General features: G+C 48.1%; 76 protein-coding genes. 53 read left to right on the forward strand and 23 right to left on the reverse strand.

Annotated features, from left to right (window positions below):
• Positions 1 to 762: 762 nt before the first annotated feature.
• From CRP01_RS08365 to CRP01_RS08375, 3 genes are all read left to right on the forward strand, one after another.
• A complete protein-coding gene (locus tag CRP01_RS08365; RefSeq protein ID WP_170110280.1) occupies positions 763 to 1,521 on the forward strand; it encodes a CHASE3 domain-containing protein in 759 nt (252 codons plus the stop codon).
• Positions 1,518 to 2,678, forward strand: coding sequence for a DUF3095 family protein (locus CRP01_RS08370; protein WP_099149579.1), 1,161 nt, complete (start codon positions 1,518 to 1,520; stop codon positions 2,676 to 2,678). Before CRP01_RS08365 ends, CRP01_RS08370 begins: the two co-directional genes overlap by 4 nt.
• A 270-nt stretch (positions 2,679 to 2,948) precedes the next feature.
• The gene (locus CRP01_RS08375; protein WP_143473316.1) at positions 2,949 to 3,416 is read left to right on the forward strand and encodes a response regulator; all 468 of its coding nucleotides are present in this window, start codon (positions 2,949 to 2,951) and stop codon (positions 3,414 to 3,416) included.
• A gap of 220 nt (positions 3,417 to 3,636) precedes the next feature.
• Here CRP01_RS08375 and CRP01_RS08380 read toward each other — a convergent pair whose 3' ends face one another.
• Entirely contained in the window at positions 3,637 to 3,918 is a 282-nt protein-coding gene (locus CRP01_RS08380; RefSeq protein ID WP_099149581.1) for a hypothetical protein, read from the reverse strand.
• Between the two features lie 500 nt (positions 3,919 to 4,418).
• Here CRP01_RS08380 and CRP01_RS08385 point away from each other — a divergent pair, with 500 nt between their 5' ends.
• Positions 4,419 to 5,177 (forward strand): DUF6090 family protein, encoded by a 759-nt coding sequence (locus tag CRP01_RS08385; RefSeq protein WP_099149582.1) that lies wholly within the window; start codon positions 4,419 to 4,421, stop codon positions 5,175 to 5,177.
• A 94-nt stretch (positions 5,178 to 5,271) separates the two neighbouring features.
• Positions 5,272 to 5,607 (forward strand): hypothetical protein, encoded by a 336-nt coding sequence (locus tag CRP01_RS08390; protein ID WP_143473317.1) that lies wholly within the window; start codon positions 5,272 to 5,274, stop codon positions 5,605 to 5,607.
• Between the two features lie 236 nt (positions 5,608 to 5,843).
• On the opposite strand, the gene CRP01_RS08395 is transcribed toward CRP01_RS08390, so the two are convergent.
• Both CRP01_RS08395 and CRP01_RS08400 read right to left on the reverse strand, forming a co-directional pair.
• A complete protein-coding gene (locus tag CRP01_RS08395) occupies positions 5,844 to 6,551 on the reverse strand; it encodes a YgdI/YgdR family lipoprotein (protein ID WP_099149584.1) in 708 nt (235 codons plus the stop codon).
• Positions 6,552 to 6,686: 135 nt separating this feature from the next.
• Complete coding sequence (locus CRP01_RS08400) at positions 6,687 to 8,261, reverse strand: hypothetical protein (RefSeq protein WP_099149585.1); 1,575 nt, start codon at positions 8,259 to 8,261, stop codon at positions 6,687 to 6,689.
• Positions 8,262 to 8,956: 695 nt separating this feature from the next.
• On the opposite strand from CRP01_RS08400, the gene CRP01_RS08405 reads away from it, so the two are divergent.
• Entirely contained in the window at positions 8,957 to 9,418 is a 462-nt protein-coding gene (locus tag CRP01_RS08405; RefSeq protein WP_099149586.1) for a hypothetical protein, read from the forward strand.
• Between the two features lie 6 nt (positions 9,419 to 9,424).
• Here CRP01_RS08405 and CRP01_RS08410 read toward each other — a convergent pair whose 3' ends face one another.
• A complete protein-coding gene (locus CRP01_RS08410) occupies positions 9,425 to 10,243 on the reverse strand; it encodes an META domain-containing protein (RefSeq protein WP_099149587.1) in 819 nt (272 codons plus the stop codon).
• Positions 10,244 to 10,525: 282 nt separating this feature from the next.
• Positions 10,526 to 11,062, reverse strand: coding sequence for an RNA polymerase sigma factor (locus CRP01_RS08415; protein WP_099149588.1), 537 nt, complete (start codon positions 11,060 to 11,062; stop codon positions 10,526 to 10,528).
• Between the two features lie 766 nt (positions 11,063 to 11,828).
• Between CRP01_RS08415 and CRP01_RS08420 the strand changes: the two genes are divergently transcribed.
• The 9 genes from CRP01_RS08420 (at position 11,829) to CRP01_RS41840 (ending at position 22,419) form a co-directional block, all read left to right on the forward strand.
• Entirely contained in the window at positions 11,829 to 12,473 is a 645-nt protein-coding gene (locus CRP01_RS08420; protein WP_099149589.1) for a response regulator, read from the forward strand.
• 416 nt (positions 12,474 to 12,889) lie between these two features.
• Positions 12,890 to 13,588 (forward strand): hypothetical protein, encoded by a 699-nt coding sequence (locus CRP01_RS08425; protein ID WP_099149590.1) that lies wholly within the window; start codon positions 12,890 to 12,892, stop codon positions 13,586 to 13,588.
• A 176-nt stretch (positions 13,589 to 13,764) separates the two neighbouring features.
• Positions 13,765 to 14,817: a serine hydrolase domain-containing protein gene (locus CRP01_RS08430; RefSeq protein ID WP_099149591.1), complete on the forward strand. Its 1,053-nt coding sequence runs from the start codon at positions 13,765 to 13,767 to the stop codon at positions 14,815 to 14,817.
• A 311-nt stretch (positions 14,818 to 15,128) separates the two neighbouring features.
• Positions 15,129 to 16,391 carry a DUF4198 domain-containing protein gene (locus CRP01_RS08440; protein WP_099149593.1) on the forward strand — a complete coding sequence of 421 codons (1,263 nt, stop codon included), beginning with the start codon at positions 15,129 to 15,131 and terminating at the stop codon, positions 16,389 to 16,391.
• Positions 16,388 to 17,068: a HupE/UreJ family protein gene (locus tag CRP01_RS08445; protein WP_099149594.1), complete on the forward strand. Its 681-nt coding sequence runs from the start codon at positions 16,388 to 16,390 to the stop codon at positions 17,066 to 17,068. The genes CRP01_RS08440 and CRP01_RS08445 overlap by 4 nt, the downstream gene beginning before the upstream one ends.
• Positions 17,069 to 17,521: 453 nt before the next feature.
• A complete protein-coding gene (locus tag CRP01_RS08450; RefSeq protein WP_099149595.1) occupies positions 17,522 to 19,933 on the forward strand; it encodes an ABC transporter permease in 2,412 nt (803 codons plus the stop codon).
• An 82-nt stretch (positions 19,934 to 20,015) separates the two neighbouring features.
• Positions 20,016 to 21,566, forward strand: coding sequence for a serine hydrolase domain-containing protein (locus CRP01_RS08455; protein WP_170110281.1), 1,551 nt, complete (start codon positions 20,016 to 20,018; stop codon positions 21,564 to 21,566).
• A 134-nt stretch (positions 21,567 to 21,700) separates the two neighbouring features.
• A complete protein-coding gene (locus CRP01_RS08460) occupies positions 21,701 to 22,162 on the forward strand; it encodes an anthrone oxygenase family protein (RefSeq protein ID WP_099149597.1) in 462 nt (153 codons plus the stop codon).
• 32 nt (positions 22,163 to 22,194) lie between these two features.
• A complete protein-coding gene (locus CRP01_RS41840; protein WP_143473318.1) occupies positions 22,195 to 22,419 on the forward strand; it encodes a hypothetical protein in 225 nt (74 codons plus the stop codon).
• 443 nt (positions 22,420 to 22,862) lie between these two features.
• On the opposite strand, the gene CRP01_RS08465 is transcribed toward CRP01_RS41840, so the two are convergent.
• Complete coding sequence (locus CRP01_RS08465; protein ID WP_170110282.1) at positions 22,863 to 27,173, reverse strand: PA14 domain-containing protein; 4,311 nt, start codon at positions 27,171 to 27,173, stop codon at positions 22,863 to 22,865.
• Between the two features lie 462 nt (positions 27,174 to 27,635).
• Here CRP01_RS08465 and CRP01_RS08470 point away from each other — a divergent pair, with 462 nt between their 5' ends.
• The 19 genes from CRP01_RS08470 to mltG all read left to right on the forward strand — a co-directional run bounded on the left by CRP01_RS08470 (position 27,636) and on the right by mltG (position 44,291).
• The gene (locus CRP01_RS08470; protein WP_143473319.1) at positions 27,636 to 28,286 is read left to right on the forward strand and encodes a hypothetical protein; all 651 of its coding nucleotides are present in this window, start codon (positions 27,636 to 27,638) and stop codon (positions 28,284 to 28,286) included.
• Between the two features lie 147 nt (positions 28,287 to 28,433).
• Positions 28,434 to 28,829, forward strand: coding sequence for a hypothetical protein (locus tag CRP01_RS08475; RefSeq protein ID WP_099149600.1), 396 nt, complete (start codon positions 28,434 to 28,436; stop codon positions 28,827 to 28,829).
• Positions 28,830 to 29,165: 336 nt separating this feature from the next.
• Entirely contained in the window at positions 29,166 to 29,981 is an 816-nt protein-coding gene (locus tag CRP01_RS08480) for an alpha/beta fold hydrolase (RefSeq protein ID WP_099149650.1), read from the forward strand.
• Between the two features lie 183 nt (positions 29,982 to 30,164).
• Positions 30,165 to 30,569, forward strand: coding sequence for an energy transducer TonB (locus CRP01_RS43415; protein WP_099149601.1), 405 nt, complete (start codon positions 30,165 to 30,167; stop codon positions 30,567 to 30,569).
• Between the two features lie 357 nt (positions 30,570 to 30,926).
• On the forward strand, positions 30,927 to 31,412 hold the full coding sequence (locus tag CRP01_RS08490; protein WP_099149602.1) for a hypothetical protein: 486 nt from the start codon (positions 30,927 to 30,929) through the stop codon (positions 31,410 to 31,412).
• A gap of 1 nt (position 31,413) precedes the next feature.
• Entirely contained in the window at positions 31,414 to 32,073 is a 660-nt protein-coding gene (locus tag CRP01_RS08495; RefSeq protein ID WP_099149603.1) for a hypothetical protein, read from the forward strand.
• A 121-nt stretch (positions 32,074 to 32,194) separates the two neighbouring features.
• Positions 32,195 to 33,706, forward strand: a complete 1,512-nt coding sequence (locus CRP01_RS08500) for a serine hydrolase domain-containing protein (protein ID WP_099149604.1) — start codon at positions 32,195 to 32,197, stop codon at positions 33,704 to 33,706.
• 275 nt (positions 33,707 to 33,981) lie between these two features.
• The gene (locus CRP01_RS08505; protein ID WP_099149605.1) at positions 33,982 to 34,587 is read left to right on the forward strand and encodes a hypothetical protein; all 606 of its coding nucleotides are present in this window, start codon (positions 33,982 to 33,984) and stop codon (positions 34,585 to 34,587) included.
• A 12-nt stretch (positions 34,588 to 34,599) separates the two neighbouring features.
• Positions 34,600 to 35,238, forward strand: a complete 639-nt coding sequence (locus tag CRP01_RS08510; protein ID WP_222845676.1) for a DinB family protein — start codon at positions 34,600 to 34,602, stop codon at positions 35,236 to 35,238.
• A 123-nt stretch (positions 35,239 to 35,361) separates the two neighbouring features.
• A complete protein-coding gene (locus CRP01_RS08515) occupies positions 35,362 to 35,772 on the forward strand; it encodes a hypothetical protein (RefSeq protein ID WP_099149607.1) in 411 nt (136 codons plus the stop codon).
• Between the two features lie 20 nt (positions 35,773 to 35,792).
• A complete protein-coding gene (locus CRP01_RS08520; RefSeq protein WP_222845677.1) occupies positions 35,793 to 36,287 on the forward strand; it encodes a WapI family immunity protein in 495 nt (164 codons plus the stop codon).
• Between the two features lie 165 nt (positions 36,288 to 36,452).
• Positions 36,453 to 36,905: a nuclear transport factor 2 family protein gene (locus CRP01_RS08525; protein ID WP_099149608.1), complete on the forward strand. Its 453-nt coding sequence runs from the start codon at positions 36,453 to 36,455 to the stop codon at positions 36,903 to 36,905.
• 23 nt (positions 36,906 to 36,928) lie between these two features.
• Entirely contained in the window at positions 36,929 to 37,489 is a 561-nt protein-coding gene (locus tag CRP01_RS08530) for a hypothetical protein (RefSeq protein ID WP_099149609.1), read from the forward strand.
• A 74-nt stretch (positions 37,490 to 37,563) separates the two neighbouring features.
• Entirely contained in the window at positions 37,564 to 38,013 is a 450-nt protein-coding gene (locus CRP01_RS08535) for a hypothetical protein (RefSeq protein WP_143473320.1), read from the forward strand.
• A 203-nt stretch (positions 38,014 to 38,216) separates the two neighbouring features.
• On the forward strand, positions 38,217 to 38,744 hold the full coding sequence (locus CRP01_RS08540; protein ID WP_099149611.1) for a DUF6933 domain-containing protein: 528 nt from the start codon (positions 38,217 to 38,219) through the stop codon (positions 38,742 to 38,744).
• A gap of 189 nt (positions 38,745 to 38,933) precedes the next feature.
• Positions 38,934 to 39,545 carry an MCP four helix bundle domain-containing protein gene (locus tag CRP01_RS08545; RefSeq protein ID WP_099149612.1) on the forward strand — a complete coding sequence of 204 codons (612 nt, stop codon included), beginning with the start codon at positions 38,934 to 38,936 and terminating at the stop codon, positions 39,543 to 39,545.
• Between the two features lie 470 nt (positions 39,546 to 40,015).
• Positions 40,016 to 40,609 carry a hypothetical protein gene (locus tag CRP01_RS08550; RefSeq protein ID WP_099149613.1) on the forward strand — a complete coding sequence of 198 codons (594 nt, stop codon included), beginning with the start codon at positions 40,016 to 40,018 and terminating at the stop codon, positions 40,607 to 40,609.
• 653 nt (positions 40,610 to 41,262) lie between these two features.
• Positions 41,263 to 43,032, forward strand: a complete 1,770-nt coding sequence (locus tag CRP01_RS08555) for a PQQ-dependent sugar dehydrogenase (protein ID WP_170110284.1) — start codon at positions 41,263 to 41,265, stop codon at positions 43,030 to 43,032.
• Positions 43,033 to 43,244: 212 nt separating this feature from the next.
• Complete coding sequence (gene mltG / locus CRP01_RS08560) at positions 43,245 to 44,291, forward strand: endolytic transglycosylase MltG (RefSeq protein ID WP_099149615.1); 1,047 nt, start codon at positions 43,245 to 43,247, stop codon at positions 44,289 to 44,291.
• Between the two features lie 416 nt (positions 44,292 to 44,707).
• On the opposite strand, the gene CRP01_RS08565 is transcribed toward mltG, so the two are convergent.
• Together CRP01_RS08565 and CRP01_RS08570 are read right to left on the reverse strand one after the other, a co-directional pair.
• Positions 44,708 to 45,037 (reverse strand): hypothetical protein, encoded by a 330-nt coding sequence (locus CRP01_RS08565; protein WP_099149616.1) that lies wholly within the window; start codon positions 45,035 to 45,037, stop codon positions 44,708 to 44,710.
• A gap of 173 nt (positions 45,038 to 45,210) precedes the next feature.
• Positions 45,211 to 46,647 (reverse strand): NADP-dependent isocitrate dehydrogenase, encoded by a 1,437-nt coding sequence (locus tag CRP01_RS08570; protein WP_099149617.1) that lies wholly within the window; start codon positions 46,645 to 46,647, stop codon positions 45,211 to 45,213.
• Positions 46,648 to 46,731: 84 nt separating this feature from the next.
• Here CRP01_RS08570 and CRP01_RS08575 point away from each other — a divergent pair, with 84 nt between their 5' ends.
• On the forward strand, positions 46,732 to 47,655 hold the full coding sequence (locus tag CRP01_RS08575; RefSeq protein ID WP_099149618.1) for a LysR family transcriptional regulator: 924 nt from the start codon (positions 46,732 to 46,734) through the stop codon (positions 47,653 to 47,655).
• A 47-nt stretch (positions 47,656 to 47,702) separates the two neighbouring features.
• Here the strand turns inward: CRP01_RS08575 and CRP01_RS08580 are convergent, their stop codons facing one another.
• Positions 47,703 to 48,716 (reverse strand): alcohol dehydrogenase catalytic domain-containing protein, encoded by a 1,014-nt coding sequence (locus CRP01_RS08580; protein WP_099149619.1) that lies wholly within the window; start codon positions 48,714 to 48,716, stop codon positions 47,703 to 47,705.
• Positions 48,717 to 49,311: 595 nt separating this feature from the next.
• Between CRP01_RS08580 and CRP01_RS08585 the strand changes: the two genes are divergently transcribed.
• Both CRP01_RS08585 and CRP01_RS08590 read left to right on the forward strand, forming a co-directional pair.
• Positions 49,312 to 49,848, forward strand: coding sequence for a hypothetical protein (locus tag CRP01_RS08585; protein WP_099149620.1), 537 nt, complete (start codon positions 49,312 to 49,314; stop codon positions 49,846 to 49,848).
• Between the two features lie 144 nt (positions 49,849 to 49,992).
• Entirely contained in the window at positions 49,993 to 51,033 is a 1,041-nt protein-coding gene (locus CRP01_RS08590) for an alpha/beta hydrolase (RefSeq protein WP_099149621.1), read from the forward strand.
• Between the two features lie 18 nt (positions 51,034 to 51,051).
• On the opposite strand, the gene CRP01_RS08595 is transcribed toward CRP01_RS08590, so the two are convergent.
• Complete coding sequence (locus CRP01_RS08595) at positions 51,052 to 51,948, reverse strand: DUF6624 domain-containing protein (protein ID WP_099149622.1); 897 nt, start codon at positions 51,946 to 51,948, stop codon at positions 51,052 to 51,054.
• A 35-nt stretch (positions 51,949 to 51,983) separates the two neighbouring features.
• Positions 51,984 to 54,383 (reverse strand): WG repeat-containing protein, encoded by a 2,400-nt coding sequence (locus tag CRP01_RS08600; RefSeq protein ID WP_170110285.1) that lies wholly within the window; start codon positions 54,381 to 54,383, stop codon positions 51,984 to 51,986.
• Between the two features lie 358 nt (positions 54,384 to 54,741).
• On the opposite strand from CRP01_RS08600, the gene CRP01_RS08610 reads away from it, so the two are divergent.
• The 7 genes from CRP01_RS08610 to CRP01_RS08640 all read left to right on the forward strand — a co-directional run bounded on the left by CRP01_RS08610 (position 54,742) and on the right by CRP01_RS08640 (position 58,914).
• A complete protein-coding gene (locus CRP01_RS08610; protein ID WP_099149625.1) occupies positions 54,742 to 55,074 on the forward strand; it encodes an ArsR/SmtB family transcription factor in 333 nt (110 codons plus the stop codon).
• A 29-nt stretch (positions 55,075 to 55,103) separates the two neighbouring features.
• Entirely contained in the window at positions 55,104 to 55,568 is a 465-nt protein-coding gene (locus CRP01_RS08615; protein ID WP_099149626.1) for an SRPBCC domain-containing protein, read from the forward strand.
• A complete protein-coding gene (locus tag CRP01_RS08620; protein ID WP_099149627.1) occupies positions 55,569 to 55,964 on the forward strand; it encodes a DoxX family protein in 396 nt (131 codons plus the stop codon).
• Positions 55,965 to 55,967: 3 nt separating this feature from the next.
• On the forward strand, positions 55,968 to 56,549 hold the full coding sequence (locus tag CRP01_RS08625) for a YdeI/OmpD-associated family protein (RefSeq protein WP_099149628.1): 582 nt from the start codon (positions 55,968 to 55,970) through the stop codon (positions 56,547 to 56,549).
• 305 nt (positions 56,550 to 56,854) lie between these two features.
• On the forward strand, positions 56,855 to 57,475 hold the full coding sequence (locus CRP01_RS08630; RefSeq protein WP_099149629.1) for a YdeI/OmpD-associated family protein: 621 nt from the start codon (positions 56,855 to 56,857) through the stop codon (positions 57,473 to 57,475).
• Positions 57,476 to 57,524: 49 nt separating this feature from the next.
• Entirely contained in the window at positions 57,525 to 58,085 is a 561-nt protein-coding gene (locus CRP01_RS08635; RefSeq protein WP_099149630.1) for a helix-turn-helix domain-containing protein, read from the forward strand.
• 106 nt (positions 58,086 to 58,191) lie between these two features.
• Positions 58,192 to 58,914, forward strand: coding sequence for a heavy-metal-associated domain-containing protein (locus CRP01_RS08640; protein WP_099149631.1), 723 nt, complete (start codon positions 58,192 to 58,194; stop codon positions 58,912 to 58,914).
• A 106-nt stretch (positions 58,915 to 59,020) separates the two neighbouring features.
• On the opposite strand, the gene CRP01_RS08645 is transcribed toward CRP01_RS08640, so the two are convergent.
• Complete coding sequence (locus tag CRP01_RS08645) at positions 59,021 to 61,228, reverse strand: xanthine dehydrogenase family protein molybdopterin-binding subunit (RefSeq protein ID WP_099149632.1); 2,208 nt, start codon at positions 61,226 to 61,228, stop codon at positions 59,021 to 59,023.
• A gap of 326 nt (positions 61,229 to 61,554) precedes the next feature.
• Positions 61,555 to 62,748 (reverse strand): cytochrome-c peroxidase, encoded by a 1,194-nt coding sequence (locus tag CRP01_RS08650; protein WP_099149633.1) that lies wholly within the window; start codon positions 62,746 to 62,748, stop codon positions 61,555 to 61,557.
• A 314-nt stretch (positions 62,749 to 63,062) separates the two neighbouring features.
• On the opposite strand from CRP01_RS08650, the gene CRP01_RS08655 reads away from it, so the two are divergent.
• The 7 genes from CRP01_RS08655 to CRP01_RS08685 all read left to right on the forward strand — a co-directional run bounded on the left by CRP01_RS08655 (position 63,063) and on the right by CRP01_RS08685 (position 73,408).
• Positions 63,063 to 65,012 (forward strand): glycoside hydrolase family 28 protein, encoded by a 1,950-nt coding sequence (locus tag CRP01_RS08655; RefSeq protein ID WP_222845678.1) that lies wholly within the window; start codon positions 63,063 to 63,065, stop codon positions 65,010 to 65,012.
• Between the two features lie 132 nt (positions 65,013 to 65,144).
• Positions 65,145 to 65,801 carry a response regulator gene (locus CRP01_RS08660; protein ID WP_099149634.1) on the forward strand — a complete coding sequence of 219 codons (657 nt, stop codon included), beginning with the start codon at positions 65,145 to 65,147 and terminating at the stop codon, positions 65,799 to 65,801.
• A 50-nt stretch (positions 65,802 to 65,851) separates the two neighbouring features.
• The gene (locus tag CRP01_RS08665) at positions 65,852 to 67,648 is read left to right on the forward strand and encodes a sensor histidine kinase (RefSeq protein WP_170110286.1); all 1,797 of its coding nucleotides are present in this window, start codon (positions 65,852 to 65,854) and stop codon (positions 67,646 to 67,648) included.
• Between the two features lie 180 nt (positions 67,649 to 67,828).
• Entirely contained in the window at positions 67,829 to 68,602 is a 774-nt protein-coding gene (locus tag CRP01_RS08670; protein ID WP_099149653.1) for an LGFP repeat-containing protein, read from the forward strand.
• Positions 68,603 to 68,894: 292 nt separating this feature from the next.
• Complete coding sequence (locus CRP01_RS08675; RefSeq protein WP_143473321.1) at positions 68,895 to 70,346, forward strand: hypothetical protein; 1,452 nt, start codon at positions 68,895 to 68,897, stop codon at positions 70,344 to 70,346.
• Positions 70,347 to 70,441: 95 nt separating this feature from the next.
• Complete coding sequence (locus tag CRP01_RS08680; RefSeq protein WP_099149637.1) at positions 70,442 to 71,842, forward strand: tail fiber domain-containing protein; 1,401 nt, start codon at positions 70,442 to 70,444, stop codon at positions 71,840 to 71,842.
• Between the two features lie 480 nt (positions 71,843 to 72,322).
• Positions 72,323 to 73,408: a hypothetical protein gene (locus CRP01_RS08685; protein ID WP_099149638.1), complete on the forward strand. Its 1,086-nt coding sequence runs from the start codon at positions 72,323 to 72,325 to the stop codon at positions 73,406 to 73,408.
• A 47-nt stretch (positions 73,409 to 73,455) separates the two neighbouring features.
• Here the strand turns inward: CRP01_RS08685 and CRP01_RS08690 are convergent, their stop codons facing one another.
• The 7 genes from CRP01_RS08690 to CRP01_RS08725 form a co-directional block, all read right to left on the reverse strand.
• Positions 73,456 to 73,701, reverse strand: coding sequence for a GIY-YIG nuclease family protein (locus CRP01_RS08690; protein WP_099149639.1), 246 nt, complete (start codon positions 73,699 to 73,701; stop codon positions 73,456 to 73,458).
• A gap of 1,419 nt (positions 73,702 to 75,120) precedes the next feature.
• Complete coding sequence (gene cls / locus CRP01_RS08700; RefSeq protein WP_099149641.1) at positions 75,121 to 76,584, reverse strand: cardiolipin synthase; 1,464 nt, start codon at positions 76,582 to 76,584, stop codon at positions 75,121 to 75,123.
• Positions 76,585 to 77,211: 627 nt separating this feature from the next.
• Positions 77,212 to 77,610: a hypothetical protein gene (locus tag CRP01_RS08705; RefSeq protein WP_099149642.1), complete on the reverse strand. Its 399-nt coding sequence runs from the start codon at positions 77,608 to 77,610 to the stop codon at positions 77,212 to 77,214.
• A 771-nt stretch (positions 77,611 to 78,381) separates the two neighbouring features.
• On the reverse strand, positions 78,382 to 78,963 hold the full coding sequence (locus tag CRP01_RS08710; protein WP_099149643.1) for an HdeD family acid-resistance protein: 582 nt from the start codon (positions 78,961 to 78,963) through the stop codon (positions 78,382 to 78,384).
• 1,016 nt (positions 78,964 to 79,979) lie between these two features.
• Positions 79,980 to 81,137: an AI-2E family transporter gene (locus tag CRP01_RS08715; RefSeq protein WP_143473322.1), complete on the reverse strand. Its 1,158-nt coding sequence runs from the start codon at positions 81,135 to 81,137 to the stop codon at positions 79,980 to 79,982.
• Positions 81,138 to 82,209: 1,072 nt separating this feature from the next.
• Positions 82,210 to 85,086: an ATP-binding protein gene (locus tag CRP01_RS08720; protein ID WP_143473323.1), complete on the reverse strand. Its 2,877-nt coding sequence runs from the start codon at positions 85,084 to 85,086 to the stop codon at positions 82,210 to 82,212.
• A 567-nt stretch (positions 85,087 to 85,653) separates the two neighbouring features.
• A complete protein-coding gene (locus CRP01_RS08725) occupies positions 85,654 to 86,445 on the reverse strand; it encodes a sensor histidine kinase (protein WP_170110287.1) in 792 nt (263 codons plus the stop codon).
• Positions 86,446 to 87,820: 1,375 nt separating this feature from the next.
• On the opposite strand from CRP01_RS08725, the gene CRP01_RS08730 reads away from it, so the two are divergent.
• Positions 87,821 to 88,615, forward strand: a complete 795-nt coding sequence (locus CRP01_RS08730; protein WP_170110288.1) for a LytR/AlgR family response regulator transcription factor — start codon at positions 87,821 to 87,823, stop codon at positions 88,613 to 88,615.
• A gap of 148 nt (positions 88,616 to 88,763) precedes the next feature.
• On the opposite strand, the gene CRP01_RS08735 is transcribed toward CRP01_RS08730, so the two are convergent.
• Entirely contained in the window at positions 88,764 to 89,108 is a 345-nt protein-coding gene (locus CRP01_RS08735; protein ID WP_143473325.1) for a response regulator, read from the reverse strand.
• A 485-nt stretch (positions 89,109 to 89,593) separates the two neighbouring features.
• Complete coding sequence (locus CRP01_RS42215) at positions 89,594 to 89,737, reverse strand: hypothetical protein (protein WP_170110289.1); 144 nt, start codon at positions 89,735 to 89,737, stop codon at positions 89,594 to 89,596.
• A gap of 664 nt (positions 89,738 to 90,401) precedes the next feature.
• Here CRP01_RS42215 and CRP01_RS08740 point away from each other — a divergent pair.
• Entirely contained in the window at positions 90,402 to 92,366 is a 1,965-nt protein-coding gene (locus tag CRP01_RS08740) for a tetratricopeptide repeat-containing sensor histidine kinase (RefSeq protein ID WP_099149649.1), read from the forward strand.
• A gap of 1,095 nt (positions 92,367 to 93,461) precedes the next feature.
• On the opposite strand, the gene CRP01_RS08745 is transcribed toward CRP01_RS08740, so the two are convergent.
• Positions 93,462 to 95,033, reverse strand: a 1,572-nt coding sequence (locus CRP01_RS08745; RefSeq protein ID WP_143473326.1) for a T9SS type A sorting domain-containing protein, incomplete at its 5' end; no start/stop codon positions are given.

The raw sequence follows: 95,033 nt of genomic DNA on the forward strand, positions 1-95,033 counted from the left end.
GCCGGCCACCCGCCAATCGACATGATTTAGGTAAAATACCTGGTATTTGCGTTCTGGATAGCAGATTTCTTTTATCATTTCACCCAGTCAACTCATTCTTATTTAATGCGATTGCCCTATTGGGAAAACGCTTTCGTGAAAAGAATTACTAATTTTTCACTACCTTGTGTTCTATTAAATACTATCATTACATACTTCTTCCGCAACCCGTATAGGTCGATAACCAACTATGTAAGTTTAATATACCCTATCGGTCTATCTACTTGAATTCCCTACTATCTTTTCCGCGTAACCACTTTCTATTTTGCAGCGACATTGGTTAGTTCCTGACGTTTCGACACCGTCGGAATAAAGGCAATTTGAGTGTAGTGTATACAGACCGAAGTGGTTTAGGAAAAACCCTACATCATGGTATGTCGAGTATAACTTCTCCGCATTGATCACCTCCTTTTATTTTGGCATAGCGTATTGATCGCCCGACGGGATAAGCTTTAGGTAGCCCTTTCCGGGGAACCTGCTTTCCTACCGTGAAAATGGAGAGCGGAACCGATTAAATACCCTATCTACCTACCGGCAGCGAACAAATGAAACCGCCGGGTACTTATTGAGAAAGCGATAGGTAATGCTACAAAAATAAAGGGGGTAGATGAAAGGTATCAGAATTCCCAACTATCAAAAACAGGTGAGGATAATATCAGATATCCTCAGAACAAAATGATCGCAAAAGAAAAAATCAGTATTAAAAGGTTTTGGCAGCCGAGCATGATGCTCATCATCTCCTTACTTACCTTATTATTCGTTTTTCGCAAACAATCCAATATGGTGGATGAGGTCCATCACACCTGGGAAGTGAAGTCCCTGTTGTACGAGATCCAGAATAGTATCAAGAACGCGGAGACCGGGCAGCGGGGTTATCTGCTGACCAAAGAAACCGCTTATCTGGAGCCTTTCCATCAGGGCAAATTGGATTACGAATCATTCCGGAACGACGTGCAGGAGGTGATCAAAAATTCCCCCGATCAGTTGGCAAAGCTGTCCAAATTAGACAGTCTGGCGACCCTGAAGATGGAGGAATTAGAGGCCAGTATACAGTTGGCGGAGCAGGGGAAGGATTCCCTGGTCTTGGAATTACTCAAATCGGATGCCGGAAAATTGTACATGGATGATATCCGGACTTTACTCAGAGATATGCTGGATGAGGAGACGCGTCTGCTGGAAATACGCGAAGAGAATTTTCGACTCTGGCGATACGGCAGCTATACCCTGCTCTTCCTGTGTGCACTCCTTTCGGTCTATCTGGTAGTCCGCCTGTACAATTATGTCATGCCCTTTTTTGAAGAATTGGTTAATGCCCGGAAGGCCCTGCATAATTCAAATGCCAACATGTCGGAAACCATTGCCGTTCTAAAGGCCGAATTCAATGAAAAAGAAAATGAGCTACGGCAGAAAGAACAGCAACTGAAGAATTTGAGCGAAGAAATTGAGACCCTGAACCGGGATCTCAAAAAACGGAAGAAATGATGGTTACGGAAAAAGCTTCTATCTATTATTATTCCAACCTGCCGGTACATCAGCTTGCTCCCGAAGACCTGCTGTCCGAGGTCAGTAACTTTTCTGTAGTGCCCGAGGATTGGGTGTTGATTGTAATGGATATCGAAAAATCCACACAGGCCGTACGCTACAAGATGCACCGGGATATCAATCGCATCGCGACCGAAAGTATCATGGCCACCCTGAACGAAATGAAGTTGCTGAATCCCGATATAGCTATTCCATTTTTTTACGGTGGCGACGGAGCCTCCTTACTGATCCCCGGAGCCTATCTTCAGCAGATCCGGCTGATGCTGGATGATTTTCGCTACCACATCTATACCAATTATTTTCTCAATCTTCGGGTTGGTTTTCTCGCTATAAAGGATATTTACGAACGCGGCCACGCCATTAAGCTGGCCCGGCTTTCCCACCACCGGCATTTTTCCATTCCCGTGGCGCTGGGAGATGGATTAAAAGCCGGAGAAAGGTTGATCAAGGACCGCCTCGTTAACGAACGGAAAGAGCCCAGTCAAAGAATGTACGTGGATACCGAAGGCGTTTCCTGTTCCTGGCAAAGCATCAAATTCCAAAAGACGAGTAACCGGACACTGTGTTTTATCGTGTCGCTGCGGGATCTCTCCCAGCAGGCCTCCACCCTGGCCGGCATCAATCAAAAGATAGCCAGTATATTCGGGAACTACCCGGAGCGAACCATCTTTCCGATCAAATACCTGGAGCGAAAAAACAAGATCTCGGCTATTTATCTGCAACAGATGAAGTTTCCCAATCCATTGAACTGGGAGTATCTGGTAGTTAAGGTACTCGGGAAATACTATTTCAGATGGTTCCAGCGGGGACGGGATTTTGCCGAAAAGCTCTCGACGAGTATTTTGCCCACGCTTTACGATGGAGATTACGCCGACATCCTGATCGGGACCAAGGAACAGATCGCCACGTTTATCGGACATTTACAAATGCTGGAGAATAAAGGGATCCTGTTTTTCGGAAGTTTTATTTCCCACCAGGCGATCATCAAATGTTCTATGAACATTGACGAGAACAAGACCATTTACTTACTGGACGGCGGTGAAGGCGGTTTCACTTCTGCGGCAAAAGTGATAAAGCCCAAAATGCGCAAAGACTGAACTCCGGCGAAAGCATCCTCCGGAATGCTGCGAAGGCAGGCAACCAACAGGTTTGGAGAACTATACGTCAGTACATCCATCTCCAATGATCAACAACAATCAACTTACCTTTAAAATTTCACCAACCTGCACCCTGCCAGGCAGGTGTTTTTTAAACCTAGCATAAAAATAACAGCCCCTTTCCCAGCCGTAACGAACTCCAAAGACCTCATAGTAGTTTATTTTATAAGACAAAAACTAAAAGTTAATCTTTTTTCAAGCGTTTTCGCTGTGAAACCAGTTAACTACCCGAAAGCCATGCGTGAAGTAAATAATCCCCAAAAACTCAACTGTGTGCTACTGGTGGATGATGACCCGACCACCATTTTTCTGCACCGTTGGGTAATTGATCGGATGCAGTTGGCGCATCAGGTCAAAAGTGCGAACGACGGGCAGGAAGCGCTGAAACTGCTCGCTCAAAACGAGGAGCAGACCAACGATCAGGTTCCGGACCTTATCCTTTTGGATATCAATATGCCGGTAATGAACGGTTGGGAATTTTTGGATGCCTACGAGAAACAAAATATCGCAGGTTCCCTGCCGCTGGTGATAATGGTTTCCACGGCACTGCCCACCGAGGGGCAGCAAAAAGCTGCGAAGAAACGCGACATCCCGCTCGAGTTTTTGGAGAAACCCCTAAAAAAAGAGAATCTGCTAAAGGTTGTCCAACAACACTTTGCTATGAATACTCCGGGATAAGGTAGCATGATAACTTCTGCCGAGGCGAAAATTCCTCAAATTAATATGTATTCAGGATGATGGATTGACTTCAGCGGATTAATCCTCATTTCGCCTCCCTTCTTGTTCTAAAGTGAAGTAGTCGAGGCTTGAGCCGAATGCTCCTTACCAAAAGCTATAGTGAACCTGTTGTTTTGGTTAATTCTTTCCGGCTCGTACGGCAAAAATGTTGCACTGCCCCTCAGACCATTTCCCAGGAATCATCTTCATTGATGGCCAAAGTGTGCGTTTCCAATTCACCATTGACCATTATATCACAGGTAAACCAGGGACGTTCGAAATCATCAATGGTATATACTTCAACTACTGGATCCTGGGCAATGATCCGTTCTATGGTATCCGCCGTCCAACCGGGCTCCTCTACACCCTGAGCAATTTCCTGCTCTCTCTGCACCTTATCCTCCTCCGGAACTTTAAGGAGGCGAATTTTATCTCCGATCTTCAATTTTTTCCGGTCCGGCATAATAGTATTTTTCAGATGTTATACGAATTGACCTATTGCCATTACAGTTGCTGGTTCAGTAGAAAAACGTTGGATGATGGCCTCGACAAAGCCTGCAGCCAAATCCACTCCTTCCGACTTTCGCTATTTGCGCAAAATACCGCGCTTACGCCCAACCGCAAGAGTAACTGTTTGGGTAACCCAAACAGGCCGGTTTTAGTTTCCCCATTCCCTCCGCTATCTGCAGTTCATTTTCATTGGCAACAACCATCAGCGGTCCCGATATGGGTTTGGGATAGGCTACGGATCGCGGGGCTTAGGTCCTGAAGAACGGTAAAGCTTCAAACCAGCCCAATCTTTCCTCTCGATAATTCACCTGCTTACTTATCTATTTGAAAGTCAAATAACCAGTAAAATCAGCGGATATCCTTATCTTCAAAACATCTACACGCTGCTATCTGATAGTTTGGCTACCACGAAGTTGCCAGCCCATCCGAACACCTTTAACCAATTAAGCAACTATGATAAGATTTTTTCGGAAGATCAGACTAGAGAGTTTATCTCTTGGCAAAACAAAAAAATATCTCCAATACGCTCTGGGAGAAATAATCCTGGTAGTTATCGGGATCCTGATCGCGATACAAATAAACGAGTGGAACCAGAATCGTATTGAGAAAAAACAATATGCCATCATCCTGCAGAATCTCGAGGATGAATTTAATCAGACGAAAACGTTACTTACCACTCTAACTTCGCATTATACATCAGGTATCCAGGCCAGTAGTAAACTGATGCACCAATTCGGTTCAGATCAGAAGATCTACTCCGTTCCACAGATTGACACCTTGCTGGCCCTCTCTATGCAGCAACCTCCTTTTTATCCGCCTCAACCCGTACTGGCCGAGCTGATGAATTCGGGAAAGCTAAAATCTTTATCCAACAAGGAACTAAAGCAACACTTATTTGATTGGGAGGCTAACGTCCGTTGGCTTCATTTTGACTACGATCTTTTTATAAGTTTTAGTAACGATCAATTTCAGCCCTATATCAACAAAAAATGGTCCTGGAAAAATATTGACCTGGCGGAGGGAAATGAATTCCATGATGCCAGAAGCACCTTACTGGATACCGATATCTACGGCATTTTTCAGGAATTGGAATTTGAAAACCTGATCGACTCCAATTTATTCCACTCCAATAGGTTGTACAAAAGGCTGGTAAATATTGGAATTTTGATCGATAATATCCTGAAGCAAATTGAAGTGAGTTTGCAGGATTAGATAAAAAGCTCGTCGTTGCAAATGACGACCAGCGACCCCGATGTAGGTTTGGGATATGATTATGATAAGGAGAGCGGGAAAAAATCAAAGATCAATGAAATTAAAAAATTGGATCCAATTATTTTTACTAGTGGGTCTTATTTCGTTGGGTGTATTTTCTTCCATGAGGAGTAGAGCATTATTAAACAAATGTTCTAAAAGCACTAGTGCAGTGATCATCGATAAATATCGAATCAAAAGCAGAGGGTATTTTATAAAATATGCTTATAAAGTTAATGGATCTGATTATGAATCCAGTGAGTCAATTAAACAGAAAATTGAGGTAGAGTCTTTTCACATTGGAGATACTCTCGATATAAGCGTTAGTTGCTTAGATCCAAACGTGAGCAAGTTTAAACCTCTAAAATCAGGAGAGAAAAATAAAAATTGATCTATTGTCTATATGGATTGCTAATACAAAATTGGGGATGGTGAATCTCCATGCACCACCCCACAATTTTCACTAATTAATCTAAGTTGCGATGTAACTTAGGTAGCGGGTATAGAGTAGCGGGTAGAGGGATTACCTATCGTTAAAATGGAGCAAAATCGCTCATTTTAACGGTTGCAGTCTCTCTACGCTTTACCATCTACTCTCTACAATTCAAGTATCGCAACTTGAATAAATTACTTACAGATCTCTGCATACTCATAGATATGCTTTTCGAAATCTGCCCAGCGCGGATTGTCGCCGTATTTTTCGATCATTTCCGGACAGCCTTTGTAGATGAGGTTGAACTCATCTTCGTAGTGCTTTTTCTTCAGGCGAAAAGCGGTGTCCGTGCCTAACTTAAGGTAATAGGACTTTTTGTCACCGCCGACCAGATCGACCCCACCGATACCGAGCGAAGTAGTTTCCTTCGCTATCGGATCGTGGTAGACCCGTACTCTACCGGCTACGGTAGGGTTAGCCAGTTGCATGATCAGTTCATGGGTTTTCTTACCGATCCGTACCGGTGTTTTTTCCAGGTAGACGTAACCTTTCCCGATGATGTCCTTATCCAGGTCATTGCTACCGTCCCATTGCTTGGCATCAGTTAGAAACTCCATACCGGCGCTGAATTTGGCAAATCCGGAAGGCATTACGTAGAGGTGTTTGATCTGATCCGGTTTCATTTTTACTTTATTGCCGTTGAGATCCTCAAATTTGATCTTTTTGAGAAGCCCTTTTTTCCAATCGTAGTCTTTAATGTTCCCCTGGAGTTCGGTGCCATCTTCCAGTGTAAGATAGGCCGTTTGTTTCTTCGAAAAACGAATAAATGAAGGCGAAAATCGTTGTGCCTGCAAAAAGAGCGCAGCACCCAATAAGAGCGCGAATGTCATCAGAGTTTTCATGTAATTTGAAAATTTTATAGAAGGTTAATTAATTGATGATTTGATGGCCGGATGGTTTATTGCTTGATCGTTTACCAATCCCGTAGATTAACCGTAAGGCATATAGCCCTTGCCATGACAAAGTCTTACAGTTGATCAGGGTCTGAAAAATTTGCGGGTCTGCATCTGTCCGTTCAGTTCAAACTGCAGGAGCAGGAAACCATGGAGATGGCTGATATCGTAGCGCTGATGCGTCGGCGTCTGCAAAGATTCCAGTAAGCGACCATCCTGGGTGAACACGTGTACCCGAACCTGCCCGAACTCCTCCGCCAGAACCTCGAAAGTAGTGGGCGTTAGCTGCACTTCAAAAGCCGGTTCGATCCGGTTATCACGAACAGCGGTGGTCACCTCGATATCCAGATCTATATAATAGAGTTCCCGCCCGATGGAGGTATCCAGATTGCTGAGAAAATAAAGTCGGTCGTTTTGTACCCCCAGTAGCAGGATCGCATCTATGAAGACAGAGGATTGGTTAAAATTGTAAAAATTCTTATAGCTACCGTCTTCCAGATCGACGTAATACAATTCCGGTCGGAACCCGTTGGAAGTGCCGGAAGCAATAAATGCATACTGGCCCGCCGTCAGAATATTAGAGATATAAGAGCTGATCTCAAATAAGTTTTGGGTGCCGGCGGCTGTACCATCCGAGTAAACCAGAAAATCATCTCCGAAGAAACCTTCTGAAACCGCGAAAACCATTTTGTCCTGATAAGCAGCGTACTGGATACCCGTACCCTGGGTGGCCGAGAGATTACTGGAAGCGTACAGCAGTTCCTCTTCACCCGAGACACCATTGATGCCGTAATATCCCAGATTACCGAACCAGCCCAGAGCCTGACCGGTGGTAAAAGGATGGAGCCTATTGGCTGATGCACCACTGATGTCCAGTTTGGAGAGAATGCCATCCGATTTTTGGTAGACATAAGTACCATTAACCTCCCCGTTAAAGCTATCATCGACGCCAAAGACCAATCCGGCCTCAACTTCGCTGAGACCAAATACATCGGCAAAATTGGAAGTCTCTGTCGTCTGGGCGAGCAGTACGGCAGTTCCCTCGGCCACGGTGTAAAGTCGAACCGTATCGTCAGCCGCCTGGGTAAGAAAAGCGATCTCCTCCCCGTAGGTGGTATAATTGTTAGACGCCTGCACATAAGCAGAAGTAAACGCTACGCCGTCGAAGACACTTTCGTTTTCCTGACCATCCGTCCGGAACAGTTCCCCGTCGTATGTATAGTACAGATAACCGGAAGCTGAAACGATCAATCCCTGCGGAGTACTGGTCGGGTGCGTCCCGGGATCAAAAAACAGCGTAGTGCCATCCGGGGTACCGTCCGTCACCCAAAGGGCTCCGCCGTTGGTGGCATCAAAAGCCGAAAAGAAAACTTTCCCCTGGAATTCGGTGAAGTATTTCGGTTGGGATGATGCCATGCCTGGATTTACATCCTTCAGTACAGCTAATTCACCGTTTGTTACAACAGCTACTTCTTCTCCGATGTCGTCACCGACGATGGGAAAGATAAGATGATCCTGAAAGGTAATTCCCTGAAAGTTGAAAAAATTATAGCTGTCATTTTCGCCCGAATTGAAATCCTGCACCAGCACGGGGCTTTGGGCGAAAGCGCTTAGTGCAAGCCAAAAGAGTGTGAACGCGAGTAAAGTCTTTAATTGCATTTACTAAATGATTTTATTGATAATTATTGAGTTTGCGGCATACCGGGAACTAGTCTCCCGTCGATGTAGAGAATGGTGTCCCAAGCCAATTGAATGACCTGGTTAGCAAAAATGCTTCCATTGACAGCGCACTCGCGAGCGCGCTGAAGTCAGTGCCTGGTTACCTCTAATTGTCGTTAGCGTTTTTTGGAAAGATTAAATAAGTGTGGGATGGGGATCTTCAATGATGGTGCCCCTGGAACAGGAGCCGATAGTCCGGAAAGAAGGAATCAAATGTTTTTGCATGATCAGAGATTGAGCGTTTAGGTTTAAGAGATGCTATGTTAGCATTTCTTAGATTATTTTTGATCAGAGATGATTTAACCTAATATTTTCAAATGTAAAAATAATTGTTAGGTCTCATATTATAAAGCGAAATGGAGCCTAATTCCGGTGGCGTAATTTTTACCGCCGGAAGCGTTAATACTGCTAACACCCTATTCAACCGGTAAAGTTCCTCCAGACCAAAGATTTAGTAACTTTGGTAAGTTTTAATCACCGTTATTTTGTCGGTTGATAATGGGCGTCTTTGCAAACAATGACCAGCGGTTCCGATGAGGATTCGGGATTGGCCAGGGATAGCAGAAGCGAAATTTTCAACCCGGTAAATTGTCCGGTTGCTCATACCTGTTCGGATAAGTAAAATATACTAAGCTATGGAACTCTCCAACCATCACGCCAATACCTTACTGCTGGACATTCATCAGGATATTGAAGAATATGCCGATGCATTCGCCACGAAAGTGCTCGATGAAAAAAATCTTGATTTTCTAACTTATCCGCCCAATTGCGGCTTTACGGATCGGGAAAGAGCGGAACTTCAAAAACTTGCAGGGAACGACGATCTGAAAAATGCTTTCAGAAAGTTACTTGCCGACCATGCAGCCGGGATCGTATTCAATATCCTGAATTTATTCGACGGGACGGGATTCCCCAAAAATGATGAAGACGAATGGACCGGAATAAAGCTGGTGGACGAGGAACCGGTCGAGTCGGCAACACCGGTAGATGATTGGCTGCATGACAAATTCTATGAAACCTATTGGGACTGGAAAGCCATTCGCGGCCATAAAGGGTGGCAATTAGACACAGAAACGTCATCCGACCAGGTCGATTAATTCTCCTCACTCCACCTTCCTGAACTCCAGCGTCTCCCCTCCCCTACTTTCCAGGAGCAGTACATCATTCTTTATGCTATACTTTTTGTTATCCTTTAGGATGCGATGAAATTTTTCGGACCATCCCGGATAACAACCGCGGGCGTCCGAGAACAATTCACCGCTGGTATAGTAGGTATCTTTCAGCTCGATATCGAGACCAAAGGCATTGCAACCGTTCCAGCCGCCCAGTTGCTTTTTTTCGAGATCGAAGCGAATCGTCGGTTGCGGTTCATTGGGGCTTTGGTAGACTTTTTTGATATCGAACAGGGTATCGTTAACTCTGGTGAGTTCCCAGTAATTCATTTCCAGCGGATGTAATTTTTTCCTCAGAAAAAGCATGGAGTTGTCACCATTTCCGTAGATCTGCAGGGTGTCTCCGTTGAGGGTATAGGCTTTGATCTGCATCAGTCTATCGAAGAAATCATTTTCCCAGACATTGCCCCCGCACCCCATTTGGGTGGCGACTACGGGCTCGGGAACGACGATCTTATCCGCCTCGAAATAGGCCGTTCCCCCGAACCCATTGCAACCGGAATGCCCGCCGATCTTATTTGAGGCGGGTGACAGTTGCAATTGAGGCTGCGGGGAAGTAAAACCGTACACTTCGGTCATATCGAAAAGGGTATCATTTACCTGATCCAAGATCCAGACTCCGGCAATAGTGGATGCTGTATCTAGATGCTCTACATCATTTTCCGCCGGAGGTACGGTATCTGCGGGGCGTTCGGGTCCGCATCCGGAAAGGATTAGCAATACTAATGCGATGAAGATTAATTTGTGCATAGTCTCATTTTAAGAAAGATCAGGGATGGATATTTCTACTTTTTTCCAGATGAACAGCTGGAGAAAAATGATGTATTGCATTTTGCCCCTGGGCATTGAGTAAAAGCCGCAACCACTGCAAATTCCCGGAAAGCAGTTGCCGGTTAGCAGAGCTGAGTACAGCTTCTGCTAACCGGCAACCTAAAGATGATTGAGATATAGTTGGGCTAGTTAATGGCGGTCGGGTTGTAGGTTGGGGTTCTTCTTTTAATAGGTTTTGTTTATAGGTTAGTGGACTGCATCTTATCGGATAACGTCTACTACTGTTTCCGGCAGACGATTTTTAGCCAGGATGATATCTTTGAGCTGCTGACGGGCAGTGTGCAGTCGGCTTTTGATGGTTCCGATCGGGATATTCAGTTCTTCGGCGATATCTTTGTATTCGTATCCCTGGAAGTGCATCATAAAGGGAATGCGGTAGATATCATTCAGTTGGTCCAGTGATTGGTAAAGTTCCTGGATCCGCATATTCATTTCTCCCTGATTGACGAGTGGGTTCTGTCCTTCCAGCGCGTAGGCCAGATTTTCGATCGGCTCGCTTACCGTCCGCTTTCTTTTGGCTGAACGGCACTTATTAATGAAAGTATTGCGAATGATGGTGGACATCCAGGCCCGGAAATTGGTGCCGGTCTCAAAACCGTTGCTGTAACGGAAACCGCGGGTAACCGCATCCTGGAAAAGATCCTGGGCGTCCTGGTAGTCTTTAGTTAGTTTCAGGGCAAATCCGAAAAGTTTGTCTTGGGTGTTCTTCAGCTCGCTGTTAAATTCTATACTCGTCATGGCAGTTTTATATTTAAGTAGTTTACTTTTTTATTCACATTCTACCTCTTACTAAACAAACGGCGTGCCAATTTTATAATATATTGAATATCAATGCTTTGTAAACAAATCACATTTTTCAGTATTTTATTTTTTGATTTTATTTAATCACTAGTATTTAATTTAATCCATTCTTAAACTTTTATGTTGCCTGATTCGGGCTAGAGTCATTGCGCTCAGAAAAAATAAGCATACTGTTTTGGAAAGGTGAAATTTTCGGTTAATCATCGATTTATTCACCTGATCTGGCATGCCTGAAGGTGCAACTGCCATTTCTCGCATATTGTAATTTGAAAACGGAGGAGTGAAGTCCTCAACCTTTGATTGCTGGAAATCCCGATAGTTCCTACAATTCTATCTAGCAGAACGGGGTGAGCGAATAGTAGCAACTTTGGGGTTACAGGATTGGATCATTGCCCCGAAAGCAGTCTTCAGAATATTGACGCAGCTTTCCGGTTTTTGGTGGTTGATCCCTAAAACTTCACTATTAAGTAGTCCATTCAAGCGTATCGTCGGGCGGGATTTTTAGTAAACGATTATTGTCTAGGTGGGGAAACAGCATTTTTTACGGTATTTATCTTAACTTTAGTACGCATTTAAAAGTTGTTTGAAGTTAGCTTCTGAAATTTGTTATGACCCCATAACGAATATAAAGAGCTGCTTTGAAATTTAAAGGGGCCCCAATTGAGACAGATCCGCATACAAACTATCTCTTATTTAGCGAAAAATGAAAAGCGAAAATTTGTCTTCTCCCCTTTCAATTCTGCTGTTGGAAGACCAGCGGACCGACGTTATGCTGGTCAGCCAGACTATCCGCAAAGAATTTCCGGATGCTTCGATTGAGGTTGCGCAGGACTGGGCGTCCTATGAAGAATTGATACAACAGGAGTCTTTTGACATCATACTTTCTGATTTCAATCTTCCCGCGCACAATGGCCTGGATGCTCTGGTGCTGGCCAGGAGCATACTTACGCATACGCCGTTCGTATTTGTTACCGGAGCATTGGACGATGAAGAACTCGTCGCCAAATCCATTCTCCGGGGGGCGACCGGCTATGTACTCAAGAAGAATCTTGGCAGATTGCCCTCCGCTATGACCAAAGCGATAGCTAAGAAACGGGCAAAACGGGCGAAAGCGAAACGCAAAGCCGAGTTAGCCGAAAAGGAACATTTGCTGCTGGACGAACTCCGCGCTATCCTAACCCGCGCCAATCTCTGCGGTCAGTCAGTAATAGGAAGGACCATGGATGAGCTATTGGCCATAAAGAAACAGGCGGATTGTTGTGAACAATGCAGCCGGAAAGAAACACCTGATTCATTCCCCTCTGTAAACAATTCTTTGGCCAAACCGACCAATCGGCCGGAGGATTAGTCGACTGAGGATAAGGCGCTGATCGGCCTGCCTGTTGCTTTGAAAGCAAGTTGAGACCGGGAATTATCTATGCTTACCAAAGTCTGTACCTAGCAATAGGCGTTTTAAAATTCAGTAGTGAAAAAGATACGCCGAATTAAGCCTTACCCGTGACCGTGCTTCAACACCCCGCTAGCTTCCCAGTCTCCGCATACGCTTCGGTCGATCGTCTAGCACAACGTTCGCTCCTGTTGGATCGCTTTTTTTTGATCTGTAGAAAGAAAAGAGGATCAGTAAAAAAGAGCTGAACGGAAAATCGATCTTTCCGGCGCAAATCAGCGTAGATTTTACATCTTTTAAAACTCCTTAGCAATATTTTACTTGGGATCAATATCCTATAGCAGTAGGTTTGTAAAAATTAATCTGACTGACTATTTATGAAATACATGCCCGTATTTGCCCTGTTCGTGCTGTTGGTTTTTCACACCGCCTGTGGACAAAACCAAACAAACCTTTCAAAAGTAAACACCAGCTTAGCAACCAAAGACATCTCCCCTTCCCCGGTAACTGATGATCCTAAAATTTACAGCAAGTACGAGTACCCGGATTCTACGGGTAAGCGCCTGATCATAGAAAACGGTTTTCCACGAGGCGGATCCCAATACATTACCCCTGATGGCGAAGCGTACGGTTATGCGATATTTTGGACCCGCATAATCAATGGAACCGACCATCCTCTGGAATTGAATATTGACTTTTTAGATACCTATGAGGTGCCGTCTGTTCCTGGCGAATACTTTAAGTTATCGGTTCCTCCCGATACCATGACTCTCGATCATCTCCCATTGTTTAACTACGGTCTGACCGATTTAGATGCTTTTTTGGATGATCACATCCATAAACCGTCAACGCTCAGAAGAACGGTTCCACCAAAAGGATCGAGTGGTTTTTATGTACTAAAACTTAGCCAAAGGTCTAAAGGAACCTATGGAGGTGGTGACATACTGCGAACTGAACTTATTCTAAAAGGGCAGGACCTTTTTTATACCGCTTCCTTATTTAACCGCCAGGCCCCACCATCAATCATCAGCGAAAAAGAAATTCCCTGTGGTAAGATTGATCTCACCCTGAAGTAATTCATAGATCATGAAATACATAAAGATTTATGCTTTCTTCTACATCGATAAGCTTTCGACATTTTTACGCGGCGGACTTTTTATTTTAGCTTTTGCAAGTCAAAAGATACATTGGTTAACGATAACTGAGCGATGAATAACGTGGGCGTACAACGATTCGCTACCAACAATAAACCATGAGACATTCCTCCTTGATCATTTTATCGCTATTACTAATCATTGGGTGTTCGGACAAGCGTGATCCGCAAGCATTACCAACTGCTACCAAACCGAATCCGGAGAACTGGCCCACTACGGCCTGGAAATACGATACCTTAAAAAGTTCCGCCCATTTTAGACCGTTGATCGACTCCTTCCCCGGAAAATATTCCCTGTTGATCGTAAACAATGGACAGATCGCATTCGAACATTACCAGGAACCGTATGCAAAAGATAGCCTCATCCATGTCAACTCCTGTACCAAAACCGTCATTTCCCTATTGTTTGGGGCCGTATTCAAAGAACAGTTGGACCTTAACGAAAACAGGGCGGCTATTGATTATTTTCCGGAATATGCGATTAACGATTCACTTATCCGGAAAATCAAGGTCCGGCATTTTCTTTCCATGAGTAGTGGATTGAACTGGAAGGGTGGCATTGATGCCACTGACGTCATCCGGATGTCCAATACCTCTGATTGGGCGAAGTATGTATTCGAGCGTGCAGTTGCCGAACCACCGGGAGAAAATTTCCACTACAATAGCGGAGGTACGCAGGTCATTTCAACAATCCTGCACAAGCAGACCAATGAGGGATTAATGGCCTTTGCCCAGGAACAGATATTCAATCCGTTAGGGATCTCAGCTTTCAAATGGGATCGCACCCCGAAGGGGATTCCTAAAGCGGGCTGGGGCCTCCACCTTAAAATGCAGGATATGGCCAGATTGGGTTATTTATTGCTCAAAAAAGGAAAATGGAACGATGCACAGATCCTATCCGATGAATGGGTCGCAAAAATGTCAGCCAAACACATTGCTGCAAACAGCGAATACGATTATGGCTACCAGGTCTGGATCCCCAAAACCATCGGGACGGAGGGTTTCCTGTTTCGCGGTAGTTATCCGCCATCCACAAAAATTGTGGCCGTATTACCGGAACTCAACTCAGTGGTAGTTTACGTAGGCGAAAATTACCACACCATTGATCTGCTTCGGGATTTCATTGTACCGGTGTTGAAGAAAGGCTGGTAGATTAATTTGCAGTATATCCGCATCTTTAGTTACTATAGCAATACCATATATCCATGATGAGGTGGCGGGGCGCATCTGCCGGCTTTACCCCGGCCGAATACCCCAGCTGTAAGTAGAAAAACAATACGGCTGCAGGGCTTCGCTTCTGGCCAATCTCCCCCAATTACCTTCTGCAACAGGAGAACTTTCAGCTCCCCTGAGTGCGCTACTGGGCCCGATTCACTATCTTTGACAGCAACCATGCCCATTTTGTGGGACACACCATGTGTATTTTTTCCACGGTGGCCGCATTAAACGCTTAATCATAAATCATGAAATTAAACACAAGTGTACTTGCCAGAAAGATCCGGCTTAATTTTACTAAGCCCCTCTACCTCCTACTGGCCATCCTGTTATTGTGCAGTCACGATCTGTACCTAAAAATGGAGACCTACTTCCTGCAGCCAGAACAGGAAGCGACCTTAAGCCTGTACAACGGTACTTTTGAGCGCAGCGAAAATACTATCACGCGCGATCGCATGTCGGACGCTTCGATTGTCGCTCGGGGAGAAAGAGTAGCCATCGATCCGGATCAATGGCAAGACCAGGACAGCACCATCACTCGGTTAACCTTTACACCCGGGGAAGCGGGAACTTATGTAGCAGGCGTTTCCACAAAAGCCAGAAACATAGAACTCTCCGCCGATGATTTCAATAGCTACCTCGAACATGATGGTGTTTCGGATATGCTCAAATACCGTACGGATAACGGCTTACTGGATGAGGATGCAGTAGAAAGTTATCAAAAACATGTAAAGGCCATCTATCAGGTCGGTGCGGTCAAAACCGACGACTGGAACACCGCCCTGGGTTACCCTATTGAGTTTGTTCCACAGGCAAATCCTTATGAAAAATACAGTGGTGACCAATTAGAAGTACAGCTACTGTTAGACGGAAAGCCGCTTCCCAACCAATTGGTGTATGCCGACTATATCAAAAGCGCTAACGCTCATACCCACAGCGACCCTGGCCAGGAACACGAACATGACGGGGAAGCCCATTCCCACGAAACTGCACAGAGTGACGGTGAACATGAACATGACGGGGAAACTCACTCCCACGAAACTGCACAGAGTACCGGTGAACACGAACATGACGGGGAAACTCATTCCCACGACCACCCACATGATGACGATGCACACGAGCACGATGGGGAAGCGCATTCGCACGACCACCCAGACGACGGCGATGCCCATGAGCATGCTCCCGAGGCGCAGGCCGGGGAAGCGCACACCCATACCAGCGGGCAGCAGTTGCGCACCAATGACCAGGGGATCGTCGCGGTCGAATTGCCGGGAGACGGCATCTACTATCTACGTACTATTCACATGGTCAATGTTATGGATAGCGATGAATTAACGCATCAATCTAAATGGGCAACCCTGACATTTGAGGTGACTCACAATCACGATAGTAGCACCCACACGCACGAGGAGCATGAACACGAGGCGGGCATTCCTACCTGGGTATTCATATTGGGTAGTTTGCTCACGATTGGCTTGTTATTCTTCGTCTTCAGCAAAAAGAATTCATGAGGCAAATAAATTTAAGGCAAGCACTACCGCTGTTATTATTGTTCGTTCCGTTCTTAGGGTTTGCCCATGATGTCACAAGTGCCGATCAGGAGCTTTTGCGCGACGGTGGTTTGTGGGCCTACATTCGGGTGGGCGCAACGCACATGCTTACCGGTTATGATCACTTACTTTTTTTGGCCGGTGTTATCTTCTACCTGAATAATTTCAAGGATATCCTGAAATTCATCACCGTGTTCACGATAGGGCATTGCATTACTTTGATAGGTGCGACCTACGCCGGAATTACGGCCAATGAACACTTAGTGGATGCGGTTATCGCCGGGAGCGTTCTGTACAAGGGTTTTGAAAATTTGGGTGGTTTTGAAAAGCTAAAGGTAAAGCCACCGGATCTGCTGCTCATGGTAGGTATTTTTGGTTTGATCCACGGCTTTGGGCTTTCTACCCGCTTGCAGTCTTTTGATACCGGGCAGGAACAATTTCTGGCAAAGATCCTGTGCTTCAACTTGGGCGTGGAAATAGGACAGGTGCTGGCGTTGATCCCAATTGTTTTCATCATTACGCTTTCGCGAAGACACAAACAATTTCCCGCTTTTTATAAGGCCGTGAACTGGTACCTGGTATTAGCCGGAATAGGTTTGCTCGGGTATCAACTATACGGCTACTTCAACGGGCATTAGCCATAAGGCAGACAGGATCATAATATCGGACATCCGGAAGTCTGGCGAATCCTAACCCCCGCCCGACAGTTTACTATTTTCCTGTGCACGGTTTGGACCCCTGACCGTCGTAAGTGCGTCAGGACTAAACTCATCATACATTATACTTACATCAGTCATCCCAAATTTTGAGTTGCCCCTGTAATCGGCGGGTTTCCTGCGGCAAACATCATGTATTTTGTTACGCGTTGCGGATTAGCTAACCCGCCTCGCAACAAATTGATATCCAGCCTCATAATCGAAGCTTTTTCGATTCTTCCGAATAAGACGAAAAAATTCGGGATGCTCCAGTTTTCTTCAGCTTAGGATTTACATTTTGCTTACATTTTTTTACGGGCGATCTGCCGGTCCGGAACAAAAATGTCGTAACCTTATTGTCTATAACCTTTAGGGCTCACCAACAAAAAATATCCCGTGCTTAAAAACCACTTCACTATCGCGATCCGCAATATACTCAGGCGAAAGTTTTTTGCGGGCATCAACCTATTGGGCATGACGGTAGGCATCACGGCCTGCTTGCTGATCGCCCTGTATATCATTGACGAATATAGTTACGATCGTTTCCATGCCGATGCCGACCGTATTTACCAGGTAGGCCTGCATAAAAAGATCGGAACGCAGGATGAGCGTAGCGCTTCCACCTGCCCGCCGCTGGGTGATGCGATGATATCCGAGATCCCCGAAGTGGAATCCACCCTCCGGATCCATCCCTGGTCGAAAGTGGATATGCATTACGGAGAAAAGGCCCTGACCGTAGATAAAGCGTTTTTTACGGAAAGTAACTTTTTCAACTTCTTTTCCTACCAACTGATCGCCGGCCATCCCGGGACCGCCCTGAGTGAACCCAATAGTATGGTGCTTACCGAACGGACCGCCCGCAAATTGTTCGGTGATGAGGATCCCCTGGGGAAATTGGTGGTCATCGATCAGGTGGACAAGATAACGTATCGAGTGACGGGAGTAGCCGCCGATAGCCCGGGTAATTCCCATTTTAAATTTAATGTATTGCTTTCGCCTGGTGCGGATAGCTATTTCAAAGTAAATGCGTGGCTCAACAGTGGCGTGTTCACCTATTTTTTATTGAGAGAAGACGCCACCGTTTCCGCAGTAGAGCGAAAACTGGACGATTTGGTAACGCGTTACGTAGCTCCCGAACTGCAGAAGTTTCTGGGCAATAGCCTGGAGCAGATGCGCGAAGCGGGTGGCATTTACAGTTACTATACGACCAATATTACCGACATCCATTTAAGATCAACCTCCCGGCATGATATAGAACCGGGCGGTAGCCTGATGTATATGTTGATATTTGGCAGTATCGGGATCTTTATCCTGGCCATTGCCTGTATCAATTTCATTAACCTGTCTACTGCCCAGTCTGCCCGTCGGGCAAAAGAAGTTGGCCTGCGCAAGACGCTGGGTGCACTGCGTAGCCAGATGATCGGGCAATTTCTTACCGAGTCCATGCTGTACAGTTTGCTGGCGGTGGCCCTCGCCTTGGCGTTTTGTGGCTTTTTATTGCCCTTTTTTAACCTGCTTTCCGGTAAGGAATTGTCGATGGTCAATTTACTGGACAGCAAATTCATGCTGGGAGCCGGCCTGATGTTGTTGATCGTGGGTTTACTGGCGGGGAGTTATCCGGCATTTTACCTCACCGCTTTCCGGCCCGTCGAAGTCCTGAAAGGGAAAGTCACGGCCGGACTGCGGAGCAAAGGCATCCGGAGCACATTGGTCGTCTTTCAATTTGCCATTTCTATTTTCCTCATCATTGTTACCTCGGTGGTGTACCGGCAGATCCATTTCATGCAGGAACGGCAACTGGGTATGGACAAGGAGAATGTGTTGTTGATCGAAGATATGTATAAACTTGGCAACAAAGGGGAAGCATTCCGGAATGCGGTTGCCCAGCAAACCGGAGTTTCCAGGGTCAGTTTTACCGCCGTCAAATTCCCCGGCACCTACATCTCTACGGTCATGCGCTCCGGACAATCGCCAGTAGAGCATACAATTGCCAATTACTATGCGGACTTTGAGTCGCAGGAGGTACTGAAGTTTGAGATGAAGGAGGGCCGTTATTTTTCAAAAGACTTTCCTTCGGATTCATCGGCAGTCGTCATCAACGAGGCCGCCGCCAAACTATTTGGATTTGACAAACCGGAAGGCCAGGAAATTCAAAACAGTCCCAATGCCTATACCTTTGTCCCCTTCCACCTTATCGGCATCATGAAAGATTTTAATTTCGACAGCTATCGCGACCAGGTGCGCCCGCTCGCGGTCTTTTTAGATCGTGGCCCGTCCCCCATTCTGATGGTGCGCTACGATGGCAACGCCAAAAAACTGATCGACAATACCTCAAAACTGTGGAAGGAATATACCGGCAGCGAACTCTTCACCTACTCTTTTATGGATGAGAATTTTGACCAGCTTTATCGTTCCGAGGAAAGGATCGGTCGGGTATTAGGTGTATTCTCCGGCCTGGCCATTTTCATTGCCTGCCTCGGCCTGTTCGCGCTTGCCGCATTCACGGCTGAACAGCGCACCAAAGAGATCGGCATTCGCAAAGTATTGGGCGCATCGGTGCGCTCGCTTTCCCTGGCGCTGACGAAGGAATTTATCGTGTTGGTGGTCATCGCCTTCGTACCCGCAGCCGCGATAAGTTGGTGGGCCTCCTCCCAATGGCTCAACGGATTCGCCTATCGGGTAGACATCAACCTGTTTATTTTTGTGGCAGCCGGTTTTTCGGCCATGGCTATTGCCTGGCTTACGGTAGCATATCGCTCGATCCAGGTGGCGCGTGCCAATCCGGTAGATTCATTACGCCATGAGTAGGGCAGCGGAGCTGGAGACTAGGAGATCGGGAGACGGGGAGATCGGGGGACGGAGAGAGCGGGAGACCACTAAAAATTTACTCATGAAAATATTCAAAGTCAATGGCCTGAAATATACGGCTATCCTACTGCTTACCATTTCTACTTTTGCATCCTGCATGCAAATGCAAAACCGATCAGAAATAACCACTGCAACCAAAGCCGATAAATACGGGGCATATTTGTCTGAATTACACGCCAGAGGGCAATTTAATGGGAACGCCCTCATCATCGAAAATGGGGAAATGGTGTTCCAGGGAACCTTTGGAATAGGCAATTTCGACCCTGTTGATTCACTGGAACTGAATTCGGTATTCAGGTTAGGCTCCGTGAGTAAACAATTTACGGCGATGGGGATTATGATCTTAAAAGAGGAGGGTAAACTATCCTATGATCAGGATATCAGAGCATTCATTCCCGAGCTTCCCTATCCGGGAATAACGATAAGACACCTGCTCCATCACACATCTGGGTTGCCGGACTATTCGAGAATTATGAATGAGCACTGGAAAACAGATTTAGCATACGATGACCCGGAAAAATTTATTGCTGGTAATGAAGATATCCTTAAGATGTTGGTTGTCTACCAACCCCCTGTTCATTTTAAACCCGGAGAAAAATGGGAATATAGCAATACTGGATACAATTTGCTTGCTACCATTGTTTCCAGAGCATCTGGGGAGCCATTCCATAAATACCTACAAGAACAGATCTTTATACCGGCCGGGATGGCTAACACTTCCGTCTATCACTATATCCCCAGTTTTGATGAACAAATGCCGAACCGGGTCTTTGGATTTGGCACGAAATTCAATGGAGTTGATCGGTTCTCTACGGACGCCCATTACCTGAATGCAGCCTACGGAGAAGGTGGCATCTATTCCACGCTGGAAGATCTTATGAAGTGGGACAACATATTGTATACAGATGTGCTGGTCTCCGCGTCCACCATAGAGGAAGCCTTTTCCCCGGGAACCTTGAACAACGGAGATAAGACGGATTACGGCTTTGGTTGGTTTATTGATACCTCACCAAACGGTAAAAAAGTGGTCAGGCACATGGGTGGCTGGGCTGGCTTCTTAATCAATATTTACCGGGAGATAGAAGAAAACAACTGCATAATAACCTTAACTAATAACAATAGCCGGTATTTCAATATGGATGATGGTTTAATCGACATCCTTCACAACCAACCACCTAAATTCCCAAGAACATTTATTGCCGATGTAATTGGAAAAAAAGTTCAGAATGAAGGGATCACAGCCGCCATAGCTTACTATCAAAAATTAAAAACGGAGCAACCGGATCACTATATCTTTAATGAATATGAGCTTAATTTTCTGGGATATGAGTTGCTGGGGGATCAAAAGATAGATGAGGCCATCGGTATCTTTAAGTTGAATCAGGAGGAGTACCCCCAATCGGCCAATGTCTATGATAGTTACGGTGATGCATTACTGGCGCAAGGAGATACGGCCCATGCCCTGTCAAATTTCAAAAAGGTGGAAGCCATAGACTCCACGTTTTTTGGTATAAAGAAAAAAATAGACGCGCTTGAAGCAAATGCTATACCTGGCAAAGCATCTAACAAGTAGATGGGGGTGAATAATAGAATTGAAATTCCTATTTTTATTAGAAATAAGGCAAGCTGAAAAGTCCGCAGATCAGAACCGCTACTTTTTCTAAACAAGACCGTTGGCAGTAATACGAGCAACACTAAACTTCCAAAATGAAAAAGAACCTTCCATACGTTGCTATCATTGGAATAGCAGCATTCGCTGGTAACATGATTAACATAGGATTAAGCTATGGAATTCATTGGCAAAGTCTTGGCCCCTCGGAATTTATGAAAAGCTTTGCGATTGACTTTCCATTGCTCCTGTATCCTACAGTTGCGACTTTATTGCCGGCATTTGTTGCTACCTTGGTCCTATACTTTTCAACTACTGCAGGAACAGATGCAAAGCGGAATTGGCTTTATGCATTAATCGGACTGCTACTAATAAATGTAAAGACCGTTGCCTATCACTTACCGATGAACTTAGCATTTATTGATCAGGCAATTGAATTGACCGAAGTGAGTGGCAAACTAAATACCTGGTTGATCTTTCATTGGATAAGAATTGTTGTTGCAATCGCAGCAGCCATTTATGCAATGAAAGGATGGAAATGCATGATAGAGAATAGGTAAAAAACTACTGCTAAAGGCTAAGGATTATTCCAATGAAAAAAGCACTTGCATTTTCCTTTTTAACTGTTCTGGCAGCGCTGGTTCTGTGTCTGTGCTTATATCCGGTTCCTTTTGACCCTGTCTCCTCTGATTATCCCAGTAATCCGGGATCCACCGGTCCTTATAAGAATAATGAACTTCCTACGGCTAATCATCTACTCTTGGATATGGGAAAAGGACCTGAAGATGTAACCATTCACCCTCCGCAAAAGCAATGAAAAATTGAGACGTAAGATCCTGATTTCGATTTCATCACGATAGGATCATGAATCACCCCGGATTTTATAAAAGGCGGTGTATGACCTCAGAGAGGTCAAATATTCGTAGAATTTAGCCTGGATAAGCGTTTTCCGACCTCAGGGAGGTCGCACATTTACCACATTCCTCCATGTTGTGCGACCTCCCTGAGGTCGAAACCAGCATTTCGACTATTTTTCTACGAATGTTTAACCTCTACGAGGTTATTTTTGAGTCCTAAAAAAATTCAGGATGACTCATGTTTCAGCTAGTTGCGGATCGATCAGACGGTATGCGCCAAAAGAGGGCACTTTACATCGAGTACAATAAAATTGCGGGCCTGCAACCGGCAAACCCGCAACATTTCAAATAAATTTCAGATGATCTTTTCTATCCTAGACGATACTAGGGTATCTTCTAGGGCTCAACGCACCACTACCATTCGTTTCGTGCTGACCGGTTTCCCGTTGGCGTAAAGGGTATAAAAGTAGATGCCGGCGTTCAGATCCAAAGTCATTTCGTGTACGAATTCTCCACGTTCTGCGATCACGGTCCTGCCCATCGAACGGCCATTCAGATCGGAGATCTCCAAATGGACCCGTTGAATAGTCATTGGAATATTCAGCGGGATGGCAGTTTGGTTCCGGGCCGGATTAGGATAATTTTGCCCAAGATGTACTTGCCCGATAGCAACGGTCGGTTTCACTTTGGCCGCCGGGTTGGGTGTCGGCAGCGTTGGGAAGCCAGAACGCCCCAGGGAAAGTGCTCTGATCTCCTCCAGGCAGATATTGTCCAGGAAGAAGTCGGCATCGGCAATTGCGTAAAAATCGAGGGCACCCAGTTGGTTCACGCCGCCAGCAGCCTGTACCGTATTACTGATCTGCCATTGGTAGATACCGGAACCGTTCAGGTACAGGATCACTTTGTCCTGTTCGAAATCGAAAGTAAAGGAAATGTTGAACCACTCCCCCACCGGATAACTGAATTCACCGCTGGCACCTCCCGTTTCTACCCGGGCCGTCCCCTGTTCAAAGAAGATCTGAAATCCAAAAGCGGCCCCGGGTTCGTCCTGAAATTTTTGGGTATTGAAATAGGCGGTTTTCCCTTCGGCCACTTTCATATCCCATTGCAGTTGGTAGGTGCCGGTATTCAGATCTCCCAGCAGGAGTAGCATATCCTGTTGTAGTTCACCGAAGTCTTCCCGGTATTGCAGATGAACAGCCTGGTTACCATTCTCCTCAACGATCTGGGCATCCGCTCCTTCCTCGGACCACTTGCTCCAGCGGTCGGATTGTTCGCTCAAATTGCCGGGGGTCAATGCTTCGAGATCCTGGCAACCCAGTGCCGTATTGACGGCCGGACTGCCCGACTGGGTGACCGTTCTGGTCACTACGGTGCCGTCGGCGCCGGTAAACGTGATGGTCAGCGAGCGTTCCGCTTCGGTTTCATTGGCCGTATAGAAGAGGGTCAGAGCCCCCTCGGTCAGGGTTCTTTCCAGGGCATAGGTGGCCCATTCCGCTTCGGGTACCACTACTTCCCAGTTCATATTGCCGGTCACGGAAAATACCAGTTCTCCGGCATCCGCACCGACGGTCTGGTCTTCCGGGGTAACGGCCATAAACGTGGCCACTGACGGCTGGGTGAACAACTGTTCAGTTGGGATGATCGTTTTGGGCTGACTGGCGCTCGACCAGCTCAATTGCGCTACAGCCGTCCCTGCATTTTCGTAGTATTCCATGCGGATCGGTACCCGATGGCCCGCCTGGAGGTCCACACTGCCCGTATATTCGGTCGGGGCCTGATCGATCCACCGGTCAATGATCAGCTGACCGTCTATCCAGAGTCGGACCCCGTCGTCGGTGGTGGTATAGAAGGTGAAGTTTTCGGTAATAGGAGCTTCCACGTATCCTTCCCAGACTACCGCGAAGTTATCTTCCGGCATGCAGGCTTCGGGGGCTCCGTAGGCCCAGTCGAAATTGACTGCGGGATCCACTCTGCGGAAGGCTTCGACGGTCATTTCCTTATCCTGATAGTAGGTGGCCAGCAGCCCGTTTTCAAGATCTGTCGCTTCGTCGGGGCAACTGATGGTACACGGGCCGCATTCGTTGAAACAGACAATACCGGGCCGTCCTTCCAGATCATTAACGGTGAGCTCGGGGATGGCATAGGATCGGTTGGTAAACCCGAATTCCTCCAATCCGCAGTCCGTCGGCACCGTTTCCCAGGTGGATCCGTTAATGAATTTGTACCGGAAAAGCGTCGGCGTACTTACCTGACTGAGCAGGAATCGGCCCTGGTAAATGCCGTCCCCGTCCTCATCGGTCAATGGGGCCACGCCGGGGATCCAGTCGCCTCCGAAGCCCGCTTCGTCCTGCCAGTCGCCGGCCACAAATACGCCCTCCGGTGATACTTCCTGGTTCCGCATATCCACCTGAAAATTCAGGTAGAGGTCAACGGTGTTACTGGCGGCTTCCTGGAAGGATACACTGAATACAACTTCCGAAGAGATATCTTCCTCCCCGGCTACCGTTGAGCAATTATCCGTCAGTTGCAGGCGAATGCCCTCGTAGGCGAGTTGTCCGGGCGTATGCTGATCGACGGTGATCTCCACTTGTTTACAGGTCCCCGGTTCAATATCACGCACCGGAACGCCCTCATCGACGATCGCCTTACCGGAATAACTCACAATGGCATCCTGAGTGACTAAGGCCCGCAGTCGATACGTTCTGACTTCATTGCTTTCACTGTAGTTACAAACGTTGAGCGCAATGGTCGCTTTATCAGCGGATCCGTCACCGACGGGAATACCGGTGAAAACGGCCGACGGCTGCTGCTCCTCACCAATCGTCAGGTTTAACTTATCCCGTCTCAGTCCGCCTTCGTAGGGGCAGCTGGTTTGCGTACCGTTCTGCAATTCAAAATAATGGGAGCCCGAGCGGGTATCTCTTCGGGTCCGGATGTTGAAAAGATCACCGGGCGTGCTATCGGCCAGCGAATAACCGATCAGTACCGAGTTGCCGTTCGTCTGGGCACTTCCGTTACTCACTTCGGTGCTGAAATTCACCCCAATACTAGCTTCTACGGAGGAGCCGGCTGCACTGATCCCGGCTTCTACCAGTAAGGAAGCGTCGAAAAAGATAGTAGAGGCGGTAGCGTAGGTACCCGTTCGGCTCACCTGCGTTTCGCTTTGGGTCGCATTTTTAGCGCCTTCGATGGTTACCGCATTATTGCTTTCGTAAGGGGCTTTGGAAAACTGACTCTCATTGTCGGCTATGATCTTTTTCCAGTCGTTGATCTGACCTTGAATGAGCTGATAGTCTTTCGTATTAGCCGGCGTATTGGCTAAGATCTGTTCCAGTTTGGGAATTTCTGATTCTTTGATCCGTTTTTGGGTATAGGTAAAATGTTTGATCGTTTTGGGAACCATTGCGATCGATTTCCGGGTAACCGCAGGCCGGCAATTCTGGTATACCAGCGAAATAGCCGGACCGTAATCGTAAGTCGTGGCCGCCCCGATGATCAGATCACCGTCCAGGCCGTCATCCGAGTGGTAATTCTCGTAGCGCGCGCTGGTCTCGTAGCAAATTTCGGTCGATATGCTTTTGGCATTGTTCGTACTCTGGCTGGCGGAAACCGTCGCTTTGACGCTGGATTCCACCTCCACGATAAACTCGGCGGAAGCACCGACTTCCAGACCGAGGGAAGCATTTACACCACTCGTTTCCGCATAACTCATGTTCACCTCCTTACACAGGGAGACACCTCTTTCGAGATAAGTGAAACTGTTGTCACCGGGAGGGTTATGCAGGATGGCTTGCGGCAGGATCGGGCCGGTCGTTTCTCCCACGATATCCGTTTGCTGACCGGTGACCAGCAGGGGAATGATCAGGGTACGGTAGGGGTACTGGTGATTACCACTGCGATAAAACTTAACGGTTGCCAGCTGGCAGTAGTTGTTATCCTTATTCAGGTACAATTGCCAGGGGTATAACGGGAAGCTTACATTACCGTCTTTGATCCCGGGACTGCCCGCATAGAAGGACAGATCATGGGTCTTGAAGATATCCTGCTTTTCGTAACCACCTACTTCGTAGGTTACCTTGCTGATAAATGCTGACCACGGGATACTTACTTTCATGTTGATCTTTTTCCCGATGTCTTTTTTGTGAATAAAATAAGAGCCGGTATTGTTGATGATGTCCGTCTTTACCTGTCCGGCGGAGGGCAATCCTTCGTACAGGAAAGTCTCGCTCCGGCAGCCGTTCGCTTTCAGTTCGGCGGAAGTCACGGTAAATCCATTACTGAAATTCTGCTGCAGAGGAAGATAAAAGGTTTTGGTTGTACGGCGGTACAGGGAATTACTTCGGTTGCCGTCACAATCCACCGAGTAGGTATCTACCTGGATCGTATGGTTTTTGCCGGTCTCGAAATTGCCCATCCCTTTGGCAAAAGCATAGGTAATGCCTCTCCAGTCATCGTAGCGGTTGTTGCCTTTTTCTCCGACTAGGGCACCGTCAATGTACACGTATACTTTATACGAGCGGTAACCCTGTAAAAAACAGTAGTCCGTAGTCTGCGGGCTGTAATTTACCTGGATCGTTTTCCCGGAGTTGGATACCTGCAGACAGCTGGCACAACTCCCCTGCCCGAAGGTAGGGACCGTAAAAGCCATTACCAGAAATAGGATATTCAGGAGGGTGAAGGTTAGTCCATTTGGATAATTTGAATGTCTCATCTTATAAAGTTTTAGGTACATCTGAAATTAAGGTCCAGTACGAATTTTTAGGGGTCGCTACTGTTACAGCAAAGATGTACCCGAGCGGCCGTCGAGGGCATTCAATTATTTTTCAAAAGGCAGAAATTATATTGCAGGGAGCAGAAATTATCAGTAATTATATTTCATTGGGATGAACAATAAATACTAACACGCTGTACTTCAGATACTTACAAATCTGCGCTCATGATACCAGCATTTTTTCAAAACTGGCGAAGGAGGTGACCATGTGATGGGGAGACCATGCGATGGGGAGACAAGGTGACAAGGTGACTGGGAGACAAGGAGATCGAGAATTATTAACTTTATAGCCCTAAACACCGGGAATCCTTTCGGCCTTCCGCCGTCATCCGGCGCAACCTTATGTAAACTTTAAAATCAAGACAGTTGGGAGAGATATCAATCATACACGGTCGGATCATCATGAACGATCAGGAAAGTGGAAATGAATTCTTTAAAAATTACGAGGACCAGAATCATCCACTGCTGCCCAAAGAGGCATTCAATCTGGAATTGCTCAATTCCAGTCACTTCAGATACAATCCGATCCTGACTTTTGGCAGAACATTTAAGTATTTAGAGGGAGGGTACGAATGGAAGCAGCTGATCCTGAAATTCGAACACATTTTGCTGAACTTAAACTTCGACAATGCAAAAATGTACCTAGAAACTGAATTTTTAGGGAATTACGAGTTTTTTTGGAAACCAGAACCATCCGAAAATACCAAGAAACTCTTCTTTGGAACCGGTAGGTATTCCATGTTCGGAACGAGAATTGAGGAAGCTGATAGTGGTTTGCCGATGAATACGAGCTATCCGATTCGATTCAACGAAGCTATATTGGCCGGATTCAATTCCATGGTAAGTGAACTAAATACCATTCCGATCGATTCTAAGCACGTTTTCTCAAAACCCTATGCTTACGATTTTCTAGGACATGATGGTATTCGTTTGATCCTAACCAAGCTTCAATTAGAAGGCATACTTGAATGGGGATATGGAACGAAAGAAGAGGATTATGCACTCTATATAATCAGGAGAAGCGAAATCAGGAAATTGGAAAACTTAAGGTAGGGAGTGAGCTTAAAAAATCGCTAAAGATCCGATGAGTAAGTACCAAAAAGTCTGGCTTATTGCCTTCATTTCAATTGCGGGAACAATTGGGGGGCACTTATTTACGGTAGGATAGTAAGTGATGACTGGAAAGATGTTGCCAAAGTAATGAAGGAATTAGAATCTTACAACATTACAGAAATACGAATTTTGCCCAAAAAACCCGATTATCCAATTAATTTAACACTAGACCCGATCATTGTAAAAGTGTCTGATCAAATTGAGGCAATTGTGTCAAATTTGAAGAACTCCGAATTGGCCGCTCATGGAAAAAATCCCAATAGATACTGGGAAATGGTACTCTTTCTAGGAATTCTAAGCCCGGATGAACTGGATATTAAGAACAAGAAAAACATCGTTCTAGAATTTGAATATATTGATTCGGGCCTATATTTTGAAATGTCAGGAGTAATGGGCTATCAAACTTTTTTGTGTTCCATGAAACTTAGGCAAATTTTTGAAGAGATCGCATTTTTTAAAGAACCTTTGGGAGGAAATCGATAATTCATTTCCCAGCTAAAAATGAAAGGAAGTTTATAATATCAATCACACCATGCCATATAGTTAACCAATGACTCAAATAAAGGAATATAGCGCGACCGGTTGTAAAAGGTAGTTAGTTTAAGAAGACAAACCTATACTCGTACAATAGATGTTTTTTTGTCGCTTTTACCCCAGAAATTGTCGTATTTGCACCGTGCCGGATCCCCGTGCAATTCCCATCTTTGGAGCACCGATAATGGGTAAAATACGTACTGCGTTAAATCAAATACGGCTATGAATGCTTTGGTTAGCACCCCTTATTTTTTTAGATCAATAATCTTAATTGTAATATTCCTTATGGCCACAACTAATCAATCCAGCGCTCAGCAAAACAAGCCTACCGAGAGCGGCTATGCCCCCGTCAACGGCATTGAAATGTACTATGAGATCTACGGCGAAGGCATGCCCATCGTGCTGTTGCACGGTGCGTATTATACTATTGAAATGAACTGGAGTTCCCTGATCGCCGAATTGTCCAAAACAAGGAAGGTAATTGCCCTTGAAATGCAAGGCCATGGGCATACCCCGTATTCGGACCGGCAATTGACCCGCGCTACTTTAGCCCGTGATGTGGAAAGTCTGATGGATTATCTGAAAATTGACAGCGCGGACGTCGTAGGATACAGCTTCGGTGGCTCGGTAGCTTACCAATTCGCTATTCAAAGTCCGAAACGGCTAAGAAAATTGGTAATTATTTCCGCTGTGCACAAAAGCAGCAGTTGGCTGCCGGAAGTGAATGAAGCATTCAAAGGCATGAAGCCTGAGTTTTTTGATAACTCGCCTCTGCATACGGCCTACGATGCGGTAGCCCCTGATAAAACGAAATGGACGAAATTCCTGGAGCAAATGATCGCCTCCGCGATTACGCCCTACGACCTGGGAGACGCCAATATTGCCAAGATAAGCGCTCCTGTATTAATGATCGCAGGCGACAATGACGGGATCGATAAAGTAGAGTTGGTCAAAACGTATCAATTACTAAAAGGTAATAAAACGGTTGATTTGGGCGCCATTCCGGAGTCGCAACTGGCAATTATTCCCGGGCAGGGGCACGTTAGCCTGATGATGCAGACCCAGACGCTCTTTGGGTTTATAAACGGCTTTTTACAATAAGCTATGCGTTTCCATAACCAATACGAATTGGGGGGAATGAATCTTTCGCTTCGGAAGTACCGGTGGGGTTATGTCCCGTATAGTTGCGATTAAATCCATTGATGAGTTGCGCAGTGCACCAATTGAAGATAATTTGCATCTATACTAAACGTATATACCGAGATAGATCATAGTGAGTGGGACATGAAATTTAGAGTGATAATCTTAATACTTCTCTCAATTTTCAATTTTTTAAACCTGAGGAGTCAATCGAATACTGGACCAGGATTGAAATCAAGAGCGGTAATCTGTGGCCCTTTACCTAAAGCGAGTTTTCCGGGGGGAACAGATAGTTTAATTGTCTTTTTAGCCGAAAACGCAAAGTGGCCATCACCGGACTTTTACGGAGCAGGCACGGTGCTTGTTAGTTTTACGGTTGAAAGATCTGGAAAATTATCAGATGTCAAATTATTAAACAGATTATATGAGTCGTGTGATAAGGAAGCTCTAAGAATTGTGAATTTAATGCCGAATTGGGTTCCGGCAAAGCAGGACGCCAGAACAATAAGATCTAACATCATTTTTCCAGTAAGGTTTGGATTTGAATAATCCGGGAATCACTTAAAAGTCTGAATATAAAAACATACCAATCGATTCCCGGTTCCCTTACTAATCTCCATCTATTCCTCCGATCATTCTTTGTCATATCTAGATGGTCCGGCCACATTCGTCGGAATTTTCGGCCCGGTCTCCATGGGGTTGGCTAATTTGGACCGCAATTATACTTTTACTAATTACGCTGTTAAAAAAAGCGGATTAAGCTTCGGTTACAGCATTCTGAAGAGTGCATTCGGAAAATTAAGGGTGCAAAACTCTTCAGGACCAAACCATTCGCGTCAGGTATACCAGTCTACACTCCACCGGATTTACGGACCTGTAGCAAGCCAATAACTGCCCGTCATTGATATGAGACCAAACATTCTTTACCTGGTAATAGCGTTTTTCATCCTTGCCTGTTCTAGTCAAGATCGGCAGGAAGAAAATTTAGTCGTAGAGAATAGACCGGAAGCTGCTATTGTACCCAAGGATACCATTGGTGTAAACGACCGGATAATAGCGTACGCAACATTCCGCTCAGAGCGGAATGAAATCCCTCCGGATGGCACCTATAGATTTGACATAGCATTTGCTGAATGGCAGGGAAAGTCAATGGGAGAAGGCGTAACCGTTGCAATTGCCGGAGACTCGATTAAAGTAATTTACGAAGGTGATGGAAGCCTGACTAACACCAAAAAGGGAACAATGATGGATCAGGGACTGATCATGAAACACAAATCCGGGGATTGGATAATCGGAACCCGTCCGGAGGATAAAGAAATGGAAGAAGTCGGCGGTTGTACCGGAGGCCCTGCCATCATAGATTTTAAGCATAAGAGATACTGGATGTGCTAATATGAAAAAAGAGAAATTTTATATAGTTGTAATAAATACTTCGGTAAACTTGGATGAGGTAATAGCAAAAGGTGGAATTACTCCCAATTTATCCATAAATGAAGGTAAACTTAAGGCGATCGAGTTTATCAATTATGAAGATGCACAAAAAGTTTATCAAAAAATAGTTCAGCCTTTAGGGCTCAATAACCCAGATACAAATTATTGGAATTTTTTGCTTTTAAATGAAATTGGTTTCAAAGAATACATTGAGTTAAAAGATGATCAGAAATTCACACTGCAGGATTTAAGGAATAAAGAAGAGGAAATAATAGACTTAACAAAGCTTGTAGTTCAAACGAAAGAACCGTTTGGAGGAGGAGTGATCAAAGGAAATAAATCTGAATTTACATCCCCATTCAACTTTTGGGTAAATAGTGTTACCAAGATCATCAAAGATAATTTTGAAATTGATGCAGATCTGTACGGAGGCACCTATAATCCGATAAGCTTAAGTACGCTTGAGAAATTAGTTACCGGTTCTTGTGGTAGCCTAAACCTTTATTTGAACACCAAAGAATTCGTCTCAGCGATAGAGTTGCAAAACAACTCAAAGAAATCAGGTTGCTTTTTTGTCGAAACTGAAAATGATTATTTTTTGATTGATATCCACTGCCATTAGGGATTTGGAGAAATGGGCCCAAAGTTAGTACACTTAGTCTCCCATGAAGCTTCGGCCGATTCAGTGGTGAAACCATAGCCTTAATAAAAACATGATCGAGGAAAAATATTTAAAGTCAAGAATGAACAAATTAATCTTTCCATTTATAGTGCTGGTAATTTTGAGTTCCTGCTCCTCCCAGTCCGGGGATTCGGGCACCAGCCTCGATAGTACCACCTGCATCACCCAAACCGGATCGGCGGAAAGGAGGACTGAACTGGAGGGAGGAATACGCGGACAAGTGAAGTTTTTGGGAGAATCGGAAAATTTAAGCTCCATCACCGATAAGATGTCCACCTACCATATTCCGGCCTTATCCCTTGCCGTAATCCATCGGGGCGAGATCGCCTGGGCGGAAACTTATACAAATCCGGATTTTCCCGAAGTACAACAACTGGATTGTACGAGCATTTTCCAGGCGGCCTCCCTGTCCAAGCCCGTAACTTTTCTGGCCGCATTACGCATGCAGGCCGCCGGAGTAATAGATCTGGATAAAGATGTCCAGGAGTATCTACAGGATTTTGCACTACCCGAGGGTAAACAAACCGCAACGCATCCAGTCACCTTGCGGAATCTTTTTTCCCATACTTCGGGGATCACTCCCGGTGGATACCAGGGATACGCTCAGGATCTCGACATGCCCTCTGATCTGGCTGTTTTAGAAGGCCGTCCCGGGGTCAATTCCCCCGCTATTGAAGTCGTCACGGTGCCTGATGAAACCCTGGCGTATTCCGGCGGGGGCTACACCCTGGCTGAAGTGGCCCTGCAGGACCACTTCGGGGAGGAGTTTTCGAACATCATGCAGCAATGGATACTCGAACCGGCCGGAATGCAATACTCGGAATTCACGCAACCACTGCCGGCCTCCAGATCAAGTCAGGTGGCCCGGGCCTATACCGCAACGGGAGAAGCAATAGCGGGTGGCTGGCGAAACCATCCGGAACAGGCTGCGGCCGGGCTTTGGAGCAACGCCCTTGATCTGTCTAAATTTCTAATCGAGATCTATAATGCCTATCAGGGAAAAAGCGCCATATTTTCCCAGTCCGATATCCAGTCGATCCTGAGTCAGGAACGGGACGGCCACGTGTATGGATTCCTGGTCAACCGTTCGGGAGATGATATTGCACTCACCCACTATGGCGGCAACGAAGGCTACCGTACCGGTATGACCATTAGCCTAAGCAGCGGTAATGGGCTGGTTTATCTGATCAATTCGGATAATGGCGTAGCACTGGGTAATGAACTGCTTTTATCCGCGTCCCGGGTGTACAACTGGCAACACTTTGAGCAAAGCCAGGTCACCCGGAAGCAGGTCAATGCCGATGACTTAAAGCCGTTGGCAGGAGAATATAAATGGAACGGTCAAATCGATCTTTCCATCCGCTACGAGGAAAGCGATCAGCAGATCATCCTAATTTTCCCTAATGGAGACGAATATAAAATGACCCCGATCGTTGGTGATGGTCTGGCTTTCATTCATCCGAATACGGGGGTTGAGCTTACTTTTTTAACGGAGGATAAGTTTGAGTCTTTCAGACTTTACGGACAAACGGCGGTTAAGTTGACCGGGAATGCAGCGGATATGCAGCAATAGATAACCCACAGTAAATCAGTGAAATTTTCAAAAAAATGCCCGTAACAAGAAATACCAGTCAGGCAAAAATAAGCTTTGAAGAATTCAGTGAATAGCTAATTGCAAGTAGGGAGCATACTGCGAAGGAATATGATTTCAATGTGAGAATAGGGATCAGGAGGAAACAGATTCTCAGGATGAGATCTAAATACAAACGCTCAAAATGCCGCTAGCTATTCAGTGCGGAGGCTACCGCCGATCTTCTGGCTCGTTAAACACAGTAAAAGCAAAAATTAATGGCAATCGAAATAGAATGCATAATTGAAAATGAATTTGACAAATCGAAGATTATCGAATTACCATTTCTGATTGATAACAAATGGAAAGATTTACGGCGTTTTATTGAACAAGAATCAAAGGACTTTTATAACCCATTAAAAAATAAAGATTTACAAAAAGAGGCAAAATGGGATTTCAAGATAGATGAAGATGATCTAGAAAACTGCTGGAGTTTTTTTGAAACTGGAAATTCAGATATCCTGCAACCAAAAAATGATATTAGATTTATCTGCTATTTTGGAATGGTGCATGTTTACAGAAAAACTATTGTTATAAATCCCTTCTGCAGAAGGTTTAAAGCATTTAAAGATAATGAAAATGCTAAGAAAGGATTTATTAAAATAGTAAGAGAAATTGCCAGGTTGTTCGGGGCTACAAAAGTATTGTATTGTGCTGATAGCACTACAAAAACAGAGATTTTATCAAATATGGCATTGGAAGGAAATAGTTTACAAAAATTAATTGAGCATGGGGAATTGAGATTTGGTAAACCTAATCCTAATTACCTCCTGGCATTTGAAGAAACCTATTTTATTGATGAATACAACTTTGAAATCAAATAGAAAATAGATGTGGTGCCTAAACCAAAGCATGGCGTTCAACACCTACCCCAGCTAGTTGGTCCATCGCGGGCATCAATTGTAGCGGGTATCGACAAATTACCGAATAAACTAATCTGGGAAATGGATCATTCGATAAAGGAAATTTTATGGAATCAATTTGGAGCCAGCATCGATATGCTCATCAACGTGATCCTTCACTGCCCCAACGATTATTTTTTGACCAATAGACGCTTTTTCTACATGGCCTTTCACAGTGCGATCTTTTTGGATTACTATCTGACTATACCGCCGGAAGATTTTTCGCCTTTGCTTGCTTTTACCTCCAAAGTACCTGAGGACAGACCCGCAGAAGCAATTGATGATCTGATTCCCGACCGGATTTACAGCAAGCGGGAGTTGGTGGATTACCTCAAAAAAAGTCGGATAAAATGTAAAAAGCTAATCGATGCTTTAACGGAAAAAACGATGAATAAAAGATTTACCGAAGGCAATGGACCGAATGATATGGACTATCCGATTTTGGAGATACTATTGTACAATCTGCGGCATACCCAACATCATGCCGCACAGTTAAACCTGTTCATCCGCCAGGACCTTGACCAGCACATGGAATGGTCTTTTAGAGCAGGTGACATTATTCAAAAGGTATAAAAAAGCCAGCTGACAACGGCTATAATTAATTGTCGCTATTCTCCTACCCGGAAAATTTCGTAGGAAATTACGGCTATCTTTGAACAGATTAAGAGCCGGGCGCTGCACCACAACACAACTAAAATGCAACAGAGAGATTTGCTAAAAGATCAAATTGAGCAGTTGGGAAAGGTCCTGGCCAAAATCCTGGCGGACTTTCTGGGATGGAAGTCAACCGGCAACCCGGCACCGGGGATAGAAGCCGCCAATGAACGTTTCCAAAATGAGTTGGGGATCGACATTGAACAATTAATCACCCTCGACCGAACGGAGATAAAGGCATATTTCCGTACCCACCAATTGGCGGAGCCGCATTTGGAAATGTTATCTGAATATCTGGCAGCAGTTGGGAAACTGAAAAATGAGACAAAGCAAGTATCCGGGCAACTATATTTGAAAAAGGCCATCGAGGTCTTGGACATTGCTGATGTTGTGTCGGAAACGTTGTCCTTTGTGCGTATGAATAAAAAACGTGAGATTGAAAAACTGCTATAGTTTGTAAGGAAGCGTGTACTGTGGATACTGCTATTCGCAGGCAGATTCTAATGGTAAGCAAAGGAAAAATGATTTTTACAGGAATAGACCAACAAACAGTTGAGTTGAGCATAACCAACTACGAGTTCCCGGACATTAATAACCATTGGGACGCTAATTGGCTTTTAGTTTATCTTAAGGTGCAAAGCAAACTTGGTAACTGGCAAACCATTGATCCATCGTTGACAACCTGGGAATTGCAGGAATTAATTGAATGGTTTCTGGACTTAGCCGATGACCAAAAACCAGAGTTGAATCCTATGGAGTTTACGGAGCCCAATTTGTCTTTTCACCACTTATACGCACTTGATAACAAAAAAATAATAAGAATACGTTTTGAACTGGAATCAAGACCCCAATCCGCGAGTGATGACAGAGAATATTTTGTTGATTGTGACTTGACAAACTCAGACTTACAGGAAATAGCGGAAGAGTTGACTAAAGAGTTAGCTAGATTCCCGAAACGACCTTTGTAGTCAGGATCCAAAAATTCATGCTTCTGCATTTCCCTTTTTGCACAATAATTCACGAGCCGAAGAGGTATTCACCAATAACTCATGGGCGCCCGATTTTCCGCTGCCGCCAGTAGGCCGGTGGGTCGTTGTTCTGCAATTACGATAACTTCCAAAATAAAACCCAAAATGAAAACACCTATTACTCTGATGCTCGCCGTTTTATCCCTTACTGCACTTTCCGTTAAGGGCCAAACGCAAAAAGACTCTCTGGATGTGAGACAAGCCGCATTGGATTATATCGAATCTCAACACCAGGTACAGCCCGAGCAATTTGCCCGGTCGGCTCATCCCCGAATGGTCAAAAGAACGTTTTGGACGGATAAAAAAACCGGAAAGGAATACTTGCGGGAAACCTTTACCGATGCGATGGTCTTGCTGACCGAAACCTATAACCTGGAAGGAGATAAATTCCCAAAGGAACCCAGGAAGGAAGTGATCATTCTGGATATGTACGATAAAACCGCTTCCGTAAAACTCATTGCGGATGACTGGATCGATTATATGCATATCGTAAAGTTGAACGGCAAATGGCAGATCGTGAATGTATTGTGGCAATTCAATGATTCTGAAAAACAATAAAGAAACCGTCGTAATATCCCCCCATGACCACCAAACCGGAACCGATGCAACCCAAGATCATACAAGTGCGTGGCGCAGCCATTGAAAAAGTTTATGATACCATAAACGATGAGTTTAGAAATGATATAAGAAAAGACCTGGAAATAGTGGAGGAGTTAAATTTTGTGGATGCTTACAAGACCAACAAGCGGGGTTGCCATCACGATGTTTATTTAGGCAAGACCGGAACCATCATTTTCAGACCTTTCAATTTTGTGGACGGACTGGACAACTTTTGCTATTTCGATCTGGCACATTACGCACAAAACGATATCCATGCCCTGGAATTCTACCAGTGGTCCAGTAAACGGGAAAGTAAACTGGAACTGTGGTTTGACGGCGCCCATCAGATCACCGCTTCCCAAAAAAAGTCGATCCGGTCGAATGGGAAAAAAGAGCTGATCAGAAACGGAGACGTTTATGAAACAACCGATTATTATTTGCGGTATATAGTCGGAAAAACTGTCGGAGATCTCACTGTCAATGACAAAATATTAAGATGTGTATCCAGAAGGAAACGACTGCAAAAAATAATATCCATGTGAGTATCTGGAAATCCTCCCTGCCCGTCCTTTTTCTGATCCTGTTAGGGTCCTGCCACCGGGATGCCTACCACTATTTGAAAAAAAGAAAATATGTGGAGTGTGAACTTGTGGGTATTACCGCCTGGAAAAGTGATTCCTATCCCCGGTACGAACAATTTAGAGATCAGACCGATCAAGAGCAGCTGAAAAAGTATCTTTTTAGTAAAAACGTGATTCTTAAGACTTATTCCTATTGGGCACTGATTGAAAAATCAGCGCATGGCTACCTACAGCTATTTGACCGTGCATTGCAGGAGACCAGCAAAATCTCGCAGAAATGTGGCTGCCGAGGCGAAACGACCAGCATCGCTAGCTCAGCCTACTTCAATTTCTGGTACAGTCAGATGGTAGAAGAGGGTGATTCATTGGTCTTTTCAGCACCGCAAAAGCTATATCGGCTGGACAGTATGATCTTCCATCACTCCATTCAGGATCAGGAATTGCTGGAGGTGGTGAAGATGAATGGCCTGTACAAGGGTAAATGAAAATGTAACGTTTCTCCACTGGCCGTCACTTTTACCCCTTGTAACTCCTATTTACGCACTTAAGAAATATGGCGGCAGAACTTTTGCGATTGGCGGGGTAATACCGGTGCTATATATATTATCAGAACCAGACGCTTGACCGGATTCGGTTTTTCCGCTAAATTGATCCGCCGAATGATTGGCGCAAATCAATACGACAGCTTATGGTCACCAAGATCCACACGACTAAAAAACTGGAAAAACTGGCTAAAAAATTAATTTCTTACGATCAGGACGAGCCAGATGGGAAACTGGGGAAGTGGAATGCGACCTACTTTCTTCTGGACCGAAAGAAATGCTGGCTGATCACCAACGGGCCGACCAAGTACAACCTGATCCTGCCTAATATCAAAGCTCCCGATCTAAAAAATATAGATTCCATATTCATACTTGCGCTCTCTGAACAACTAGCCTACGATGGGATCGTCCTGGATCCTGCATCTCTATCCTCAATGATCGGAGCGCTCCGGTTTTTACCCACCGACAACGATCGAAGTACCACGGGATTTCAAAATCAAAGGCTTTTTGAAATAGACTGTTGGAAGCAGCGGTTTAATACCTTCGAAACCATGCCGATAAAAGTTATAAACAATCGGCTGAATTCAGTCCCCATACAGCTCGGGAAGCAAAAAAACAGGCATGATTATACCGACTCTATTTCCGAAATGAAAAATCTATTGGTGCAACTATAGATCGTTACCCGGCCAACTGGTTAGGTTTAGGCACGATCATCTACCTTACAATCGAGTGAGGTATTAATCCTTCCCCATCACCTATTTGCTTTTTATCCGGAATCTCACCCAACAATTTCACGGCACAACGGTATTATAGTAAAACTATTAAATAAAATAGGTTTACATAAAATCTTAGAATTTGACCGTATGACCGTTTTCAACAAAATTAAATGGGTATTGGGCATTTTACTGGTCTTTGTACTGGTGGTGGCGACCAACCTGATTGACCGGGATAATTTCCGGCGGATCACCGATTCCGTGGTCAGCATTTACGAGGATCGGCTCGTAGCCAAAGACCTGATATTTGAGTTTTCTTTACTCGTACAGGAAAAGGAAATCGCCTGGCGAACGACTAACACAAACTTTTTTACCAGCCGGAATCCGGCCGTTAATCAAGAGATCAGCGCCCTGATGGCGAGATACCTGGAAACCGAACTGACACCCACCGAAGCAAGAATTTTTGATGATCTGCAAACTAATCTGAAAGCGCTGGAAGCACTGCCGGGTTTTCGGTCTGTCGGCTCGACAGGTCCCCCGGATGCGGTAGAAGATGCCTTACGCCACGTAAAGCAAAATCTCCACGACCTGTCCAAGCTACAACTGGAAGAAGGCAAAAGACAGCTGGCGATCAGTGAACAGGCTATGGCCACCGTTGAGTTATTTACCCGGCTGGAAGTGTATTTTTTAATTTTACTCGCCGTTCTCATTCAGATCATTATTCTTTATAAACCGAAGGATGTTGCCACGGCGGATGATTGAATATGTGGAAACGTTAAGTACCCGAACGGTGATCGGTAAATCTCATCAGTTCGTATCCCGGCATCTGTGGAAATGTGTTAAGGTTTGAACGGGTGAAAGTGGATACGTTGGGTATCCGGCTGGTGATCGGTAAACTATACCCGCCCATATCCCGGCATCTGTGGAAAAGTGTGAAGGTTTGAACGGGTGAAAGTGGATACGTTGGGTATCCGGCTGGTGATTGGTAACTATACCCGCTCGTATCCCGGCATCAGTGGAAAGGTACGAAGATGTGGTGGTGTTAACGTTAATTGCCCGGAAGCCAACATTCACACATTTCCACATTCAAACGTTTCCACGTTTCAACGTTCAAACATCCATAATCAGCCGAATCTTTGTAATTTTAGAAAAACTGCCTGAGCATTCCTTATTTTCAGGTAGTCCCGCAGATAACTTCAAACACTAATTTCTTCAATTAATTCTCTGATTGTATGCAAGCGAAAATTAACTTATCCTTCCTGCTCCTGTTTTTTGCCTCCCTTTTGCTGGTTAGCTGTAAAAAAGACGATGATGATTCCATGGGATCATCTTCCAGTGAACTGCTGACTAATGGCGACCTGGAAATTGGTTCCGGCACTCCCAACGGCTGGTTTACCGGCCCCAGTTGTACGGATATCGATCTTTCGTGGACCGATGAAGAATCGTTTTCTCCCAGTAAATCGGTAAAGATCTCCAACACCACGCTGGAAAGCGATTGTTTTACCTACTGGGGGCAACACCGGAATACCGACATCCCAACGGGAAAATCACTCACCTTACGGGCCATGATCAAAGGTCAACTGGAGGGCAACGGTGTGGGCATCGTTATTCGGGGCGATGATACCCCTGATATTTCGGGAACAGCCGAGCAATTTGCTACCACGCAGGGTGTTTCTCCCATCAGCGGCACTTTTGACTGGACGGAATACAGCCTGAGTTTAGGCCCGATAGAAGCTACGACCAAGAGTCTGACGGTTTATTTGGTATACCATCCCGGAACTACCGGCGACGTCTATTTTGATGACGTTTCCCTGGAATTTGAATAGAAGCCATCTCAAAGATGTTTTTGCTGGTGAAAAAATAGTCTGGGTGGAGCTGTCGGTCAAAAGCAGGCAGCTCCCCGGATCATTAATTTTGCGGCGGCCACGGGGCGGCTGCGGAATTTCCCATGACGTTATTCCTATCTTCCCTAAAAGCGATCCGCCGGCTTCGCTTATTCATCAAGCCTACCTTTAGCCCTTCCTGATCTAATTCATCTAAGGTGCGACGCAACTGAGGTAGAGGGTAGAGGGATTACCTATCGTTAAAATGGAGCAAAATCGCTCATTTTATCGGTTGCAGTCTCTCTACGCTCTAACATCCACCCTCTACAATTCAAGTATCCACTTGAATTAATCTTCTGCGCCGGTTCGGAGCAATGCTTCTTCGCCAATTGAGTGTATTTGCCCGTTGCGCGTTTACGAATAAGGTGCCATGGCGTAAATTTCGTCAAATGTAACGTACGCCGTGGATGGGAGACCGAAGCGTTGGGAATACTATTAGCAACCTCTCCCTTTCTTTCCGTATTCCCCGGCACAAAACCAACTAAGAAAGTACTACGGTCACAAAAAAGTGCCTAAATCCCCCGGCCGGTAAGCTTATAGGTGCTATGTTAGCATTTGGACGCAAATTCAAACAGCATTTAACAAACGTGAGAAAAATGACAAAACTGAAAACACTTTTATGGCTTGGAGTTCCACTAGTACTAATGGGTGTTGGCTTTTCGAGTTGTAAAGGCAGTCCCGAAGAAGGGGCGTCAAAGGAAAAAGCCGATCTGGATCAGGAGTACGTTCGTGGAGAGATGCCCGTGCAGCACGGAATGGAACTGTTCAATCAATACTGTGCGAGTTGCCATAATTTTTCAGAAAACGGCATTGGGCCCAACCTCAGCGGGGTAACCGCCGAGGTAGATAAGGAGTGGTTGAAAACGTTTATCCACAACCCCGTGGAGGTCATCGAAAGTGGGGATACCCGTGCCGTTGCATTGTTCGAAAAATACCAGCAGTATATGCCGCCTTTCCCGATGATCGAGGGCGAGGATCTGGAAGATATCCTCGGCTTCATTCATAAGTTTTCGGAAGGAGAAAAACGGAATAAGAACAATCGGGCGGGCGGACTGATCAATCCGGTAGCCGACAAGATCCCGACGTCTGATCTGGGGCTGGAACTGCAAGCGCAATTTACCGTTCCCGCCAGTGCCGAGGTCACGCCGATCACACGGATCAACAAAATGGCCGCTACCGCCAACGACCGTCTGTTCCTGCACGATCTGCGCGGAAAGCTCTACGAGGTAAAAAATGACGGCGATCTTTCCGTCTATCTCGATCTGACGGAAACCCTTCCTGATTTCGTCGATCATCCGGGTAAAGGTACCGGCTTCGGAAGCTGGGCGTTTCATCCCGACTTTGAGCAGAACGGCCTGTTCTATACTACCCACAACGAACCACCGGGAACTGCTACGGCCGATTTCCCCGTACCGGACAGTGTCCGATCGAGCCTGCAGGCGATCATAACGGAGTGGAAAGCAGATGATCCGCAGGCGCTCAACTTTTCGGGTTCCCACCGGGAACTGTTGCGGGCGGACATGGTCTCCGGTGGGCACGGTTTTCAGGAGTTGACCTTTAATCCTCTCGCGAAGCCCGGTACGGCCGATTACGGTATGCTCTATCTGGGTATCGGTGACGGTGGGGCGGCCCTGGGCGGTTATCCGTTTCTGTGTGATAATAATGGAAGTATCTGGGGCAGCGTGATCCGCATTGACCCCGCAGGTAACAATAGTGCCAACGGACAATACGGCATCCCGACGGACAATCCCTTTGTAGATCAGGCCGGTGCTGTGGGCGAAATCTGGGCCAGAGGGTTTCGGAACCCGCACCGGATCAGTTGGGATGAAGGCGGCTCCGGCAAAATGCTGATCACCAATATCGGTCAGCACAGTCTGGAGGAAGTAAATCTGGGCAAAGCCGGCGCGGATTACGGCTGGCCGCAACGGGAAGGGACCTTCTTATTCGATGTAGACGCCAATCCGGAACTGGTCTATCCGCTGCCTGATGATGATGCCACCGCCGCTTATACCTATCCGGTTGTCCAGTACGACCATGATGAAGGTAATGCCGTTTCCGGAGGGTTTGTCTATAACGGCCAGCTACCGTTGCTGCGGGGCAAGTATATTTTTGGGGATATTTCCCGCGGCACCCTCTTCTACTCCGAGATAGCCGACATGATCGAAGGGCAGCAGGCTCCCGTGTATCGCTTACAGGTACTGTTCGACGGACAACCATCGGACCTAGAAACCATTACCCAAAACAAACGGGTGGACCTCCGACTGGGTACGGATCAGGCCGGAGAACTTTACGTGCTGACCAAAAGTAATGGAACGGTTTATAAGGTGGTGGATTGTCGGGGGGTTGAGGATCCGGTGGTTCAGTGATTGGATGGTCGACGGTCGACGGTCGACGGTCGACGGTTGACGGTCGATGGTTGAGGGTCGACGGTCGATGGTGGAGGGTTGATGGGTTGATGGGTTGATGGTAAATCACAAATATTCTGCGTCTCCTCATGCGGGAAAGGTCTATTCTATCGTTTAGAATGCGAACTTTTTGCATATACCTAAGGTATTGAATAAACGATAATGTACTATATATGAAGTTCGCTCGTCGATTATTGCTGTTTATTTTTGGTTTGATGGTCGTAGTTGCCGGAGGATTTGCCTTCTGGCTGTACAATTCCGTGCACACTGCGGTATCCCACGACCACGCCGCTGACTATATTACCATTGATAATGGTTTGGCTTCGAATCGGATCCTGGATATCCTGGAGTCAAAGCAGGTCATACAGGCTCCCCTGGCGACCAAAATATATCTGCGGGTTTTCCATCGGGACGAACGGATGGAAGCCGGAGATTATCGGTTCCCCTCCCCCATCACGCCGTTGGAGGTGTTGGAACTTTTAAAGGATGGAAAAAAACGCACGCAAACCGTTACGATCCCGGAGGGTTGGACCCGCTTCGATATCGCCGAACGGGTAGCGTCCCAATTCCCGGCCGAGCCGCCGGTGACCGATGAGGAAGTTCTGGCTATGATGGATGATGTCAGCCTGATCCGGGATATTGACCCGGAGGCCGGCAATCTGGAAGGATACCTCTACCCTACTACTTATGAGTTTGCGCTCGAAACGCCACCCAAAGCCGTGATCAATAAAATGGTGGAGCAATTCCGATCCGTCTGGCGCCCAGAGTGGGATGAGTTGGCCCGCAAGATCGGTCGGACCAAACGGGAGATCGTCGTCATTGCCAGTCTGATCGAAAAGGAATCGAAAGTCGATTCGGAGCGGGCGTTGGTATCCTCGGTCATTTATAATCGCCTGGAACAGGGGATTCCCCTGGGCATCGATGCGACCAATGTCTACATCGCCAAAATGCTCGGCCGCTGGGATAAGATCCTGCACAAAAGTGACCTCGAGATTGATCATCCCTACAATACGCGGAAGATCCAGGGGCTGCCGCCCGGCCCCATCGGTTCTCCCGGCAAGTCAGCCTTTGAGGCAGCCCTACAGCCCGCTCAGACGGATTATATCTACTATGTGCTGAATGTAGAGGCCAATGACGGTTCGCATCATTTTTACGCCACCGCCTCCGAGTTTCTGAAAGGTAAAGCAGCTTACCAGAAGTGGCTGGCCGGGCAGCGGTAGCGCTGCTCCCGGAAAGTCCCAGGTCTACTGCCGGTAACGATATTTGACGCGAGGGGATTTGGGGATTACCCTGCGAATCAGGAGTTACATTTGGCAGAGATGTACCTTTAGTAGTACAATCCATTTCCCAGCTTAACGTGCCGTAGATACGTTCTGTAAAAACACATGGCGTACCTACAGCACGCCGAACCTACCAAGCTATTGGACGGGCTACCGATATTTCGTCCCTACAGGACTTTTACACTCTAATTTCTATTACCGCCAATCTAAAAGAAATAAGGCTTACCGAACCGAAACCAATGTTCCGGACGGTAAGCCCGTTCTAAAAATTACTCAACAGAACATTACAGTCGTGGAGTCGGAATCCAATAGTTCGTAATACACACCAGGCATTCACCTGCCGGAACTAATCCGGGTCAGTTAACGGACGCCTGCTGGGCCTGCTTGCCGGTCTGCGAGGTGGTTGGCGCATCCGTCATGGAAAGCAGGATCTCCGAGTTCACTTGCAGGTTTTTCCCCGTTAGCCGGGCGGTCCGCATAATTTCCAGCAGTGCCTCGTGGGTCGCTCTCAGTTCTTCGATCCGGTTTTTAGAATAGCTGTCTTCTTTACCGTAGCGTTCGTAGGTGGACAGGATCCGGCACTGGTGAAAATTGATCTTCTTTTCCAGCAGATGGCAGAGGATATCGGTAGCGTCTTCCACATTGAAAATTCCTTCTACCAGTTTAAGCGAGTTCTTATTTGACATAGTTATCGTGTTTTAAAGGTGATGATTTGAATTTAATGATCAGAAGCATGATGATGATGGAGCATGCGACCAGCAGGTCTTTGGAGCTTCCTGTTTGCTGGTAGCTGAGTGACTGTGTCCCCACCAGGAATAAGGTTTGCAGATCCATAAGGTTATGATCGTTTTATAGTGGTTTACTGGCCCTGCCCCATTGAGAAGGCAGGCGTGCCGTCAAAAGCATACAGGTTTTCGGTCTTTATCGCATCGATGGCCCGGTCCTCGGCATTTTTCAGTAACTGAATGATGTGTTGTTTACTGATGCCGTTCCCCGCAATGGTCTCAAACCGGCAGCGCCAGTGATCCGTGCAGAAGGTCTCTTCGAACCCGTTCGGCCATACTTTAATGCCCCGGTTGGTGATCATGGAAAGTTGTACCCCATCCACTTCAATATTCTTAAGCATCTCGGCCAATTCATCCGACTTTTTTCCCGGCCAGTCGACAAAGATGTCGACCCCCATCAATTCTTTCCGGGGTTGGGATTTCCGCTGGTATTCGGGTAGTTGGATGAGTTCCGGACTGGCCGGACTGGCCGCCGGCAACACCTCCGGCCGGCTACCCAGTCGGGCGATCACTGCATCGGCAAAAGCGGTAGTACCCAGCAGTTGCCGGCTGTATCCTTTCCGGAAGATATCGGCGGTATGCAGGCCCTCCTCCAGGGTTTTCAGCCAGGCATTTTTAATCCGGGCCGCTACTTCGGTCTCGCCCAGATGATCCAGCATCATCAGGGCCGCCTGCAGCAATCCGGAAGGATTGGCCTTATCCTCCCCGGCGATATCCGGAGCCGAGCCGTGAATGGCTTCGAACATGGCGAAACTCGTACCGATATTGGCCGATCCGGCCAGGCCGACCGAGCCCGTGATCTGGGCGACCACATCGGAGATGATATCGCCGTACAGGTTCGGGACCACGATGACGTCAAAACGTTCGGGGGTATCCGCCAGGCGGGCCGTACCGATATCGATGATCAGGTGTTCGGACTGAAATTCGGGGTACTCCGCAGCGATCTCCTGGAATACCCGGTGAAAAAGGCCGTCGGTCTGCTTCATGATATTATCCTTGGTGAAGCAGGTAACCTTCTTCCGGCCGTGCTGCCGGGCGTACTCAAAGGCGTAACGGATGATCTTTTCGCAGCCCGGACGGCTGATGAGTTTGAGGCACTGTACGACTTCCGGCGTCTGCTGGTGCTCGATGCCTGCGTACAGGTCTTCTTCGTTTTCACGGATAACCACTACATCGAGTTCCGGATGCCGGGTTTGGATACAGGGATGATAGCTCCGGCAGGGTCGCACATTCGCGAACAGGTTCAGTGTTTTTCGCAGCGTAACGTTCAGGCTTTTGTAGCCTCCTCCCTGCGGGGTGGTGATCGGCGCTTTGAGAAAGATCCGGTTCTGACGGATGATCTGCCAGGCCTGGGAAGAAATGCCGGACGTATTTCCGGCCCGGTAGACCTTTTCACCGATCTCGACTTCGTCAAACTCCAGCGGCGCGCCGGCCGCCTGCAGGATGCGGAGGGTGGCATCCATGATCTCGGGACCGATCCCGTCTCCTTTGGCAATAGTGATTCTGTGCATAATTTTTTTTTGTTGGCACAAAGGTAGCGGGAGTCGGTCATAAATTTTTATTTATATTTGTTATGTTAAGCATAAACAAAATTTATGAATTACACCTTACACCAACTGCAGGTCTTTGCTAAAATCGCTGATACACAAAGCATTACAAAAGCCGCCGAAGCCCTACATCTGACCCAACCGGCCGTCTCCATCCAGCTAAAAAAGCTGCAGGAACAGTTCGAAATTCCCCTCACGGAGGTGGTAGGTCGGCAATTATACATCACGGAATTTGGGCGGGAGATCGAGGTTGCGGCCCGTAACATTATTGACCAGGCGATCGCCATCCAGAATAAAACGATGGCCTACAAAGGACAGATGGTGGGAAAGGTGACCATCTCGGTCGTTTCTACGGGAAAATACGTTATGCCCTTTTTTCTGCGGGATTTTTTCCGCTTACACCCGGGGATCGAACTGGCCATGGACGTCACCAACAAATCTCAGGTAGTGGACAGCCTGTCGCGCAACCAGGTAGATTTTTCCCTGGTCTCCATCGTTCCGGACAATATGCAGCTGGGGCAGTTGGACCTGATCAAGAATAAGCTTTACCTGGTGGCCAATGCCGATTTTACCCGAAAGAAGGTCAAAAACCTGAATACTTTTTTTGAAAGTATACCGCTCATCCACCGGGAACCGGGATCGGGTACCCGCCAAACCATGGAAAGATTCATCCAGAGTCTGGATATCTCCGTTAACCGCAAACTGGAACTATCCTCAAATGAAGCCGTCAAACAGGCGGTTATTGCCGGCCTCGGTTTATCCATTATGCCCCTGATCGGGATCAAGAACGAGCTTACCCTCGGCCAGTTACAGATCATTCCCATTCCCGGTTTGCCCATCCAAACCACCTGGCGGCTGATCTGGCAGAAAGGCCGACGGCACGGTCCGGCCGCCAGCGCCCTGTTGGATTATCTGACCGCCAATAAGAGTCAGATCATCCGGCAGCATTTCGACTGGTACGAAGCCTACTGATCGGAATGGGAGATCTAGCGGGTCTGGCTTCATGCCAAACCTGATGTTTAAACCTCCAATACCACCTTACCGGTCGTTTTACCCGATTGGAAAAGCAGGATCGCCTCTTCCAGTTTTTCGAAAGGCAGTCGGTGGCCCACATAAGGCTTTTTCAGAGCCAGTTGCCCGATCTCTTCCAGCATCTCGTGCATGAGATCAACCTTGTGGAAAAGAAAAATGAGGTTAAAGGCCATCACGGATTTATTCTCGGAAGTCATCGTCTGAGGATCGATCTTCGGACGGGTGAGGTAGTAATACAGGAGTTTCAGGTAATTGGGGCGGTTGCCAACCGATGCGTAACGGGCGGATCCGTAGGAGATCATCCGTCCCATAGGGGCCAATTGGTTGAATCCAATCTTAAGGATCTTACCGCCGATACACTCCATGATCAGATGGAGATCCCTACCGTCCAGGGCCTGCTCCAGGTCATCCGCAAATTGTTTACTCCGGACGATCACCCGGTCGTATCCCTCTTCCCGCAGTAGTGCTTCTTTATCCGGGCGACCGATCGTACCGATGGTGAAGGTATTGTATTTTTTCGCGATCCGGTTGGCCATCAGACCTACCCCACCGCCGCCGCTGTGGATCAGGACGTTCTGGCCCTGCTGTAGATCGCCCAGTTTCACCAGGCCGTAGTAAGCCGTTAGGACGTGCACTAAAAAAGCGGCGCCTTCCACAAAATCCCAATCTTCGGGCAGGGGCACCACGTAGCGGTGATTAATATTCAAATGGGAAGTATAGGCGCCGAAGCGGGTAACGCCCATGACCCGGTCGCCCTTTTTCACTCCCTCTACCGCGGAGCCTACGGCGGCGATCTCCCCGGCGTATTCCAGTCCGGGCGTAAAAATGCCTTCCGGCGTGGCGGCGTACAGGCCCCAAATGGCAAAAATATCCGCGAAGTTGAGACCGATCGCTTTTACCGCTACGGTTACTTCATCGGGTTGGGGAGCGGGTAGTTCTTCCGTCACCAATTTCAGATTGGCCAGGCGGCCGGCTTTGAGTAGATAGACTTGTCTTTGCATAGGATCTGTAATCTAAGAACTTTAAATTACATTAAAAGCTTGGATGATCAGGCTGAATAGTATAAATTGACAATCCATACAGCATTTTGACCATTTCTATCATTAGTATTTAATTACGTGCGTTCTCTGGTATCTCACCGATATCCAGGAATATCTTAAAATCAAGGTTAGAAAGAGCTTACTTCGTTCTGCAAGTGTCAGATTCCCGGTAACGTTTTGGGACTGTTGATCCAGTCGGCAAGATTTGTTCGTTTTCCCGGATGCCGGGTACGAACAGATCCTGTATTTCATTCTCCGTTTATGGCAATGATCCAAATCGTTCTGATCAGGCATTCGCCTACCCGACCGAACGATAGTCTTTTACGGGGCAGGAGGTCATCTGGCCGGTTTTCTCATAGGATATTCGGCATAGATCGTCGCACTTCAGCAAAAGCAATACATTTCAATTAGTGGTGAGTTTGGGATGCCCGTGGGCAACTACGGGCATCCATTTCCGCGCCGCTGAAGCGCTATGGCCCCGAAAGTAGCATCGTTTTAACCGACCAGAGGAACTCGCTGAATTATTTCCGGGCGACGCCCGGCAAAAATGTATACCATGAAAAAATTCAGTTTGCTATTTCTGTGCCTATCACTTGGCCTGTCACTTGCAGCCCAAAGGTCGGCACTGGAGATCGGACTTAGCAACGTAGCCTCGGAGCCCGATATGGATGGTCCCGGAATTGGCATCCATTTTGCCCATCAGTTCCGGCCGTGGCTGGAAGCCGGGTTCGGACTGACCAGTTCGAGCGCTTACGACGAGCGCATTCAGCAACGCTTCCTGCAGGGATACCTTACCGGCAGGATCTACGCCTCCCTGATCCCCCTGCATTTTGCCCAAAAGGGCTACGTTCGTTTGGGTGCGGCTTATAATTTCACGCAGGAAAACAAGGTCTGGCTGATCACCGATACGGAGGGCCGGGAAATATTGGAAGAAGCCGTTCGCGGGTGGGACTGGATGGGCGGGACCGTGCACGCCGGTCTGGGATGGGCGCTGAACGATCACTGGGCCGTAGAGGCCCGGGCCAATTTGGGTGGATACACCGAAGCCCGGCTGCTCGGTGACTGGGGAATCTACCTGCGGCGATATTTTTGAATGGGTTCCGGATAACAGTCCGTACGCTATTAGCTCCTACTCCACCGGACGTCCCCGGAAAAGAACGGTATAGCTGTTACCTTTTCTCCGATTTGGCATTATATCTGGCAAAAGACATTTTTTAATTCCTCCGAAATTACGTTTATGTTCAGATCGATGCTGAAGATACTAGGTTATGCCAGTATGGTCCTTCTGGTTTCCCTATTGCTGGTGTTCTTCATTCCCCGGAACTACGATGTTTCCCCCTTCCGGGAAAGACCGGACACCCAATACTGGGAACTTGAGACCGGATCCAGGATAGGCTACACCTTACTCCGTGGAGATACCAGCCGGGTCCACGCACCGATCATTTACCTGCACGGAGGGCCGGGAGGTATGATCCAGGATGAGGTCGTCGAATTTTTCCGGCCGATAGCCGCAGCCGGCTACGATGTGTATTTATACGATCAGATCGGCAGCGGTCACTCCGACCGCCTGTCTGAGATCGGAGACTACTCGGTGGCCCGGCACCGGGCCGACCTGGAGGCTATCGTGGCACGGATCGGTGCCGAACGGGTTATTTTATTCGGGCATTCCTGGGGAAGCATGCTGGCTACGGAATTTTTGGCGGGCAACCGGGAAAAGGTCGAAAGCATGATCCTTTCGGGGCCGGGACCGATCCTGCCGATCAAAAATGAGCTGGCCGGTTTGAAAGCGCCGGATAGTCTGCAGCTTACAGCACCCAAGTATTCCAACCGGGAGGGAAACGAACGGGCGAATAATCTACGGAGTAAACTGGTTTATTACTGGGCCCGTATCTTTAAACGGAAACTAGCCTCCGATCGGGAAGCGGATCAGTTTTTCACCCATTTAAACAACCAATTGAGTAAATCGACCACCTGCAATGGAGAAGGGCTGCCGCCCTACCCGGGCGGTGGTGGCTATTACGTCCACATGATGACGGTCAACAGTTTTTATGAAGTTAAGGACAAACGTTCGGCCATTCGGGATAGCCCGACACCACTCCTGATCATTAAAGGGCAATGTGACAACCAGAAGTGGGGCTTTCTGGAGGAGTATCTCCGGCTTTTCCCTAACTCCAGGTATCAGATCATCCCCGCGGCGGGTCACCGGATCGACCCGGATCGGTTTGACGAATACCGGAAAATAGTGCTGGATTTTTTGCATATCCAGCTTGTATTTTAGTGAATCGGCAAAATCTGGTCACAAATTTAGCAACATTAGCTTTTTATATAGCGCGATGGGCATCATGCCCATCGCTCTCCTGCGCTCGTCCAGTTGGTCCGGGTCGGCCGTAGGGGCCAGTTCCACGATGCCGTTCGCCGGGTCCACATTTGCGAACTGGCTGCCGTAAAGCTGTTCTTCCCCGGCATTTACTTTAATTCTGTCGTATAAATACGCGTAGCTTTCTCCATCCAGATCGCTCGCTTTGACGGCCGATTCGATATGCGGCAATTGCGCCTTTTGCCAAGCGGTATCCGCATCGGCGTGCTGAATGATGAAAAAGATGCCCCGCATGGCTTGCCGCCCCACCAGTTTACGATCCGGAAATCCGTAGGCCGCAAAGATCTCCCGCAGGCGATCCCGGTTGAGTGCGTCTACGATATTGGTGAGATCCCTGGTCACTTCGTCGGCATTGAGGTCGTACTTTTCGATCATATCCTGCATGATATTTCCCCGGGTGGCCTGATCATCCACATACATTTTGATCAATTCCAGCTGGAGGGCCGGGTTTTCTACAACTTCCGGCGGTATTTGGGAACAGGGGGCCAGAGAGGAGGCAAATTTTCTCCTGCAGACCTCCTCCAACACTTCCCGGGGCTGCCGGCTGAGGATGTCGGCCACCGCATCGGACTGCCCGGCTTTTACTTTGAGTTCCAGCCCCGTACTGAGGAATTTGGGATCCAGTTCTTTTCCGGTAGCCAGCAATGAATCAAACTGAGCGGTGGCCGTTTCAAAATTTTCATTCCAGGAATTTTCGATCATATGCCAGCCGAGTCGCCAGATCTCTTCTTCGGAATTAAGCCCGGCACTTTTGTCCCGGCAGGAAAGGAGAGCCAGTAACAGAATGGTCTGGGTCAGGAGCGGTTTCAGTTTCATTTTCTTGTATTTTATCGATTTGGGTAATAACCGCCTTAGCGGGCCGGCTTTATCCCGTATTGTTCCAGCACGGCCGGCGGCGGGCAATCAGCGGCGCAATCCCCGTTTCGATCCAGTATGAATGTGTAATTTTCAAGCTTCACCTTAAAGCTCCGAAATTCCTGCGAACGGACACTTCCCGGCGGATCATCTCCCCCATCCGGCCGGTCATAACTTACTTTAATATCCGTAAAAACGATGGGAATGACTTCCTCTCCCCGATCGTTGACCATGCCGTATTTTCCGTCTTTTTCCACCATGCCGAAGCCTTTGAATATCGCCCGAACACCATCGTATTGGATAGCCGTGATCGATACGCCGGTGGTATCCACAAATCCCCATTGTTCACCCCTTCTGACACAGGCGATCCCGTCGGATACCCGGCCGATCTGATCGTAGGCGATGGGCACCAGGGTTTCGTGAAAGCGATTGACGATGCCCCACTTTCCGTCCTGACGGACGCGGGTATAGCCGCCACTGATTACCAATTCTTCGTACTCGAAGGGAATGCGGACCGTCTCGTCAATCGTGATCAGTCCCCAGCGACCATCCCGGCGGGCCCGGATAAAGGCGGGTTGCAGGAAATCCAGTTCCTCGTATTCCAGGGGGATCTTAATATTGCCCGCCCGATCGCTGAGGCCGCATTTTTCGCGGCACAGTACGATCCAGTTGTAATCCTCCTTCTCGATCATCCGACTGTATTCCAAAGGCAGGATCTCCGTTCCACGATAGTCGATCAGGCCATACTGCCCCTCAATCCGGGCGATCATGCCACCGTCGCGGATACTCCCGATGGATTGGAAGCGAAACGGAGGTTCTTCCGCCTGTTCTACATTATAGATACCGTATACCGTTCCCTTATTCACCCGAAAGTGAGCGGGATAACCGCTGCCGAACCGATAGCCAAGGTTACGCACCCCATCGTATTCCAATGGAATAGCCGGCTTTCCGGAAAAGAAGTATAGACCGAATTTACCATCTTTTTCCGCCAGGATATGTCCCGTCTTTTCTTCTGCCAGGTAATTGTATTCCAGCGGTAATATCCATTCGCCTCCAAAGTTTATCAGCCCATTTTTTCTATCCTTTCCCACGATGAAGCCCACCTCATCCACGGTTTTGATCTGATCGTAAATAAATTCCGTGACCACTTCGCCCCGCCGGTTGATCAATCCCCAGGCGTCGCCCCGTTTCACCGGCATGATGCCCAGGTGGGAGTAATGGGCATCATCAAAAGGCTCCGGATGAATGGGATCGCCCCGGCGATCGATAAGGTAATGCTGACCGTCCCGGACCACCCAGGCCAGGCCGTCGAAAAAAGATTGCACCCGGTCGTATTCCGGGGGGATGATAACCTCCAGGTCCCGATTAACGGCCCCGTAGCGATCACCTTCCCGTAAAAATGCAACCCCATCGCGGAAATGTTGGATATGGGAATAAGGAAGTGGCGTGATCTGCCCGCTTTGCAGATCCAGCAAAACGCTCTGCCGGTTATTCATAAGTAGCAAAGTTTCCGGACCAACAGGCGAAACCCAGTTATAAACCGTATCGGTCCAGTATTCCAGCTTTTGATTGAGAAATTGGTATCCTCCATCTTTCTTTACCCGGAAATACCGGCCACTATCACGGGGATAGATCTCATCGTAAATAAATGGCAACAACACATCCTGCTCCAGATTGATCAGGCCCCACTTCCCTTCCTTTTTAGCCGAGAGCAGCGGAGGCCCCTCCCGGTTGACCTGCAGGGATTCATAAATGAACGGGATCAGGGTATCGTTCCGGTAATTGAGTAAACCGGATCGGGCACCGGACCGGGCGATCAGCAGATCTTCCCGGTGAGCGAGCAAAAAATCGTACTGGATAGGTACGACGAGCTGCTTATCGGGGCGCATGATCCCAAATTTACCGTTGCGCACCACCGGTAGATACTGTCGGTTGCCCAGCAGCAGGGTATACCAATCGTAGTCGATGGGATCGAAGCGGAGATCGGATCGACGGATCAGGCCACTTTGTCCATCCCGGGCGGCCCGGGCCCGACCGTGGATGAACCGGGCTCCCGTTGAGAACTGCGGAGCGATGATCTCTCTTCCCCGGCGGTCGATGTAGCCGTATCGGCCGTCCTTTCGCACGTTGACCAGGCCATCGTGGAAATTTATCCGTTTGCTGTCGTAAGGGTTATCAAAGAGTCTTCGGCCATCCCGGCCGATCACAAAAAAATCCGCACCGATACGGGCCGGGGCCAGTCCTTCCGAAAAGGAACCGATCCAATCGTAATTAAACTGTGCGTATATTTTTTCCCGCGAAATGAACGGTTCATCCGGTGGTAGGGCCGATCTTTTACTGCAGGCGGTGAGGATGATCATCAGAAAAAAAGCGCAGGCTGGGTAGGTATTTTGCATAGTAGGTTCTTGGGGAGAAAGCATATTCAGCCACCGGCAGAGCCGTTTGCCGGGTATTCCTTATCCCTGTTTTATGGAGAGCGATGATAGATTACAAAAATAACAAATTGGCAGTATTCAACAAGTACGTGTAGCGTAGCGAATGTATACTAAATGGCATCCCGTCATAGGTGCAGTGCATTGTCATAGCTTCAGGATAGGAGGCACCAATGTTTCCAAGTGCAGCGGATCCTTGCATCCTCCACCCTATTCCTCGTTTGTTCTCATCGTCGGAATCAATTTTTTTTGCAAAAATCGCTACAGAATACTTGCGCAGCCACATGACTGCATGTATATTTGCAGTCAAATAGCTGCATAAATGGAATTAAGACGAGATGTATTTCAGGCTATAGCCGATCCTACCCGCAGAGCGATCATCACGCTGGTGGCGTTGCAGGCCATGACGCCGAGTGCTATCGCGGAAAATTTTGACTCTTCGCGGCAGACCATTTCCAAACACATCCAGATCCTGCGGGAGTGCGAATTACTGGAGCAGGAACAGAACGGCCGGGAGATCTATTACCAACTTAATCCCCATAAGATGAAAGAGATAGCGGATTTCATCGAGCCCTTCCGGAAATTGTGGGATGACCGGTTCAACAAGCTGGAAGCTATTATGAAAAATTACCAGCCCGGTACCCCGAAGGATTAGATCCGGAATTCACCAAAAAACGTCAATTCATGCAACTGAAAACCAAGATCGACGCGGAGGATGGCAGGCAGGAACTACGGATCAGCCGAAAATTTGAGCTGCCGCTGGAATTGCTGTTCAAAGCCTACACCGAACCCGAAATCCTGGAGCAATGGATGGGGACGAAAGTGCTAAAGCTCGAGAACGAAAAATACGGAAGCTGGCAATTCGAGACTACCGATCCCCGGGGGAACAAGCACCGGTTCAGCGGAGTCATTCACGAATTTGTACCCGATCGGCAGATCATCCGCACCTTTGAGATGGTGGGGACCGGTTTTGGGGTCCAGCTCGAGTTCCTTGAATTTGAATCGATTACCGAAGAAACCAGTCGGCTCGATATGCATATCGTGTACCGTTCCGCAGAGCTCCGGGATCAGTATTTAAAAATAGGCATGCCGCGGGGTCTGAGTATGGCTCACGATCGCCTGCAGGAAGCAGCCGAAAAATATAAATAGATGCACCCGCAACGAAGAAGCAAGATCATCTACTGGATCGCCACGGGCTGGCTGGCCCTGGGCATGTTTTCGACCGGCATTGTCCAGTTGCTGCAAATGGAGGAGGAAATAGCCTTTGTGGTCCTTTTAGGCTATCCCATTTATTTTCTAAGCCTGCTCGGCGCCTGGAAACTACTCGGAGTGATCGCCATTCTCCTGCCCCGGTTGCCCCTGCTCAAGGAATGGGCCTATGCCGGATTTTTCTTTGCCATGTCGGGTGCGATATTTTCGCATATTGCCGTGGGTAATCCGGTGGGTGAGATCCTTCCTGCTACCCTACTGCTCGTCCTCACGGTGGTGTCGTGGTATTTCCGGCCCGCCGAACGGCGGTTGATTTTTGATCACCAAGATGTTTAGACTATGAATCCCAAGGTTGATTTCTTTTTCACCAAGGCCAAAAAATGGCGCGAAGAATTTGAGCAATTGCGCACGATCATTCTCGATTGCGGACTGACCGAAGAACTGAAGTGGGGCGTCCCCTGTTATACCTACCAGGGTAACAATATCGTTTTGATCCACGGTTTCAAGGACTACTGCGCCCTGTTGTTTCATAAAGGAGTCCTGCTCAACGACGCCGATAGCCTGCTCATCCAGCAAACGGAAAATGTGCAGTCGGCCCGTCAGATCCGCTTTACCGGATTACCGGAGATCCTGAAGCTGGAAGATACCCTGAAAGCCTATATATTTGAGGCCATAGAAGTGGAAAAAGCCGGCTTGAAGGTGGTTTTGAAGAAAACGCGGGAATATACCGTACCGGAAGAACTGCAAAATAAATTTGGGGAGGACCCGGAACTGAAAGCGGCGTTCGAAGCGCTGACGCCGGGTCGGCAGCGCGGCTATCTGTTATACTTTTCTGACGCCAAACAATCCAAGACCCGGACGTCGAGGATTGAAAAACACCGACCGGATATCCTGGCCGGGAAAGGCTTAAATGACCGGTAGCAGGGCACGATCATTGGAGGTATATGTTGGGAGCTTTTGTGGTGCCCCCGGACTCTACCGGATATCTCATGCCAATCAGGGGTAAAAAATCCCGTAGGGACGAAATATAGGTAGTCCGTCTAGTAATTCGGCAGACTTAGCGTGCCGTAGGTACGCAATACCGTTTTACATGGCGTACCCACGGCACGTTAAGGTGGGAAATGGTCATTTTACTACCTTTATTTTGTGCCTAACGGCACATTTTATCCAAATTTAAATTCTGATTCGCATATCTCATGGTCTACTGTGAGTTTTAAATCAATGCAATGAATCCAAAAGTTGATCTGTACTTCGAAGAAGGCTGCGGCCGCTGCCCGCTGGGAGGCACCCCGGACTGTAAGGTGCACAACTGGACGGAAGAAATGGCGGAGCTAAGGGCCATCATTCTGGACTGCGGCCTCGACGAAGAGGTGAAATGGAGTGTTCCCTGCTACACCTTTCAGGGTAACAATATTTTAATCCTGAGTGCATTTAAAGAATATTGCTGTATCAGTTTTTTCAAGGGAGCGCTCCTACAGGACGCCCAGGGATTGCTGGACAAACCCGGAGCAAATACCCAGGCGGCCCGTTTGCTGCGCTTTACGAACCTGGAAGAGGTCAGCGCCCTGAAATCAACCGTGGAAGCCTATATCTACGAGGCCATTGAAATTGAAAAGGCGGGTTTGCAAGTCAATTTCAAAAAAGAATCGGAACCGATCCCCGAAGAACTGCAGGCGAAACTGGAGGAAGATCCGGTCCTGAAAACGGCCTTTGAGGCTTTGACACCGGGTCGGCAACGGGGTTATCTGCTCTATTTCTTGGCCCCCAAGCAATCGAAAACCCGAACCTCCAGAGTGGAAAAATACATTCCTCAGATCCTGGCGGGGAAGGGGATGCATGATCGATGATTTGACTATCTGATGATTTGACCATCAGATGATCATTAAACGCAGTCTTATGACGCTTTATATCAAAAACATGGTGTGTAACCGCTGCCGGACGGTAGTCAGGTCCGAATTCGACAAACTGGGCATCGAGACCCTTTCCGTCGATCTGGGAGAAGTAAGCACCGCGGCTGATATTCCGGAAGCAGACCTGGAACGACTGCAGCAAAACTTACGGCACCACGGGTTCGAAATCCTGCAGGATCGGGACAAAAAAACCATTGAGAAGGTCAGGAATTCGCTCGTCCGGGTAGTTTACGAGGAGGATTATCCCGCCAATCGGAACCTGTCGGATATTCTGGTGCGGGAGATCGGGCAGGATTACTCCACCATCAGTAAACTCTTCTCGGAAACGGAAGGCATTACGATCGAAAAGTACCTCATTAACCTGAGGATCGAACGGGTTAAAGAATTACTGATCTACGATGAGCTGTCGCTCAGTGAAATTGCTTTTAAGTTAAACTATTCCAGTACCGCCTATCTGAGTAATCAATTCAAAAAGGTCACCGGGCTGAGTCCGTCATTCTTTAAAAAGCTCAAGGAAAAGAAACGAAAGCCGATCGATGAGGTCTAGGAGCACCATTTCCGAAATCTTATAAGCTTTACCCAGAATAGTGTAACAGCCGGGCCCGCCCGACCCGCTATTTTTGTGTCATTGTTCATCCAAAAATTCAACGATCATGACACATACTTATCAATTGGAGGGAATGACCTGTGGGAGCTGCGAAAACAAGGTAAGATCCGCGCTACTACAAATGGAATCCGTCGAATCCGTCGATGTCTCCAAAGAAAACAACAGCGCTACCATCAGCATGGCGAAACATATCCCGCTCGCGAAATTACAGTCCCAGCTTGCCGGTGTAGGCGCTCAATACCGGATAAATGCCCAACAGCACAGCGAAACGGTGGAAACGGCCAGATCATGGCTCGCGACCTACAAACCGGTATTACTGATCTTTGTCTACATATTTACGGTAACCGGTCTCATCGAACTGACCTCCGCGGATCTCCAATGGGGAAGATGGATGCGGCACTTTATGGCCGGGTTTTTTCTGGTGTTCTCCTTTTTCAAAATGCTCAACCTACAAGGTTTCAAGGACAGCTACCGGATGTACGACGTAATCGCCCGGAAGTTTCCCGCCTGGGGATACATCTACGCCTTCACAGAACTGCTGCTGGGCATTGCCTTTCTGGTGAATTTCAACCCCGTGATCACCAATACCGTCACCCTTATTGTGATGTCCGTGAGCATCGTTGGCGTGCTGCAAACCGTATTGAACAAAAAAGCGATAAAATGCGCCTGTCTGGGCGATGTATTTAATCTGCCGATGAGTACCGTCACCATCATCGAGGATGGTTTGATGATCGCCATGAGTGCGGGCATGCTGGTGCTGGCCATCTAAGGAACCGGGTGATGCGGACATCCACCCGGAAAAGGTGAGTTAACAAAATGGAGGGCCCGGGCAGGTGCGTTTGCACAACGATCCTGTCCGGGCCCTTGCTGTGCTCCTACCCCAGTACATCCTGATCACTGACAAAGGGCTGGCTGTAGAGGCGTTCGCCCGTGGCGCGGGCCAGGGCATTGGCCAGAGCCGCCGCTACGGGTGGCAGGGAGGGCTCTCCCAGACCGGTCGGATCGATCCCGTTGTCTACGAAAAAGACCTCGATCGCTTTTGGTGCCTCCGAGTGCCGGATCAGGCGGTAGGTGTCAAAATTACTTTGTTCGGGACGGCCCTCACGGAAGCTCATTCTGCCGTACAGGGCGTGACCGATACCATCCACGATACCGCCTTCGATCTGGTTGAGTGCCCCTTCCGGATTGACCACGATGCCGCAGTCGACAGCGCACCAGACCTTTTCGATACTGGGTTTATTACCGTTCATAACCACATCCACCACCTGGGCCACGTAGGAATTGTGGCAGAAATACGCCGAGACCCCGCGGTGTACACCGGCTTTTTCCGATCCCCATCCGGCCTTTTCCTTGACCAGTTTCAATACGCCGGCGTAGCGTTCGGGATCGTAGTCGTTCTTTTCGCCGACGGGATCGCTGCTGGCCCGTTCGAAGAGCTCCAGCCGGAAGTCGATGGGGTCCTTACCCGCGGCTTCGGCTACTTCGTCTAAAAAGGATTGCTCGGCGAAGGCGATGAAATTGGAACGCGGAGCCCGCCAGGCGCCGGAAGTAATGTTGGATTCCAGGCTATTGTTTTCCGCCAGATAATTATCCACCGTACCCGCCGGATAACGATTGGAGAATACCGGACTTTCGTGCGCGCCGGTGCCTTTTACGTGAAAGCCAATGAGTTTATTATCCGCATCCAGCGCCGCCCGGTAAGTCACCTTATAGGAAGGGCGGTAAGTCCCCTGGGTCATATCATCCGCCCGGGAATAGATCAGTTTTACCGGAGCGTTCACCTGCTGGGAGATCAGGGCCGCTTCCACCCCAAAGTGTCCGTACAAACGGCGACCGAATCCGCCGCCCATGCGGGTCATCATCACGGATACATTCTCTTCGGGAATATTAAGACGGACCGATACCATATTCTGCAGGGCAGCCGGCGTTTGTACCGGCCCGGCGAGTTCGGCCCGATCTGCGGTCACGTGGGCGAAGAAGTTCATCGGCTCCATCGTGTTGTGGGCCAGAAACGGGCCGCTATAGGTGCGTTCGATCACCTGCGCTGCATTGCGAAAAGCCGCCTCCGGGTCGCCATCTTTGCGGGAAGGCTCTTCCACACCAGTTGCCAGCAATTTATCGAGTTCATTATTGATCAGATCCGTCGTCTCACCCGGCGTATCTACCTCCCATTCCAGTTCGAGGGCTTCCTTCGCTTTCATCACTTCCCAGGTCGATCTGCCCACGACGGCCACCAGATCCGAAAAGGCGAGATTATTCAATCGCCGGTGTTCCATACCTTCCGGTTTGGTCTCGATCTTAAAGACATCGACAATACCCGGCATGGCTTTAGCCGCTTCGATGTTCATGGATCTCAGTTTCATACCGAAAGCCGGGGCGTGTTGGGCCATGGCGATCAGCATGCCTTCTTTTTCGTAATCCAGACCGAAGAGCGGCGCGCCCGTGGCAATCTTCCGGCCGTCCACGTTTTTGGTCGGCACACCGATGATCTTAAAATCCTGGGGTGCTTTCAATTCGATCTCCTCCGGCACTTCAATTCCCGCTGCGGCCGAGGCCACCTCCCCGTACCCGATCGACCGGCCACTGGCTTCGTGCAGGATCCGGCCGGACGCGGTCGTCAGTTCAGACAGCGGGACTTCCCACTGTTGGGCCGCCGCTTCCAGCAACATGCGCCGGGCGGTAGCGCCGGCCATACGCAGGCTTTTCCACCCCTGGCGGATAGACTGGCTGCCTCCGGCCACCTGCCGCGAAAAGTTTTCCGTATCCAATCCGGCCTGTTCCACCACCACATCCTTCCAGTCGACGTCCAGTTCCTCGGCCACGATCATCGGCATGGCCGTCTTCACGTTCTGGCCGATCTCAGGATTAGGCGACATAATGGTCACGATGCCATTGTCTCCGATCTTCAGGAATCCGTTGATATCGAACCATTCTTCCGGCATGGTCATGGTCTCCGCCGCGGTGGCGTCAGCTTCGGGTTTACAGCCGGCCAGCCAGCTGAAACCCAGTACCATGCCGCCGCCGGCGAGGGTTGAAACTTTGAGAAAGGATCTTCGGTTGTGATTTGTTTTTAAGACCGTCATGATGTTTTTTTAAGGATGAAGGGAAATTGGGATGTTGGAATGTGCACGTTTGGGAATTGAGATTTTGGAAGGGGTTTGTGCGAACGCCTTTCAAATTACGGAAGTCTCGGAAATTAACCAAATGGAGCGGGAGAAACAAAAGGTGCAGCGAGGTACCGATCGGTTGCCGAAAATCGGCACGGTATCCCGCTACACCAGGAAATGCTGACGAATGATTGCCCTTTCCGGAGTACTTACCGGGAAAAGGCGCTTTTTTCTTTACGAGTAGTTTGGCCCTGATACGCTTGTGACGGACCGATTACCAAACCACTTCGGTCGGTATGAATTTACCGGATGAAAGGATCGCTGAAGCGTTCGGCGTACATCAGATCCTCGTCCGTCAAAGTGTGCAAAAAACTAACGAGCGCCTCCTTTTCTTCCCGACTGAAGTTCAGCCGCTTCGGTTGCTCCGGATCTTCCGGATACCGGAACCGTACGTCCAGCGTAGGCTGCATTTCGATGCCGGTGCTGTAGTGCTCGATCACCTCCTCCAGCGTGGCAAAGCGACCGTCGTGCATATAGGGCGCCGTAATCGCGATATTTCGGAGAAAAGGCACTTTAAATTTTCCGGCTTCAATGGGCAGTCCGGAAATGCCTCCCACGCCGAGATCCCCGTTGAGCAGCGGCAAGCCATTATTCGCAATCCGTTCCTCTGCGGTAACCATATCGCTACCGTGACAGGAAGCACAGTGGGTCATGAACAGACTTTTTCCGAGGTTTTCCTGCGCACTGAAATGACGAAAATCGGGAAACGGGATCCGCTGCCGGTTGATCCCCGTATCAAATCGGGAATTGTGCGACACCAGCGAATTGACGAAGGCCTCCAGCGCCTCCAGGATCTCCTCCTCCTGCACGTCCGCTGAGCCGTAGGCTTTGCGGAACAACACCTGGTAATAATCCACCCGGCCCAGCTTTTGCGCAAGCACGTCCAGGGGCATGCCCATCTCGATCTCATCCTCAATGGTTTGCCGGCTTTGTTCTCTGAGATCCAGCGCCCGTTCGTCCCAGAAAAAGCCGGCGACCGGTTCGGTTGCATCGGTATCTCCGGGGGATTTTGTACCGTAGGAAGAGGAAAAATTGGCCGTTGCCCCCAGCGCCAGGGTATTGCGTTTGGTGAGTTCACCCCCAAAACCCCGGCTGTGGGCTACATTATCGGCAAAGGCAAATTCCTGCTTGTGGCAGGAAGCACAGGCAACGGCGTCATTGCGCGAAAGCCGGGCGTCATAAAACAGGACCCGCCCGAGCAGGGCTTTCGCGTCGCTTATTTCCGGAGGCATCATCCCGTTGAATTCCATATGCGGCGCCAATTCTACCTGATAGCTGATCAGGTGATTGGGTAAATGGAGGCTGCGCTCGAGGGTGGCGTACTCTTCCGGCGTGTACCAGTTGGGGGTGATATCTCCTTCATTCCGGGTGCAGGAAAAAAGCAGGAACCAACAGGCGATGAACGTCAAGGCAATGGTTTGGATCTTGGGTATCATTGGGAATGGTTTTGTTTTCTTAGCCTAGACTCGGGGAAATGGGATTTTGGTTGCCTGCTCTTTTTTTAAAGTGCTAAGGTGGAGGGTGCTAATGTGTGAATGTTTTACGCACGACAACACCTCAACACATTTCCACCTTAGCACTTTGATCAGTATGGCTTTATTTTAGACTTCATCAACATTTTTATTTAATTTGAACAATTGCCCGGAGAATGCCGGATTAATGGCTTTAGAGCAGGTATTTGGCCTTCTGGAGGCGTGTTTGCCGGGCCGTAGACGAGAAAGCATCATTGTAGATCTAATGAAAATAGTACATGACTGATACGTTTAAAATGAACTGGATTGCCGGCACTTTGCTGCTGGCTATAATTGCCATTGGAACTTCCTGCCAGGAATCGAAAGCGGTGGACCAGCAGGATGACCTCTCCGTTACTTCAACTGAAGAGAAAAGCGAACTAGTCCGGCAAATGGAAGGTATATTCTACGCCGAAGGCTTTGCATCAATTCCAGATAAAAGCTTTGATGCCGCCGATTACGGCGCGGTGGGTGATGGGAAAACGCTCAATACCCAGGCCATTCAACAGGCTATCGATGCCGCTGCGGAGGCCGGTGGAGGTAAAGTGATCTTCCCCGCGGGGACCTATGTTTCCGGGGCCTTGTTCCTGAAATCCAATGTCGAACTGCATCTGGCCGAGGATGTCGTGATCCAGGCCATTCAGGATGACGCCCATTTTCCCGACAAGTGGACCCGCGTGGCCGGCATTGAAATGGACTGGCCCGCCGCCCTGGTCAACATTTACGAGCAGGAGAACGTCCGCATTAGCGGCAAGGGGGTCATTGACGGCAACGGCAAATACTGGTGGGATAAATTCTGGGGAGATCCTCCCCGCAGTGGCGGCATGTGGGTCGACTATACCGAAAGGGATATCCGGTGGGCCGTCGACTATGATTGTAAACGGGTACGTCCGGTAGTGGTGTACAAATCGAAGGAAGTAGTGCTGGAAGATTTTACGGTGAAGCGAGCCGGCTTCTGGACCATCAGTCTCACCTTCTCCAATCAGGTTTACGTGAACGGCGTAACGATCCGGAACAATATCGGCGGCTTCGGTCCGAGTTCGGATGGGATCAACACCGATTCCTCAAAAGATATCCTGGTGGAAAATTGCGATATCGACTGTAATGACGATAATCTTTGCATCAAAGCCGGTCGGGATTCCGACGGACTGCGCGTTAATCGCCCAGCCGAAAACATTGTCTACCGGAACTGCATTACCCGCTCCGGGCACGGATTATTCACCATCGGCAGTGAAACCTCCGGCGGCATGCGCAACGTGGAAGTGTACGGGCTGGAAGCACAGGGAACCAATACCGGCATCCGGTTCAAATCCGCGAAAGTGCGGGGTGGACTGATCGAAAATATTTCCTTTCACGATATCAAAATGACCGATGTTGCCCGTCCTTTCCAGTTCGAGCTCAACTGGTATCCGGAATACAGCTATCCTACCATTCCCGACAAGGAGCTTAAAGACGGGATACCGCGCCACTGGAAAGTAATGACCACTCCGGTAGAGCCGCCGGAGAAAGGCATCCCGGAATTTCGGAATATTCAGTTGAAGAACATCACCGTAGAGGGAGCAGAACGCGGTTTCTACGCCAATGCGTTTATCGAAAAACCCATCCACGATCTGCACTGGGAAAACATCACCATCGAAGCCAAGGAAGGCGGCAGCCTGAACGGTGCGGCCAACTGGACGATGGAAAATGTGGTATTGAAAACGAACAACGACGAGTTTATCCAGATGACCAATACCGAGTCGATCGAACTGCCGGAATGGATCCCGGCCTCCGGGAAAAGCGCTGAGGCCAAAGCGCCCGTGGCGGAACAAATTACCCGGCTGACGGCCGCGACGACCTCCACCGTACTGATCCCGGTCAATCCGGCCAGTCAGTCTTTGATCCAGGCGAACGACACCACTACTTTTTCCGAGAACATGGAGGTCTACATTCTAAAAGATGAGGCCCAGCAGATCCAGTATTACGAACCCCTGGGCGATGGCTTTTACTTTTCTCCGGTGACTATTAGTCAGCAGGGGGGCAGCATCAGTGTGAAGGGCGAAAGGAAACACGGGTGGACTTTCCGTATCCGTACGGCCGATCCCCCGAAAACGGTAAATGGTGCGGACGAATGGGCCTACGATGCGCAGGAAAAACTTCTCGTCGTGCAAAAAACGGGTATGCAATTTGAAATCGTGATGAGCGACTAGATCCAATGCGCAGGGGAAGATTTTAATCGCCACCACGGATGCGGGAAATACGCTGGAAATAGTCAGGAACATCGGGGAAAGATCAACCCTGCCACTCCGGGCAATAGTGTTTAACGATTGAACTACCTGCTTATGACTAACATTTTGATCGTTGATGACCACCAAATGTTTGTAGATGGGTTATCCGATATTCTGGCCCAGGAGCAAGAACTTCGGATCGCAGGCATTTGCACAACGGGTAAAACCATTCACCGTCAACTTGCGGAAAAGCAGATAGATCTCGTGCTGCTCGACCTCCAGATCGGATCGGTGAACGGGCTGGATATCTGTACCTTCATCAAGGAAAACCACCCTGACGTCAGCGTCCTGATCTTATCCATGTTCGGCGAGGGCAGTGTGATTACCAAAGCAGCCCAGCGGGGTGTGGACGGCTATATCCTGAAAAATTCCGGGAAGGAAGAATTACTGAGAGCCATTCATATGATCCGAAATGGCCAGGAGTATTTCAGTCGGGAAGTAAGCCGGATCATGCTGACCAGTTTGCGGGGAAATACTTCCGGCAACTCTCCGGGCTCCGGTTTCCAGCCACCCCGGCTGTCCAAGCGCGAAAAACAGGTATTGCACCTCATCGCGAACGAGCACACTACCGCCGAGATCGCCGATCAACTGCACATCAGTGAAAAAACGGTAGAATCCCACCGCAGCAATTTGTTCGTAAAACTGGATGTACGCAATGTCGCCGGACTGGTGCGGAAGGCCATGGAATGGAACCTTCTGAACGGGGAATAATCCGGGTATACCCTGTGGGAATTTCAAAAAAATGTGATGAAATTACGCGTATGGACTGCTTTCACCTATCTCGATTTGCATTGCTTCTGCTATTGATCCGGCCTGCGCTACAACTCCCCGGTCAAGCGATCGACACCCTGGACCTGGGGGTAGCCGAGAATTATTCGCTGGCAGAGGTTCAGGCCTATTACGAAAAATCGAGACTGGAGCGGGACACCTTCAGTATGGCTCAATCCGAACAATGGTTCTACTGGTTCCATACCTATCAGGAAGAAGGCACAGGACCGGGGGTAGCCTACGAACACCTCCGGAATGCCCATGATCTCTACGCTGCAATTGGCAATAAAGTCAACCTGCGCTACATTCTGGTAATATTGGCCGATTTTCAGTTGAAACGGGGTTTTCACCACGAAGCGATGCAGTTGTTCCACCGGGCCATCGACCTAAACCGGGAGCTGGGAGATATGCGAAGTTTGTCGCACTGCTACTCTGAGCTCAGCCGCACCTACCTGCTGATGGTCGACACGGCCAATTACCTGTTCTATCTCGATCTGGCTACCGACCTGGCCCTGACGGAAAAGGACTCCTTCCTACTCGGCATCCTGTACACCGAACGGGGCACTTTCGATATGGACGAGGGAGATTTCGGGTCGGCTATCGACTACTCCCGCAAGGCAGTAGCTATCGGAAAAGACGTTTTCATTCCCTGCATAGGTTGGAGTATTGCGCTGGAAGGGGTTGCCCGCCAGTACCGGGGAGAATACGCAGCCGCCATTCCCATTCTCAAATCCGCCATCCCCTATCATCGGAAACTCCGGGAAATGGAAGCCGTCCAAAAATACTACGGCAACATCAGTGAATGCTTCCGGAATCTCCACCAAATGGATAGCGCTTACCATTACCTGATGGAAAGTAAGCTGCTGGGAGATAGTCTGGCACTGGCCAATGTTGAAAGTCGCATGAACGAACTGCTGGTAGAATACAACACCCGGGAGAAAGAAGCGGAGATCAGTCGCCAGCAGGCTGAGCTGGACGCCCGGGAAGCCCGGGCCAGACAGCAGAAACAGGCGATCACCGTATTGATCGGCGGCATCATCATCGCGATATTTGTACTGCTTGGCGTGTACAAATACTTCATCGAGCGGGTCCGGGCCCAAAAGCAACTGGCAGCCCAGGAGCGCCTGATCAATCAGCAGGAAAAAACCCGCCTGGCCCAGGAAAATGAGTTGGAGACCGTAAAATCCCTCGTAGAAGGTCAGGAGATCGAACGGCAGCGATTTGCCCGGGAGTTACACGACGGCCTGGGCGGTATGCTTTCCGCGCTGCGTCTGCAACTGGACCAGTTGAATCCATACCTTCCACCCAACCAGGAGCAGCTCAATCAAAAAGCACTCCACATTCTCAAACATTCCGTTGAGGAAGTCCGGGCGATCTCCCGCAATTCTCTGCCCAAGGCACTTGAACGCTCCGGCCTCATCACTGCCCTGCAGGATTACAGCAGCTCCCTAACGGCCGAAAGAGGCCCCCTGATCGACGTACAGCAGTACGGCCGGATCGCCCTGAGCGCCGATGAAGAACTTTCGGTCTACCGGATTATCCAGGAGTTGATCAACAATGCCGTCAAACACGCTGCCTGCCGGGAGATCATGGTGTTGATCGTTCAGGCCGGACAGGATGTGAGCATCAGTGTGGAAGATGACGGGCGGGGATTTGATCATTTATCCGCAAAAACGGGCAGCGGTTTATACCTGCTTCGCCAGCGCGTGAATGTACTTAAGGGCGAATTGATCATTGATTCTTCTCCTCTGGCGGGCAGTTCCTTTATGGTGAATTTTCGGTGTAAGTAGGTGAGGTGTTGGGGTGTTGGGTAAATTAGAATTCAAATGCCATTTCTGGGGGAAAACCCCCATTTTTTCATTTCAGGGTTTACCCGGTTTATTACCGGTATCGGAAAGCTGAACTTTGTTCTATGGAGTTTAAATACTCTTTTTCTGATAAGAGCATTAACCAAACCTAAATCCTGGACCATGAAAAATCTACTGCCCCCAAGGGATGCGCAGCGAGCTGCTTCGATCTCAGTGAAAATCTTATTTTCCGGCTTTCTTTTCCTGCTTTGTCTTTATGTCCCAACAGAGCTTAAAGCTCAGGCCTGTTTCCCGGGCACTACCGTAAAAGGCGCCATTCTCCAAAAATACAATCAACTGGGTGCCTGTAAAGGTTTCCTCGGTCGCCCCAATACCGCGGAAATGACCACCCCCGACCGAAAGGGGCGTTACAATCATTTCCAGGGCGGCTCCATTTACTGGACACCCCAGACCGGCGCCCACGAAGTACACGGGGCGATCCGGGATAAATGGTCCGCCATGGGTTGGGAAAGATCTTTCCTCGGTTATCCGACCAGTGATGAATTGAAAGGTGCCAACGGGCTGCGGTACAGCGAATTTCAAGGAGGTCGGATCTGCTGGACAGCCCAGCGGGGTGCCTGGGTGGAAAAAAGCGGACAAACTTCCAGTGCGCCGAACCTCAACACCTCCTACAATGATCTGATCGTCTATTTCAACGGATATACCGCCGACGGTATCCTTTACGTCAAACATCCCAGTAGCGGCCGTATTCAGAAGCGCGCTCCGATTACGCTCAACGGGCGGCGGGCGTATCATTTCAAGCTTTCGCCCGACGGAGGGTCTTACCTGCTGATGACCGACAGTTGCCCGCCTAAGGCCGATTGCCCCGGACCAACGCTTTCCAAACTACATTACTTCAATCTGAAAAAGAACCAGGATCGCACGATCAACCTCTAAGTAGGAGGTGTGCGGGCCGCTGAAGTTCGACGGGCTGAGGTACCATTTATACTGGCCTCATATCAGTTTGGATTTGCCAAATTAATCTGATTACAGCATGTAAAGCCCTAAACGGTTTGGGTTCTGACGTGGGAAACACACGAAACCCTTAGCATCGAGTATACCTGGACACAAAGTCATTCACTCCTGATCAGATAAAATCTATCAATTATATCCTTTAAACCCCATTAAATCAGGACCGTTCCAGTATCACTTTTTCGCCGGAACGGTCCACTCCCCTAAAACCTAGACCATGAGAAAGCTATGCATCCCCGGATTGTTCTTCACATTTTTATGGAGCAGTTTGTGTCTGGCTCAGCCCACACTTAACAGTGGTAGTTTTGCGGATCCCAATTCAGCCGGCCTTAAATCCTTTTACGCCGGTAATGACGGTGGGCTGTATTATTTCGTTCGAAACGGATCGGATATCTACTGGGCCATGGAGCATCCCGGCCGCGACTATGGGCACGTTTTCCAGGGTCGCCTGGAGGGATCCACCATCAGCGGAAGCTGGTGGGACATTCCCAAATACGGTCGTTCCCGCAGCGGGGAGGTCACCCTGGCGGTAAATCAGAACGGGGATCGCCTGTCGGTAACGTCTTCGAGCGGCGGATTTCCTTCCAACCGGTTGCAGACCGTTTCCTTAAAGCAGGTCATCAACCAATTACCCCGTCAACGCAATCCCGGCTTCACGACCAATACCATCAGCAACCTCAACGGAGCCTGGCGCAGTGAAAAGCGCACGGTGATGTATATCCGACAGTTTGGCCTTCGCGTGATCGCATTTGGAGAAACGCCTTTCAGCAACGATCAGCAGCCGGCTACCGCTTTCCTGATGGTCGGCTTCCGGAACGGGAATGACCTCAATGTGCAGATCGTACACCTGCCCAAAGGCCGTACCAGAGACCAGGGTCGCGGACGGTTCCGGGTAACGGGGGTAAACTCCATCCAGAAGCTCAGTGGCACCAACACCGAGGGGGTCAACTGGAGCCGCTACTTCCCGAATATATCCATCCCGCTGACTACTGTCCTCAATCTGATGGAAGGCCCCTTCTTCAACCGCCTGGATATTGTCCTGGATAACCTAAATGACGACAACCGCAATCCGCAGCAGAACAGTAGTGTCAACCTGAGGAATATAATGCGCGATCCCTACCGTTTTGATCTTCCCTACGTGCAGGGCGCATTTACGCGCTACCATCTGAGTAATCTGACCAGTATCGGAAGTACGGACCTACGCATTGATCCGAACAATCCCCGCCGGATCACCTTATCCGCGGAATTTGAAGAGGATGGCCGGGAACTGGCCGGAGTGGTCCGGCGGACCAACGAGATCGCAGCCGCCCGCAGCGGGCATATTTTTCATCCCCAGGTAGATATTCGCCTGCGACTGATCAATCAAAATGGAGCGATCTCCTACGAAGTGGAAAGTGTCCGCTTTACCGGAGATTTTGACCCCAACTTCACTCCATTTGACGTCATGGACCAGACGGTCAACCACTACCTGCGGCCGGCTCTGCAGGAAGCCCTCCGGGAAATGTTCAATGCAGCTCCGGTTAAGAACGCCTTTTCCAACGCGTTGCGGACGATGGTCACCTCCGCAAACACCAATATCAACAATCAGCTCAATGCGGCGGGACTGGGAAATGTGGAGATCACCGGGCTGGTCCTGCAGGGCAATAACATTGTATTGCAGTTTGATTAACGAAGAGAAAAGGCCCGGTGCACCAATTTCCCGGAGTTCATGAACACTACGGGATATAACCGATTCCTTACTTCTTAATTTAAAAATTGAGCCTTATGAAATATGCAGCATTATTGATCCTTTTGGCAAACCTCGCCCTGGGGCCTACCTCACTAAGCGGTCAGATCAACATGAAATCCAATTCGGTTGGTTTTTTCACCGACGCTCCAGAATATGATGTTGATATCCGGGGGCATTTCTTTATTCGCTCTAATTCAGGCAACTTTCATATCGGCATCCCCAACAATGGCAACCAATGGAAACTAACGACTTCCGGTGTGGGAAAAGTTCTCCAGTTCCGCTTCAAACCGGAAGGCACCAACCTGAACGATATCAAAATGTCAATGTCCGGTGAAGGGGATGTAAGTATCGGCGGCTTACATGCACAGGCCAGTGCCCGCCTGAAGCTTTTTTTGAATTCGAGTATCGGTTATCCGCATTTGTTACTGACCGAAGACGATGGGGATTATTCGCGGCTTTCTTTTGAAAACACCTCTTTCCCCGACAGTCGGTGGACGATCGCCGCTTATCCGACGGGCAGTGCAACTACCAGCCGGGTTAATTTCTGGTTCCAGGATACCGACGGCGGCCAGGACGTCATGACGGTCCGGGGCAACGGCAATGTCGGGATCATGGGTATCAGTCCTACTGCCAGACTACATCTGCACCAGCAAGGTCAGGTGGTAGGTCAGGGGCTCCGGTTTGATGACGGCATCAATCAGGATTGGGATATCACCCACGGCTATGCCTTGCGACTGCATTACGGGGGCAATCTACGCGGCACCTTCCTGGCCACCACCGGTGAATACGTACAGGCTTCCGACGGACGGCTAAAGAAAAATGTTAAAGCGATGCCGGATGCCCTCTCCAGGGTAATGGAATTAAAACCGTCGACCTACCAGTTCCAGGAGACTAAGGCGAAGAAAAAAACACTGGGCTTTATTGCACAGGAAGCCGCCCCCCTCTTCCCGGAACTTGTCCACTACATTGAGGCCGATGCACTCTACGGCGTGAACTACGCAGGTTTCAGTGTAGTAGCCATTAAAGCCATTCAGGAGCTAAAACTGGAAATGGATGCCAAAGATGAAATCATTACCGAACTGAAGGAGAAAATGGCCCGGCTGGAAAAACTACTGACCGAAGGAAATACCGCTCAGAATTACCTGCGGCTGAACGGAAAGGCCGTACCTGCCGAAAAAGCGACGCTGGATCAAAATGTCCCGAATCCTTTCGCGCTCATCACCACGATCTCCTACCACATCCCGGAAGACGCACAACGGGCCGTTTTACAGATCTCGAATGAAAACGGACAGGTATTGCAACAGCTTACGATCAATCAGCGGGGACCGGTCCGGACAACGGTCGATGCGGCCGAGCTTCCGGCCGGCACCTACATCTATTCCCTTTGGGTGGACGGACAGGTGGTGGGGACGAAGAAGATGCTGTTGCAAAAATAATGGTCACGGAGCAGCGGGAAGTTTGGAAGTTCGTTAGAAACTAGAATTTGCGCGGTATAAATTTTATTTTAGCTCGACTTTAGCATTTTCTGTTGTATCCAGAAAACGGACATTCTAGATCAATACATGGCCAGGGCTACGCCCTTCAATGTAAAACCCGTTACTGATCTACCAATATTTTCGCAGCTACGCCGCTTATATGGGTAAGGGCATAGCTCTATGATTTTGTAGCCGCATAATGGAGATCAGATTGGGGAAGGGCAGAGCCCTGGAGATAAAATGGGACGCCTCCATCAAGTGAGACGGCGAATTCAAAGTGCGATTTTAAGACATCCGGTTTACGATAGGACGTCTTAAATTAGATTACAGCTTCGCGAGGGCGCTGAATCCTATCATTGAAAATACTAAAGTCTAGCTTAGAGTCTACTCAAATTCAACGCGCTGTATTATAATTTCTACAAATCGCTCATAATCTTTCTGATGAAATTCCTACTGCTCCTGGTCCTGTCGGTACTGTTACCGTATCGTTTAATTGCTCAATTTGAAAAAGGGACCATCACGCTGCCCACCGGCGAAGAGGTCAACGGGTATCTTCGTCAGGACGGGGATATTGAACTCCTGGAAAAACTCTACTTTAAAACTGCACCGGACCAAGCCGATGCCCGGATCTACGAACCGAACGAACTCAAAGCCTTTCGCTTTGAAGAGGGCGCCGAGTTCCAACAGATCCCGGTAAGTTTTGTCGAGCAGGGGTTGTTGATGAGTAAAAAACAATTTGCTAAGGTCATGGCACAGGGTACGATCGACCTGTATCTCAGCTACGGCAGTCTGCAAAAGGGTACTTTCGTTTTCTACGCCCGCAAAGACGGCACCTTACACAAGCTGAGTGAGAAACCACTGCTACTGGCTTCCGGAAATTATACCCAACCCAATTCCTATCGGGGCGTACTTAAAGCGCTGACTTTTGATTGCGGGGAACTCAGCGAACCGGATCAGGTTGCCTTTCGGATCAGAGCGATCACCGAGTTCATCAATACTTACAACGGTTGCCGGGATGCCGGTTATCAGGCCATGGTAACCGATTTTAAAACCAGGTTGGAGAAACAGTACTTTGGGGAGGCTATGGTCGGGATCAATTTTAGTCATTTTTTCGTCACTCCATCCACCACCGGTCCCGACCGGCTTGAACGAGTCATCTTCGGCCAGGCAGGTATCGCTCTACAAATGGAAACTGTTAATCCCTCTTTCTCCCGCAAGTTGGTCACCCACTACAGTATCGGGCTTTACAAATGGGCCGGATTAGCAAGAATTGGGGGTATCCTGGATGAGACCCCTCCTACCGCCACGCTGACGGCTACCGTTGCGGCTCACTTTATTTTTAATCCTCTTGCCCGATTAAAATGGTATACCAGACTGGGGGCCGCAGCCAACTACGATTTCGGAGCCCAGGCAGCTTTACGACCGGGCTATTCTTTCGGTTTCGGCGCCTATCTTCCTTCGGGAGTCCGATTGGGAGTGCAATTAATCAGCTGGCAGTTTCGGGTGGCGGTGCCTTTTGGGGGGTGAAACGTTTCAACGTGGAAATGTTTGAACGTGGGAATGTTTGGAGGGGTTTAGTTGGATTTGATCAGTTTGATCTTTTGTGACCGGTTCAGTGCTTTGATCTCAATTTCTCGCCGGGACGCCTGGCTGCGGTCGGTACAGGTTTCACGGTATACCAGCGTCAAGGGGCCTCGTCCGCGGGTGTATTTGGCTCCTTTCCCGGCATTGTGCTGCGCCAGTCGGCGCGACAGATCATTGGTGATCCCCGTGTATAGGGTCCGGTCGGCACACTCGAGGATATAGACTATCCACTCCATTTTCAGGCTTTTACGCGTTAATATCGGGAAAAGAGGTTAATTGGTTGCTTGTCGGGTGGTTTTTTGGTTGATGGTTGACGGTCGACGGTCGATGGTTGACGGCTGATGGTCGATGGTTGACGGTGGATGGTTGACGGTGTATCGCGGGTCTTTCGGATTGGGCAAGTGGTGATTGGATGAAGTGGGAATATTTTTTAGAAGCATTGGAGGGCCCGAAAGAATTCAGGGATATCCGAAAGGCGGTGTCCTGGCAGGATGCATGGAGTAGCGATTTGATCTTATAGGACGTGAATAGTCGAAACCGCACGGGAGCTTTGACACTTCCGGAAAATAGTAGTGTTCCTGAAATCTCCAGGAACACTACGTTAAAAACAACCTCTGCCAAGGTAGTTTACATTAGTATCCGTTTTTAGCCTCGATGCCGGGCGGCAGGTCTTTTTGCCCAGTAACTGGCGCAGATCAATTTTTATGGTTTTGCAAAGGGAAGGCATGGGGATGTCGTTGGCCATTCCCTGGAAAGGATTTTCGTAATAATCGCAGATGATCTTTTTGGTCACCTACAACCATCCGACCGGCGCAGTAGTCGGATTGGCCTATTGATGTTGGCAGGAAACTTCTTCATGCATTCGTTCCCCCTTAGGCTATAAACTCCAGGTCCATATGCCGGAGCGATCCCAGCAAAAAGACATTGGGCCGACCGCCGAGAATGAACCAGGAACCAAAAGTTATAAGTGTTGTTGTATCGGCGGAATCAGTTCCAATCGGGAACTGATCTGCAGAAAGATAGTGTCGTTCTAAATTTCCAGTTCAATTTTCGACGGCCCTTTGGCCCAATGTTTTGTTTAGTTCAGCGAGGCGACCGATTAAAGGAGCGCCCCGCAAAAAGAAAACTAATTACTATCCAGTTGTGTGTTTGTTGTCAATTTTCGGCAGAGGCAAGTTTTCACCTCATCCATAGCTATCCTGTCCCTTCTTGATCTCAATCCTGTTCTTTTGCCATAAAAACCAGCGACCCATCCGGACCGGAGCCCCTATCGCCGGTTCACTCAACAATTGTAATACTAAGACAATGTGGTTTAGATCTGTGGTACCAACCCCTAAGTGCTTCGACCTGCAGCTGCCCGTCCAAAAAATTGGATCTCGATAATGTCTTGCTTCGTTTAACTCCTGGAAAACCGGATGAGTGCAAGTCCCATTTGCACAGGAGCAGAGTTAAACACCGATAGACAGCATTATAAGGTCGATTTCCTTAAGGTATACCTCTCAAATGTCTAAAGATCAGCCTATCCACCGGCAAGTTAAGGTCATACGGCAGCTTTCTATTAAGTGCCCGGGATGAACGCCCTCATTTGGCGTTTAACCCGCCTTTTGGGCCATATGAACAAAAAATGGATATTTATTCGGGTGGGATTTCCCTCATTACAGTAAGGGAGCAAAAAGCCGGATAAGCTTTTCGATAAACTGGATGACAAAAGAGCGCTCCTGCCAATTTTCCAGGGTGATCCGCCGGGAAACTGCCAGGTCCTCCATAAAGGCATTTTTCAGAGCCGCAGTGATCTGCTCATCAAATACCATGGCGTTTACTTCGAAATTAAGATCGAAGCTCCGGTGATCCAGGTTGGCGGTGCCAACCACCGAAAGTTGATCATCACATACCAGGGTTTTGGCGTGCACGAAGCCCTTTTCGTAGAGATAGATCTCCACCCCTACGGCCAGCAGGTCCTCGTAATGCGACTTGGAGGCCGCATTGACGAATTGGGAATCCGCAACCCCGGGCACCAGTAGCTGTACTTTCACACCGCGCAGGGCGGCCATTTTCAGGGCACTCAGGAATTCCTGACCGGGAATAAAATAGGGCGTGGTGATCATCAATTCCTTCCGGGCCAGGTGAATGGCCTGCAGATAGCTGTATAGGATAGAGGGATGGGGCGAATCGGGACCGCTGGCGATGATCTGGGTCCATGTCTTTTCCGGATAGTCATCAGCGGTAAAGCGGGGAAAGAAACGCAGAAAGAAACGGGTGTTCAATTCCAGCTTTTGCCCGGAGCAAAAATTCCAATCGGCAATAAAGATGTGCTGCAGGGTCCAGACTGCCTCTCCGGTAATTTTGAGATGGGTGTCCCGCCAGAAAAGTTCATTCCCAACATCATTGCGGTACTTATCGCAAATATTGATACCGCCGACAAAAGCCGTAGTGCCGTCAATGACCACGATCTTCCGGTGGTTCCGGTAATTCAGGCGGTTGGCCAGTTTGACGAAGCGAACTTCGTAGAAGGGATGTACTTCCACTCCACTCTCCCGGAGTTTTAGCACCAGGTTGTTGCGAATTCCACTGCTGCCGAAATCATCGTAAATAAACCGCACCTGCACCCCTTCGGCCGCTTTTCGCATGAGCAATTCGGCGACCTGATTACCGATGCGGTCATTCTCGTAAATGTAGTAGGCGATATGGATGTGATGGGTAGCCTGTTCGAGGCTTTCCAGCAGCGAAGGGAATTTTTTTTCACCATTGATCAGTACTTCCACCCGATTGTGCCGGGTCAGGAGGCTGAGGTTGTCCGAGAACACCATTTCGGCGATGCCACTGTAGGCCTCGAATTGTTGGGCAAACAGGTCCGCATTCTCTTCCTTTAATTTGTGGATCGCTTCCAGCAGATTTTTGGCCTGCTCGCGGTCGGTCATTAATTTTTTGGAATAGATCTTATACTTGCGGTAATTCAATCCGACCGAGAGGTAGATGATGATCCCGATAAGCGGCAACAAAACGATCAATAACAGGTACGCAGATGCCTTTACCGACGAACGGGTATCGAATAGTACCCGCATTCCCACGCCAATGAGCAGCAAGGCATATACGATCTCCGAAATGATCACCCAATCCATATTGTTTTTAATTGAAATACATCCGGTGCTGACCGGAAACGCTCCATTAGGGCTATAAATGGCTCTAAAATAAAAAAAGCCGAGATAGCACCTACCCCGGCCTTACACATGAAACAAATTTACAAGTTTTTAAAAAGAGCCGTATGGATAATTGGTGCCTCCCTGCCAACACCGGCAGGGACATTTTTGCAGTTGTAATTGAATCCGGAAAAGCACTGAAAGCTACAATTTTGGAAGTAGCGACAATGCGTTCGATCGCCTCATGTGTTTCAACTCGTTCATTCTTTTTTATATTCATAAAATCTGGGGTTTTGGTAATCGGCCGGTCGGCTAACGGATCGGTCCAATTCATCACATTCAATACTTTATAAAGACTATAAGCGGTGCTACGGTCACATTTCTCTCTTTATTTCGCCGCCGAAAAACTGGTTGCCCAAATCACAGGCCGGAAGGGATTTCCGGACGCCGGAAAATTTGACTTTTCAGACTGCACCTATATCCTTTGCTCAATCGCTAAAATGACAACATATATTAGGGCTCTTTTAGCGTTCCGGTTTCCAGGCCGAAAACCTGTTCCCAAATCCTGATACTTCCGGCCGGAAGTCCAGGATTGGGAAAGGCGCATTATCAATCAGTCCATAATTTACGCTGTGATTCTTCTTTCTGTTTTTTGAGCCTGAATGTCCTTTTGGTTTCCTCCCGGCGTCGGTCATCCTCTGTAAAAAAGAACAGTGCCTCCATTTTTTCCGGCAGGAGGACGATGTTCTCATTTCTGGTGCTCGTGATGATCAGTTTATGCAGGCTATCCTGAAGCTGCAGGAACTGGAACAGATCAGCGGTGAGCATTTGCTCTTCCACAATCAAAAAGGTTGTCGGCAACCAGGTAAACTTCCTTTTAAATTCTGTTACTGTTGATGAACAAATAAACACTACCGATGAAGCCTGCCTGGATATATTCATTTTTAATATCCGATGTTGCTCGGGGGAAGGCGCCAGCAATCCTACCGATATGTCATTGTTGATCATGGCTTATCGTTTAGGAGTTATCTAAATTGGATCCAAAAGGTTTTCGCTCCAGCCGTTTACTAAAGCCCGTAAGCATATCCGGGTGGCCAAGCACCGGTAATTGGAGGCTGCGCTTGCAGCGTTTCACACTTACTAATAGCTCCTGATGCATAGTGGTCATTTTGTACGGGAATATCACGGGTCTTTATGATCTAACCCGATGGATCCCCTGATTATGAAAAGATAGAAAGTTTCCAACCTTATCGACCAATTCGGTTTCCAGAGGTCACCCACGCACGATAAGCCTTCCCGAATGCCGGCATGCAGTTTCATCAAAATGAAATTCCGATGCGGACGGATAGCGTTTCGGTACGGGCCTTGGTCACCGGCAAAAGCGATGGTCGGTTGGCCCGACAGACAGCTTGTCTACCGGATGACTGCATCCCTCCGGGCTAACGAATGGCCCTGCCAAAAGTCAAATTGGCCGAATCCAAAATCTTGTACAAAAGTGTAATGCGGAATTGATCAATGAAGTGATGGGCGAACAGTAAAAAGAATGCTCACTTCACACCTGGTTGTTTAGGAAAGGAGGATTAGCGGAGATTTCCTCATTCCTCCATTGCGGATAGTACTGTAGTTTGCGGATAAGTTAAAGGATAACAAGCGAAGGTTCAATAAGTTGCTGCTAAGCTAGAATAAAATTTTTCAAAAACGAAAATTCAAAGGAGTAAATGAAACTAAAAAATTGCCGGAAAATCCGGTAGTAATAAACAGCTGACAACCGGGACCGATCTACCCCAGGGTGTGCTCCAGATGCCGGTGCAGACTTCGCAATTTCCCGGCCAGGTAAATATTAAACCCACCGGTTATGATCAGGGCCATTGCCGTCCAGAATACGATGGTCATTCCGGCAAATAATGGATTCCAGAGCAGAATAAACGAAAACAGCGCCCCCAGGGTACCGATGATCATGAGATTACCCCAGTCCAGGACGCCGTAATTCTTTAATTCCAGAGCCCAGCCGATAGCCATGATGGACCGGAAAAGCACCCCAAACCCGACATACAGCGGCAGCGTGATCATGCTCAGTTCGGGACGGGTTAGCAAGACAAAACCGATGATCGCAGTAAATATTCCCAATACCAGAGACCAGCCCCAGTTATCCAGTTCATGCCGATGGGAAATAGCGAAATACACATCCATCAAGCCGGAAACCAGAAAGGAAATACTAAACAGCAGCGATAAAGCCAGAAAGGACTCTTCAAAAGAGAACAGGGTCCAGATCCCAGTCACCAACAGCAGCAGGCCAACGATCAAAGGTACATACCAGTATTTGATCGCCCGGTCTATTGTTTTAAATATTCTTTTGGTCATGATCTTAAAGATTTAGAAAAAGTGATTCAATTTGATTCAAAACTTATTTACGGTTCAGTATTATAAAGACTGTCAATTGGGTAATGGTCATCCGACGCCAGCTAATTAAATACCGCAGCAGTTCGAAAAACTTAGGACCGCTATCTGCCCATCCTTCCTGCCTTGCCACAAAGTTATGGTGGTGTTTCCTCCAGGTCATACCCCAAAAGGTTTATGGGGTACTCCTGGACGGTCGATGATTGACGGTCGACGGTTGACGGTTGATGGTCGAGGGTCGACGGTTGACGGTTCATTTTTTCCAGGTATTATAAAAGATGATGAGGGAGCGCGCTTTTCACTTTTGACCGTAGTGACCAGTGATCCCCAAAAAGTTGTTAGTGTGCTAATAATGCTGAAAAGGATAGTATATCTATGCAGATGGCTGTGGCTACCGATCGTTCGATGGAACCGAACCGAAAAAATCCGGGATGGACTATCGAATACGGACGTATTGGTCTGCCCAAAAGTTAAAAAGGGCAGGGTTGTCTCCTTTCCCTGCCCCCAAACACGAAACAAAATACCAGATTTACCTCCTGATGAAAGTCAGGCAGGCAAAAACTCGGCTTTGTTTGCTTGACACAAACCGTTTCGGAGGCTAATCACTTTCCCTGAATTTAGCGGTCCCGAAACGATGTGGTCCTACATGATTTGCCGGACTGTCTACCGGACAGGTCAATAGACAGACCTTCTGCGCACAAAAGCCCGCAGAAAAGATGTTTAGTTTATTAAATGGTAGTTAGGCTTAGAGCCGATCCCAGTACAATCCGCCGGCCCGTTCGGGTTACGGATATTTAGGGAGCCCATTCCTGTGGGGCACGGGAACGACTCTAATTGGCAGAGGTAATACACTTAGCAGAGAAGGTTGGTGCTGTACAAAAGCACAGACGTAAATATAGAAAAAAAGTCTTGGCATTTGCAAGGTGTATCCGGGTTGGTTTTTTTTGTAAAACACCTTCCCAGCTGTCGTAACCTGCAGCCTATTTTCTCCACCGGAAACGCGAGGTATCGATCTTAAAAAGACTGGACAAACGAAAACGGTGGTGATTGTACCACTTAAATTTGTCCTTTCGCTGGCCCAGTTCATTGCTCATCAACAGCGCTACCGGTTTTAGCCAGTCGATCTCCATACAGATCACGCGCAGGGTGGCGGCCACCGGCAGCGATAGGATCAATCCGTACATGCCCCACATATAGCCCCCGACGATCAGGGCAAGAATGGCGATCATCGGATTGATGTTGATGGAATTACCGATCACTTTGGGTGTAATGAAATTACCTTCAATTTGCTGGATGGCGATGTAGTAGCACGCCACGGCCGCCGGTTGCCAGAAGGTAGTGGTGGTGGCGATCGCGTACAGGAAAGGTAGCAGACCTCCAAGAGTAGTACCGATATAGGGGATGACGGTCAGACAAGCGGCCAGGAAGCCCCACAGGAGTGAATACTGGATCCCGATCAGATACAGCCCCAGGCTGTTGAGGGAACCCATGATCAGGATGACCATACCTAGTCCGTACAGATACCGCTGGGAGATCTCCTGTATCTTTCCAATCGTTGCTTTGACGTCCATTCTGGACCGGCCTTCGAATTGTACCAGTAAAAAGATCTTCAGCCCTTTGCGGTACAACAGAAAGAAAAAAGTGTACACCAGCGAAATGGCGGCGGTCGCCAGCATGGCGGTGCCCGAGCTTAGGCCCGATTTGAGGAACTCCACCGGAGCATCAAACAGCCCTTTTATCAGGGTATCGGGATCTCCGCCATCCATCAGAGGCTTTCGTACGGACAGGTCGTAAAACCAGTCGACTACACGATCCATCGCCGACTGCAGCTTCTCCCCTATCGAGCCGAGGTTGTTGAATACATCAAGTACGCTGACGGAAAAGAAATAGACCAGCAAAGCAACCGGCAGCAGGACCGATAACAAACTGAGAATAATGGCCAGGATCTCGGATCCGGTATGCCTTTCAAAAAAGTCGCACAGTGGTTTCAACATTAAAGACAGGAAGAAGGCGAAGGTAAGCGGCACCAGGATCTCCTGGGCGATCACCAAAAAACAGACGAGAATGGAAACTACAATTAAAAAGTAAGCTAATCGCTGGATACTGAATGTGGATAGTTCTTTTGCATCTGATTCCATGGCAATATTGGAATTGTAGAGCACGACGGGGAGTTGTTGACGGGACGATCTGCGGTACGGAGCACCACTCTCCCAACCTGCTCAAAGTTAGTGAAACCGATCCGGTAGTACACTCCGGTCAAGAGACCGAACGGCAGGGAATAATACCCGGCGCCGGATCGTAATTTTACCTATTGCGTATAGAAAAATGCGGGAACGTAACATATGGTGGCTGGCCCGAAGGGCCCCACCGGTCAGAACAGATGGTACGGATAATGTTGCGGAGAAAAGTTAATGGCAAAACACCGATTCGAATAAAATGTTCTGCGAAGGTACAAAATCCTGGTGGCGAAATTCGGCTGGTAAATATACTTTAAACTGTTTCGGTTTTCGGTTGCTCTCTGCAGAAAGGCTATAGATACTCCTGCATAGCAATTAAATAAGGCTCACCTCAGCGGTGAACCTTACAAAAAGATTTCTCCGTACTAAATAGAGATATCGCCTTAGGGGGAACAGTTGCCAATAGTACAGTAGAAATCACGGTAATCAAATATAAAGCTACGGCTTACAGTACAATCACCTGTTCGATCTATGTAAAAGCAACTGTTTTAAAGGCGTGTCTTTTAGTAGAAGACAGCATATTAGCAATAGAGCTTATTATTCTTTGAGCGCGCACAGGATACCGGTTGTTGGGGCCGGATCCTTTAGGGGCCTGCCTGTCACAAAATTGATCGGTGAAAATGTAGGGTAGAGAGACTGTTGTTGTTAAACCCTGAATATCTTTCCCTTTTCCAGTCTCCCTAGCCCTACGTTCTTTCCTCTTAACCTACGCAAGCGGAAATCCAGTAAAATGCTATACTTTATTCGCGCCTTTCGTTCCGTATTGCGTTCACACCAATGTTTAAAACCCGGCGTTGAATGGTCCCAAATGTCGGATATTCAGACGCTTGATGTTTTACTCTATGACCAGAAGATTTTTCCTTATGATCTAAATACCCGGAAACCGGGCCAAAAAAGGCAATAAGGGCAGGCAAAGAGAGAAGCCCCCTATCTGGCAAGATAGTTATACCGGGTGATCCGGATCGATCCGTTTCTAATTTTTGTAATAGGATCTAAGCAGGGAACTCGGGCTGACGCCGAATTCTTCCTTAAAGGTCTTGGAAAACTGCGAGGCATTAAAATATCCGACCCGATAGGCAACCTCCGATACATTCCCGGCCTGTTGCGTCAGTAACTCGTGGGCTTTTTTCATCCGGTATTTACGCAGGAACATGGTAGGCGAATGTCCGGTCAGCGATTTCACTTTATTGTAAAGATTGGAGCGGCTCATGGCCACCGCCTGACTGATCTGTTCTACATTCAGTTCTTCGTCCAGATGCTGATCGAAAAAGCCGGTAAGGTCGGTCAGGAATACCTTATCGATCGCATTCAGGGGGGCTTCGGTGAGCGCTGCAGACAGGTCTTCCTTAAAAAGCTTCGCTTTAAAATCCTCCCTGGAACGCAGCAGATTAACGATCTTGAACTGAAGGATATTGAGATCGAAAGGTTTGTGGACAAAATCGATGATGCCGTCTTTCCAGAGTTTCATCCCGTGGGTATCGCTTTCGAGTGCGCTCACCACGATCACCGGAATATGGGAGTAGTTGATATTCTGCATCTGCTGCTCGACGAATTCGAAGCCGTTCATCTCCGGCATCATAAGATCCGTCAGGATCAGATCCGGCGTGATCTGTTCCAGTTTTTGTAATGCTTCCCGGCCGTTATAGGCCCGGATAACCTGGTAGTTATCCTTCAATTTATCAAAGAGCAAAGTATTCAGATCCGGATTGTCCTCCACGATGAGGATCTGGGGTTTTCCGGATTCCCGGATCAGTGGTATTTCCAGTTCCTGATCAACGTTCAGGATCTGCTGCCGACTGAAATTATGCATACTGATGCGGATCTCTTCCCGTTCCCCGTACCGGGTGCCGATCTCCCGCATCTGGCCGTACGGGATGCTCACGGTAAAGGTAGTACCCCGCTCCGGTTCACTTTCTACCGCTATATCCCCGTTGTGTAAGTCAACGAGTTGTTTGGTGAGCGCCAGACCGAGCCCTCCGGTTTCCGGCCGGCTCTTATCCATAACTTCCCGGAAATAGCGATCGAAAATGTGGGTCAGCTTTTCTCGCTCCATTCCCTTTCCGTTATCCGCTACCATCAGTTGCCAGTCTTTTTCCCGGACATTCAGTTTCACTTGGATGGTACCGCCTTCCGGAGTGAACTTTATCGCATTGTAGACCAGGTTCTGAACGATCTTGAACAAAGCGTCCCGGTCCATCTCAAACTCAAAAGAATGAACGGGCCGCTCGAGATAGAGCTCCACGTCCTTGTGATCGGACAGGGCGGAAAGCTGCTCCAGTACCGCATTGATAAATTCGCCCAGTACCAGTGGCTCCGGGCGCAGTACGAGGCTCTGCTCACTCATTTTGGCCAGATCAAGCATTTGACCGGTCAGATTAGTCAGGCTTTCCGTATTGCGGAGCAACATGGCCGAATAATCCTGGTAAGAGCCCGTAAATTCACCCTGGCTCATATCCTGCAGGGTGGTTTTCATCACGGTGAGCGGCGTTCTGAATTCGTGGGAAAGGTTGGCAAAAAGATTGTTCCGCATTTCCCGGAATTTCACTTCATTATCCACCAGTTCCTGGTTCTTCTCCGCCAGAAGCCGGTTCTTTTTACTATTCTGAAAGATCAGCAGCGTGATGAAGGCGATCAGGAGGATGATGCCGACCGCAAAAAGGAGCACCTGATTGGTGTAATCCAACTGGGAATGCAGCGCTTCCCGCTCACTCTCCATTTCGGTGAAGCTCCTCTTGAACAGATCATCGATCTTTTGTTTTTCGTCGAGTCTTTTGGAGGCAGCCACCGATTTCTGAAACACATCCTGAGCGTAGGGGCTCAATTCTCCCCGCTTGCCCAGGCTCCGCATCAGTCGCTCCGAGATATTGATGATCAGTTTGTTCTCCCGGATTTCTTCGGCCAGATTGAAGGCCTGAAGGTATTCCTCCAGAGCCGCAGCATCTTCGCCTTTACCTTCCAGGGTGATCCCCAGTAGATAACGGTACTCGGCTTCTCCCCGATTGTAGATGGCTGCGTGTTCCTCCAGGTAGCGAAAGTAGGGCTCCGCTTCTTCGTAGGCTTTCAGTTCGATCAGGCTCAGGATCATTTCCTTGGCCAAATAGGACCTGATGGTGATGGGTTCGGCAATGGCCCCGCGGGCTACTTCCAAACCGAGTCGGGCGTATTCGATCGATTGCTCGTACTGTCCTTCCAGTCTTTTGAGATTACTTAAATGCAGGTAAGTGTATCCTTTGATATTGGGCGAAAAAAGGGTTTCCTGGTAGGCCAGAGATAGGGCCAGTACCGAATCCGCCTGCGGGTATTCTTTCATTTCCCGGTAGATCCGCCCGAACACCATATAACTTTCGGCGATCTTGATCGAATCGCCCAGAGAAAGGGCCATTTCCAGTTGCTCGCCAGCATGCTCTTTGGCGTAATTGTACATCCCGTTGGACGTAAAAAGCGACACCATCATACTTTTGGCCCGTAGGTAAAGATCGTTGAATCCGTGCTCTTTGGAGATCTTTTCGCTTTCCTCCAGATATCCGATGAGATGATAAAAAGCCGAATCGCTCGGGTACCAGTCGGGGTAACGGTAAGAAAGCTTAAGAAGCGTACTGGCCTCCAATTTTGGATGGCCGGTCCTTTTAGCAAAGCAATACTGGCTCTGGAGCGTATCTATGGAAAATAAAAAGTCCGAATAGCTGGCCTCGTCTTTCAGGATCTTTTCGGCGTCAAAGGAGAGTTGCTCAATGGTATCACAATTGGGGAAAGAGACGAACCTTTCAAAGTTTTGCCCGAACAGCAAGACTTTAGATCCCGATAAAAAAAAGAAAACGAATAATATGGGATATAAGGCCCATTTTTTCATGATATCCAATTTAGCAAATCTTTTCGTACCCGGCCCCTATGATGGTGTAAACAGCCGAATATACTTCGACCTGGTCCGTGTGCCTGGGTGTTTGGAGGCTTAGAGATGCCAGGTTAGCGTCTCTAAATATTTTCTGATCGGTTTCAGTAGTTGAATAGGTGTTAGTGATAGAACTGGTTTAAACCAGTTCATAGACTTAAGTCGTTAACTGCCTCCGTTATACCGAGGCAATTGAGTGGTTCTATCTGAAGAGCTAGGTAAGATGAGTATTTTTTTTGAAAGCGCGATCAGGGGGTTGTGCGGTATCTAAATTAAAACATACCGCTAGGGCAGTTACAGTTTACCGGATTAATTTTAAAAATTAGGGTTAGCTGGAGGTACGGCCAGGATCGTTGCCGTCCAATCTTTCGATCAGCTCGCAAAACGATCTATACAACGCACCTTAAATATAGGCGTTTATGCATAATCCCGGTAAAGGTAAAGGTATTTATTTAATGGTGGGCTCGTGCGCGATGGGTTGGCCGATAAATAGGTGTTGGGGTTACCGGAACAGGGATCGTTTACCCCCTAACTAGGCACCTCGGAAGGACTGAGTGGGAGGGTAAAGAAAAAAGTGGCTCCCTCACCCGGCTGGGATTCTACCCAGATCCCGCCCGACAGCTTTTCGATGATCCTTTGGCAATTCGCCAGTCCCAGTCCACTACCCAGATTATTCTGGTTAGGATGGAATTTCTGGAATGGTTGAAAGATCGCCTCGTGATACATAGGATCAATACCGACACCGTTATCGGCTACCGAAAGGATCAGGAAATGTTCGTTTGAAGTGTCACATGCAATGGTAATCACCAATGGCTCTTTCGACTTTTTAAATTTGATCGCATTATCGATCAGGTTTTGGAACAACCGGATCAGCGGGGTTTGCTGACTCCATACGATGGGAAGATCGCCCACGATATTAATGGTGGCACCGGATTCGAGAATATCCAACTGCAAATGAGCCTTTACAATAGCCAGAATATCGCCCAGATCAACCCTGGAATTTTCAAAATGTTGATTCAGACTGCTGGAAAAGCTCAGCAAATCACCGGCGAGCTGGATCAGGCTGGAGCAATTATCCATGATGTGATCAAAAAGTTTTTGGTCGTCTTCCTTCAGCAGTACGCTGTATCGCTCGTTCAGGATCCGGCAGAGGCCGGAGATCGTCGCAATGGGAACTTTAAGATCGTGAGCGGCCGAAGCCGAGAATTGTTCCAGTAATTTCACCCTGCTCTCTAATGTTTCCACTTTGTCCTGCAGTTCCTGCTGCCTCCTGAGGGCCCCTCCGAAAGGCCCTATATTTTCCTGGTCTAAGTGTTTCATGCGGTAGTGTGTAGTTGTACAAGCTTCAAATGAGATCATAGTTGAGTTCGTTGTTGGTAAAGAGCAAGGAGGTTGCCTTTAGAATAACTAGTTGGCAACCCCTCACTTCTTTGTGGTCTTACCAGCTGGTAGCAGCAGTTGGTAGGGACCGGGACTCTTTTGCATTCAGATCCTGTTGAAAAACTTCGGATTATACCATCCCAGGATCTGATACAAATATTTATAGAATCGCCAAATGATGCTTTACTCTATGACCTGATTACTTTGCTTCATGTACACCCGTCATCAGCCCGCCGAAATGGAATGCTAAAAAAAGGGGAGAATCACTTTACTCTATGTCTAAATTGTTTGCGGTATGTCCAAAACAGCTGGATTGGCGCCCAAAAAGCGTCGTCACAGGCTGACCTAACCACCTGCACCCGGGCGGATCACTTTGGATGGAGAAAATATTTCAGGCAGGATTTTGGGTGCTTTCCCAACAGCTGGGTTGCACAAAAACGACCACTTCGTGCACTTCCGGCGCCGGATCAGAGGCAGGCACTGTTTTTCTCTGCTGAATTCAGGATATTCCCTTTAACCTGCGATTTTTTACGGTTATTCCCGAATTCCGACACTTTACAAACTATTATACGCTGGTTCTCAACAAAAAAGATGAATTACCTACGGCTTGTCGGGTTTGTTTGTTAACTTCGTTTGAGTTTAAAATCAATCAAACAGGGTTTGCATTAGTAAGTGATATACCCTTTTCATTGATTAAAGAACTATCAAAAAACACTCAACCAAAATCCGTTTCTTTCGATCTGAATCCCGGGAATTACACAGTTTGTGATCACAAACTGTTGACCAGTACTACGCCGCCTAAACATCTGAGACATAATGGTACTGTGCAAACGCTGAGTTTGCACATTCCCGCGTATTGTCCTTATTCAAATACAACCTACCCATACCTAAAATACATATTCATATTTCGCAAGCTGCCGACATCATAGGCCGACAGCCCTGATTGTTCCTTTTTATGCGTGAATTCAGTGTACACGCCTTAGGGATCCGCTTTTGATTGGTATCAACAGTTTTTGCGTTCATCGATAAGGATGCTGTAGAGCGCATGTGCCAAAATAGCATTTGGCATAAATTCAGTTTAAAAACACAAAACGCTACATACACCCCAGATACAAAACAAAAATTGACTAAACCCATCGTATGGTTTGTTTTTGCATTTGACCTCAATACGCTGTAACGGCAATATTAAATGCAATGTATCCCATAATTTCATCCCGTTTTAACACGTGCTCCACCTGCTTATAATCTGAATTTTGGGCCGGCAACATTGGTCCCAGGTATTGGAATGTGCCGGCTGGAATTGTCATTAACTATTATGCCCAAACAGAACTACTCAACAAAAAAGGTATTGGTTGTAGAAGACAACCTCGGATTCATTAATCTTTTAACGATACTACTCCATGAGATTGATATTCATCTGATTGAATCGGCTACCGATCTGAGGTCAGGCCTGGAAGCCTTCCGGAAATTCCAGCCGGACCTGTGCCTGCTGGACATCAATCTGGGCAACGGCCTGAAAGATAATGGGGTTTTACTCGCGGAAGAGATCAGGTCTACCAATGAATCCATTCCCATCATTTTCCTGACTGCCAATTACACGGACGATTACTACATGCTTTGCCGACATGTGCGTCCCAGCGGGTTTATGAACAAGGAGCTGTCCCGCTCCAAACTCTTTCATACCATCGATATGGCATTTTTGAATATCCCTCAGCAAAATGGTCAGGTCAATGGGAATGGCGAAGCGATAAACGGCAGTGGACCGGAGGAATCTCCCCAGCTACACTATGATTCCAAGAATTTTTTCTTCAAGATCGGGGATCAGTACAAGGGGATTGAAAAGGACAAGATCGCTTACTTCTACTCCAAGGATAAACTGACCTATGCCAAAGTAGGTAAACGGAATTATCCGACCAGTGTCCAGCTCAAATCGCTGGAGGAAAAGTTGTTCCCCCATTTCCAAAGAGTGCACAAAAGCTTTCTGGTCAATATCGATTACATTGCATCGATCAACCCCAAGGAAGACAAGATTGAGGTAGGTGCCGAAACGATACCCATTGGCTATGCCTACCGGAAATCATTTTTGCAGGGGGTTAATCTATTGAAGTAATGTATGGCCCTACCGAACGGGATCAGCATATCCCCCCTCTCCTACTCTGGGTACTGCACTTCGCTACCGGCGACTAAGGTGCGATCGTAAGGGCTTTTCCCGGTTTGGGATCTCGTTGCTTATCGTACGATTTCCCGACTTCCATTTTTCAGAATGGAAAATTGCAATGAGCCAGGAAAGAAACTTCTTGCGGACGGTAGGTCGATAGTGCCTGATCGAGATCAGACGCTTTTATGGGTTTGAGTAAATAATGATCAATGCTTCGCTGGAAACAATCAAAAGCATAGCGTTTTTTCCGGGCCAGCGCTATTCGGTGATCCGCAAGCTGGATGAAGTTTTGCTCCACCAGAACATTCAACGGACAGCCGGGCAATTGGTCTCCCAAAAGCAAAATACTCGGTTTTCCCAGTACGATCATGCGTTTGGCAGCTTCGAAATCAGTCGCAATCCCGGATAAGCGGAACATTTCGTTGTAGGATGTTCGTAAAACCATGCTTACCATTTTCTCCACCTGAGGATCCTGATCCACAATCAATAAATCTCGGTACATATTTAACTGGCTGATTGTTTATTCAATTTAGAGCGTGTTTTCGAATCTTTCCAAAAGAGCATTTGACAACTCCTGACTAAAGGTGGGTTCCAGGTAGCGTATTCGAAGCAAAGAGATTTGGGATTTTCTCAAACCGTTCCGGTCCGTGTGTACTACCCTTATTCTGACTGATTTGGCTAGGCCGGTCTTAGGTCGGTATAAATGCAAAAGAAGAGCCCTTAAGCATTCGCTTAAGAGCCAATCCAATGAATACATTTTCACATTTAAAAACACTACAAACAATTTTATTTACAGAACTGGTTTAAGATTTGTTTTGATGGCGAAAACGGCCAGATTGAGGTGCTCATGATGGCGTTCCCGGACTTGGTCGTACTTAGAGTATGGTTGCCCGATTTAATATTACTAATTTAAAGAAAAGCTTCCCGAAATCACATTGTGTTCCGGACAAACACCCGGTATTGGGAATAAACGACCGGATACAACGGACCATCAAAATAATCACCGTCCCGGATCCGGATTAGGTTGATCCAGACCTGGGTGATCAGCAATTCAATACGCAAATCAAACTCCATCAATACGAATTGAAAATCAATTCTTTAAACATTATTTTTATTTGCATAAAATCACATTTGGAATATTTCCGCAAGCTATCCGATCTACCGCAGGCTTCTCACTTTTTTAATCCATTTTTATCCCTCTAAAAGTCTCTTTTATCCGGGAAAATGGCTATCTTATCATACACAATGATCCCTAGGATCAACCGCTCTCCCTAAAGCGAAAAAAAATGTTTTTATTTGTCAAAGAACAAGGGTAAAATGCATTGAAGGCCCCAGACTATCTGGGGAACCAACAACCTGCAAACGAACCATTTTCAAGAATTTTATCAGCATTTATCGCATGTAGTACAACTGCCGTCGGCAGCTGCACTACGGGGATTACTTTTCCCTGTATTCATGCCTGAAAATGGTCGGCCCGGCTGCATCCCAGAATACTTAAGACGGTCCGACTACCTTACAGTGATCCGAACAGATCTAAGAGCTCCGTTTCTTCCTGAGCCCCTACCTTAGATCTATCCCGGAAAGGGCTCGTCTTGGGAGGTGTCGATAAAATCACCTCCCGTTCCGTTCGACCGCTTTCCGGATCCTACCTATGCGTGCGCAGTGGCAAAAGCTACCGCGTTTTCACCGATCCAGAAGTTATTGATGTCCTATTACTCAACACATTGTAGTTTAACTAATGGTAAAATTTTCCTTATTCCCAATAGTTGCGCTCCTATCTACAACCGTAATACATGCTCAGCCCGAAACCGCTGACAGTCTGATCAATATTTGGAAGGATGAGCAGCAGATACCTTCTTTGCGGTACCAGGCACTTTATCAGTTTTTTCAAGATCACTACTACATTAAGCCGAAAAGACTGGATACCCTGGCCGTACAGTTGGAAACCTCGGCTGGTATAGACATCAATACCCGGCATAGCGGTGCCCTGCTTTTAAAAGCTACTGCCGCGCACTCCCGGGATTCCGTGCTCAGATCTATTGAACTGTTGGCACGGGCGCTGGATGATTATGCCGACCGATCGATCATTACTTTCCACATTAATCAGCAAATTATCCGATCCCAGAACGATCTGGGGAATATAGATGGGGCGATACCTTATGCGCTGGATAATCTTATACTGGCCTACTTCCTCAAAGAGGAATATCCTCTTCAAGAAGTTATCGCCCTGAATACCATCGGCTACCTGTACGACAAAATGGGATATACGGAGAAAGCGTTGGGATACCTGAACGATGCGCTAAAAGTCGTCAGTGAGCACGAAGCCATTCCGCCGGTAGCAGCCATCGGTCCCAAAACCAATATCTGCCGGATATACACCCGGACACATCGCTTTCCCGAAGCCGAAATGAATTGTAAGGAAAGTATTGATCTGGCTAATCAGTACGGCCGATCCTTCCCTCTTACCAATCTGTACGGCATGCTGATCGATATTTACCTGCAGGAGGGTAAAATTGAAGACGCAAAAGCCCTAATTCCCAGACTGAAAGCATCCTCCATACGGGTAGAAAGTGTATACAATGAACTTATTTCGCTCAAATGGGAGGGGCAGGTAGCGCTGCGGGAAGGGCGGTCGCGGGAAGCCATCTCAATTTGCCGGGAGGGATTTGACCTGGCGCACACCCATCACTATTTTGAACTTTTCCGGGATATGTGCGACTGCCTGGTCCAATCTTACCGAGAGGAAGATCAACTGGATCAGGTCGTTTATTACCTCAGTCAGCGCATTGCCATAGCAGATTCTCTGGAAAACGTTCTGATGGCTAGTAAACTGGCCAGCTTCGAGGGGCGGATGAAGCAGCAGGAAGAACAGATAGCGCGGGAAAAGAACTACAGGCAGGAAGCTTTCCGGGCCCGGAGAAATCAGAATATTGCGATGGCCGCGCTATTGGTGATCGCCTTTTTACTGCTCATCTTTTTTTCCGAATTCCGGGCGAGAAAACGCATGTCCCTGGTGAACGACAAACTGCGGAAACTCCACCAGAAAGCGGATCTGTTACTGAAAAGCCTTTCCCACGATATTTTATCCAATCTCGACTACATCCTTTCCACGGGAAGCGTGATGGTTGAGCAGGATGCTTCACCAAAAAACCTGGGTCATTTCTACGAAACTACAACCGAATCTGTCCGCCGGATCAAGCACTACTGCCTGGGACTACTCCATTCTTTTCGAGACAAACCGGAAGCATCCCTTGTGGAAGATACGGATGCCAATGAGATCCTGAATGAAATTTTGGCCCAACTGGACTCGGTAATCCGTTTCTACGGCATCGAGGTCGAACGAACTACGCTGCCTCTCCTGCCGGTGGAAAGAGCCGAACTGTCCATCATTTTTTACAACCTGCTGGATAATGCGATCCAGGTGATCAAAAACCGGAAGCCGGGACGAATAGCGGTAATTACGCAATCCGAAGTCCACTACGACCGGCCGGAAAAAATTTGGCGGATCGGGATCATGGACAATGGACCGGGAGTCAGAGATTCTGAAAAAATTGCTGTTTTTGAAATGTGGAATAGCACCAAAGCGGGAGGCGGTTTGGGGCTTTGGCTGGTTTCCAATATTATGGAAAGGCGAAATGGAGAGGTCTGGATCGAAGATAACGACTGGGGCGGCGCGACTTTCTGGTTCTCGTTTAAGGTATAATAGATTTTTAGTAAAATAAAAGAGGCGCATTAAAGTTTCGGGCGCTGCGGTGTTTATGTGCAATTCACTTAGCTCGACTTTAGCATTTTAAGCAGCCTTGGAAATGAGCGCTAGCAAATGCTCAGTAAAGCCATTACCTAATTTATATACAGGCGGTTTGGATCGAATGTTTGAAAATGTATTGGAGACCAGGTTTACCTTCGAACCGGGGCAGTAACATCCAAAAAAGCCGGGTATCTCCAGGGCGATGCCCTTATAGCCGTCAGCGGCGTAGCTGCGAAAATATTTGTAGATCCATTATGGATTTTGCAGCGAAGGGCGTAGCCCTGGCCATTCGATTGCCCAGAACGCACCTTTTTCTCATTATTGATTGAACCAAACATAAAAATGCTAAAGTCGAGCTAAGCTGGAGATTGCTATCCGATAGATCTTACACAATTAATATACACTTCCTAAAAAATCACTCCCCTACTCCAAATCTGGCCTTACATCAGCCTTGATAACGACTTTTTGGATACTGAATTACTTACTGACAATACCCTTTCCCTACTTCAGTATCGATTGCCTTACCGGATATAAACCGTGCCGGGGACGAGGAACTGAGGGATGATTTCCAAGCAAAACATCGCCATACCTTACCCTCCTAAAATAGGAAAGGTGACCATCCAAAATTTATCCGGATAGTCCCTTTCCAGCATACAGTAATTTGTAAAAAGGGAAGTACTTCGAGCATCTTTGGCCTTAAAGAGAGAAGTACTTCCTATACAAACACTATAAACGAGTCGTTTAGGTGTTGGGGTGTTAAAGTGTTGAGGTGTGAATGGGTGAATGTTTTAGATTCGTCTAGTAACCTGTGTCTGCCTAAGAGGCATTGAAGTGCATTCAAATGAAGTAGAGACAAGCCCATCGACACAAGGCGATTTGAACATTCCTTCAAAATGAAAAAAGTAGGAAAAGAGCAATCCGGCTGATTCAGGAGAATGCCCCGGCCCTTAAGGCCGGGACAATCCCTTTTGCATATCCGGATCGCTCTCTCCAATGCAATACAAATCGCGTTCAGTACCCGGGAAAGGAGAACTGAACTTTATCTATCCTCTATTCTATCAGTATCATTTTCTTCGTTGCGGTATACGTGCCGGTAGTCAGCGTATAGTACAGTACGCCGGATTTGCCGAGGTCGGCCCGTTTCAACTGTAGTTGGTTGTTGCCGGGAGCAAAAGTGCCACGGATCAGTTTGATCACCCGTCCATCCGCATCGTGGATGCTGAGCGTTGCCTCCCCTCCTTCCGGCAGGTAGAACCCGATATTGGTAACTTCCCGGAATGGGTTGGGCACGTTCTGATACAGTTCCACGGCTACGCTGGCCAGGGTGCCGGAATTGAATTCGATACCGACATCCATCAAGCCGTCCTGTAGATCGTATGCTTCCGCTGCGGTAACCCGACTGCTGACGCCCAGGATCTCACTCAATCGGACATCGGCGCGGGCCCGTATCTCCAGACTAAAGAGGACACTGTCCTCATGGTCGGCATCGATCTCCACTCCCGGTCTGCTCCAACTGTTAGCGATCAGTCCGTCCTTCAGATATCTCAGTCCAAAGTGCTCGGCGGTAGCCAGGCCGTACTGGATGTCCGTAACCGAAGCCATCTCCGGATCCAGCTTCAGGGTCAGTTGGTATCCCTGGATCTTCCGGATATCTGCCGCCCGGAAATCGATCCGGTAGCTGGTGCCGGCCGCCAGTTCCCGATCAGCAACCTGTAGTAAGAAGCTACCTTTCAGATTCCGTTGTTCGGCCTGCAGCGCATTGGCTTTCGCACTCAGATTCAGGTCACCGATCTTCACGGCAATGAAGTCTTCATCAGCCAGGCTGGTCTGCAGGTTGTTGACGTTGATCAATTCGGGGAACTCTTCCTGCCAGGGATTTTCCGGATTCGGGAATACATAATCCGCCGGGATGAACCGCCAGCTGGTGTTGCTCTTGAATTTCAGATCAATATTAAGGATCAGCTTTCTGAGAGCAACCGCATCCATTACGGTAATGCGACCGTCCCGGTTGATATCGGCAGCGATGCGTTTGTAAGGACTATCCACCGGCTGGATACCCAGTACATGCTTGCTGATCAGGATCAGGTCAAAGGTAGTCACCCCGTTGAGTGGGAAAATATCGTGTTCCGGCGTAATGGTGTAGTCAAATCCGGTTTCCATACCTTCGAAGAGGTAGTGCCCATCGAACTTGGTCTGCATGGTCTGGAATTGGTTTCCACTCAATTCGACCATTACATTTTCTACCGGTGCAGCTTCCTCCGTTTCGATAAAGCCGGCAATAGAAGCCGCTTCGCTATCCGCGCAGCTCACATTGTTATCCTGGACCAGCACGTACGTCTCACAGAAGTCTCCGTTGCCCAGTCCGTCCCACGCCCAGATCTCCACCAGCAGGCTGGCGTCATCATCACAAGTCAGGGTCAGACCTGTTTGGTCAGCGTCAACTTCTTCACCAACGCGGTTGATGGAGTACTTCACTTCACCGGTGCAATCCGTCATCGGGCTGGCGATGAAGTCAGAAGCCCAGATTGCCATAGCACCTGTGTCATCATCACCGTCGCCGTCTACGTCAGCAGCAGGAATTACCGGCATCAGTTCGATAGCCAGACCGTTGATACAGATCGG

The organism is Flavilitoribacter nigricans DSM 23189 = NBRC 102662 (genome assembly GCF_002646595.1).
Lineage (GTDB): Bacteria > Bacteroidota > Bacteroidia > Chitinophagales > Saprospiraceae > Flavilitoribacter > Flavilitoribacter nigricans.

Excerpts from the sequence above, each read along its gene's own strand:
- CRP01_RS08365 (WP_170110280.1), top strand. The coding sequence starts at position 763 with ATGATGCTCATCATCTCCTTACTTACCTTATTATTCGTTTTTCGCAAA.
- CRP01_RS08370 (WP_099149579.1), top strand. The coding sequence starts at position 1,518 with ATGATGGTTACGGAAAAAGCTTCTATCTATTATTATTCCAACCTGCCG.
- CRP01_RS08380 (WP_099149581.1), bottom strand. The coding sequence starts at position 3,918 with ATGCCGGACCGGAAAAAATTGAAGATCGGAGATAAAATTCGCCTCCTT.
- CRP01_RS08385 (WP_099149582.1), top strand. The coding sequence starts at position 4,419 with ATGATAAGATTTTTTCGGAAGATCAGACTAGAGAGTTTATCTCTTGGC.
- CRP01_RS08390 (WP_143473317.1), top strand. The coding sequence starts at position 5,272 with ATGAAATTAAAAAATTGGATCCAATTATTTTTACTAGTGGGTCTTATT.
- CRP01_RS08395 (WP_099149584.1), bottom strand. The coding sequence starts at position 6,551 with ATGAAAACTCTGATGACATTCGCGCTCTTATTGGGTGCTGCGCTCTTT.
- CRP01_RS08400 (WP_099149585.1), bottom strand. The coding sequence starts at position 8,261 with ATGCAATTAAAGACTTTACTCGCGTTCACACTCTTTTGGCTTGCACTA.
- CRP01_RS08405 (WP_099149586.1), top strand. The coding sequence starts at position 8,957 with ATGGAACTCTCCAACCATCACGCCAATACCTTACTGCTGGACATTCAT.
- CRP01_RS08410 (WP_099149587.1), bottom strand. The coding sequence starts at position 10,243 with ATGCACAAATTAATCTTCATCGCATTAGTATTGCTAATCCTTTCCGGA.
- CRP01_RS08415 (WP_099149588.1), bottom strand. The coding sequence starts at position 11,062 with ATGACGAGTATAGAATTTAACAGCGAGCTGAAGAACACCCAAGACAAA.
- CRP01_RS08420 (WP_099149589.1), top strand. The coding sequence starts at position 11,829 with ATGAAAAGCGAAAATTTGTCTTCTCCCCTTTCAATTCTGCTGTTGGAA.
- CRP01_RS08425 (WP_099149590.1), top strand. The coding sequence starts at position 12,890 with ATGAAATACATGCCCGTATTTGCCCTGTTCGTGCTGTTGGTTTTTCAC.
- CRP01_RS08430 (WP_099149591.1), top strand. The coding sequence starts at position 13,765 with ATGAGACATTCCTCCTTGATCATTTTATCGCTATTACTAATCATTGGG.
- CRP01_RS08440 (WP_099149593.1), top strand. The coding sequence starts at position 15,129 with ATGAAATTAAACACAAGTGTACTTGCCAGAAAGATCCGGCTTAATTTT.
- CRP01_RS08445 (WP_099149594.1), top strand. The coding sequence starts at position 16,388 with ATGAGGCAAATAAATTTAAGGCAAGCACTACCGCTGTTATTATTGTTC.
- CRP01_RS08455 (WP_170110281.1), top strand. The coding sequence starts at position 20,016 with ATGAAAATATTCAAAGTCAATGGCCTGAAATATACGGCTATCCTACTG.
- CRP01_RS08460 (WP_099149597.1), top strand. The coding sequence starts at position 21,701 with ATGAAAAAGAACCTTCCATACGTTGCTATCATTGGAATAGCAGCATTC.
- CRP01_RS41840 (WP_143473318.1), top strand. The coding sequence starts at position 22,195 with ATGAAAAAAGCACTTGCATTTTCCTTTTTAACTGTTCTGGCAGCGCTG.
- CRP01_RS08465 (WP_170110282.1), bottom strand. The coding sequence starts at position 27,173 with ATGAGACATTCAAATTATCCAAATGGACTAACCTTCACCCTCCTGAAT.
- CRP01_RS08470 (WP_143473319.1), top strand. The coding sequence starts at position 27,636 with ATGAACGATCAGGAAAGTGGAAATGAATTCTTTAAAAATTACGAGGAC.
- CRP01_RS08475 (WP_099149600.1), top strand. The coding sequence starts at position 28,434 with ATGAAGGAATTAGAATCTTACAACATTACAGAAATACGAATTTTGCCC.
- CRP01_RS08480 (WP_099149650.1), top strand. The coding sequence starts at position 29,166 with ATGGCCACAACTAATCAATCCAGCGCTCAGCAAAACAAGCCTACCGAG.
- CRP01_RS43415 (WP_099149601.1), top strand. The coding sequence starts at position 30,165 with ATGAAATTTAGAGTGATAATCTTAATACTTCTCTCAATTTTCAATTTT.
- CRP01_RS08490 (WP_099149602.1), top strand. The coding sequence starts at position 30,927 with ATGAGACCAAACATTCTTTACCTGGTAATAGCGTTTTTCATCCTTGCC.
- CRP01_RS08495 (WP_099149603.1), top strand. The coding sequence starts at position 31,414 with ATGAAAAAAGAGAAATTTTATATAGTTGTAATAAATACTTCGGTAAAC.
- CRP01_RS08500 (WP_099149604.1), top strand. The coding sequence starts at position 32,195 with ATGAACAAATTAATCTTTCCATTTATAGTGCTGGTAATTTTGAGTTCC.
- CRP01_RS08505 (WP_099149605.1), top strand. The coding sequence starts at position 33,982 with ATGGCAATCGAAATAGAATGCATAATTGAAAATGAATTTGACAAATCG.
- CRP01_RS08515 (WP_099149607.1), top strand. The coding sequence starts at position 35,362 with ATGCAACAGAGAGATTTGCTAAAAGATCAAATTGAGCAGTTGGGAAAG.
- CRP01_RS08525 (WP_099149608.1), top strand. The coding sequence starts at position 36,453 with ATGAAAACACCTATTACTCTGATGCTCGCCGTTTTATCCCTTACTGCA.
- CRP01_RS08530 (WP_099149609.1), top strand. The coding sequence starts at position 36,929 with ATGACCACCAAACCGGAACCGATGCAACCCAAGATCATACAAGTGCGT.
- CRP01_RS08540 (WP_099149611.1), top strand. The coding sequence starts at position 38,217 with ATGGTCACCAAGATCCACACGACTAAAAAACTGGAAAAACTGGCTAAA.
- CRP01_RS08545 (WP_099149612.1), top strand. The coding sequence starts at position 38,934 with ATGACCGTTTTCAACAAAATTAAATGGGTATTGGGCATTTTACTGGTC.
- CRP01_RS08550 (WP_099149613.1), top strand. The coding sequence starts at position 40,016 with ATGCAAGCGAAAATTAACTTATCCTTCCTGCTCCTGTTTTTTGCCTCC.
- CRP01_RS08555 (WP_170110284.1), top strand. The coding sequence starts at position 41,263 with ATGACAAAACTGAAAACACTTTTATGGCTTGGAGTTCCACTAGTACTA.
- mltG (WP_099149615.1), top strand. The coding sequence starts at position 43,245 with ATGAAGTTCGCTCGTCGATTATTGCTGTTTATTTTTGGTTTGATGGTC.
- CRP01_RS08565 (WP_099149616.1), bottom strand. The coding sequence starts at position 45,037 with ATGTCAAATAAGAACTCGCTTAAACTGGTAGAAGGAATTTTCAATGTG.
- CRP01_RS08570 (WP_099149617.1), bottom strand. The coding sequence starts at position 46,647 with ATGCACAGAATCACTATTGCCAAAGGAGACGGGATCGGTCCCGAGATC.
- CRP01_RS08575 (WP_099149618.1), top strand. The coding sequence starts at position 46,732 with ATGAATTACACCTTACACCAACTGCAGGTCTTTGCTAAAATCGCTGAT.
- CRP01_RS08580 (WP_099149619.1), bottom strand. The coding sequence starts at position 48,716 with ATGCAAAGACAAGTCTATCTACTCAAAGCCGGCCGCCTGGCCAATCTG.
- CRP01_RS08585 (WP_099149620.1), top strand. The coding sequence starts at position 49,312 with ATGAAAAAATTCAGTTTGCTATTTCTGTGCCTATCACTTGGCCTGTCA.
- CRP01_RS08590 (WP_099149621.1), top strand. The coding sequence starts at position 49,993 with ATGTTCAGATCGATGCTGAAGATACTAGGTTATGCCAGTATGGTCCTT.
- CRP01_RS08595 (WP_099149622.1), bottom strand. The coding sequence starts at position 51,948 with ATGAAACTGAAACCGCTCCTGACCCAGACCATTCTGTTACTGGCTCTC.
- CRP01_RS08600 (WP_170110285.1), bottom strand. The coding sequence starts at position 54,383 with ATGCAAAATACCTACCCAGCCTGCGCTTTTTTTCTGATGATCATCCTC.
- CRP01_RS08610 (WP_099149625.1), top strand. The coding sequence starts at position 54,742 with ATGGAATTAAGACGAGATGTATTTCAGGCTATAGCCGATCCTACCCGC.
- CRP01_RS08615 (WP_099149626.1), top strand. The coding sequence starts at position 55,104 with ATGCAACTGAAAACCAAGATCGACGCGGAGGATGGCAGGCAGGAACTA.
- CRP01_RS08620 (WP_099149627.1), top strand. The coding sequence starts at position 55,569 with ATGCACCCGCAACGAAGAAGCAAGATCATCTACTGGATCGCCACGGGC.
- CRP01_RS08625 (WP_099149628.1), top strand. The coding sequence starts at position 55,968 with ATGAATCCCAAGGTTGATTTCTTTTTCACCAAGGCCAAAAAATGGCGC.
- CRP01_RS08630 (WP_099149629.1), top strand. The coding sequence starts at position 56,855 with ATGAATCCAAAAGTTGATCTGTACTTCGAAGAAGGCTGCGGCCGCTGC.
- CRP01_RS08635 (WP_099149630.1), top strand. The coding sequence starts at position 57,525 with ATGACGCTTTATATCAAAAACATGGTGTGTAACCGCTGCCGGACGGTA.
- CRP01_RS08640 (WP_099149631.1), top strand. The coding sequence starts at position 58,192 with ATGACACATACTTATCAATTGGAGGGAATGACCTGTGGGAGCTGCGAA.
- CRP01_RS08645 (WP_099149632.1), bottom strand. The coding sequence starts at position 61,228 with ATGACGGTCTTAAAAACAAATCACAACCGAAGATCCTTTCTCAAAGTT.
- CRP01_RS08650 (WP_099149633.1), bottom strand. The coding sequence starts at position 62,748 with ATGATACCCAAGATCCAAACCATTGCCTTGACGTTCATCGCCTGTTGG.
- CRP01_RS08655 (WP_222845678.1), top strand. The coding sequence starts at position 63,063 with ATGACTGATACGTTTAAAATGAACTGGATTGCCGGCACTTTGCTGCTG.
- CRP01_RS08660 (WP_099149634.1), top strand. The coding sequence starts at position 65,145 with ATGACTAACATTTTGATCGTTGATGACCACCAAATGTTTGTAGATGGG.
- CRP01_RS08665 (WP_170110286.1), top strand. The coding sequence starts at position 65,852 with ATGGACTGCTTTCACCTATCTCGATTTGCATTGCTTCTGCTATTGATC.
- CRP01_RS08670 (WP_099149653.1), top strand. The coding sequence starts at position 67,829 with ATGAAAAATCTACTGCCCCCAAGGGATGCGCAGCGAGCTGCTTCGATC.
- CRP01_RS08675 (WP_143473321.1), top strand. The coding sequence starts at position 68,895 with ATGAGAAAGCTATGCATCCCCGGATTGTTCTTCACATTTTTATGGAGC.
- CRP01_RS08680 (WP_099149637.1), top strand. The coding sequence starts at position 70,442 with ATGAAATATGCAGCATTATTGATCCTTTTGGCAAACCTCGCCCTGGGG.
- CRP01_RS08685 (WP_099149638.1), top strand. The coding sequence starts at position 72,323 with ATGAAATTCCTACTGCTCCTGGTCCTGTCGGTACTGTTACCGTATCGT.
- CRP01_RS08690 (WP_099149639.1), bottom strand. The coding sequence starts at position 73,701 with ATGGAGTGGATAGTCTATATCCTCGAGTGTGCCGACCGGACCCTATAC.
- cls (WP_099149641.1), bottom strand. The coding sequence starts at position 76,584 with ATGGATTGGGTGATCATTTCGGAGATCGTATATGCCTTGCTGCTCATT.
- CRP01_RS08705 (WP_099149642.1), bottom strand. The coding sequence starts at position 77,610 with ATGATCAACAATGACATATCGGTAGGATTGCTGGCGCCTTCCCCCGAG.
- CRP01_RS08710 (WP_099149643.1), bottom strand. The coding sequence starts at position 78,963 with ATGACCAAAAGAATATTTAAAACAATAGACCGGGCGATCAAATACTGG.
- CRP01_RS08715 (WP_143473322.1), bottom strand. The coding sequence starts at position 81,137 with ATGGAATCAGATGCAAAAGAACTATCCACATTCAGTATCCAGCGATTA.
- CRP01_RS08720 (WP_143473323.1), bottom strand. The coding sequence starts at position 85,086 with ATGAAAAAATGGGCCTTATATCCCATATTATTCGTTTTCTTTTTTTTA.
- CRP01_RS08725 (WP_170110287.1), bottom strand. The coding sequence starts at position 86,445 with ATGAAACACTTAGACCAGGAAAATATAGGGCCTTTCGGAGGGGCCCTC.
- CRP01_RS08730 (WP_170110288.1), top strand. The coding sequence starts at position 87,821 with ATGCCCAAACAGAACTACTCAACAAAAAAGGTATTGGTTGTAGAAGAC.
- CRP01_RS08735 (WP_143473325.1), bottom strand. The coding sequence starts at position 89,108 with ATGGTTTTACGAACATCCTACAACGAAATGTTCCGCTTATCCGGGATT.
- CRP01_RS42215 (WP_170110289.1), bottom strand. The coding sequence starts at position 89,737 with ATGGAGTTTGATTTGCGTATTGAATTGCTGATCACCCAGGTCTGGATC.
- CRP01_RS08740 (WP_099149649.1), top strand. The coding sequence starts at position 90,402 with ATGGTAAAATTTTCCTTATTCCCAATAGTTGCGCTCCTATCTACAACC.